We start from the raw sequence: 115343 nt of genomic DNA, 5'->3' as shown, positions 1-115343 counted from the left end.
TTTTGAATTTTGCCTGAATGATTTGAAAAGTTTGGACCTTCATCCGTCTGAAATCCCTTGGAATCAAATGAAACCCAAGCGAAAATGATCATCAAAAAAAGGAAGAATCGTCTAGTCATTTCAGCTAATGAGTTGATTTCCTTATTTAAGGTAATCAGATTCAACCCATCTAAAAAGCTATCTTTCAATTAATTGAGATACCGAAATGGAAGTCAGTCTCCCACAAAATTTTCCTATTCAGGAAAAATCAAGTTGCAAATGAGGGAATTGTGGCATTTCTTTTCACTGTAATTACCTATTTCCCAAACCAAAGCTCTGTATATGCATCTCTTTTTGCCCGCCCTTTTTATTCTTCTTTTTGGTTCAAAAATCAATGACCAAGAGGTCAAAGAGCCTCCTGTCCGAATAGAGATGACCACAAATTATGGGGTTTTGATTCTCAGGCTTTATGACGAAACTCCCCTTCATCGGGATAATTTCATCCAACTTGTGGAAAAAGGAACTTATGACAGTTTACTTTTCCATAGAATCATTGAAAACTTTATGGTTCAGGCTGGAGATGTCAATTCTAAATCTGCCACCCTTCTGGATACCTTAGGTGGTGGGGATTTGGGGTACCGTGTACCGGCGGAAATCCGATCTGAACTTTTTCATAAAAAAGGGGCAATCGGTGCTGCTCGAACCAACAATCCCGAAAGAGCTTCCAGCAGTACTCAGTTTTATTTGGTGCAGGGGAGAATTCAAAATGACAGCCTCTTGAACCATAACCAAAACCGGATCAATCAATTTCTAGCTACCCACTACGCACAAAATGATCCTGCAAACAAGCCTCTATTGGATTCATTAAGTCAGGCAAGAGAACTCAAGGACAGTGTTCTGATAAAATCCCTAAGTGAAAAATGGAGCCAAATCTCAAGGAATTACTCAAATTTTGATCGATATGAAATCCCTGAAAACCACAAGGCTGTGTATAAAGAAATTGGTGGCACACCGCATCTGGATATGAGCTATACGGTTTTTGGAGAAGTGGAGAAAGGACTGGAAGTAATTGATGCAATGGCTGCAGTAGAAACCAATTCAATGGATAGACCACTTACTGAAGTTAGAATTTTGAAAATGAGAATCTTGGAAAACTAAACCTCCTTGGTCTTCCACTTGCCTTTTCTGAAGAAATAAAGAGAAACGAGCGCATGAAAGGAATGGCAAAAAGCGATGGCTATGAATATCCCGACATATTTCATTTCCATCTCAAAAGCCAAGAAATAAGCCAAAGGAACCTCCATTCCCAATAATACGACCGTATTGATCCAAGCGGGAGTTTTGGTATCCCCTGCCCCATTAAAAGCCTGAGTTAAGACCATTCCCACCGCAAAAAACACGTAGCCCAAAGCAATCACCCAAAGCCCTTGGGCAGCAATGTCTCTTACTTCTGGAATGTCAGTAAACACTCCGGCTAATTGCTTACTAAAAAGCAAATAAATCCCGGTCACGGAGGCCATAAAAATGACATTGTATCGGGTTGTTAACCAAACAGCATGCTCTGCTCTTCTAACTTTTTTAGCACCCAAATTCTGACCCACCAAAGTGGCTGCAGCACCCGATAAGCCCCATGCAGGTAAAATGGTAAAAATTAATACCCTAAAAGCAATAGTATATCCCGCTAAAGCAGCAGAACCGAATTCCGCATTCATTCTGGTTAAAGCCACCCAAGAAACCGAATCGATCAAAAATTGCCCCATACCGCCAAGGGATAAATCGACAATCTTTTTAATGGTTTCCAAATTGATCTTAAGATTTTCCTTCAAAATCTTAAGTCTGTGCTTCCCATTAAACAAATGGTACAATTGGTAAACAACGCCTATGCTTCTACCCAAAGTCGTGGCAATAGCAGCACCGTCCAAGCCAAATCCTTCCCATTCTCCCAAACCGAAAATAAACAATGGGTCCAAGACGATATTCAAGCCATTTGCAATCCATAAAGACCGCATGGCGTGATGTGCCTGTCCTGCGCCACGAAAAGCACCATTCAGCAAGAAAAGTAACATGATTGCGGTATTCCCTGCAAAAACAATCCTCGCATAAGTCTTTCCTGAAGCAATCACCTGCTCCTCCGCTCCCATCACTCTCAGGAGGTCTTCGGCAAATACCCAACCTCCAACTCCAAGAAAAATTGAAATAATTCCACCAACCAGAAGCAACTGAAAGGTTGCAGATCCTGCCTCATGGTATTCTTTTTCCCCAAATCGTCTTGAAACCAAAGCTGTACCAGCCATACTAATTCCAAAGCCTATCGCATAAGTCAAGACGATAACGGACTCAGTTAATCCAACCGTGGCGATGGCATGCTCTCCCAATTTTGCAACGAAAAATATATCCACCACTGCAAAGGCAGACTCCATCATCATTTCCAGGATCATAGGAATGGCCAAAATAAAAATAGCAGTCTTGAGGGACAGACGCGTAAAGTCCTGCTCTTTTCCTAAAATCGCGTCTTTGATTAGCTGCCAGGTCATAGGGTGTTAAGTAAAAGTTGGTTTAGTATGATCATTCCCAAAAATTTAGATCAATAATTCTGAGAATAAATCAAGTTTGCAAAAAAAGAAAAAAACCGCCGTTTGGCGGTTTTTGAACTCATTTATTTCTAAGGAATTAAGCTCCCACTGTTTCAATGTGCTTCTCCTTGATCTTTCTTCTAAGAATTTTACCCACATTGGATTTGGGTAATTCATCTGTGAAATAAACCTCTTTTGGAACCTTATAATTCGTCAGGGATTCTTTGCAATGCTTGATGATCCTTTCCTCGTTTAATCCCGGATCTTTTTTGACTACATAGGCTACCACCTTTTCGGTTGACTTTGGATCAGGCATACCAATTACTCCCACTTCCAAAACTCCAGGACATGAAGCGATTACATCTTCAACTTCATTTGGATAAACATTAAATCCGGAAACAAGAATCATCTCCTTCTTTCTGTCTACGATTTTAAAGAAGCCATCTTCATCCATAATCCCGATATCACCGGATTTGAACCAATCACCATGCATGACATTGGCGGTTTCTTCAGGTCTATTCCAATAGCCTTTCATGACCTGAGGACCTTTGATTAAGATTTCCCCTCTTTCTCCCATTGGAAGTGGATTTCCGGCATCATCTGCAATCATCACTTCAGTATTGGGCAAAGGAACTCCGATGGTACCGATTCGTTCAGTTCCGTCTATTGGATTACAAGTGGCTACAGGGGAAGTTTCAGTAAGTCCATATCCTTCTGCCAAAGGTACTCCTGTGACTTTTTTCCATTTTTCGGCGGTGGCTTTCTGAACTGCCATTCCACCACCTACGGCGATTTTCAATCCTGAAAAATCCAAGGAAAGAAACGCCTCCTGATTAAGTAGTCCATTGAATAAAGTGTTTACACCAGTGAAGACAGTAAAGCGTTTTTTTGCTAAATCGCCGATAAAGGCCTTCATATCTCTTGGATTGGTAATCAATACATTATGCGCACCAATTTTGAGCATCGCAAGACAGTTAACTGTCAATGCAAAAATGTGATAAAGCGGTAAAGCAGTAATTACGATCTCCTCACGCTCTCTCAATTTTGGCTTCATCCAAGCCGAAATCTGCTGCATATTCGCCACGATATTTCCATGGGTCAATTCTGCTCCTTTGGAGACTCCGGTAGTTCCTCCTGTATATTGAAGAAAAGCTGCATCCTCCAAAGAACACTTAGTAGGCTTGTAGCTTTGTGCAGCTCCCATGCTAAGCGCTTTTTTCAAGGAAATGGACCCTGGCAAAGAAAACGCAGGAACCATTTTCTTCACATGCTTCACCACCATATTGACTATAGTTCCTTTCAATCCTCCAAGTAAGTCTCCCAGCTCAGTGGTAATGATTTTTTTCGCTGAAATCTCATTCCTGATTTTCTCCAGATTATTAGCGAAGTTTTCAACGATCACAATAACATCAGCCCCTGAATCATTGAATTGATGCTTCATTTCCGCAGGAGTATATAAAGGATTGGTATTTACGACCACCATTCCAGCACGAAGAGCACCAAACATAACCACAGGATATTGCAGAATATTAGGCATTTGGATAGCCACTCGGGAGCCTTTTTCCAGCTTTAGAACCTGGGTCAGGTAATTTGCAAAATTTGCACTCAATTTATCCAGTTCATTGAAAGTCATGGTTTTTCCCATGCACTCATAGGCTACTGATGAGCTGTATTTTTTGACACTTTCTTCAAAAAGATCAGAAACACTTGAATAAGCTTTAGTGTCAACCTCTTTATCTACCGAGGCAGGGTAATTTTTAAACCAAGGAAAATCGTTCATATCAGGTTAATTTCAGGGTTTATGCGAGGTTCCAATTACTTAAAATTCCTTTGTAACAGCAAGAAATTCGGGATTACTTCAAAATTTTTCTTGCGATCAACTCTTTCATGATTTCATTCGTCCCCGCATAGATTCTCTGAACTCGAGCATCTGCCCATCCTCTTGCGACTGGATATTCCCACATGTACCCATATCCTCCATGAAGCTGAACGCATTCGTCGGCAACTTTACACTGCAGTTCGGTCATATTGTATTTCGCCGCAGAAGCCATTGCAGAATCCAATTTTCCCTCATTATGCAATTGAACCAAATAATCACAGTAGATTCTTCCCTGCTCAAGGGCGGCAGTCATTTCCGCCAATTTGAAACGAGTATTTTGAAATTCTGAAATCGCTTTTCCAAAGGCCTTTCTTTGCTTCACATAGTCTATGGTAGCTTTCAGCATGAATTCGCTAAGAGCAACTGCCGCCAAAGCTACTACCAAGCGTTCCTGTGCTAGTTCAGTCATCAGGTATTTAAATCCATCTCCCTCTTTTCCCAAAAGATTTTCTGCAGGAATTTCTACGTCCTCAAAAAACAGTTCACAAGTATCCTGAGCGTGTAGTCCGACTTTTTCAAATGGAACTCCTTTGGTAAAGCCCTTCATTTCTCGGTCTATCAAAAACAAACTGATTCCTTTAGCTCCTTTGCTGGGATCAGTTTTGGCAGCAACAACGACCACATCAGCAAGAAAACCATTGGTGATAAAGGTTTTTGATCCATTCAGAACATAGTATCCATCTTTCTTTTCGGCAGTACTTCTCATCCCTTGGAGATCAGATCCAGCTCCTGGTTCGGTCATAGCAACCGCTCCAATATATTCACCTGTGATCATTTTAGGGACATACTTTTTCAGAGCCTCTTCCTTTCCATAATGGAGGATATATGGCATCACAATATCGCTGTGCAAAGGATATCCGATTGCAGGCCCTGAGCATCCGCTTAAACCTAATTCTTCAATTAAAATGGCGTTGTATCGAAAGTCGCGAATATTCAGTCCTCCCAATTCCTCCGGTGCTTGGATTCCTAAAAACCCATTTTCTCCTAATTTCAGCCAGGAATCCCTGCTGACCATTTTATCTTTTTCCCACTGTGCATTGTGTGGGGTAATTTCACGGGCAATAAAATCTCTAACACTTTGTCTGAAGAGTTCATGCTCCTCAGTAAAAATCGATCGATATAGTCCGAACATATTTGGGTTTAGTTTTTTTAGTAACCAAAAATAAGGGTTTAATGGTTTTTGATTTTTGCCGTTCCTCAGACTTTTCCGCTTTATTTCATTTTAAATTCAAAAATGACAGGTTCCAGCATCTATTTTAGCACTCCAATTGAAAAACCATGGTTGACCTGAGTGAAAATACTCCTATCCAAGAAATCAAAAAATTATCTTTTTGGGAAACTGGTGAGGAAATTCTAAAAATTGAATCCGCTGGACCAAGTAATATGAATCTTGTGTTGCGGATTCAAACTGATCTAAGAAGTGTAATTCTAAAGCAGTCGAAGAACTTCGTCCGGAAGTTTCCTCAAATTCCTGCTCCGATTGAAAGGATCAATGTAGAATTTGAATTTTTAAGCCTTTTGGGAAAAGAACCGAAAATGGAATCTTTTATTCCCGAAATCATTCATTTCGATCCAGAAAACCACCTTTTGGTGACCGAAGACTTGGGATTGGGGATAGATTTCTCTTGGATTTATACAGGAGAAAAGTCTCTGAAAATCGAGGAAATTGACCAGTTAACAGAATTTCTGAATATTCTTCACGGGCTAAACCCGAAAAGTTTTCCCTTGAATAAAGAAATGCGCAAACTTAACCATGAGCATATATTCAATTTCCCTTTTTTGGAAGAAAATGGCTTTGACTTAGATACCATTCAGGAAGGACTGCAAGAGATCAGCTTAACTTTCAAAAAAGATAAAAAGCTCAAAGAGGAAGTAAGTAAACTGGGAGAGGATTACATGGGTTCGGGAGACACTTTACTTCATGGAGATTTTTATCCCGGAAGTTGGTTGCAAGTTTCCTCAGGCATCAAAATCATCGATCCGGAATTTGGGTTTATGGGAAATAAAGAATTTGATCTTGGGGTCTTTTTAGCCCATTTGGATTTGGGACAACAACCTGAATCGATCAAAGACCAAGTACTTAAAACCTATTCCAGTCCTCTTAATTCTAAGCTTCTGAACCAATACCGAGGGGTAGAAATACTTCGAAGATTGATCGGAATTGCACAACTTCCTGTAAAAATGACCTTAGGTCAAAAGTCCGCACTGATGAACTTTGCCAAAGAACTGATTCTGTCCTAAAATGAAAAAATATATCCCAGTAATCCTCTTTTTAGGACTTTTTGCTTGTAATCAGTCTTCAGTTGAGAGAGAAGAACACATTGATAAACTCCAGCAATCAGGGCTATCTGAGGAGGAACTTTACGATAAGGTCTTGGGAATGCTCGTCGGTTCTGCGATTGGAGATGCCATGGGTGCTCCAACAGAAATGTGGAGCAGAGAAAACATAGCCCTGGAGTATGGGTATGTCACAGATTTAGATTCCATGATTAGGGAGGTTTCTCCAGAAGGCATTTGGATTGCCAATCTTCCAGCAGGAGGCACTACTGATGATACCCGTTGGAAAGTCTTAGCAACGGATTATTTATTAACTCAATCTGGAAATCGGCTTAATTCAAAAGACTTTGCTTCTCAAATTCTCAAAACATATGAGAAGAGTTTGGAAAAATTGAAGGCTATTGATTCCAATAATCCTCAACCTTATGAATCTGCATTATTGGAAGTGAATTGGCTTTCTGAATGGGCCAAAGTGAGCCAGCCTTTTTTAGACGATAATCTTCCGGCTTTTGCAGATTCCCTTTCCAAGTTTTATGGAGGAGAAATGGTCTGTGCAGGATTGCTTTATGCGCCAGCTATTGGGATGTATTTTCCCGGAAATCCGGAGAAAGCCTATTCGGAAGGCTATAAATTGACCCTTTATGACTTAGGATACGCACGGGACATCAGTTCTCTGGCTATGGCCATGACTGCCGCCGGAATGAAAAAAGACGCGAAAAAAGAAGATTTACTGGCAGCTTTACGACTTGATCCGGAAAAGTATTTTGAAAGCAGACTTGTAGGCCGAACTTCTCATAAAATCCTCAAAGATGCCCTTTGGATCAATGAGGAATCCAAAAAACTAGATTCATTGGAGTCAATGACCTCCAATAGTCCTGCGCTATTGCATGCATTCCAGCTACTTGACCAAAAACAGCAAGACATGCCTTTTCATGCGGGTGAGATTTATCTGCAGTCGTTAACGGCTATGGTTTATGCAGATTTTGATTTCAAAAATTCATTAATCTTTCTGGTAAACTATGGTAGAGACAATGATACTACGGCTGCCCTTGTCGGTGGAATTTTAGGTTCTTGGTATGGCTTTGAGCAACTTCCAGAAAAGGAAAAATGGCAAGTCCTAAAGGTTAATAAGGAAATACTTGGAATTGATTTGGAAGAAAAAGCCAAGCTACTGACAGCTCACATGATCAAAAAATAAAAAACCCGAGATAATTCCCGGGTTTTTAAATTGGTATTTTGCCTATTACTTTTTCGCAGTGGTATCTGCAGCTGCAGGCGCAGCAGGAGTAGTAGTTGAATTGAATTTCTTATTTAGGCCTTCGATTACTGAAGCAGTAACATCAATTGCATCAGTAGCATACCAAAGGGCTCCTCCTCTTGTATAACTCAAAATCAGGTGAAGGTCATTTTCTTTAGCATAATCCTTAAGATACGCTTGAACTTGCTCATAAACCTCACTGTACAAAGCTGATTCGTCAGTTGACAATTCCTGCATCAGGTTATTTCTGTAGGTCATCAGGTTTTGCTCCTTTTGCATCAATTCTTCTTGCTTTGCTCTTTGCTGATTAGGAGTCAAACTTCCACCAGTCTGCTGGAAAGTAGCAACTTCCTGCTCAAAACCTCTCGCTCTTGACTGAAGATCGCCTTCAAATTTTCTGCCTTTTTCAGTGATCTCTTCAGATCTCTTCTTGAAGAAATCATACTTATTGATAACTGAGTCAGTATAAACAAAAGCAACTTTCATGTCTCCAGCAGCAATTCCTTGCCCTGCCTCAGCAGTTGAAGCACTTTCAGAAGTAGTATTTTTGTCACAAGAATAGAATACAGTGGCTAAGCCAAGTAGTCCAACGATGAGTAATCCTTTTTTCACTTTAGTATTTTAATGGTTGACAGGGCGCAAATATAGAGAAAGAAATGATTTTGCAAGGGCAGCAGAGATAGCTTCTGGTTAATTTAGGTTAAGGCCTAGAAATACAATTCTTGAGCCACACGATATAATTGTGCATGCGCATCAATTACATCCCTGATTCTAGTGGAATAGCCACCTCCCATACAACACATGACTGGAATATCACCTTGCTTTGAGTAGGTCAAGACCATTTTATCCCGTTGCTGAATGCCTGAAATGGACATTCCTAATCTGCCCAGTTTGTCAGTTTTTAATGCGTCTACTCCAGACTGATAAAGAATAAAATCAGGTTGAAATTGAATTAGAACTTCTTCTAAACTCTTTTCCAAAAGACTTAAAAAAAGCTCATCTCCTGCTCCATCAGGTAAAGCAATATCCAAATCAGAAACTTCTTTTCGATGGGGGTAATTCTTCTCTCCATGCATGCTGAATGTAAAAACAGCTGGGTTTTCTCTAAATAATTCTGCTGTTCCATTGCCCTGATGCACGTCCAAATCAACGATCAATACCCGCTTGGCCAGTTTATTTTCCAAGAGATAATTTGCTGTGATCCCTAGATCATTCAGCAAACAAAAACCTTCTCCTCGATCTGAAAATGCATGATGGGTGCCACCGGCTATGTTTATTCCGACACCAAAGTCTTTGGCAAATAAAGCCGCCTGCACAGATCCTCCCATGATCAGAATTTCTCTCTGGATTAATTCACTGCTTAATGGAAATCCTGTCGCACGGATTTCCGACTTTGATAAATTTAAATCAATGAGCTTCTGGTAATAAGATTCCTGGTGGGTATTGGTAATCCATTTTTTCTCAAGAGGTATGGGTTCAAAAAAGTTTTCTTGAGTTACCGTTCCTTCATATATCAATTGCTCAGGCAGGAGGTTGTATTTCTCCATTGGAAACCGATGACCTTCAGGAAGAGGATGACAATACAGGGGTGACCAAGAAATTTTAAGCATAAAAAAAGCGCTAATCAATTAACTAGCGCAACAAAGGTATGTTTTGAGAATAGGGATCAAAACTTAAATCTCATCTTCCTCAGTCTGGAAAGAATAAAGAGTTTCATCCAAAACCAAGGTATCATCATTGAATTCTTTGATGAATTTCCGAATGACTTTATCGTTGATTTCGTCAACATTAAGTGCTGCATCAAGACCAACGCCATAATCATGGTTGGTATCGATATCTAGGAATTCCTGAACCTTTACGGCTTCTTCCTCCTCCAATTCCATGATAATCTCAGTAATAAACCAGCCTATTTCTTCCTCCTCACTGGATAAAGGCTTCAAGTTTCCCTCCTCATCTTCTTCGTAGTTAATCCCTTTGAAATTCGGGAATTTTTTAGCGGCTTCATGTTCGGCCAATTCATATACTTCACTTGAGTGATGAAGTCTTAAGGTATATAATGCAGCATCATAGATTACTTGCTTTCCTTCAAAAATGCCTAGAAAAAGGAAGTTTATAAACTCTTCAGAATTACCTGGATCTGGGACAACCTTGTAAGGTTTACCAGATTTTGCCAGTTCGGCACTTAATTGTTCAATATTTTTGGGATCAAACCCGGGATTCGCAAACTGCATAAAACAAAAATTATAGTTTTTTTGGGTTGGAAAGTCTTCGATTTATTGACCATTCTCTTCCCACGAAAGAAAATAAACGAATAAAATGAATTCAACAAAATTTAATCAAGAATTTATCAAAAATTTAATTCGACAAAAGGAAGGTAAGCTGCTGGATTTCAAGCTGAAAATTACTTCAAGAGAAAAAATTGCTAAAACTATTTCTGCCTTTGCCAATTCTGAGGGAGGAATGCTCCTAATCGGAGTCTCTGATAAAAAGGAGGTAATTGGGATTGACCCCTACGAAGAACAATACATGATAGAATCCGCGAATGAGATGATTTGTGAACCTCATGCATCAGTTTCTTATTACCCAATCAAATGGACTAAGGAAAACCCTACAGATTTTGAAGATGAAGAACTAATCGTCCTATTGGTTAAAATCTCTCCTCAAAAAGATGGTTTGGTTTATTGTAAAAGTGGTTCAGGAGAACGAAAAGCATACAAAAGATCCGGAGACAAGACTTTGCTTATTTCGGATTCAGATTGATACCGAATACTCCATTGACAATACTGACTAGCAAAGCAAATCCCAAAGCCCACCAAAAACCATCCACGGTAAATCCAGGAATAAAATATGCGGCTATCAAAACAACCAGGGCATTGATGACTAACAAAAACAATCCAAATGTGATCAAGGTTAAAGGAAGAGTCAAAATAATCAGAATTGGCTTGATTGTGAAATTGATGAGAATTATTGCGCCTGCCAGAATCAGACCTGTAATCCAAGTATCTACCTGAACTCCACTTAATAATAAATCCGCAATCAAAATTGAGATTCCACCCACAATGATTTTGGTCAAAATTGATCCTGTATTTAGCGAGCTTTCCATGATTTTTAATTTTAAATAAAATCTCCACTAATAAAACCTGAGATAAATCAGATTTTAAATTGGGCTTTTGAAAACCCGAATGGAACATTAATTTACCTAAGAAACTTATATTTGCACATTAATCTTAACAATCTACCGAGTGATTATCATTATTTTCTTTCTCCTGCACTGGTATTTCTCCCTGTTTTGCCAGAGTTTCTTCCTACACCGTTATGCTGCCCATCAGATGTTTGTAATGAACAAGTATTGGGAAAAATTCTTCTACATTTTTACCTGGATTTGGCAAGGTAGCTCTTACTTATCTCCAAGAGCTTATGCCATTCTTCATAGAATGCACCACGCTTATTCCGACACTCCAAAAGATCCTCATAGCCCTCATCACACAGAGAATCTTTTTACGATGATGTGGAAAACAAAAAATATTTACAACGATTACTTCAGCTTCAAATTGAAGCCTGAAGAACGATTTTCTAAGGATATTCCAGATTGGAATTCGTTTGACAAATTCGCAGATACTATGGGGGTCCGAGTAGCTTGGGGACTATTCTACGTATTAGTCTACGTTCTTTGTATTTCTGTTTTTGATCTTCCCGGAACTCATTGGTGGATGTATTTCCTTCTTCCTATCCATTTTCTAATGGGGCCAGTTCATGGCGCAATTGTCAACTGGAGTGGTCATAAATATGGATATGCCAACTTCGACAATAACGATAAGTCTAAAAACAGCTTGCTACTTGATGTGTTGATGTTGGGTGAGTTATTTCAAAACAACCATCACAAACTTCCGAACAGACCAAATTTTGCGGTTAAGTGGTATGAGTTTGATCCTACTTACCCAATAGTCAAGCTCTTACATGCAACAAAGATTATAAAACTTAGAGCTGCGTAAAATTTAAGCCTTCCAAAACGGAAGGCTTTTTTATTGGTAGGTTTTTTAATTCAACTAAAACATAAAAAAATTGTAAAAATTCTTTGGAATTAAAAACTAAGTGAATAATTTTCTAGCACATTTAAACTTAACACCTTATGAAACCATTAACCAGAGCAGAAGAGGAGATTATGCAAATCCTCTGGGATATTGAGCGAGGCTTCGTGAAAGATATCCTGGTTCCTATGACCGAACCAAAACCGGCATACAATACCGTATCAACAATTGTTAGAATTTTGGAAAGAAAAGGATTTGTAAGCCATAAGTCCTATGGAAAGAGCCATGAATACTTTCCTATCGTTTCCAAAGATGAGTACAGAACTTTTATCATCAGGAAAATGCTAGAGGGCTATTTCGATAGTTCTTTTGCAAAAATGACTCAATTCTTCAAGAATGATGAATCATTGAACACTAAACAATATCAGTAAGAATATTTGTGGATAAGCATTAAATAATAAAGCCCCGGTCAAGTTGACCGGGGCTTTGTTTTATTTAACGTCCTTCAACAGTTCTTCCACCGCCTTTTCTAATTGCTGATCAATTCCTTGATCAATCTTTCCAGGCATATTTTTCACTTCAAACTGAGGTCGAGTTTCATTATTTTCTAACCACTCCCCTGCTTTATTTTTTGCAGAAATCGGAACCGCTCCCCATCTGACTCCATTCGGCAATCCTTCCCAACCTGCAAACGAACAAGTTCCTGGAGTTGGCATTCCGACTGTTTTACCAATTTTCAAATCCGTATAGCCACAAGCAAAGCAATGCCCATCTGAATAATTAGCCTCATTGAACATCGCCAAGGTAGGTTTAGTCCATCTGGCTGTCGGTTCTCCTCCTACGACTTTATCTTCAGTAGCATAAGTCAAAAATTTATCTCCCGTAAAGAACATAGCCAAATCAGCAACTAAATCACCGCCTCCATTGAAACGAGTATCGACGATTACCCCATCTTTCTCGTAATATTTTCCGAGCATATCTTCAACAACATTACGATACGGACCATCACTCATTCCCGGGATATGCACGTACCCTAATTTTCCACCACTCAATTTTTCCACTTCAGCTTGGTTCTTCTTGACCCATCGCTTATAAAGCAATTGATTTTCTTCTCCCAATGAAATTGGTTTAACCGTGTATTGATTTCGGCTATTTGATCCTGGATCAAAAACCTCAACCAAGGTAAACTTATCAGCCTTTCTGTTTAGAAGTTTCGCAAAATCCAAGTCAGGTGAAATCATTTCCCCATCAATTCGCTCAATGATCATCCCGGGCTTGATCTCCATTCCAGCTTTATCCAAAGGACCTCCTTCGATCACTTCAGTTATTTTCAGGCCATTGCCAGCATGTTTGTAATCAAAGAAAACTCCCAAAGCTCCCGTAGCATCTGCTAAAGGAATAGATCGGGAATATCTGGCTCCTGCGTGGGACACATTAAGTTCTCCAATCATTTCAGAGATCATCTCAGCAAACTCATAATTGTTACCGATATGGGGCAGATATTTTTGGTAATCAGGTCTGATCCCCTCCCAATCAACCCCGTGCATGGTCGGAGTATAAAAAATCCCCTTTGTGCGAAGCCAAATGTGATCAAACGAGTGTGCCAATTCTGCGGATTGATCATAGGTCATTTCTCCAGCAATCTTTATGGTCTCACGCTTCATTCCTTCTGGATTTATTTTGGAAATGGATCCATCGGAAAGCAAGTACAAGTTCTTTTGATCTTTGTCCCAAACAAGTCTTCCGGAATTTGCATTAAGGCTGATTTCCTGCTTGGTATCCTTGGTTCTCAAATCAGTAGACCAGAGGTTCATACCCTTTTCAAATCTAGCTAGGTAATACAATTTTTCACCATCCTTCGAAAGTAGCGCATCTCCCATAATGGAAGAATGGATCGTGAGTCTCGCCTTTCTTTCTTCAATTCCATCAAAGTCAAAAACAATGTCCTCAACCTTTTTCTCCTCTGCTTTCTCAGTCTTAGACTTATCATCCCCATTTTGAGGCTTTTTGGCTTTTTCAATCTCTTTCAAAAGATCAAACTCCTCCTTGCTCAGCCTAAACTTATCCCAAGCAGCTTGGTCGAAAAATAAGGTATACACATCCTCTTCCATTCGACCGCTGGTGGCATAGCTTCTCAATCCGTCCCGATTGGAGAACCAGATAATTTGCTTTCCACCATTCACCCATTTTGCATTATCATCAGAATAGCCGCTTTGGGTCAATTTTCTCATTTTTTCTTTTCCAGTGGCATCCAAAAGGACCACCTCTGAGTTGGTCATTGTAGGTCTATAGCTAGCCAAAAGCCATTTGCTATCAGGACTCCAAGTGAAATATTGATCTCCGTCGCTCATATGGAACAAAAGATCAGGGCCCATCAAGGTCACTTTTGATTTACTAGCCAAATCCAAAATCTTCAGACTTCTTCTTCCTTCGATGTAGGCCAACTTTTTTCCATCAGGAGAAAATTTCGGCAGATAGGCATCGGTTTCCACTGAAACTAGTGGTTCTTCTTTCAATAAAGTGGAAGCAAAAAAGAAAGGCTCCTCTGCTCTTACTTTGGTAGCTTGGAAAATCTGCCATTTGCTATTTCGCTCAGAAGCATAAACCAGAGATTTTCCATCAGGAGCAAACTCAACAAATCTTTCCTGCTCTGGAGTATTGGTGATTCTTTTAGTCAAAGAACCATCTACCGAAGTCACAAAAACTTCGCCTCTCGCAATAAATGCAATCTCTTTTCCATCTGGAGAAATAGACATTTCACGAACTCCTCCATTGATGGTTATGTAGCTATCAGGATTGGAAATGGATTGGGTAGCAATAGAAACCTGCACTTTTTGAGGCTGCTGTCCTTTTTTCATAGTATACAATTCCCCATCGTAGCTGAAGCAAAGATTTCCATCTGAAGCAATGGTCAAAAATCTTACAGGGAATTTGGTGAAATTGGTCAAAGCCTTTGCCTGAGCCGGGTCAGAGACAGGCATGCTGAACAAATTGAAATTTCCATTTCCTTCACTTAGGTAAAAAATCTCTGATTCATCCGGGGAAAAAACCGGATTTCTATCCTCTCCATAAAACTTGGTAAGCATAGTATGCGAGTTGGATTTCGCATCATACATCCAGATGTCACGTGCGATCCCCGACTGGTGGTGCTTTCTCCATTCGTTTTCTCCTCCTTTTTTATCGTGATAGATCATCTTGGATCCATCTTTACTGGTCTGAACATACTCAGCAGGAATAGTCCAAATCTGATCTACCCTTCCCCCATTTTTAGTCACTTGATAAAGCTCAGGCTGGGAACCAGTTGGATATTGTCTATGCTCTGCGATATCCATTCTGGCTGCGCCAAAAATCACCTTTTGCCCATCAGCCGTGAAATCATAGGGCATTTCATCAGTAGAATGATAAGTAAGTCGAATCGCATCACCTCCATCGGCATTCATGATGAATACATCAAAATTTCCATACCGATCCGAAGCGAAGGCAATTTGCTTCCCATCTTTTGACCAAACAGGCTTGAAGTCATGAGCCTCGTGGAAAGTCAATTGAGTTGCCTTTCCTCCTGAAGTAGGTACCAAATAAAGGTCACCTTTGTAAGTGAAGACGATTCTAGATCCATCCGGAGAAATTGCAGGATAGCGAAGCCAATTTGGTGCAGTCTGCCCAAAGGCAAGTCCAGTAATTAAAAAACCAAGACTTAGGGTCAAGGCTTTAAAGAAGATTTTCATAGGGTAATTATTGATTTGACTCAAAGTAAATAAAAAATTCTGCCATAGAAGATTTTGTTTTGATGAATGAAACCGAGTGATGGTTCATTTGTAAGAATTGGGGATGAATCTGAAATTGATTTTCCTACTGAATGGGATAAGCCTATATTTGCGACCGAATAAAACGACCCTTTTTCAATGAATTCATTTATAGAAGAACTGAGATGGAGAGGAATGCTCCAGGATATGACCCCCGAGATCGAAGAGCATTTGAGCAAAGGAATGGCTTCAGCTTACCTGGGATTTGATCCAACTGCAGATTCCCTTCATATCGGTCACCTGGTTGGTGTGATGACACTTCTTCATTTCCAGAGAGCAGGTCACAAGCCATTTGCTTTAGTTGGAGGCGCCACAGGGATGATTGGAGACCCTTCTTTCAAATCCGCTGAAAGGAACCTTTTGGATAAAGCTACTTTGGATCACAACGTGGATTGTCTGAAAAATCAGCTTTCTAAATTTTTGGATTTTTCGGGTTCCAAATCCAATAAGGCCGAACTGGTCAACAATTACGACTGGATGTCCCAATTCTCTTTTCTTGAGTTTATCAGAGATGTGGGAAAGCACATCACGGTAAACTACATGATGTCTAAGGACAGCGTAAAGCGAAGGTTGGAAGATGGAAATGGGCTTTCATTCACTGAATTCAGCTATCAATTGATCCAGGGATATGATTTTTACCACCTTTGGAAAAACAATAACTGTTCGGTTCAATTGGGGGGATCAGATCAATGGGGAAATATCGTCACTGGAACAGAATTGATCCGAAGAATGGGCGGAGGAAGTGCCTATGCGCTGACTGTTCCTTTGATCACCAAGGCCGACGGAACCAAATTTGGAAAGACAGAAAGTGGGTCGGTATGGTTGGATCCAGAAAAGACTTCTCCATACGCTTTCTATCAGTTTTGGCTCAATGTATCTGATGAAGATGCTTCCAAATACATTAGGATTTTCACGGTTTTGGATCAAAAAACCATTGAAACCCTTGAAAGCGAGCATGCACAGGCACCTCATTTAAGATTGCTTCAAAAGGAAATCGCAAAGCAAGTGACTATCATGGTTCATAGCCAGGAAGATTATGAAATGGCGGTAAAAGCCTCCGAAATTCTTTTTGGCAAATCGTCCACTGAGGACTTGGCTTCTTTGGATGAAAGAACTTTTCTTGCGGTTTTTGAAGGAGTACCTCAGGTACAACTTAGCAAAGAAGAATTTGCGGGAATTGAAAACGTCTTGGATCTTTTTGGAGAAAAAACCAATGCCCAAATTTTCCCTTCCAAAGGTGAAGCAAGGAAAATGATTCAAGGTGGAGGAGTCAGTATCAATAAGGAAAAATTAACTGACCCAAATGCAGCTTTGAACTTCAACCTTCTTCAAAACAAATATTTACTGATTCAGAAAGGGAAGAAAAACTACTACATTTTAGAAGTAAAATAATCTCTTGATCTACAGCAAAAAAGGCCTCAAAATTAAAAATTGAGGCCTTTTTTAGTTTTTATAATTTCCAAAAGGAAACAAAAATTGACCTTGATTTAATATCTTTGTTCCTCACTTTTCAATAAAGTTTTAGAACTCATGGCAGGAGAAAAAAATAAAGAAAGGCTAATCTTGGATGCAGCAGTTTCACTTTTTACCACCAAAGGCTATACCGCTACCCGGATGGAGGATGTGGCCAAGAAAGCAGGAATCAGCAAAGGCCTAACTTACTTCTATTATAAAAATAAAGAGGACCTTTTCATGGCCTTAACCAAAAAGGCTTTTGATCAATTCAAGGAGGAATTTCGAGAATCCTTTCGCTCAAAAGGAAAGACCGGTTTGGAGATGATCACAGACTTGGTTCAGCGGATCTGGACTTTTGCCAAAGAACAGCCTGTGTATTATCAAGCCATTCTCCATTTTTTGGACTTGATGAAAAAATACACCAATTCAAAACTACGCAATGAAATTGATCCTCAGATTTTGGATTCGATTCATTTTCATAAGCTTTTGGAATTGCATCACGAACCAGCCAGGATCGGGATTCAAATGGTTTCTCAGGGGATTAAGGACGGAAGTATCAGACCAGAACTTCAACCAGAGATTACCTTCTTTACCATTTGGAGTATGATAATCGGATTTGAAAAAATGAGTGGCCCGGTGGAATATGAAAACAAAGAAATCAAGATCAATCCTGAAGCTTGGCAACTCGGATTTATCAAATTGATGCAGGATATGCTGAAAGGAACCGTACAGGCAAGTAAGCCTCAAATAGTTCAGGCAAGTCTGTTCTAACCAAACCAAAAAGGCTACTCGATCGAGTAGCCTTTCTTTTTTCATTCATTCTTTTTTAAAGTTTTGGAGCTTTTCTGTGTTTTGTTCCTAGCTCGTAGCTATAGGTCAATTTGATCAGGGTAGGTTCAGCGTACATTCTACCCAAGAACTGCAGGCCTGCAGGAAGATTCCCCTCAGTAAATCCCATCGGAACGGTAAAAGCTGGTTGGCCCGAGTGGGGAGAAATAATCTGGGAATTATCCCCCTTGTATTCTTCTTCGAATCGGTCAATTCTTGCCGGACGATTATTCCAAGATGGATAGATCAAAGCATCCAACTGAAGCGAGTCCATTGTTCTTTCGATAGCTTCTCTAAGGGCTATTCTTCGAACATCTTCGTATGCATTTCCGCAAGGAATTTCAGGGTTGCCTCTCCTCAAAGTGTTTTTACCTAAAGTCTCAAGTCGTGTCCGAGTATATTCTGACTTAGAACCAATTCTAAGCATATCCTCATAAGTCTTCATTGTATCTCGCTTCACGTAAGTTTGGAGAAAATCTTCCAAATCAGTTTTAAAAGTTGGGCACCACTGGTCTTTCGCTAATTCCTCAAAATTCGGAACAGCTACAGAATCTATGACCACCGCTCCCAAGCCTTCTAGATCTTTTAAAGCTTGATTAAAAAGTACGCTTATCCCGGAGTCAGGATCTCTTTCACTTAAAGTTCTAAACACCCCGATTCTAGCTCCTTTCAAGCCGTTTTTATCCAAATACTGGAGATAATCAGTTTCTGTTTTTCCTTCCGAATAGGAAGTCAAAGGATCATTTGGATCAATTCCCACCATGACTTGAAGGACCCGAGTGGCATCTTCCACGGTTTTACACATGGGTCCGACTACGTCGTTTCTAAGGTATAGAGGAACAATTCCTTCTCTACTGATTAATCCTAAAGTACTTCTAAAACCTACCAAGGCATTGTGGGAAGAAGGTCCTCTGATTGAATTTCCGGTGTCTGTTCCCAATCCTATCGTCCCTAAATTTGCTGCAACTCCTGCACCTGTTCCACCACTCGAACCTGCAGGGACAAAATCCAGATTATATGGATTTCTTGTAATTCCTGCAGTGGAGCTTTCCGAATGCATGGGAGAAAAGGCCCATTCCGCCATATTCGATTTGGCAAGGACTATAGCTCCTGCTTCTTCCAGTTTTTTGATTACAAAAGCATCTTCCTCAGGGTAAAAATCTGTAAGTGCCAAAGAGCCCGCTGTAGTAGGTAATCCAAGAGTATTGATATTATCCTTCACAATCATAGGAATCCCGTGAAGCGGCCTAAATTTTCCGGTTGATTTGAATTCCTCATCCAGAGCTTTGGCAATTTCCAAAGCCTTGGGATTAATCACCGTTAAGGCATTGATTTGAGGATTTACCGAATCTATCCGAGCCAAGTAGGCTTCTACTAATTCAACTGCGGTCAGGTCTCCAGAAGAATATTTAGCATGGATCTCGGCAATGGATAAACTTTCTAAATCCAAAACATCTTTAACCTTCTCCTTTTGGCAAGCCGAAAATAGAAGCAAAAAGAGCAGAGAAATTAAACCAAAATGGCTGCCGAAATCAGAGGATTTATAGTTCATATATATTCGATTTTGATTCACAGAATTTGAAAATAAAAAAGGCTACCCGAATCGGGCAGCCTGAATTTATCTGCTTTTCCAAAGCTCCTTGAGCTGTTTTCCATTGATTAATAAAACAAACCGTGCAGGATTAGGAACTAGGACAATTCTCATGTCCACTTTACCCAATTCATCTGATTCTATAGGTACTCCTTCATTTCCCTCTACCTCATAAGTCACAATCCCTTTTGCATCTGGGAGCATTTCCTTGTACTTATTTGCCAAATAGGCAGTTGGAAGTAAAATATCCGTATCCGATTTGAGCTTAGAATAAATCTTCTCTAACTGTGGCTCGAAAACCTCCTCATACTCCTCATTGAAATCATCTTCCAAATCATGAAGTTCTTCTTCCAGATCATCATAGCTTTCGTCGCTATAATCCATCTGGCTTAATAGATTTCTTTTTTTGACAATTTCTGTAAGTTGCTCGTCCAGCTTTTCCCAGTTCATGAAATAATAATTGGATTGTTGAAAGTGCAAAGATGGGCAATCCTCCTTTTTTACCCGAACAAATCAGAGATTATTCACTGACGAAAAGGATTTTTCCATTTCTGCCAGGAGTCTCGTAGGTGTCCAAGGCTTTTTTGAAGTCATCCAAAGTGAATTTCCCGGCTATGTCAATTTTGGATTGTTCCTTCATTAGAAATCCAAAAACTGTCTGGAATGCTGATTTTCTTTTCTCAGTAGCTAGTTCCTCAATCCAAGTGGAAAGCCAAAACCCTTCAATTTTAAGGTTTCTAAAAATCAACAAACCACTATTTACCGGCATATTTTCCAGGGCCAAAGCCCCAAAGGAAAGTAATTTACCTTTTGGCCTGAGGCTAGCTAATGCCTTTGCACCAAGAATTCCTCCTACAGCATCAAAAACCACATGAATTCCTCCATCTGTATTTTCCTGAATTACTTTGGATAGCTTTTCCTTTTCAGTATTGATCACCAAATCAGCTCCTAAATCTGCAAGCATTTGCTTTTGTGCATCATGACGGACAGTCGCGGCTACTTTAATCCCTTTGGCCTTGGCCATTTGAATAGCAAATTTCCCGAAAGCTGAAGCGCCAGCTGTAATCAAAAGCCACTCATTTTCTTTCAATCCTGACTCCTCAATCATTCCATAAGCCGTCATAGGATTGACGAAAGCTTGGCATGCAACTTCATCAGGCATTCCTGAAGGAACCGGAATGACCATTGCAGCAGGTACACAAATGTATTCTCTCCAAGTTCCGATGGCCGTAAACATCACACGAGTCCCTTCTTTGACAGAAGATGCTTGGTCTGATTTCTCCACTACCCCACATGCTTCAAATCCCGCGCTGCTAGGCAATTTTGGAGTGATCCCGTACATGCCTTTAATAAACATGATATCGGATGGGTTGATATTTCTAGCGGTCACCCGAATCAAAACCTCATGTGGTCTTGGAGTGGGCATGGGACTTTCTTTTACTTGAAGTACTTCTTGGGGAGTCCCCGTTTGTTCAAAAATCAATTCTTTCATTTCTCTAAAATTCAATTATTTGGCTTTTGTGGGTATAAGTAAGGGCTAGTTTTCCCTTAAACTCGTCTTAATTTTTTTAACTTAAGGCATCAATATAAACCAAAACTCATGGATTTATCTTCTGTTTTTTCTTTGGATGGAAAAGTTGCCCTGATCACCGGAGCAAGTAAAGGTATAGGATTTAGTATCGCTGAAATATTTGCGGCTGCCGGAGCTAAAGTAGTGCTATGCAGTCGAAAACAGGATGCTCTGGACGAGATGGCAGACCAACTTAAGGCAAAAGGCTATGAGGCAACAGGAATTGCCTGCAATGTTGGAAAAATAGAAGAGCTCCCTGCCTTGGTTGAAAAAACCGTGGCCATTTATGGAACAATAGATATTTTGGTAAATAACGCCGCAGCAAATCCTGTCTTTGGACCTGTGCATGAAACCAGTCTGGAAGCATTCGATAAAATCATGGATGTCAATGTGAAAGCCCCATTTGAGCTTTGCAGATTGTGTTTCCCTTATTTAAGAAAATCATCAAACGCTTCCGTCATTAACATATCCTCGATTGGAGGAATATCTCCTGAACAAGGCCTTGGGATTTATTCTGTTTCAAAAGCCGCTTTGATTTCCCTGACTAAGGTATTTGCCAAGGAATGGGGGGATGCGAAAATCAGGGTAAATGCCATTTGCCCAGGATTGATTCAGACTAAGTTTTCAGAAGCACTATGGTCAAATGATAAAATCATGGGTATGCTTATGAACCACCTTGCTATCAAAAGAGCCGGCACTTCTGAAGAAATTGGTTTTATGGCTTTGTTTTTAGCTTCAGCAGCTTCTTCCTACACGACTGGAGCCGTTTTGACAGCAGACGGAGGATTTACTATTTAATATTGATTTATGGCTTCTATCGCTAGTTTTCCTCAGGAAAACCTCCAAGACTTATTATTGAAATACAGAACTTTTGTAGAAGAAGAGCTTTTCCCAATCGATCTTAAAATAGTTTCCGGTCCTTTCAAAAAACACCTTCCTGATCTTCAGGCTTTGCGGGAAAAAGCAAAGAAAGAAGGATTATTTGCTCCGCATCTTAGTATTGAGGAAGATGGACTGGGATTGGACTTGGTACAATTTGCCCAAGTTTCCGAAATACTCGGGCAAAGCCCAATGGGACATTACGTATTCAATTGTAATGCCCCTGACATAGGAAACATGGAATTACTCCATCTTTTTGGCTCGGATGACCAAAAAGAAAAATGGCTTAAACCGCTCCAAAAAGGTGAAATCAGAAGCTGCTTTGCAATGACAGAACCCGAGTTTGCCGGAAGTAATCCTGTAAACATGGGAACCACTGCAGTAAAGAATGGGGAGAATTATGTGATCAATGGGCATAAATGGTTTACCACCGCAGCAGATGGTGCGGCTTTTACCATCGTTATGGCTGTAACAAATCCCGAGGCAGAATCGCCCTACCAAAAAGCCAGTATGCTGATTGTTCCTTTGGACAATCCTGGATTTAAACTTATCAGAAACATTCCTATCATGGGTGAAGCGGGGGAAGATTACCTCTCTCATGCAGAGGTGAAATTCGAAAACTGCATAGTTCCAGCAACCAACCTGATTGGACAAGAAGGCCAAGGATTTGCTTTGGCTCAAGAAAGATTAGGACCTGGCAGAATTCATCATTGCATGCGATGGATAGGGATTTGCGAGCGGGTTTTTGACATGATGTGCAAAAGAGCCCTAAGAAGAGAACTCGATTTCGGAAAACCTTTGGCAGAGAAGCAAACCATTCAAAACTGGATCGCAGAAAGCCGTGCGGAAATCAAAGCCAGTCGCTTGATGGTCATGGATACCGCTCAAAAAATGCAGGAATTCGGGGCTAAGGCCGTTCGGGAAGATATTTCTACCATCAAATTTTTCGTGGCTGATGTATTAATGAAAGTGATCGACCGGGCAATCCAAGTCCATGGTGCTTTGGGAATTACGGATGACACTTTGCTTTCCTTTTGGTACAGACATGAACGAGGGGCCAGAATCTACGACGGGCCTGATGAGGTCCACAAATCGGCATTGGCCAGAAGTATTTTAAAGGCTTACCAGAAAAAATAAACATGGAGTTCGGAACATTAAAGGAATATTTAGCTCAAAAACTTTCCTGCAAGCCTGAGGAAATTGAAATAAATCAAATTTCAGGAGGCTTTTCTAACCTGACTTTTTCAGTACTTACGCCAAATGGGAAATTCGCACTCAGACGCCCGCCATTTGGAGATAAGATTGCAAAAGCTCACGATATGAATCGGGAGTTTAAAGTCTTGGAAAGTCTGAATAAAGCTGGCTACTCCAAAAGTCCAAAGCCAATTTTTTGCTGCGAAGATGAGGAAGTATTTGGTGCTCCTTTTTTCTTGATGGATTTTGTAGAGGGATTAATAGTCCGAAATAAGATACCCTCTAATATCAATTTCGAACCAAAGCATTTCAACAGACTTTCTCAAAATGCTCTTGATTGCTTAATTGAACTCCATAAGCTGGACCTGGAAGATTCAGGTTTAATTCAACTTGGAAAACCCGAAGGATACGTTGAAAGACAAGTATTTGGATGGTCGGATCGGTATTTGAAAGCTAAAACAAATGAACTTCCTGAAATGGAAGAGAGTGCTAATTGGCTAAAATCAAATCTGCCCACCTCTCAAAGGGTAAGTTTTATTCACAACGATTTCAAATACGATAACCTGATTTTGGATCCCAACACCTTGACAGATATCAAAGCTGTCTTGGATTGGGAAATGGCTACAGTTGGGGATCCTTTGATGGACTTGGGAACTAGTTTAGCTTACTGGGCCCAAGATGATGATCCTCAAATTCTAAAAATGTTCAACTTAAGCCACTTACCGGGAAATTTCACCCGAAAAGAAGTTGTGGACTATTACCAAAAACAAAGCGGCTTGGATCTGAGCAACATGAATTTCTATTATGCTTTTGGTCTTTTCAAAGTAGGTGTCATTGCCCAGCAGATATATAAAAGATTTGTTCAAGGTTATGCGAAAGATCCTCGTTTTGAAGCCTTAATTCATGTCGTGGAAGCTGCCGGAAAAAAGGCTTTAAAAACTGTTCAAACCCAAAAAATCTGATTTTATGGAAATCAAAAAAATATGCATTCTAGGTGCAGGAACCCTTGGTTCAAGAGTTGCTTTACAAGCTGCTATCTCTGGGTTTGAAGTGAAGGTTTATGATATAACTCAAAAAGCCTTGGATTTTTCTTTAAACACCATGCAGAAAATCCTTCATCTTTTAGTCAAATCCGGGCAACTGAATAAAGAAGATCTAGCCTCTATCTTGGCAAGAATCGAATTTACTTTAGATCCTAAGGTGGCGGTGGCAGATGCGGATTTTATCAATGAAAGCGTGACAGAGGAACCCGAAATCAAGAAAAAAGTCTGGAAACAATTTGGTGAACTGGCTCCTGAAAAAACTTGGTTTACCACCAATACTTCCTATTTGCTTCCTTCCATGTTTGCTGAAGAGAGTGGAAGACCAGCAAAATTTTGCGCTTTCCACTTTCATGATGTTTTTTATTCCCGTGTGGTTGATATTATGCCGCATCCCGGAACAGATCCTAGTATGATTCCAATGCTTGAAGATTTAGGAAGAAAACTCAATCAAGTTCCTGTCCTTGTCAAAAAAGAAAATCCCGGCTACATCTTCAATACCATGCTGATGGCTTTGATAGGAGCTGCAGGAAAACTTCTGACAAAGGAAGTGGGCTCTATCGAGGATATTGATAGATCTTGGATGGTCAACTTCCATATGCCCATGGGGCCATTTGGGATTTTGGACTCCATAGGTTTAGATACTGCCTGGCATGTGACTCACAATTTGCCAGATGCAGCTTCCAAAGCATTTGCGGCCCATCTCAAAACCTATTTGGATCAGGGAAAACTTGGAGAGAAAACTGGGGAAGGCTTCTACTCCTACCCTAACCCAGCCTATAAAAACCCGGATTTTATCAAATAAACCTGAATTTCAAATATTTGATTTTCTCCCCTTTATCAGAAAACATCTTCTCGTAGTGGGTTTTTATCCCGTGATGATCGTCTCGCATTTCGCTTTGGTAAAAGTCATGGGTAAAAGCGATGACCTCAATGTCTTCTCTGGATTTGACTAGCTCTAAAGTGTACTCAAACAAGCCTGTATTATCTGTCTTGAAATGGACGATTCCATCCTTCTTGATCAGCGGCTTATACATTTCCAAAAACTTGGGCGAAGTCAACCTTCGCTTTTCATCTCCATCTCTTGGAAAAGGATCTGGAAAAGTAATCCAAAGCTCTGAAATCTCACCCTCTGCAAAAAAGTCATTCAGGTTTTGAATTTGAGTTCTTAGAAAAGCCACATTCGTAATTCCCTCGGCAGTAGCGGTGGAGCTTCCTTTCCAAATTCGACTTCCTTTGATATCTACACCGATAAAATTCTGATTGGGATATTCTCTTCCAAGACCCACGGTAAACTCTCCTCTGCCACAGGCCAATTCTACGACAATACGATTTGGATTTTGAAATTGCTTTTCGTTCCAGTTGCCTTTGATGGTTTCAAAAATTGGCTTTCCGGCCTGGACTACATTGGGGTTTAATTCGTTTTGGGAAAAGCGAACCAGCTTTTTTCTGCTCATTTAAAGATCGTCGATTTCTGCGACCACAAAAGTACTGCCTCCGATAAATATCAAGTCATTCGAACTCGCATTTTTTCTGGCAAAGTTTAAAGCATCATTGACATTGGGGATAATAAATCCCTTTAAATCAAATTGAGAAGCTTTTTCAGCCAATTGAGATGCCGGTAAAGCCCGAGGTAAATCCGCATTGCAAAAAACATAAGTGGCATCTTTAGGAAGAAGAGCAAGGATTTTAGAAATATCCTTATCCTGAACCATCCCCAAAACCATCCAAAGCTTGGAAAAAGAATAGGTTTTCAGCTGATCCAAAATCTCCCTGATTCCGGGTTCATTATGCCCCGTATCCGCAATCACTAAAGGATTTTCACCAAGTATCTGCCATCTGCCTTTCAATCCTGTCAATTGTGTGACATTTTCCAGGCCCTCTGCCAAAGCTTGCTCAGAAATCTCCCAACCTTTCTTTCGCAATTGAACCACTGCTTCTAAAATTCCGGGAAGGTTAAATCGCTGATAATTCCCGAGTAAACCCAAAGTGATCTTAAAGGATTTTTCATGGCATTCAACAGAGTATCCTGCCTTGCCGCTTTGTTCAGATTTCTTTGTAACCCGAAAATGCTGATCAGCAAAAATGATCGGCGCATGTAAAGAATTGGCTATTTCGTGAAAAACGGGAGTGGTTTCTTCCTGAGTTTGGCTGATGATTACCGGGGTATTGGGCTTGATAATACCAGCCTTTTCAGAGGCGATCTTAGGCAAAGTATCTCCCAGAAACTGCATGTGATCCCATCCAATATTAGTAATTATGGATATTTCCGGAAGGATCACATTAGTACTATCCAGTCTGCCTCCCATGCCAACTTCTATGACAGCTATATCCACTTGCTTTTCCGCGAAATACCAAAAAGCCATACCTACGGTCATTTCAAAGAAACTAGGCTTTAGCTCCTCCAAAAAGGATTTATTCTCTTCTACAAAACGGATTACTGCTTCCTCCTCCATTTCGACCCCGTTAATTCGGGTTCTTTCTCCAAAGGATTTTAAATGAGGGGAAGTATATAAACCAGTTTTGTATCCAGCAGATTGGAGAATTGCAGCCAAGGAATGAGAAGTACTCCCCTTTCCATTGGTACCGGCCACGTGAATGGTTTTAAATTTTCTTTCCGGGTTACCTAAATGCGCACAAAGCGCAAGTGTATTACTCAAGTCTTTTTTAAATGCTGCAGCGCCGATGCGCTGAAACATAGGAAGGGAATTATAAAGGTAATCCAGCGTTTCCTGGTAATTCATACTTAATCAACCTGAATCAAAAAGGTGATTTTACCGCTGGAAAAATCAGCAGCCGTCCCACCTGATTTCTTAAAAGTAATTTGATTAACCACCTGACGGTAATAGGCTAAGACATCATTTGAAACATTGTACTCCAAAGGAACTGCCTGAACTACCCTGCCTGAATCATCAACAGTAATTTTGAAAACAATCCTACCGTTTCTGGTAGAAACTCGGTCATTGATATTAGGTCTGGAAGCAAAGTCCCAACCAGCAAGGTCCAAACTATAACCCGAGCCAGAATTGGTTCCTTTTCCGCTTCCCTCACCCATAATTGCTCTACCATCCACTGTCCCTGTTGGTTTACCTTCATCTCCTTTAGCATTTGATGATCCTTGGGCTCCTCCAGACGCTGGAGTGGAACTTTTACCTGAAGTACCTCCTGCTCCAAAAATGGCTCTTTGGTCAATTTTTGGTTGCTCCGGTGCTTTTTGAGTAGTGGTCTCTGCTTCTGATTTCGCAGGGGTAGTTACTGTCTTGGTAGGTTCAGTCTTGGTAGGTTGAGGCTTTTTGGTCTCAACAGCGGCTTTCTCTTCCCCTTTGATTGGGGATGGCTTCGTAGTTACCGCTTGATTGGCAGCAGGTTTCGAAGAAGCTTTAGGCTTTGCTGTTTCAGTTTTTGGGCTTGGAGCAGGAGTAGCGGGTTGAGTAACTACTGGAGCTACTTCTCCCGGAGCTGCCTGTTCTACGCTTTGGGAAGGAGTTTCAGAAGGTGCATTTGGGCTATTCCTATTTCCTGAACCCGTATCTGTAAAACCAAGATTCAATTCCAAACCATAGGTCGGTAAAGGAGGAATGGGTTGCTTCCAAACCACGATGAAATAAAAGGCAAGCAAAAGCAACACATTGAGCACAATCGTCACAATGGCGGATTTTCGCTTACTGTCTTTTTCTATCTGATCAGAATCCCAAGCTTGCATGATTAGTAAGGTTGCGTGGCGATTGAAACATTGGCCTCTAGGCCTGCTGCAATTCCACCAATTTCCACTAAATATTCAACAGGTACTTCTTTGTCAATATGGAGGACTACTTGTCCCTTTTTCCCTTCCAGTAAAGTCGTCAATTCAGCCTTGATTTGATCTCTGCTTACAATTTTATCATTGACCGAATAGCGAAGGTCTTTGGTCACGGATACCGTCACTTCCTGCATCACGATGTCGGAGGTCTCGCTGGAAGGTAAATTTACCGGCAAACCAGACGGTGTGATAAATGAGGAAGTCAACATGAAGAAAATCAACAACAGGAAAATAATATCCGTCATTGAAGACATGCTAAATGCTGCATCAACCTTATTTTTTTGTTGGAATCCCATGATTACTTATCCTGAAGAAGATCAATAAACTCAATGGAAGTGTATTCCATGTTGTGCACCAGTTTAGAAACCTGGGTTACCAGGTAATTGTATCCCAAATAGGCTACAATGCCGACCACAAGACCAGTTGCCGTGGTAATCATGGCTTCATAAATACCCATGGAAAGGAGTTTTGGAGAAACCATACCTTCTTCCTGAGCGATGGAAATAAATGCCTGGATCATCCCGGTCACAGTTCCCAAGAAACCGATCATCGGAGCCGCTCCTGCTACAGTAGCAAGTAGACCGAGATTCTTTTCCAGTTTGTAAATTTCAATTTTACCTACGTTCTCGATAGAGACTTCGATATTCTTCAAAGGTGAACCTATTCGTTCAATGCCTTTCGAAATCATATTGGCTACAGGAGTATTTTCTCCCATACATAAAGCCTTCGCTTTTTCTATTTGACCGCTTTGTACCAAAACTTTCACCTGATCCAGCAAATGGGAAGGGGTTTTGGAGGCTTTTTTCAGGGTAAGCAATTTCTGAACAAAAATGAAAATCGCCAGAATAAAGAGCAAATACAAAGGAATCATCATATACCCTCCTTTGATCAGAAGGTCTAATAATCCGATGTTTTCTTTGGTAGCTTCTGCAGCTAAAGTGTCGGCCGTAGCCAGTGAGTCAACTGATAGGGTTTGGAGAAGGATCATATTAATATTTCAAAATCCACAATTCTTCGGTGTATTGGGATTTGATCTTCTCGAGTTCTTCAGCGGCTACTCTAAAACTTCTGTATTTGCCAATTGCCAATCTGAAATTGGAGCTTTCAGCATAAGGAAGAATTAGATAGACCTCAGCAGATTTGGCTTGATAATTAGGAGCTAGCTTCAAAGCATCTGCTTCATTTGGCAAACTTCCTACTACAATAAAATACTGTGGTCTTTCCTCTTGAGCCTCGATTCGGATCAATTTTCCAGATACATTATTGGCAATTGTTGTACCAGAATCGGTGGGTTTAGAAATATTAGGATTTTCTACGGGGATATTTTCTTTTGCTTCTTGGGTTTCAGAAGCTTGAGTTTCTTCAGCAGAAGCAATTTCTGTGTTGGATTGCTCTGGTGCGGTAGTAATTACAGGTTCATTAGCTGCTGGAACAGATTTTTCTTGTACTGGCAATTCACTTTGATTGCCAGTTTGCAATTGCCAAATGATGGCGGAAACTAATAGCAAAGCAAAAACAACAACTATCCAAACCCATGAACCACTGGATTTGGCTTCTTTTTTTGGAGTAGCTTTTGCGGGTTTTTCTGAGGTAGTTTTCTTTTCCTGAGCAGGCTTTTTCTCTTCTTTAGCAATGACTTTTGGAGTCTCAATTACAGGTTCAGGGGCCGAAACAGGCTTTTCTACCTCAGTCTGAATCTTTTCTACAGGTTCAACTTTAGGAGCAACAACCTCTGATTTTGGTTTCAAAGGTTTGATTTCTACCCAAGGAAGCCCATAATCTTTAGGGTCAGACCAAACTTGTTTACCTGAATCTTTTACTGCCATAGCTAAAAAGGAAAGCTACGAAACTAATCCAAATCGGTGGAAAGCCCAACCTTTTCGTTGCAGTTTATCAGAATTTGAAGCTTGCCCCTCCTATCAACTGCACTCCACGAACCGGATAGTTTAGCCAGCGCATGTTTTGACCATTGGTGAGATTATTTCCCTCTGCAAAAACAGATATCCTATCCGTGATTTTAAAATCAGCTTTTAGCTGGATATCAGCTATGGTTTTCAAATTTACAACCTCCTGCACTGGGGGATTTATTTCAACAGTATTTATACCTCTTGCTTTCAGCCCTCCCATAAAATTCAAATTGGCCTGAATCAGTAATTTTTCAAAAGGCTTGATTTGGTTGTTGACTCTAAATTCCCAAACCGGGCGATGCCAAGCTTCCGCTTCTGTAGAAAGGCTGTATTGAAACAAATCCAATCTAGAACCTAAGGAATAGGTTTCGCTGAATTTAAATCCAAGTTCTGCATTGACATTCACCACAGTGGTTTTCTCATCATAAACGATATCAAACCTTGCAGAATCTGCCATGCTGTTTACAAAGAAATGAAGGTTATTATATCGACTCAGGTCTATTCCAGCTCGGTAATGGAAGGTTTCCTGAAATTGTCCCTCTATCCCACCATCTACTTTGTAATTGTTTACTGTATTTAATAATCTGGTGTCAGGACCCAAAAAGGGGTTTTCCTGAACAAAGCCGAAATAGGTATTTAGATTTACATCACCGGAAAACTCAGCGAAGAAGCCAAATTCTTCTGCAAACTGATAACTGGCTTTTAACACTGGAAAGATCCTAAAATCACTTTCTTTTCCTGGGATAGAATCATCTTCGGAAACTACATTGATCCCTGCAGTAAATCGGAATGCCTCATAATCGTAAGAAATCCTCGGTCTAATCCCGAAATAACTTCTGGTAATCTCATAGGACTCATTACTAGGGCTGGTGGAAAAATACTCTACTCCCACTTTTCCTGACCAATCAGAATCAGTTCTGAACTTTCCTTCTCCACGAACTCCAAATTCATTTTCCTTGGCTAGGTAGCTGTCTTTGAAAGTTCTAAATCTCAACTGCGCATCGTAAGAAAATGGGCCTACTTTTTCTATATCCCGAATTCCTCCAAAGATTTGAAAATTGTTGAGGATATTACTCTGCACGATCGGATCATTCCAATCTGCCTCATTTGGAATCTGGAAGTTTGGATCTTCCCCATAAAAGGAATACTTGTCCTGAGCCCAATTCAGGCCTCCATAAATTTCTGCAGCACTCAGAAAATAGCCTAAATCACCAGAAAATAAGGTATGGCTCTCGGGACTTATATCCTGATAGGTTCCAGCAGGGCCTTTTCTGAATCCCTGATGCTTAAAATTCACTGAATAACTCACCGGATCAGGACTGATGGACATAAATCTGGCCTCCAATAAGGGGGAATCAAAATTCCCATAACCTGCCCTCACATATCCCGAATACAGATCCAATTTAGGTTGTCTGTAGTCTTTTTGAACTGCCGTTGGCTGAAGAGTCAAAGCTGGAATTTTTAGGAAATAAGGCGTGACCGAGTAGCGGAAATCCTGAATTCCGGAAGGCTGTGGAAGTACCGGCAATCGCTCAAATACGCGGGGCTGCGCAGGAACAGTCAAAACCCGGTCCTTTCTGATAACAAATTCCTGATCCTGAACTTCGCCTCTTTTTTCGGTTTGAGCCATCAGATCGGTTTTGCTAAGCAATCCAACTCCGATAAAAATCAATGGAAGAAATAGTCTTTTCATGGTTTAGTTCAGGGTTTTGAGTTTAGCAGCTGCTTCGGCTTTAATTTCTGCATTGGTGGATCTCTCCACAATGGATTCCAGAGTAGCCTTAGCCTGGAAATTTTCTCCGGTTTTCAGGAAATTATCAGCTAAAAGCAAGAACATTTTTCCATACCAAAAATCGAAATCAGAGAATGGCCCGGAAGAATCAAAAATCACATCATTGGACTGAGGAATGTCTCCTCTTTCCTGAAGAGAAAATGCCAAAAGGTAAAGCCCTTCTGCACCTTGGATGGTTTTGTAATCATTTACCAAAGCCTTCAAAGTAGACTCAGCCTGTGGAATTTGCTTCAATTCTTTTTGAGCTTTGGCCTTGGTCAATAAGGCTGTTGGGGTAGTTTCTGGCAAAATACCATCCAAGATCACCAAGCGATCAGCATAGGTGATGGATTGGGCAAATTTCTTTGTCGCAAAATTCGCAATCATCAAACCCTGAATAGCCTCAGCTTCCTCGACTTTGTTTCTGGCATTTTGGGAAGCAGTTTCCAAATACGGAATGGCAGCAGCATAATTACCCCGGTCCAATTCAATGGTCCCAAGTTTTTGAATAGCCCGAATTCGCTGAGGAGAAGCAGGCTCTTTTTCAAGTTGTTTGAAATATCCTACAGCCCTTTCGGTATCTCCTGCCTGCAAGAAAGCATCCCCTGCGAAATAAAGCGCCTCAGTTTTTTGAGCCGACTGAGGATAGCTTCTAAGGTAACTTTCGAAAGCTCTTGCTGCCTGCGCAAAATTCTTATCTAGGTAAAGGCTTTTTGCAGCCTCAAATTCCAGAGATTGAACGTTTCCAGCTCCAGGGTTTGAACTTTTATACTTAGCCAAATAATCGCTGAACTCTGCTGATCTGCCTTGCAAAGCCAAGGTTTCCTGAAGGCCTTTGAGTGCAGTTTCAGCATTTTCCGAATTAGGATATTGGTCGAGAATCTTCTTATAATCCGAAATCGTCTGGTCATAATTTCTCAGTGAAAAGTTCGCGACTGCTCTACCTTCCAAAGCAAAAGGAACAAAAGGGGAACTTTGTCTGGTAGAAATCAAATCCGAAAAGGCATTGGAGGCTTCGTTGTAGCGAATTTCCTCAAGATTGATCTGACCCTTTTGGAACATAGCATCTTCTCGATGCAAGCTGGAAGGAAACCCAGAAATCAATCTGTCTAGGTTGGATAAGGCTTCATTGTTTTTATTCTGGAAATTCTGGACTACTGCCAAACGGAAATACGCATAATCAATGCCTGAATTCTGCTCATTGATGGCCCGTTGGAAAGTGGCTTCCGATTCCTTGAAACGCTTTTGTACATATTGACAGTCGCCTAGTCTTAGCAAGGCATCGTCATAATTTTGTTTTTCAGATTGACCTCTGAGTTTCTCTGTATACAAACGGAATTGCTCCTCGGCCTTGGTGTATTGCTGGGAATTGAAATAAGCATAACCCAATCCATAATGGGTTTTGATCAAAAAGGGATGAGAAGTTGCCGGGTTCATGGCACGGACGGCTTCATAAGCTCGGATAGCCTGAGGAAGATTTCCGTCAGCTGCCAAGATTTCTCCTTTCCAAAAATGAGTTTCTAACAACAGGTCCCGATCTGAAGGAAAAGCTTGAGATTTATCCAAATAGGCAAGAGCTGGCTTATACTTTTGATCTCGGTAATACACCATTGCCTGATAGTAAGCCACCTTCTGGTAGGCAGCCTGAATTCTAGGAGATTTGGTTTTAATTTTATCCATCTGATCAATTGCCCTGAGGTAATCATTGGTATTGATCAAAGCTTCAGAAAGCAGATTTTCCGCATCGGTTTTAAATTTCCCTGAAGGATAAGTATCCAAATACTCATCTAAAACTGAAATCCCGATCTGGAAACTTCCTTTCTGAAGATTTGCTTTCGCATAGTTGAAAAGAGATTCTTCTTGAATCGACTTATTGAATGAGGTTTTTGAAGCTGCCTGAAAACTACTGGATGCAAACTGGAAATTCTCCAATTTCAAATAGGCATGCCCCAAGTAATAGCTCGAAGCCTGACCGATTTCGTCGGTAGCAGATGCAGATACTTTGAGATAATCTGTAGCGCGTTGGAAGTTTCCGATTTCAAAGAAAGAAATCCCTGCTTTATACACTTCCTCACGGGATAGCTCCCCTTTTCTGGCATTTATAAAAGCATCGTAGTTTTTGGATGCATTGGCAAAATCCTTCTTCGCGTAATACGTCTCCGCCAGATACAAATGAATGGTTTCTTTTCTATCCAGATTTTGCCCGGATGCTAAAAGAGGTTCGGCATAACTTATCGCCTGATCATATTGACCTTGCTGGTAATATAAGGCAGTCAGCAGATAAGGGACTTTTGTAGCATACTGGGCAGATTTTGAAGCGGCCTGAAGATCAGTGATTGCCTTTTGAAAATTTCCTTGCTCCATGGCAATAAAACCGCTGTAATAATAGGCATCGAAGCTAATCGGCTGACCCAAGGTTTTTGCCTGATCGAAAAAAGGTGCGGCTTGATTGTAATTCTTCAATTGGAAATTTGAATAGCCTTGCTTGAAAAGGACATCAGCTCTATTCTCGACTCCCAGCCCATCTGCTTTCACCAAAGCAAAAGCTTCCAAAGCTTCTTTGTAATTTCTTTTGTAGAAAAAATGATCTCCCAGGTATAGTCCTGCGGTGGTTACGCTAGGATGATTTCCGTGATCAAAAATATAAGACTTCATCAAGCCCGGTCCATCAGGACTTTCCAACTGCAAAGCAGCCATGGCCCGATGAAGTTCGGCTGATTTTTGTTGTTCTCCGGTAAGTGTGTGATTGATTAATCTGGAATTATCAAAGGCAGAAGCAGCAAAGAGTTGCTTATCAAAAAGCTCCAGATTGTAGTCCAAAATTTGTTGAGGGCTAGTCTGGTATAGCGTGGATTGAGCAAAAGCTTCCACGCAGATACCTAAACCTGCCAGCAATGCCAGGTAGTATTTCATAGATGGTTTATTGGGTAATCAGAGTAAAATCTTATACACCAGCTCGCGGAGGATTTCACCTTCTTCCATGCTTCCGGAGTCCACTCCTTTGAATCGAAGGTCTGCCTCTCTGATGTACCCAAATACATCAATTATCTTGCCCAAATTGTAGTTCTTGGATGCTACGATATATTCTTTCGCAGCAAAAGGATGCACTCCTATTGTGGATGCAACCTGATTTTCTGATGCGCCACCAAGTTTATGGATCAATGCTACTTTGGTGAAGTAGTTGTACATCAATGAAAAAATAGGAATAACCGGATGGGATTTTGGATTTTGAATAAAGTAATGAACGATCTGATTTGCCTTTGTAGAATCCTTAAATCCAATCGCTTTCGTCAATTCAAAATTATTGTAGTCTTTATTGATTCCGATGTACTTGGAAATGTGGTCTGCCGTAAACTTGGTCGGTTCGGGAAAATTGATCAGCATCTTTCCTACCTCATTGGCCATGACCTCCAGATTGTTACCGATGGAATCCGACAATAGCAATGCAGCTTTAGGCTCAATCTGATGACCTAAACCTGAAAAGTATCCTTCGACCCATTCCGTAAGCTTCCAGTCTTTTACTTTTTCAGATTCTACGAAAACCGCTTTTTTATCAAGCTCTTTTTTCAGCGCACTTCTTCCATCCAGTTTTTTGTGCTTATGGGCAAAGACCAAAATCGTACTGGGAAGTGGATTGGCTAGATAGCTTAAAAGTAATTTTTGAGCATCCTCTTTTCCTAAATCAGGAATACTCTGGGCCTCTTTCACCAAAACCAATTGGCGCTCGGCCATCATTGGGAATTTCCGGGCATTTCCAAGAATCACATTCATGGGAGAATCTTTCCCATACATCACCAATTGATTGAATCCACGCTCAAATTCAGGAATCGCATTCTTTTCGATGTAGTCTGTAATCAGATCAATGAAATACGGTTCTTCCCCCTGCAAAAAGTAAATGGGGGCAAACTTATTTGCTTTCAGATCTTTAAGAACAGCTTCAGGTGAATGGGCCATAATTGGAAAAACTCGAGGACTTAAAGATAACAGCCGAGTTGATTTTGGAGCAAAAAGGAAGAAAATAAACTTTGCTTTCCTTATCTCGGTTTACTTTTGTGAGCAAATAAGTTTATGATGAGTTTCGAAAAAGGTATTGCGTTTTATAAGGAAGGAAAATTCGAGGAGGCTTTAATTTCATTCAACGAGTTGATTGAGGCCTATCCTGGTAAATCAGAGCTCCACTTGTACAGAGGAAGAATTTTGACCCGATTGGGGAAAGGAGAACAGGCGTTGGAGGATTTTGACCTTTTGGTTTCTTTTGAACCTTATAATACCGACTTCATAAGCGACCGAGGAGTGGTTTTGCATTTACTTGGTAGAAATGAGGAAGCCCTCGCTGAGTTGGATCGTGCAGCCAATCTTGACCCTAAAAACCCTTACCGTTATAGTAGTCGAGCTTTTTTAAAAGATCGAATTGGTGATTTGATGGGAGCTATTGAAGATTATGAAAAAGCAATAGAACTTGATCCTGAGGATGCTGTTTCTCATAACAATAAAGGACTCGTAGAGGAAAAACTTGGGTATAAAGAAAGATCCAAGGAAAGCTTCAAAAAAGCAGATGATTTGGTGGGCTACAAACCCAATTCAAATCCCAATGATCTCCCTCCAATTGGAGAAAAAAAATCTCAGGAAATTCCAAAGCCAATCACTCCACAACGTGAAGAAAGTCCAAAAATGAATCTGGACTACTTTTTCTCAACTCTGAAATCTATTGTGGGAGACCAAAAAAGCCGAAAGGAATTCCTCGATTTTGTAAAGGGGATTTTTTCCGGAAAAAAGTCTAAAACTCCTTGATCACCCAAAGGGGTTTGCTGAGGAAATAGGACATTTTCTTGGAAATATTCTTGGAGAAAATTTGATCAAAAAAGGATTTCTTTTTACTCAAAGTAACCAATATATCACCTTTGGCCACCTGAAGGTAATTTTCTAAACCCAAAGCCAAATCATCTCTAAAGGCCTTGAGCACATAATTGGTTTTCTCATGCTTGACAAAAGGCTTGATTTCTTCAACCATAGTCAGATGGAGAACTTTGTCAATGGACTTTTGGGAATTAGAAATATGAACTACGTCGATCTCAGAATCGAAAAAGCCAGCCCATTCCCCTACTTTTTGAATAGCCAATTTATCCTCTTCAAGATAATCTGTCGCATAAACCAATTTTCGGGGAGGTTTGAAAAATACTTTCCTTGGCACCACTAGGATGTCAATTTCTGATTGCTCTACCAGCCTACTGGCCCGGCTTCCAATTATATTTTCCCGCAACTCATTTACCCCTTCCGTCCCAACGACAATTAAATCTGCCTTTATGGACTTGGCAAAATCCAAGGTCCCCTGAACTATCTTACCTTCCTGTGTTGCAATTTCACAGGCATTTAGTCCTCTGGGAATACTTTCGGCTATGACAGCTTTTTGAAGATTGCCTAATTTTTCTCTAACGAAATCAAGCTGGTATTTTCCCTCTTCATCCAAAGGAGAAAGTTTGAGGTAATCTTCTCGATTGAGGACATGAAATAAGATCAGCTTCGCTTTATACTTTTCCCCAATTCTTGAGGCATACTCGATTGCATTCAAAGAACACTCTGAAAAATCAATCGGGCAAAGAATAACAAAACCGTTTTTCATAGAAAAAGTCAATAACCTCTCTCTCGGTTTACGAGATTGACCAAAGGCTGGTTGGATTTAAGTCTTCTGAAGTTCTCAATGATCTGGGGAGCAGCGGCCTGAGGATTGGTCACACTGGCTATATGCGGAGTCAATTGGATTCTGCTTTCCTCCCAAAAAGGATGCTCTGTCGGCAAAGGCTCTTTTCGATAAACATCCAACAAGGCTCCCGATAAATAGCCTTTTTCCAAAGCAGGAATCAAATCCTCTTCCACCAAATGCTTACCCCTCGCTACATTAATTAGGAAAGTTCCAGGCTGGCAATTTTTGAACAATTCAAGGCTTAAAATCCCTTCTGTTTCAGGAGTCAACGGAAGCAGACAAACCAAAACATTGATTTCAGAGAGAAATTCTTTCAACTGGTTTTTTGAAAAATAGGGATAAGGAAAATCAGATTTTTCCGAAAACCCAAATCCTGCCACAGAAAATCCCATGTAGTTCAACTTATCCAAAACGTCTCCCCCTAAGGCTCCAACTCCCATTACGCCTACTTTCACAGGAATTTCCGGATTGGACATATCCCAGACCTTCCTTTTCTGATCTGCCTGATATCGCGTTAGCTGGCGATGAAAATTCAAAACACCCATGATCACATAATTGGTCATGGACCATGTGAGCTTTTCGTCCACTATCCGAACTATGGGCATTTGTTCAGGAACTGCCGGATCACTCAGAATATGATCCACACCGGCACCCAAAGAACTGATGAGTTTTAAATTGGGAAAATTCTTAAGATATCCTGGAGGATGCTGCCAAAGCAAGGCCATTTCGACATTCTCTGGCCGGTCAATGTCTGGATAAACCTGAATATCAATATCCGGCTTGGAATACTTTAAAGCATCAATCCAAATTTGAGGGTTTCTTCCAGGGCTGATAATGGCAAGACTCATCGGTAGAATTATGGTTTCAATGTAAAAATAAGCCAATCCAAAGCCCCAAAAAATCCATTGATCAAATTTGCCGAAGGTTTTTTAAATGACATTTAAATGACAGAAATTGCCCCATGAAAAGAACTTTCCACAGATATTTTACATTTCAACTTTGACTTAAGAAATAAAAACCATGCTTAACAAATTTAAAATCGCTTTTCTGATCCTGTTTTTGTCGGGATCTGCTGTGTTTGCTCAGCAAATACAAATGCCTCAAGCTTCACCTTCAGCGAAAATTTCCCAACGCGTTGGTCTTACTGACGTAACCGTCGACTACAGCCGTCCAAGTGCTAAGGGTAGAAAAATCTTCGGAGAGTTGGTTCCTTATGGACAGGTTTGGAGAACAGGTGCTAATTCAGCGACTACACTTTCTTTTTCTACAGATGTTACAATTGGTGGAAAACTTGTACCAGCAGGATCTTATGCACTTTACACTATTCCTGGAAAATCCGATTGGACCATTGTTTTGAGCAAAAACACCCAACTATGGGGCGCTATTGGATATAACGACAAGGATGATTTTCACCGATTCACAGTATCTTCTGGAAAAGCCAGCAAGAAATTCGAAACATTTGAAATCTCCTTCAACAATATTACAGACAACAGCTCAGACCTTTCCTTAAGTTGGGAAAATACCCGGGTTGAATTCACTATCTCCAGCGAAGTTGATCCAATTGTAATGGCAGATATCAAAAAATTGGTCATAGATGCACAAACCACTGATCCAGGTTTATTGTACCAGGCTGCCAATTACTATTACACCAATAGAAAGGACATGAATCAGGCCTATACTTGGATCAAGGAATCAACAGATAAGGATCCAAAATATTGGACTGTACACTTAAGAGCTAAAGTTGAATTGGCTTTGGGAATGAAAACAGAAGCTTATAATTCTGCAATGAAGTCAAAAGATTTGGCTAAGGAAGCCAATAACCCGGATTATGTAGCCTTGAATGAGCGTTTGATCAAGACCTTGAAATAAGAAAAGTGAAGAATCAAAAAAGCCTTCGGAATCTGAATTCCGAAGGCTTTTTCTTTTTAATCTCTTTTAAATAGTTGGATTATGGATGCAAAAAGCATGACTGCGAGACATCCTATGGCATTGTACCACAAAAATCCGATGTCCCAATGAAAGCCAAATAAACCTTCTCCATTTCTAAAATGAATGACAAGGATAAGCGCCTGAGAGAAAAGAGCAGCAATAAACACAGCTCGACCTTTGACCCACTTCATGAAAAATCCAACGATAAAAATCCCTAGAATCGTCCCATAAAACAATGATCCCAGCAGGTTCACAGCCTGAATTAAGTTTTCGAATAGGGAGGCATAGGTGGCGAAGATAATCGCTCCAATTCCCCAAAATGCTGTAAAAGCCTTGGATGACTTTAAGTAATGGGTATCGCTTGCTTCCTTATTGATAGACCTTTTGTACAAATCAATGGTGGTCGTTGACCCCAAGGCATTTAATTCAGAAGAGGAGGATGACATCGCGGCTGAAAAGATCACGGCAAAAAGCAAGCCCACGATTCCCGGAGGAAGGTAATCCATCACAAATCGCATGAATACATAATCTGTATCTCGGGTTTCGGCATTGGGATCATTTTTCAAAATCAGAGATTTAACCTCTTCGCGGATTTCAGTTTGCTCAGATTTAATGCTTTCTATTTTCCCTTTGATCTGATCTGCTTTTTCGTCTTCATTTTGATCAATGGCTGCCAGCATTTCTTGATAGGCAGCCCGACCAGATTGGAAGCTTTCCTCGTATTGTTTTTCCAAAGCCTCAAATTCCGGAGCAAGCTCACTTTCTCTTAATTTCTCGGTCTGGACTTTATTGAAAAATACAGGAGGCTGGATGTATTGGTAAAAAACAAAAACCATCACCCCGATGAAAAGAATAATAAACTGCATGGGGATTTTCAGAAAACCATTCATGATCAAACCCATTCTGCTTTGGGTTAGGGTTTGTCCAGACAAGTAACGTTGAACCTGACTTTGATCAGTTCCAAAATAACTTAGAAAAAGAAATACAGCCGCAGTCATACCTGACCAGACATTATACCGATCTGCAAGGTCAAACTCAAAACTTACCACGTTTAGTTTATCCATTTTTCCGGCCACATGCATCGCCTCACCGAATGAAATCGGGAGAAGTTGAATCACGATAATTCCGGCTAGAATCATCCCGCCCATCATTACTGCCATTTGCTGCTTTTGGGTAATAGAAACAGCTTCAGTTCCTCCAGAAACGGTGTACAAAATCACCAAAACCCCGATAAAAATATTAGTCAAAGTAAGATTCCAGCCCAAGAGTGTAGAAAGAATAATAGCCGGAGCATAAATGGTAATTCCTGCTCCAAGTCCTCTCTGAACGATAAATAATAAGGAAGTTAGCGTTCTGGTTTTGAGATCAAATCTATTTTCCAGATACTCATAAGCCGTGTAGACCTTTAGCTTGTAATAAATTGGAATAAAGCTAACAGAGATGATAATCATAGCCAGCGGAAGCCCAAAATAGAATTGAATGAACCTCATCCCGTCTTCATAGGCTTGCCCTGGGGTGCTCAAAAAAGTAATCGCAGAAGCCTGAGTCGCCATGATTGATAGACCGATAGTCCACCAATTCATGGAGTCCTTATTCCCCCTTAAATACGAATCTAAGTTTTTCTTCCCACGGGTCTTATAAATCCCAAAGGCAGCAATGGAAACCAAAGTCCAGAATAAAACTATCCAATCGAGAGTCCTCATGAAAATGCGACTGTTAACCAATAAAACAAGGCAATCATGATAACCAGACTAGCCATCAGACCAAGATAGATTTTATTCCAATTGGTGTTTTCTTCCACGTTATTGCTCGATCAGGTTAATGAATAACTTAATTGCTCCCGGAACTCCAGCAGGAAGCTGCCTGAAGAATGAAATTCCTGTATAGACAAAATGACCATTTCCATAATCAGCAACAATCAATGAACCATTGCTTGCATCCTCTCCTGGATCTTGCATGCTCAAAGGCGTTTTGTATTGCCCATCAATTTGGGTTGCAAAATACAACCCTCTTTCCTGCACCCAATCTTTGAAGTCTTCCTCATTCATTTGATTTGGACCTGCCAAAATAGAGCTAGCCCAATCAGCTTTGACCGGAGATTCCTGAACAGTCACTCGATCCCTTCCAATGGTAAAAGGATAAGGTCCGATTTGATTGGTCAGCAAAGGGGAACTGGTATTGTATTGAACAATCAGGTTTCCGCCTGATCGAACATAACCCATTAAAACCTGCTGGTTTGCAGCTAGAACTTCATTCGTATTGTAAGCTCTGATACCGACAATTATTGATTTGAATTGGCTGAGATAATCCACAGTATAATCGCCTTCACCAATAAAAGTAACTGGATAACCCAAAGCCGAAATCAAACCCGGAACATCGTCTCCTGCACCAGGAATGTAACCAATTTTATCACCCGAAATTTTCCAATCTGCCTGAATCAAATTGATCGAGGCAGGTCTGAAGTAGGTAAGATTTGGAATATGCCGATAAGAAATCGTCTTGGATATCTGATCAAAAGATTTCCCTGATGGAGTTTTAAATCTTGCCGTGATCACTTTTTTACCTGGACCATTGGGCAGGAAGGCAACCTTATAATTTCTCTTTTTCTGAAAAGGAACATCTTCCACGCTCAAAATCCGGAATTTGGAGGCATCCAAGCCTTCAAAGTCCAATTCCCCTTCCAAGAATTGATCTCTGAAATTCACAGAAATCATCACTGTAGGATCAGCTCCTGAAATCAAAAACACATTGTCTTTGGAAAGCGTAAGGTCAACTTCTGGTACAATGGTAAAAGGTTGTTTTACTTCTCCTTCGACCTGATCGTTGTATTTATAAACTTGCTGAAGAGGAAGCTTAAATTCCTGACCTTCAATCAGAAGGTTAAGCTGACCAGAAACAAAATAGGAATTGAAAGGCAAACCGATCAATCTCTGATCATTTACACCGAAAAGTGAACCATCTAATGCGTTCTCTAACCAATACGGCTGAGAAAATTCCTGGTCTTCTGGAATAGTATATTCTACAGGAAGGTTAAGTACTTGGTTGTTTTTGAGATTAAGTTTACCCTCTTTTTTGCCTAGGAAATAAGAATTCCTCACCATAAGAGTCGCCTCTTCAATCACCACTTGAGAAGGATTTGTAAGCACTAATTCTGCTTTTATAGTTTCTCCTGGATAGCCGAATTCCTTTCTGGAAATCAACTCCGCTTCCATTCCCATGGAGGAAAAAATCAACTGATCCAACTTGGAGATTTTTTCAGTGATCCAGGTTTCAGAGGAATTCAACCCAATTAAATTTTTCCGAAGAGCAAGTAAAGCAGGAACATTTTTTTCAGGTTCTATGAAATTGAATTCATTCAAAACCTTCTCAATCTGCTTTTCAACTTCCAAACCTCCAGGGATCAATTCCCATCTATTTTTCACCCCATCAAAAGGAGTCATTTCATAAGCTTCTCCATCTACTTGCTCAATGTAATCCTTAGCATCTCCGGTCCCGGCGGTAGATCCAAATCCTTGAGATTTATGCATAGTACGACTATCAGCAGCGATTTGATGATAGGTCTTACCCAACAGCGGATCAAAACCTCCAACTTCGAAAGGATAATATTTTTTGCCTTCTTCTGGCTGAAAATCTCCTCTAAAATTATAGGCATTGAAGAAAATCCGCTTTGGTGACCAAGGAGACACAAATTTTAATTGCTCTGGATAGGCGTTAGGATCTCCTGAGATCTTAAATGCCTCGCCAGCCAAAATCGCCGAAGTGGTATGGTGCCCATGAGTCACTCCTGGAATAGTATTGAATCGGGTGATGATAATGTCAGGCTGAAATTTTCTAATCGCCCAAACCACATCCCCAAGAAGTTTTTCTTTATCCCAGTTCTGCAAGGTCTCAGTCGGATCCTTACTGTAGCCAAAATCCAATGCTCTGGTAAAGTATTGTCTACCACCGTCCGTCTGTCTTGCTTTCAGCAGTTCTTGAGTTCGGATTTGTCCCAACTCAATTCCCAATTCTTTACCGATAAGGTTCTGACCTCCATCTCCCCGAGTCAAACTCAGATAAGCTACCTCCATATGCTCTCCATTCGCCAAATAAGCGATAAGACGAGTGTTCTCATCATCTGGGTGGGCAGCCACATAAAGGACTCTTCGAGTCTCTTTCAGCTTTTTTAAATCATGGAAAATCTGGGAAGAAGGGATGGATTGCGCAAAAGCGGTAATTCCAAAAAAGGCAAAAACAACCAGAAATAAACTCAGACTTCTTTTGGTTAAGTTCATAGGGGTAATAAATTGACCCACTAAGCTATAGGTATGGCTAAGGAAAAAAAACTTTTTTTTACCATCGGACGAGATACTGTCCGAACCAATCACTTTTCTCCAGATTGGATCGTGTACCCCACTGTAAATTCAAAAAAGTCAGCTTTTGCTTTATGGGCTTTAATCTGAAGCCCCGCGAACATATTATTGTCAAATCGATACCTTGCCCCTATCCGCTCATAATATCCCGTAAACTCCTGGTTTAGCTCGTTTCTATACAGGTAAACTCCAAGTCCTATTGGTACATAGAGTTTTTCTGTGAGTTGCCATTCCCAAGAACCGACGACAGCCAATGATGTTTGGTCTTTAAAACCGTATTCATTTCCAGGGATTCTTTGATCCATCCCTTGGGCCCAAAAAAAGTCAAGACCTAATCCAAGTCTATACTTATACGCAGGCTCAAACAAGTAATTAACTCCTACTCCTCCCCTAAAATAGCTTGGATCATTGATCTCATAACTTTTCATTCCTGTATAAAGAGAAAAATTCCAATACTTTTTTAACTCTTTGGAAGGAATTTCAAACCTGTCGTAGGGAATGGGCTTTATTTCTCCCAATTTGATAGAAACTCCCACCTTGAGAGGAAAGAGATTAATCCCTGAGTTTGGTTTTTTTATTGAACCATTGGAAAAGTGCTTTAACCCAAAGCTTGCGCGAATATCTACCCGTTCATGGATGGCATATTTGGCATATCCACCTAGATAGGCGTAACAGTTCAAATAGGAACCGATATATAAGTTGTTGGGATTTAAATCGGGATCAAAAGGCTTAAGATTAAACCCTAATCCCATCTGGCTGAAATAGCCAAAATTCAATTTGTTTTGGTTCGGACGAGAGAAAGGAATTTCAAAAAATCCATAAATAGCCATTGGCCTTCCGATTTCTTTCTCATAAAGAATGGATGAGTTATATCCTATTCCAAATGTTGGATAACGATATAAGGAATTATAGATCGTTTTGGTGTTTTTTCTCCAGGCTAGTTGAAAATCAACTGCCCGATACTTTACTAGGTCTTTTATTTCATTTCCCCAATCTGTCCCATTACTTAGCAAAGGGCCTGATTCTAGTGAGAAATTAAAGGATTTTTGAAATTCAGACTGAGCAAAGGAGGAAAAGGAAAAAATGAAAGCTAAACCCATGAGCAAGGGGTATACTTTAAAACCAAATCTTTTAGAAGTAAAAGTAGAAAGGGTCATTAACCTGCTCATTTGCCAAAACCTCTTAATCAAAATTTAAAAATCATTTTTAATCTAGATAAGGAATTGAATACCACTTCTATATTAAAAAAATAGACCGGAATAAATCCGGTCTATTTAATCTTTTTGAAGGGTAATTATTAATTATCCATCCAATTTGGTCCTAAAAGCTGGATTAGCTTTTGGTTATATTTTTCTGCTTCAGCAGTATTTTTCAATCTTGTATGAACCTGGAAAAGAATGATCATCACATCGGTATTTTCAGGCTGAAGCTCAGAAGCTTTAGTGAAATATTTTGCAGCTTCTCTGTAGTTTTCATCAGCTTTTGCACCTACAATTGGAGACTGCTTTTCCCACTCAGCATCAGATAGATCGTTAAGTGAATTTAACATTTTAGTAGACATTTCCAAAAGCAAAGCTCCTGTGTAATAATTACCTTGATAGAACTCAGGATCAATTTCAACTGACTTTTTGTAATCAGCCAAACCACCATCTACGTCTCCTGATTGCTCTTTCAAGTATCCAGATCTCAACCACAAACCTGGGTTGTTTGGATCATTTGCCAAAGCTTCTTTGATTTGAGCCATAGCCTGATCCATTCTGTTTAACTGAAGCAACAACTGGATTTCATACTCGGCCAAAACTTTATCCTCTGGATATTCTAATCTAGCCTTAGTTACCATGTCATAAGCACCTTCTGGATTTTGCTCCTCAGTACTTAGAATTTGAACCATGAAATAGTAAGCATTCAATTTGTTGTAGTCAGGCAATGCAAATAGATAATTGAAATGCTTCTTAGCATCTTCAAATCTACCTAAGTCATTGGCAAGGAAACCTGCATTGTAATGAATAGTAGAGTCAGTCTTATCGATTTCTCCGGCAAGGTTGAAGAATTCATAAGCCATCTCTAGATCCTCTTCATTGTATCTCTCAATTGCTTTGTCGAAAGAAAGATTCTTCAAAGAATTGATAGAATAAGGACGAAGATTTTCAGGAATACCTGGCAATTCCTCTGCATATACGCCTTTTCCAGCAGCAGAAGCTTTGTCGCCACCTGCCATTTCCATGGTTTTCTCAAATGTAGCGTAGGCAGCATTTCCTATCTCAAGGGTTTCCATCGTGTTAGTGGAATCAGCGCCAAACATTTTGGTTTGGATCTGAGCCTTAAGAAGAAATGTTGTTGGATCGCCACTAGTTTCAGGGTTAGTTGTAGCAGCGTCAATTGCTGTAAGTGCAGCAGCCAAGTCACCAGATTTAAATCCTTTTTCGGCTTCTCGCACCACCTTTTTTTGTCCAAAAGCAAAAGTGGCAGCACCCACTAGAGCTATTGAGAGAATCAGCTTTTTCATTAGCGTTTGTTCTTATTTGTTTGGTTATTCAGTTACTTCTTCGGTAGATTCAGTGGAATCGGTCGCAAGATCGGAAGAATCTTCATTTTCGTCTTCTTCTCTTGAAATTTTTTCGACAGAAGAAATCTCATCTCCTTCTCCCACTCGAATCAATCTTACCCCCTGAGTGGCTCTACCCATTACTCTCAATTGATCCATTGAAATCCTGATTATGATTCCGGACTTATTGATAATCATTAGGTCATCGGTGTCAACTACTTCTTTTATAGCGACTAATGCTCCTGTTTTATCGGTAACATTCATTGCTTTGACACCTTTTCCACCTCTATTGGTGATTCGATATTCATCAAGGAGGGATCTTTTTCCGTATCCTTTTTCTGACACTACCAGCAGAGTTGCATTTTCCTCCGAGGCACAAACCATGCCAATGACAAAATCATTATCATCATTTAACGTGATGGCTTTTACACCGGTAGCTGTTCTTCCCATTGGTCTTACCGCTGATTCAGGGAAGTGAATTGCTCTACCAGATTTTGCGGCAATCACAATATGCTGAGCTCCATTGGTCATGTTTACATTGACCAACTGATCGTCCTCTCTGATATTCAAGGCAATAATTCCGTTTGATCGAGGTCTGGAATATTGCTCTAAGGTAGTTTTCTTGATAATCCCCTTCTTGGTAATCATCACCAAGAAATGATTGTTGATATAATCCTGATCGTTCAAGTCATCCACCTGAATAATTGATCTGATTTTATCATCAGATTCAATATTGATCAAGTTTTGGATTGGACGGCCTTTTGAAGTTTTGGAGCCTTCAGGAATAGCATAAGTCTTAAGCCAGAACAGCTTGCCCTTATCTGTGAAGATCAGAAGGTAATTATGCGTAGAAGCAGTAAATAGATATTCTGTCCAGTCGTCATCCTTGGTAGACACCCCTCTTGAACCAACCCCTCCTCTACCTTGGGTACGATATTCTGTCAAAACGGTACGCTTCACATATCCTTGATGAGAAACAGTGATCACTACTTCCTCATTTGGAATCATGTCTTCATAGCTGAAGTCTTCCGCGTTGTGCTCGATTTCTGTGCGTCTGTCATCAGCATAACGGTCCTTCATTTCTTTAAGCTCCGTCTTGATGATCTCCATTCGCTTATCTTCATTGGCGAGGATTTCTTTTAATTCCTCGATCAATGCCATGATTTCCTTGTATTCCTGAATGATTTTGTCGCGCTCCATTCCGGTAAGACGTTGAAGTCTCATATCCAAAATGGCTCTGGCCTGAATCTCACTTAGAGAAAACTTCTCCATCAATCCATTTCTTGCTGTTTCAGGATCTGCAGAATTTCTGATCAAAGCAATAACCTCGTCCAAATGATCTAGTGCGATCAAATAGCCTTCGAGGATATGCGCTCTTTTCTCAGCTTCTCTTAATTCATACTCAGTTCTTCTTACAACGACCTCATGTCTATGGCTTACATAGTGAACAATGAGGTCTTTCAAATTCAGCGTTAACGGTCTACCTTTTACAAGAGCAACGTTGTTTACTGAGAATGAAGTCTGAAGACCAGTTTGCTTGTAAAGATTATTTAGAACCACACTGGCAACTGCATCTCGCTTCAATTCATAAACGATACGCATACCAGATCGGTCAGATTCGTCTCGAATAGCTGATATCCCGTCAATCTTTTTCTCATTGATCAATTGGGCGGTCTTTTCAACCATGTTGGCTTTATTGACCATGTATGGAATCTCGGTAATGACAATCATTTCCTTATTTCCACCATCCTTGATTTCAACATTCGCCTTACCCCGAATTACAATTCGGCCACGACCAGTTTCAAAAGCAGCTTTAACTCCATTGTATCCATAGATAATACCTCCAGTAGGGAAATCTGGAGCGGTGATGTACTGCATCAACTCAGAAACTGTAATATCACGGTTATCTATATAGGCAATAGTGCCATCGATAATCTCACCTAGGTTGTGAGGGGCCATATTGGTAGCCATACCTACCGCAATACCAGAGGCTCCATTCAATAAAAGTGCAGGTACTTTTGCAGGAAGAACGGTTGGTTCTTTTAGAGAGTCATCAAAGTTGAATTGGAAATCAACGGTTTCTTTATTGATGTCAACCAACATTTCCTCAGCAATCCTTCTCAGTCTTGCCTCGGTATATCGCATCGCTGCTGGATTATCCCCATCGATAGAACCAAAGTTACCTTGACCATCTACCATAGGATAGCGTAGTGACCATTCTTGGGCCATACGAACCATGGTATCATAAACTGCTGAGTCTCCATGTGGGTGATACTTACCCAATACTTCCCCAACAATTCTGGCAGATTTTTTATAAGGCTTGTTGTGTAAAACTCCCAGTTCCTGCATTCCATAAAGGATTCTTCGGTGAACTGGCTTTAATCCGTCTCGTACATCTGGAAGTGCTCTTGAAACAATAACCGACATCGAATAATCGATGTAGGCTCCCCGCATTTCCTCCTCAATGTTAATAGGTATAATGTGCTCGTTTTCTCCTTGGGCCATATAGTGCTTTTTCGCGCGTCAAATAAGGCTGCAAGATAGTAAAAAGACCAAGGTAATAAAACCCTGGTCCGAAAGTAAAACTAGCTATTTTGGCATCAATACCATTGTCCGATTTTTCGATTTTGCAATTGGAATATACCGCTACCCCGATATTCTATTCCATCGTGCAGGTGTTTCATCACTACTCCGCAGCCTTGAATTTTGCAACGTTTTGTACCTGGGATTTTGATGGCTACACCTACTTGCAGTCCATAAAGGTTTTGAGTAAGTGATTGGATTTCAGAAAAATCATTGGATGAATACGTAAACTTCCTAAAGTCTGCACCACCCTTTATAAACATTTTAGTGTATTCAGAAAAGTCCCTTTCTATCCTTAAACCCATTCCAAAATAAGGGTCTGGAGAGACTGCTAATCTAGGTTCATACAGATTGTTTGGTTGATCTAGAGCAGGGTCGTAGGCATCCTTCAATTTCAAATTTCCGATTTCTCCTTCCAAAATAAATCGCCAAGGGTAGATCTGTCTTGCTCTTTGTCTTAGCTCCGATTGCATGTAGAGGTTATTGGAGCTGTACCGTCTATACTTCCACTTTAAAAAACTCTGTCTTCTTTTTGCGTCATACAATACCAAACCTACTGTGCCATAGGTTTTGCTCATTTTATAGGTAGGGCCTTCCATGGGAAACCGAAAATCTCCACCTTCCAAAGTTGGAAGCTTACCCCACTCCATACCATATCCCCCGCCTATGGTAAGAATATTAAATAGATTGACCCTTACACCTCCGTTAAACAAAGGCAAAACCCAATCCCCTCCGGTCATTCTCAAGGGATTTTCAGGAGTGATATCCAAGGGATTCTCAAAATTCTGGAATTGAGTTAAAGGATATAATCCTGGATTTTCAGAAAAAAAATTCATTCCCATTTGATGGTAGGCAGCCCCAGTTGAAATTTCAAGAGAAAAAAGCTCCAAGATATTTCGGGTCACATTGCCTACACCAGATTCACTTTTGGGGTTTTTCGCTTTTTCACTTATTCCAAAAATATCCTCATTCTGAGCAAATGATTTTTGCGAAAAGGTAACAAGCAAAAGAATGGCAGGGAGTATATACTTTTTAAACATATCTGTATAACGATTCCAACTTTAGAATGGTGTAAAATAAAAAAGAAGTCTCTTTTTGGGAGACTTCTTCAAATCCTTTGCCAAGAAGAATTATTTACCTACTCCTTCAGTAGAATCTCCCTTGGTTTTTAATTCAGCAATCTTCTGATCCAGCTTTTCCTTCATGGTAGGATCTTCTTTGATAGCTCCATTTACTTTGTTATAAATAGAGACACCAAGGATCTCATCGTTCTTAATCAATTCAGTTTTGTAATCCACTACTGATTGCTGAAGAGAGTCCTGAAAATCTTTAATTGCCTTATAAGCAGCTCTTTCTTCGTCTGTCAATTTGATTTCGGCCTCTTTTGCCTCATCTCCCCAAGCAGCTTTAATTTCATTATATCTTGCCCCACCATCGATCACTTCGTTGTTGATAATCATATTTTTTAGCTCCTCTGTTTTCGCTTCAACAAATTGAGAAGTCATGACCTCAACTTTAGCGAATTTCTCCAAATCCTCCTCAGAAATAACATCCTCAGAAGCCGCTTCCTGTGCAAAAGACACTACACTCATACCTCCAAATAGAACCAAAAACATCCAAATTTTTCTCATAGTTAGCTTAATTTAAGTTGATACAACTTTCAATAAAACCTTTGAGGCTTGGAAATCCAAGGTAAGATTTGACCTTTTAAGGAATTTTATGATGAGCGGTAGACGGAATTTACTTCCTCAATTTTTTCATTTGGGAAATAACTGCCTCAGGATCAGTAGAATTAAAAACAAAACTTCCTGCAACCAAAACATCAGCACCTACTTCCAATAAAAATGGTGCATTCTGAAGATTTACTCCTCCATCGATCTCAATTAAGGCCTTGGAGTTTTTTGCCAAAATCAAATCTTTGATTCTGGAAATTTTGGAATAGGTGTTTTCTATAAATTTCTGCCCACCAAATCCGGGGTTTACAGACATTACACAAACCAAATCTATATCCTCAATGATTTCCGACAGCAATTCAGCTGGTGTGTGGGGATTAATTGCAACTCCCGCTTTAGCTCCAAGGCTTTTGATTTCCTGAATTGTTCTATGGAGATGCGGGCAGGCTTCATAATGAACAGAGATCGTTTCTGCACCTGCTTTCCTGAAGGCTTCTAGGTATTTTTCAGGCTGTGTAATCATCAAATGCACATCCAATGGCTTTTTTGCATGGCGATGGATAGCCTCGGTGACAGGAATCCCAAAAGAAATATTGGGCACAAATACTCCATCCATAATATCCACATGGATATAATCAGCATCTGAGGCATTAAGCATTTCTACTTCCTTTTGAAGATTGGCAAAATCAGCAGCTAAAATGGATGGGGCAATTAGTGGAAACATTAGTCTTAAGTTCTTGGCAAATCAGCTCTTCAATGCTTATCGCCGGATTAATTTGGTTTGAATGGTATTTATTCCTTGTCTAAATCTAACCAGATAAAGTCCAGGTTTTATACTTTCTAGAGAAATTAGGAATGGTGATCGGGAATCATTTCTGGTCAAATCGGCTTCAATAAGCACTTTACCATTCAAATCTATAAGTTCAAAATTACCTTCAAGTCCTGAACCGAACTGGATCTTCAACTCATTTTCAACCAGTGGATTAGGGTAAATTTTCCATGCGGAATCTTCTTCAGGGGCAGAAAGAATTTCTCCATAATACGCTTTAAAAAAGTCAGGAATACCATACCCCAATAAATTGTCAGGGGAATTGTATTGGCTGGCACTTCGTAAAAGAGCATCTATCAATTGTGCTCTTTTCCATTCAGGTTTCGCCTCCCAAAGTCCAGCTGCCAAGGCCGCTACCTGAGGAGCAGAAAATGAAGTCCCACTGGATACCGCTGTTGTACCATTGGCTCTGATAAGAACCGGACTATCTCCAAATGCTGCCAAATCTGGCTTTAACCTTCCGTCCCCTGTTGGTCCTCTGGAACTAAACCCCGATACAGTGGAAGTTTTGGTAACCGATCCGATTGCTAATACTTCTTTCGAATCAGCTGGAGCGACTAAAGTTGAGGCACCCCCAGCACCGTAATTTCCTACACTATTGATAACCAAGATTCCTTTTTGAGAAGCAATATTGGCTCCTTTGGTAATAGTAGCCGTTTTTCCATCAAGATTAGCAAGCGTATAGTTCATTTTCGGATCATCAAAATCCCAGTAGCCAACAGAGCTACTGATAATATCTACACCCAAACTATCCGCAAACTCAGCACCCCTAATCCAGTTTATTTCTTCAATTCTATACTCAGTGGCTACATCTTCTGTGATTACCAAAATAAAATCTGATCCATGAGCCCCTGAAACCAACTTGGTTTCGTCTTTAGCACCAATGAGGGATAATACATTTGTTCCGTGAGGATGATCTGTAAAAACCTGAGGATTCCAAGGCTTGACTACATCCTTTTGACCAACAATTTGCTTATTAGTAAACAAATGGGTAAAAGCGCTAGCCGTATTTACTCCAGGAAATCCTGCATCAAAAACGGCAATGGTCACACCTTTGCCAGTAAATCCCTCTTTATGCATCTTATCAATCCCTATTAGCTGATTCTGAAAATCATAGGAATTTTCATTTACCTCCTCCATTCTAGCGTTCAGCTTTGTATCACAATTTACTGTGGTGGTCGCCGAAGCTCTGATTAGGTTTTTTAATCTTGCCGAAGGAGGCGGGGTAAATCCAATCGCAACTAATTCTGTTCTTTCAACAAATGGGAGTTTTTGAATTTCCTTTAATTGGTTTTGATCAGCGATTACCACTGAAGCATTCAACCATTTGCTGTGATAAAGAATGTACTTCGAATTTTTCCCAATGAGATCAGTGTATTTTTTGGAAACAGGCAAATCCAAACTATCCAGTTGAAGCCCTTCCCTTTGCCGTCTTTGGATTGCCTTTGAAGTCAGAAAAGCCTGAGGCTGCTGAAGAGAAAATTCACTCTGAGGTTTGAATTTATAATAGACAGTATAGCGATCCTGAGAAAAGGCAGAAATCCCTATCCCTGTAAAAAATAGAAAGGTCAGTATTGATTTAATTTTTTCCATTATCCACCAACTTCATAGATATTTTCTTTCCACCGTCAATTAATTGATTTCCCAAACAATCATTTCTCGAACAATAGGTAATTACATCATAAAACGCTTCCGTCAAACCAATGTTTTTTTGAAAAATCTCAAAACGGACATCCCTTTTGGTCACTTTATCATCGAATTCCTCTTGATTCACACGGAGAATATCCCCCTCAACCAAATCAATTTCAAATTCATCATCCCCTTCAGCCTGATAGATTTTCCCGTTCCAGTTAGTCCCTAATCTAGGAGGAAATACTAGGTTTACGACCGACTGATTATTTAGATTTTTGATCAAGGAATTATTTCTTAGCAAAAGGGTGTATTCAATTATCTTATTCCAATTGCTTTGGTTATTGGATTGGCTTCTTTCCACAATAAAAACCAATTCTTTCGCTTCATTGACATAGGAACTTCTTATTCTATCTCTCAAAAAATAATTTCTGTTCTCAAAATCATTCTCTCCAAAATACTCCGTTTCCTCCACTTGATACGTCCAAAAAAGGCCTATTGACAAGGGCTGAAACTCTTTCCCTTCTTCAAACAATGGTTCCTCTTTTTCCTCCACACAGCTGAAAAAGCCAAAGATTGCTGCAAACACCAACAAAACTAAGCCTCTATTCATTTTTTGAATTTTAGATAAAAATAAAGGTAATAATGCGAATTTCATTTGATTCCAGTCGTTTCCTTCTCCATTTCCTTTTCTCCCAAAAAATCCATACTTACTTTGCAGCACAATTTAATTCACCATGGCCCTTCGAACTTTTGTAAAAATCAATCATGTCACCAATTTGACTGACGCAAGATATTGCTCAGGCATGATGGTAAATTTATTGGGATTTTCTTTACACCCTACTGATCCTAATTACCTCCATCCGGATAGATTTAAGGAGATTACCGGTTGGGTTTCAGGAGTGGATTTTGTTGGAGAATTTACCGGTACCTTGGATATGGAAATTCTTGATGTACTCAAGGATTATCCTGAAATCAACTGGGTAGAACATGATCGATTTGAAGATATTGAGAAACTGATTGACAAGGGTTTGTCTTTAATTTATAGAGGAAATCTTCCCGAATTAATTCACCTTGAGCCGGAGGTTTCAGATTTGATTTCAAAACTTGGAATCATTCTTCATGTAATTCCTGAATCCGATGAATTGTCTGAATCTGAAAAAGAGTCCATTTCTACTTTAAGTTCTAAATGCAAAGTGATTCTAGGAGGAGGCATCAACTCTGAAAATGTTTTGGAGCTAATTCAGGACTTAAATCTTTATGGCGTTTCCTTAAATGGAGAAAATGAAATAAAAACAGGGCTCAGGGACTTTGATCAGATGGCTGAAGTACTTGAAAAACTCGAAATTGAGGATTAATCAAAAAGCCTGACCAAATGGTCAGGCTTTTTAGCTTTCACTGAAATAGATCCGATATTTTGTACGGACTCTGAGGCCCGGTGAAAAAACTGCCATCGATAAACCGATGAGAAACACCGATTTCCCTAAGCTGCTTTATATCCTGAGAATCCAATGGCAAGTCAGCGGCTTTGAAATTAGAAATGATTCTTTCTTTATTGATTGATTTAGGAATAACGGCTATATCACGTGCCACTGAGTAAGCGATCAACACCTCTCCTGCTCCGACTCCATGTTTTTTAGCAATTTCGATCACCACTGGATTTTCCAATAATCGAGGGTCATTGTTATGTCTTTCTGCTCTGGAATCAGGAGAACCCAATGGGGAATAGGCTGTCAATAGAATTCCATTTTCAGCGCAGAAATTCACCAGCTTTTCCTGTGGTAAAAATGGATGGAGTTCGATTTGATTCATTTCAGGTTTATCCCCATCCATGGCTAAAATCAACTTTAACTTATCTTCATTAAAATTGGAAACCCCAATATGATGAGCCAAGCCGGATTCTTTTTGCTCCTGCATCGCTTCCCAAGTCTGGGTAAGCGGAACATCCTGATAGGTAAAATAATCTTCCCGATTTTTGGCAAAACCAACCCCAGGCTTGAACGCGATCGGCCAGTGAATCAGGTATAAATCCAAATAATCAAGTCTTAACTTGTTTAAAGAAGTTTCCAAAGCAGGACGAACATCCTCATGTCGATGAGAATCATTCCACAACTTAGAAGTGATAAACAGGTCCTTTCTTTTCACCAATCCATCAGCCAAGGCATCGGTAATTCCCTGACCTACCTCATTTTCATTCTGGTAAATGGCAGCACAATCCAAATGACGATATCCAGCTTCTATAGCCCAATAAACTGCTTGACGGACCTCTCCCGGCTTACTTTTCCAGGTTCCAAGGCCTACTATAGGTAATTGATCTCCGTTTTTGAAGAGTAAATTTTTCATTTTGTTGGTTGAGTTTGATAGCTTAAGCTACGAGTTAAATGAGAAGAAAGCTTAATCTCTGGGTTAATTTTCGGACTTTTTTTCTAAATACTTTCTAAAACTATTCATGACCCAAAGATGCATTCTTGCTTGGGTATTGATATAAATAATCCACGGAAGCCGGGGAACAAATTCATGAATGGCGGTAAGAATATATCGACTGTCTAGGACTTCCCTGAACTCCAACCATCCATAATCAAAACGCTTGACCAGCCAGCCTCCTGTAATGTAAAACAACTGTCTTTGATGATCGCTTCTATCTGGAATAAGAGTCAATTGAAGCATGGGCTTTTTGAACCAAAGCAGATAAAATCCAATATCCCCGGTGCTGGAAGAAATCCCCCGAATAAGAAATCGGAAATAGCTTGGAAGCCAGATTTTATACCTTTTCGCTACCCAAAGGGCTGAATTTTGGTTGAAATTGGGAATTCTCTGAATGGATCTAACCGTGTTTTTTACCCCTTTCTTCTTATAAAAAGTCGGGAGTTTAGGCCGTTGATTTGAGGATAAAGCAATTTTCACAGATTCTTCATAATCCAGAAAATCAATTTCCTTCTCCTTAAATGCGTACTTCTGATTTACTGTTAGCTGATGTCTTAAGCTTTCTACCAAAGGAGAAACCAACTGAGGAGGACTATCCCCAAAAAGCCCTACCCAAAATTTGCTTAGACCCAAGGAAAACACAGGTACCGAGAAAACCAACCTCTTTTTCCCCATTACCTCAGCCGTTCGCTTCAGCATCTCTTTATAGGACATTACTTCAGGACTTCCTATTTCAATGATTTTATTGAATAGGTTAGGATTTCCAATGCTGGTATCCAAAATATCCAAAGTGTCCCTCAAAGAAATGGGTTGGGTCAAGGATTCTGTCCACTTGGGACACATCAGTACAGGAAGTCTATTGATCAGATTTCGAATCATGTCAAAGCTAGACCCTCCGGGTCCAACAATGATCGAAGCTCGCAGTGCAGTGAATTTTGCCTTTCTAGAACCAAGAGTCTTCTCTACTTCCAATCGGCTTTTGAGGTGTCGGGAAAGCTCCTCCTCAGGTTCATCAGGAATCAATCCACCCAAGTAAATGATTTGCTTGACATCCGTAAGCTCAGCTGCCCGACTGAAATTATCGGCTAATAGCAAGTCTGTATCCTCAAAACTCCCCTGATTCAATCTCGTAGAGGCATTCATAGAGTGCACCAAATAAATGGCCACATCCACACCTTTGAGCGCCTCAACTGTGGAAGTAATGGAATACAATTCTACCTGCCTCCATTCTACTTCAGGATAGGGATTTGATTTTACTTTTTTCCGGCTTAAACCTATTAGGTGGTATTTATCCTTGAACTGCTCAATGAACCAGCTCCCTATATATCCTCCTGCACCTGCTATGGCGACTTTGAGTTTAGGTTTGTTCTCAGCTGGAGAAAAGGGCATAGGAGGATTATTTTAGATACAACCTCCTATGCCCGATACTGTTTTACTTTAAGGCTTTAAAGCAAATTCCCTTGCCAAGGTGGTGGTGTAATATTTGGTAATCATGTTCGGAACTTCCCAAGAAGGCATATTTCCATTTTTCAGATACTCGAGAAACTTCTCTGTCACTTGGGCAAAATGCGCTTCGTGTCCATTGTGATAAGAATCAGGAATCATAACCTGATATTCTCCATTGGCCATTTTTTGAAGAGTTAATCCAGTATACTTACTCTGTAAGGTTTCCTGAATAGCTTTTTCAAGAGCCCCATCATTTTTGTCAAGTAATTTCACATATAAAGCAGGTCTGTAATTTTCAGCCTCTCCTTGACGAATAATAAGATTTGCCTTAGTTCCCCTCATCATGCTGTAATGTGTATCACCGGCACCTTCTGGCGCTTGAAAATTCCAAATCACACTGACTTTCGCATGTTTTCCTTTTAGAGTATAATTCATTTCTCCATTCGAGAAAACTTCCAATTTCCCATCCTTGACACTTTTTCCGAGAAAATCAGAATACTCATTTTTCCCAGTTACTTTTTGATATTCTTCCAAAGAAAGGACCGTAGGCCATCTCTTTGCTGACAGCATTTCTACGTCTGAGGAGTCTAAAGTAACCTCCGGAAAGGCTTCCCATTGCACTAAATCAACCAAATGGGTGGTTACATCTACAATTCCGTCTCCTTCTTTTTCCACATCAAAAAACCAATCAGGTCGGATTAAGGGTGCTCCAGAAACATATTTGAAGAAATGATGAACCGATTCCTTGGAAATTGCTGGATTTTCTGGGGTGCCTGTTTCAAGCTCACCAAATACTTCAGGAATTCTGGAAAGTTCACGCTGAAGCAAAGTGGTGATCTCAAATCGCTCTGTCATGATATCGTAGAGCAATAAGTTCTTTTCTCCCGCTACCTCAAAGGCCTTTTTCAACTTTTGAAAACCTTCCTTATTGATCACCAGTGGTTTGTCGGCATAGACATGTATACCATTTTGTACAGCAGCCAGGATGTAATCAATTTTCAGATCGTTTTTTCCAGCCACCATCATCACATTCCCTGGCTTTTGATCAATCATCTTTTTCAAATAGTCAGGACCTGTGTAAACCTCCAGATTCCAAGCTGTGGGATTTTCAGGACGATTATTGTAGGATGCCAAGCGATTGAGATGATCCTTTAGCTCTGGACCTTCGGGGGCAAATATGTAAACCGTAGAGTCTACATCGGGATACATGGATTTATGAATCAACCCAGCATGAAAGTGCCCAGGATCCAAAGTCATAATCCTGACTTTTGAATTATCTGCTTGGTTTTCAGTATTCATTTCTTTTGGACTACAGGAAAATATCAACCACCCACAAAAAGCAGCTAGAATTAGCTTATTCAGCATAATCAGTTAGATTTTTAAGAATATTGATTTTGTCTGCAAATTATACTTTCACATAATCAGTTCCCCAAGGTCTTCTTTGAGGTCTACTTAGGTGGGAATTTGCTTCTGGATCATTGATAAATTCTTCCTTCACCGGATCCCAAGCCAGTTTTCTTCCCATTTTCATAGCAATGTGACTGATCAGACAAACTGAACATGCTCTATGCCCAATTTCAACAGGAGAAAGCAATTCAGCATTACCTTGAATAGCTTCCAGCCAATTGCCATGATGCTCATCACTACGGGTCAAATGGATTTCATTTTCTCCCAATTGAGAAGTTAGAATTTTTGGATCTGAAGCGTCCAAAGCCTTGGCATTATTTCCCTGAGCAACAGGATCGGAAGAAGACGCCACATAATTTCCCCTTGAAACCCAAATCCAACCTTCAGTTCCTTCATAGCGAATCCCGTTTGGATATCCTCCGGAAGTAAGCATCATAACCCCATTGTCATATTCTGCTTTGACCATGAAGTCTCCATGCACATTCCAAAAACCAGAACGAGGAAATTCAGCCACTGCCTCAATATATCTTGGCCCGGTCAATTCGGTATCCATTCCCCAAGCTGCAGAATCAAAGTGATGTTGGCCCCAACCAGTTATCATTCCAGCACCATAATTCTCATGTCTCAGCCAACCCGGGCGACTGTAGTCGTTTTGGGGATGGACTCCTATTTCAGAATAAGGAATCTCAGGAGTTGATCCAAGCCACATTTCATAATTGAGACTGGAAGGAATAGGCATTGGAGGTGCATCAGGACCAGAAGGATCTCCAGGAAGCCCGATTCTTACGGTATGAAGTTTTCCAATCCTTCCGTTTCGAACTAATTCTGCTGCGATTCGAAATTGCTCACTCGAACGCTGCTGAGTTCCGAGTTGCAAAACCACTCCAGTTTTATTGACTACCTCCACCAATTGCCTGCCTTCCTTTATTGTCAAAGAGGTAGGTTTCTGTACATAAATATGCTTTCCAGCCAAGGCAGCTTCCATGGCAGGTTGAGAATGCCAATGATCCGGAGTAGAAATAATCACCGCATCGATGTCTTTATTCAAAAGCATTTCACGATAGTCCCCGTATTGTTTCACATCCAAATAAGGACTTCCCATTTTCTTGGTGTAGTACTCTTCGATATACTTTTTACCATCGGCCATTCTTTTGCTATCCACATCCGATACAGCTACAATTCTAGCCACATCATGTCTCCATGTGCCGGGAAGATCATGGTCTCGGGCAATTCGACCACAACCTATCTGCCCTATATTTATTTTATTGCTTGGTGCGTTTTTCCCAAAAACAGAGGCTGGGACAATAGTAGGAAAACCAAAGGCAGCGGCAGCTACAGCTGATTTTTTCATAAAATCTCTTCTTTCCATAAGTCAATCAGGTTTATTGAAGTGGTTATTTCACAAAAGCTCTCCAATAAGATTCTGCCTCCTCGGCGGTCAAATCTCCATCGAAGACGATGATTCTGTATTTTAAAGTGTATCGGTTATTCGGTTGAAGTTCCCATGATTCATTTCGGATAGGACAAAACTCAATGAAGACATTTCCTTCACCGTTGTATTGTCCTACTGGCCAAACTCTAAGCGGCTCCGGATGTGATTTATTGGTGTTGTGGCTGAGGAAAAGAATTCCACTTTGACCTTGAGGTGCCGATGTTTTGCCTTTTACCATCACCCACTTCGCTTCAGTACCATCAGCATTCTTTCGATCTTTACCTTCAGAAGTCAAAATCTGGCTATTGGCATCTCCCCAAACTTCAGTTGCTCTAAAGCCAATTCCACCCCCATATCGATAATCATCCAATAATATTCCTCCTGAGATTTTGGTGAAAATTGTGGTGGTGTAATCCACCATATATCTCCCTTTATCCGCTGGCTTCAGCTTGATTCTCAAATCCTCTTCTATTGCCAATTTCTCAGATTCTGGAGCTTTGAGATCGATATGATTTTGTCGAACATTGAGTTCAGCTGCACCTCCGGCCATTTTTTTGGAAAGAATGTGGGAAAAATCCACTCTTCCTTTTTCATCACCCAAGTTCCAAAAATCCACTTCTCTCCCACTGATAGTGGCTCTGGTCCAAGGTCCCCAAATCCCATAATGGTGGTAATGATCCTTAGGTTGAATCCTGCTCAACACCTGACCACTCGGACTGGTAATGGGATGGATAAAGCCAGATTTGCTAAAGGCTTCCTTCACTCCTTCTGGCACCAGAACTTTGGCAGTCTGATAAGTAAGAACTTTTTGACTTCCCAAATAAAAATCCACTCCGGTAGCGGTCTCCTTTAAATCTACCTTTTGCGAAAACGATAGCGTAGAAAAAAGAAGGAAAACGGCTGCACTCAGTAAAATTCTTTTGAAACACATAGAAAATTAAGGTTATTGGGCTTGTAGTTTTGAAGTTATTAAAATCTTCAAGAAGGACTGAGCATTTCAACCCAATAACCCATGAACAGGAAGTTTTTCTACGGAATCGTTTTCTTTATTTCGATCCATTTCAGCTATGGCCAAGGCCTACAGGAAGTCACTTTAGATCAGGCTTGGAAAGATAAAATCCAATCTTTGGCTCCTTCAAAAACAGCTTTTCCATTCAACAAAAAGAAAAACGTGTTGGTGTTTTCCCTTCACACAGGATTCAAACATTGGGTCATCCCTCATACCGAAGAAATGGTAAAAATCGTCGGAGAAAAAAGTGGGGCTTTTACTGTCTCCGGGAGTAAAGACATCATGGAATTTGAAAAAAGCAATCTCAAAAAATATGATGTCATAGTTTTAAATAACACCTGTTCCAAACCAGATCATAGAAATCTATTTTGGGATAAGCTGAGAGAAGAATCCAAAGAGGACTCTGTGATATTGATGAAGAAAGCCAAAGAATTGGAAGCTAACCTTTTGGACTTTGTGAAAAACGGAGGAGGATTATTGGTCTTGCATGGAGGGAATACCACCTTCAATAATTCCTGGGATTTCAGCAGACTTTTGGGAGGAAGCTTTGATTACCATCCTGTTCAGCAGGCTTTCCAAGTGAGGTTAGAAGACCCTAAACATCCACTAGTCGCTCACTTCGCTCCTGAGGGTTTCAACCATACAGATGAGCCGTATTTTTATAAAAATGCCTATGCAGAGGGGGATTTCAGACCTTTGATGTATTTCAATAATGCAGAAATCAAGAGCCAAAGAAAGGGTCAAGAAAAAACTACTGGTAAAACCTACGTTTCCTGGATTCGCCCAGAAGGCAAAGGAAAAGTAATGTATGCTTCACCCTCTCACAATGCCCAAAGTTTCTACAATCCTCAACTGCTTCAATTCTATCTCAATGGATTACAATATGTGGCTGGAGATGTGAATTGCGATGAAACTCCAATTGGGAAATTGGATTAATGCGTTTGCATGAAGGAATGAATCACAGCCTCTGCGGCTATTCTTCCTGAAGTCATGGCGGCATTGATAGATCCATTGAGCAAATAATCCCCGGCCAAATATACCTTATCTGTGATTTTGGTTTCAGTAATCGGCACCTCGTACTTCATGTCGTCTACCTTTGGAAGGGCATAGGAAATGGTGTATGAGTGAACAAACTGGAAATATTCAGCATTAACTCCTGAAATTGATTGTAGCTCTTCTTTTACTTTTGGGATCAACTCTTCTGAGGAAAGTTCACTTTCCAAAACTGTAACTGAAAGGAGCGCTCTTCCATTTATTGAATAGGCAGAAGAGACATCGTTCATAAATACAATATTATTGACCAAACCTTCTCCGGTAACCAAGCCAATCATTGGTCGGGCAATAAATGATCTTTGCAAAGAAAAATAAAGATTGATCACGGAATGAGGTTTGCCAAATTGTCCTTGCAACTGCTTCATAATTCGATCAGGTTGCACAGCGACAATGATTCGATCGGCTTCTAGCTTTTCCCCATTTTCCAATTCAATCTCATTTCCAAAAATTTCCTTTACTGGAGAATCAAAGTAAATCTGGGTAGTACTCAACTGCTTTCTCAACATTTTGGGAATTTCTCCCATTCCTTTTTCTGGTACCGCGGCTTTTCCAAGGGCAAACATTTTGAAAACAAACTCAAACATTCTGGAAGAAGTATTCAAATGCTTTTCTAAGAAGATTCCTCTAAAGAATGGCTTGAAAAAATTGTGAATAATCTGTTTAGAAAATCCATAATCCTCTAAATACTGCAAAGTGGGAACTGAAGGAGAATTGAAAATATCCTGAAGTGACTTCTTTTTCAGCTCTTGGGTCAGGGAAAACATTTTGACCTTATCCAATAAAGTACCCACTTGAGAAAATGCCATGCCGACGATTTTCAAGGGATTCCGAATAGGATCAGAAATCATATAGGATTCTTTCCCATTAAAAATCACTGCTCCAGGATCAAAGGTTTTAAGGTGAAGAGCTTCGTAATCAAGATATTTTTTAGCTTCTGGATAGGCCGTATTTAAAACTTGAAAACCATGGTCTAGCAGGAAACCGTCTTTCTCATCAGTTTTCATTCTCCCACCGACAGTAGAATTGGATTCTAAGATGATCGGGGAATATCCCGCTTTTTCAAGTTCAAGAGCTGCAATCAATCCTGATATTCCCGCTCCAACGATGTAAATCCTTTCTTTCATAGCTAAAACCCCTACCCCTGTGGAGTAAGTTTGGAATGCAATATTTTCTGGGTGAAAGATAAACCAATCCTAGATTAAAGGGTTCGAATCCGAAGCCAGAAATTGAAAAGTTTTGATAAATGGTGGTCTTAAAAACCTCCTTCTTTGTAAAATCGCAACAAAATCTGTCCCAATGAAAAAAATTACTTCTCTACTGATAGGCTTATCCCTAGTTCATTTAGGATTTGCTCAGACCTATTTCCCAGAAAAAAATAATTGGCAAACCAAATCCCCAAACGAACTGGGATTGAATGAGGGAAAAATTAAAGAGGCAATTGATTTTGCAAAAGCCCATGAAAGTGATGCGAATCCCAATCTGAAGATCGCCCATTATGAAAGTGCGTTTGGAAGGGAACCTTTTGGATATCCTGTCGGTCCAATGGTTACCCGAGGACCTGCCACTGGATTAATTATTTACAAAGGATATGTGGTGGGTAAATGGGGTGAGCCTGAAAAAGTAGATTTGACTTTTAGTGTGGCGAAAAGTTTTCTTTCAACAACCGCAGGCCTGGCTGTAGCCGAAGGCTTGATAAAGGACGAAAAGGATCTGGTTTATCCGTATATGGCTCCCATATATCCCTATGACCCTATAAAATCTATGATGAACAAGGCGGATCATCTTTATGAGCAGGATGTTTTCGAGCTTTTTGGAACAGAACATAACAGAAAAATTCGCTGGGATGATTTGTTGAGACAAACTTCGGATTGGGAAGGAAGTCTTTGGGGGAAACCAGATTGGGCTGATCGACCTAGCGGAAGTGCTCAGGAATGGAGAACTCGTCCAAGAAATGAGCCTGGTTCTGTTTATGAATACAATGACACTAGAGTAAACGTGCTCGCTTTAGCCCTGATGAATATTTGGAGGAAGCCGCTCCCAGTGGTTTTGAAGGAGAAAATAATGGATCCCATAGGAGCAAGTGACACCTGGAGATGGACAGGATACGAAAATTCTTTTGTCATCATCGACGGGCAAATCTTGCAGTCTGTCAGCGGGGGCTCTCACTGGGGAGGAGGAATGATGCTTTCAGCTTGGGATCAGGCTAGATTTGGCTATTTGACACTAAGAAATGGGAATTGGAAAGGTAAACAATTGATTCCTACCAGCTGGATTGAAAAATCCAGAACCCCTACTCCAGCTCAAGCTGATTATGGTTTCATGAACTATTTCCTAAACTATGATCAAAAGGAAGTTCCAGGAGCGCCAAAAACTGCATTTTTGCACATAGGAGCTGGGTCAAATATCGTTTATGTGGATCAGGAAAATGATTTGGTTATCGTAGCCCGATGGATTCCAAACAATGACAAAGCAGAATTGATCCGCTTAGTTTTAGAAAGTCTTCCAAAATAATTTCTCTGAAAAACATGTATGAAGGGTTGATTTCAGGTTAGAAATCAACCCTTTTTTCATTCTTAAAACTTGAATTACTTGCCCCATTCAAAAAATTTTAAACCCGATATTTCTACGAATAATACCTCCAAACCAAATATTTTTCGCTGAAAAGCAATGAATTTTAAAGAATATTCTAAAAACTTTGGAAGCTAGCTTGGTTTCCGAAATTATTTACTCTACATTTGCATCGTCAAAATCGACATAGAATTTTTCGAGCCGTGAATCCTTACTGTCGCTTGTCTGGGATTTAGGAAACATGGCAAGAAAAGTAAGGACACATTCATGGAAAACACAATCAAATTCTCAGACCTGGGGATTTCAGCTGAAATCTTGCGGGCAGTGGAAGAAATGGGTTATACCCAACCTTCCCCAATTCAATCACAAGCTATTCCTTTCGTATTAGAAGGTCGTGACGTAATCGGTCAGGCTCAAACTGGTACTGGAAAGACTGCAGCATTCGCAATTCCGATCATCGATTTAGTTGATCCGGACTTTAACAGACCCCAAGCTATCATTCTTTGCCCTACTCGTGAACTTGCTGTTCAGGTAGAAGGAGAAATTCAAAAACTTGCCAAATACCACAAGAAAATTAGTTCTGTAGCAATCTACGGAGGTGAATCTATTGACAAGCAGATTCGCACCTTGAAAAAAGGCGTGCAAATCGTAGTAGGAACTCCAGGTCGTGTACAGGACCATATCAACCGTGGTACTTTGAAACTGGACAACTCTGGTATCATCGTTTTGGATGAAGCGGATGAAATGCTGGATATGGGCTTTAGAGATGATATCGAAGCGATTCTTCAGGAAATGCCAGAGGAAAGACAAACCGTATTTTTCTCAGCTACCATGGCCAAGCCAATCTTGGACTTGACCAGAAAATATCAAACCGATCCTGAAGTAATCAAAGTTGCTAAAAACGAACTTACTGTTTCCAAAATAGAGCAGGTTTACTACGAAGTTAAACCTTCCTTGAAAATGGAATTGATGGTTCGCTTGATGAACATCAATAACTACGCGCTAAGTGTGGTATTCTGTAATACCAAAAGAATGACTGACGAAGTCACTGAAGCTTTGGGAACCAGAGGTATCCTTGCAGAGGCGCTTCACGGTGACCTTTCTCAAGCTCAGCGTGACAAAGTAATGGGTAAATTCCGTAAAGGACTTTGTACTGTTTTGGTTGCAACAGACGTGGCAGCAAGAGGTATTGACGTAGACAACGTAGAAGCGGTATTCAACTTCGATATCCCATTGGACGAAGAATATTACGTTCACAGAATCGGAAGAACTGGTAGAGCCGGTAAGTCAGGAACTGCAATCACCTTTATCACTGGTAGAAGAGAGTTCATGAAACTTCGCGATTTGGAGCGCTATACCAAAGCGACTATCAATAAGATGACTCCTCCTTCTGTTTCAGAATTGGTTGAGTTGAAAAAAGCTCAATTGGTTAAGGACGTTTACAGAGTTCTTGGAAAAGAAGAAGACAATCAAATCTTCGAAGCTACCATTGGACAAATGCTTTCAGAAGGTCTTACTGCTGAGCAGATCGCTCTTGGCCTATTGAAAATGGTCATGGGAGATGCTGTGAAGGAATTGAAAGATCAGGATTTCGGAATCGAAACTTCTTACACTGACAGAAGACGAGATGATCGTAGAGATGGCGGAAGAGAAAGTAGATTCGGAAGAGGTGAAAGAGGATCTGACAGATTTGGCAGAGGTGAAAGAGGAGAAAGAGGCGACCGATTCGAAAGAGGTGGTAGAGGAGAAAGATCCGAAAGAGGAAGCAGATTTGGTGATAGAAAAGAAGGCGGAAGAGACTTTGCACCAAGAGGAGAAAGAACCCGTGATGCCAATATGGCTCGTCTATTCTTGAACCTAGGTAAAAAAGACAGAATCCGTCCAAACGATATTGTCGGTGCCATTGCAGGTGAAACCGGAGTTCCGGGAAAAAGCATCGGAGGCATCGATATTTTCGACAACTTCTCTTTTGTTGACGTCCCTCAGAAGGACGCAGATCACGTAATCAGAGTGATGAAAAACAACACGATCAAAGGGAAGACTGTAAACATGGAAATCTCAAAAGGTTAATTAGGTTATAGGTTAATTTGGTTTTAAAGCACATTTCTTCAAGGAATGTGCTTTTTTTGTGTTCATATACTTCTCATTCATGCAGCTATTTTTTCAAGAAAATATCACTGAACCTGTAACCCTTCTAAATGAAGAGGAATCCAAACACTTAATCAGGGTTTTGAGAAAAAAACAAGGGGATCAGATTCTTTTGACAGATGGGAAAGGAAAGCTGGCAGAAGCATTGGTCCTTGATGCCAATCCAAAAAAAGCAAGCTTAAAGATTCTATCAACCAAAGAAGCAGAACCCGATTCCTTCCATATCCACCTTGCCATCGCCCCAACCAAAAGTCCGGACCGGATGGAATGGATGGTGGAAAAAATCACTGAAATTGGATTTCATGAGTTGACGCTTTTGGAAACCATGAATTCGGAGAGAAGCTTTTTAAAGACTGATCGCTTGCATAAAAAAGTCATTTCAGCCTGTAAGCAAAGTCTCAAATTTCATACTCCGACAATTCATCCAACAGTCAGGCTTTCTCAAATCATCCATTCAAGGAATTTTGAAGGCTATCAAAAATTTATTGCCTACGTGGACGATAACCATCAAAATCATTTGCTTGATCTGGCAAAACCTGGAGGTAAGTACCTAATCTTGATAGGTCCAGAGGGGGATTTTGATCCAAATGAAATTGAGGAGGCTTTTTCTGCTGGCTTTTCTCCAGTATCTCTTGGTAAAAGTAGGTTAAGAACTGAAACGGCCGGTTTGGCAGCAGTTCAAATGCTTCAGGTACTAAATCGCTAAAAGTGATCGTTTTTTATAGCAATCCCTTGAAGTGAAACTTGAAGTCAAGGAGTAATTTCTTATTTTAGGGTTTTAGGAACTTTTCATAGTTCACAAGTTAAATTTTGACTGCCGTGCCGTACAAAGAGCGTGAAATCGAAAAAAAATATTACTCCATAGGAGAAGTGGCTGATATGTTTAAGGTTGCCCCTTCTTTGATCCGCTATTGGGAAGGAGAGTTTGATATCATTCGGCCAAAAAAAGACAAAAAGGGAAACAGACGCTTTACCAAAGACGACATCCAAAAAATCAAATATGTCTATCATCTGGTAAAAGAAAAGGGCTATACCCTTCAAGGTGCTCAGGAGGTAATCGCTTCAGGAAAACATCAAGGCTTTGATAAAGTAGCGGCTGTTCAAAAACTTCAGGAAATCAAGGACTTTTTAATCAATCTGAAGCATGAACTCCAATCCCGATCCAAATCATGAAAATTTAAGGTATCATTTGGCTTTGGCCTTGGCTCCAAAAATAGGTCCAAGTGTATTCAAAGCCATTTTAGCTTACAGTGGCTCCGCTAAAGATTTTTTCAGACTCACCAAAGGCAAAGCTTCAAAGATTCCAAGAGTTGGCGAGAAACTTCTTGAACTTCAAAAACAAGCTGATGCCTTACTTAGGAATGCGGATGAAGTAATTGCTCAATGTGAAAAGAAGGGTTTCCAGATTTTGGTTTCCTCCTCACCCAACTTTCCCAAACGGTTAAAACTGATTGAAGATGGTCCAATTGTGCTTTTCGTTCAGGGAAAAGGTGAATTGAATTTTGAGAGAAGTGTGGGAATCGTTGGAACTAGAAGTGCCACAACCTATGGGAAATCCATCACCCGTAAAATCGTTGAGGACCTCCTACCCTACCAACCTGTGATTATTTCTGGGCTAGCTTATGGCATAGACATAGAAGCTCATAGAGCTGCTCTCCAAGCTGGTTTGCCGACCATTGCAGTTATGGGTTCTCCTTTAAATCAAATCTATCCAGCCGCACACCAAAAAACTGCAGAGCAACTTCAGGAGACGGGCCTATTGATGTCCGAATATGCTCCCGGGAGTAAAATGATGCCGGGAAACTTTCCCGCGAGAAACCGGATTATTGCCGGTCTCTCCGATGCTCTGGTGGTAGTGGAAGCCGCTGAAAAAGGTGGGGCTCTAATTACTGCTGAGATAGCTTATAGTTATGATAAAGATGTTTTTGCCGTACCTGGAAATCTTCAATCCACTTTTTCAGAAGGCTGCAACCAGCTGATTAAAAAAATGAAGGCCTCCATTTACACCGGGCCAGGTGATATTGCAGATGCTCTTTTTTGGACGAGGCCCGGAGAAAAACTAATTCAAAAACCTAAGCTTGATTTGGAGGGCAGAGATGAAGAGGAAGTTTCAATACTCAAACTTTTACTAGAAAAAGGAGAATCGGAGATTGATTTAATTTCTTACAACACTGAAATTCCTTTAGGAATTTTGTCATCCAAGCTCTTGTCCTTGGAATTTGAAGGGATAATCAAGTCTCTTCCCGGTAAAAAATATAAGCTTTTACTATAGTTATACTCTTTTCCATCGGCGAATTAATTTGGGGTAGTACCAGAGATAAAAGCCACTAATTCCTAAAAAAATCAATCCTAAAGAAGTCAATGTTGAATAGGTAAGCTTCACCCCTTCACCCCCTTGGAAATAAAAGTCTACAATACTTCCGTCATGAACTTTTTCAATCCAATCTGAATGTCTTGTTTCAATGGAAAGAACTTCTCCCGTGAATCCATCGATCTGTACTTCTGTAAAATGGGTTTTGAAAGTTACTTTTCCTACTCCCTTATCCGGTCTGATGTCAATTCTATCCACCTCCGGGTCTTTACCAAGTTTTTTCATCTCCTGCTCTCCGATTCTGACCATTTCAGAAGGTAGGATCCAAATTCCATTTTCAGTTTGGCTTTTCTGGGTCACAGGAAGTAATTCAACTTTCTTTTTCCAAGCCAATAAAATGGAAGTTATTCCTATAATTAAAAAGAAAACTACAAGAGGAACTCCTATCCATTTGTGAATTACCCTAAGCCACCGAAGAGCTTTTACTTTGGTTGAAATTCTCGATTCTCCCATAACTTAAGAGTTGAAAACAAATCGAGCAAGCTTCAGGCTTTCAGCAAGTTCTGATTTACTTAAATTCAGCTCATGTCCTTGGCTTTCCAAGGTTTCAACAATAATCTCAGTAGCCATATTCCCAACCAATTCATCCTTCGCCATGGGACAACCTCCAAACCCCTTCAATGCCCCATCAAATCGGGTACACCCTCCTTTTAAGGCGGCGATTACTTTTTCCGAAATAGAATCTGGACGGCTATGGAGATGAGCTCCAAACTCAATAAAAGGAAATGCCTGGGTTTGAACTTCGAATAATTGGGTAATTAAATCAGGAGTGGCCACACCAATTGTATCGGAAAGAGAAACTGTCTCCACCTGGAGTTGAGCTAATTTCTCAACAAATTCTGCGATCAATTCAGGTGAATAGGGATCTCCATACGGGTTTCCAAACCCCATACTCAAATATACCACTTGCTTTTTTCCTTTTGCTACGCAAAGATTTTGGATAGCCTCAACTGTTTTTAAGGCTTCTGAAATACTTGCATTAGTATTCCGTTTTTGAAAGGTTTCTGAGACAGAAAGCGGGAATCCTAAGTAATCTATTTCAGGAAATTGCAAAGCGTCTTCTGCGCCCCTTGTATTTGCAACTATTGCTAAAAGTTTGGATTTAGCCTTATGCAAATCCAACATTTCCAAGACTTCTGCGGTATCACGCATTTGAGGAATTGCTTTTGGGCTCACAAAACTCCCAAAGTCTAGGGTATCAAACCCTACCTCCAACAATTGATTGATATAGGCTGCCTTGATCGCAGTATCAATAAAATCAGGAAGTCCCTGCATGGCATCCCTTGGGCATTCGATAAGCTTAATCATTCCCGAAGATAAAAAGGCAAATTCTCTTTCTAATGTTAAAAACAAAAAACCTGTCCAAATGAACAGGCTTTAACAATAGGTCTATAGGTTAATTTAGAATACTTCTTTGGCAATTTTATAGGTAGCGTCAGCCTTACTCATGGTATAAAAATGAAGGCTAGGAACATTGGCTGATACTAACTCTTTACACTGCTGAATAGCCCATTCAATCCCCACTTCTTTCACTTCCCCATTAGTTTTACACTTTTCAAGTTCATCTGTTAAAGCATCCGGAAGGTCCAAGAAAAAAGTTCTTGGGAGCATAGTGATTTGACCAATGGTCGTGATAGGCTTGATTCCAGGAATGATAGGAACTGTAATCCCCGCTTCCCTAACCTTATCCACAAACTCAAAATACTTTTGATTATCAAAAAACATCTGGGTCACGATGTATTCCGCCCCTTTATCTACTTTTTCCTTAAGATATTTTAAATCAAACTTCATGGAAGGAGCCTCAAAATGCTTTTCCGGATAGCCAGCAACCCCTACGCAAAAATCTGTGTGAAAGCTATTCTCAGTTTCCTCGTGCAAATAGCGTCCTTTATTCATTCTGACAATTTGCTCCACCAATTCACTTGCATAACTATGCCCTTCCGGTTCAGGAATAAATCTTCCTTCTGTCTTTGGAGCGTCCCCTCTTAATGCCAAAACATTATCCACCCCAATGAAATTGAGATCAATTAAGGCGTTCTCTGTTTCCTCCTTGGAAAAACCACCACAAAGCAAATGGGGTACAGCATCCACATGGTATCTATTCATGATTGCCGCACAAATACCAACTGTTCCAGGTCTCTTTTTGGTACTTACTTTTTCCAAAAGACCATTGGGATGCTTTTTGTAAATGAATTCCTCCCGATGATAAGTCACATCCACAAAGGGAGGATTGAATTCCATCAACGGTTCAATTCCCTCAAGAAGTTCTTTTAGGCTTTGTCCTTTAAGAGGTGGCAATATTTCAAAAGAAAAAAGAGTCGATTTAGCGTTCGCTAAGTGTTCGGTTATTTTCATGTGTTTACAATTTGCTTTTCAAAGGCCACAGGAAATCTTGGTTTGAGAATTGAAATTCCTTGTTTTATGCGATTGTCAAGCTGTATTTCATAAGGTTTGATTCACAAGCAGGTTTGATGGAGTATAGGCCAAATTCGGGGATAAAAGCCGCTCAGCATCCTGGATAGAAATCCCTTTTCTCATAGCATAGCTTGCGACCTGGTCCTGAGCGATTTTACCCAATCCAAAATATTTAGCATCGGGATGGGCAAAATAAAATCCGGAAACAGAACTGGTAGGATACATCGCATAGCTAGAGGTTAAAGAAATCCCCACACTATTTTCCAAATCCAAAAGTCGGGAAATTGTTTCCTTTTCAGAATGTTCTGGACAAGCTGGATATCCTGGTGCCGGACGAATTCCTTGATATTCTTCCCGGATCAAAGAATCATTTCCTAGGTTTTCTCCAACTGCATATCCCCAATAATTTTTACGGACCTGCTCGTGAAGATATTCTGCTGATGCCTCGGCCAATCTATCCGCCAAGGCTTTGAATAAAATATCATTGTAATCATCTCCATTTGCTTGAAACTCTGCCAATTTTGTTTCCATTCCCAAACCTGCAGTCACCGCAAAACAACCCAAGAAATCAGGCTTTTCAGGATGAAGGTAATCTACCAAAGAACGATTGGGAACACCTTTTCCTTTTTTTCCTTGCTGTCTCAGAAAATGAAATTGACCCACTTTCAAATTGGCGTCATTTGGTTCGAAAACGACGGCATCGTCTCCCTCCCGCTTTATCGGGTAAATCCCAAAAACTGCTTTCGCTTTCAACCACTTTTCAGAAATCAATCGATCCAACATGGATTGGGCATCAGCAAAAAGTTTTTTCGCCTCCTCACCAATAATTGGGTCCTCGAGAATCTTGGGATACCTCCCGCTTAACATCCATGTGCTAAAAAACGGAGTCCAATCGATGTATTTTCTAATTTCTTCAAGGTCTAAATCCAAAACCTGATTTCCTAAAACCTTTGGTTTAACAGGTTCAAAGGAAGTCCAATCAATCCCAACAGGATTGGATTTTGCTTCTTCATAGCTGACCAATTGTTTGATCGATTGCTTGGCTTCGTGCTCCTCGCGTAGTATCCTGTAGTTTTCCTTGATTTCCTTGTGGTAAGAGTCTCTAGTTTCTTCAGAGATTGCCTCTCCCGCAATTGGAACGGACTTACTCGCATCCGTCACATGGACAACTGTTCCTGAATAAACAGGATCGATTTTAACCGCGGTATGGATTCTCGAGGTAGTGGCTCCACCGATCAGCAAAGGAATTTTCAGCCCTTGTCTTTCCATTTCAGAAGCTACATTGACCATTTCATCAAGAGATGGGGTGATCAATCCACTTAAACCAATGATATCAACCTTATTTTTCACGGCTTCATCAATGATCTTTTGGGCATCTACCATGACGCCTAAATCGATAATTTGGTAGCTATTACAAGCCAAAACAACCCCTACGATGTTTTTACCAATATCATGAACATCACCCTTAACCGTAGCTAACAGGATTTTTTTCAAAGAACTGGCTTCTTGTCCTTCTTCTGGCAAAGGCATAAATGGCTCCAAATAGGCCACCGCTTTTTTCATTACTCGGGCGGATTTCACCACTTGAGGCAGAAACATTTTTCCTTCTCCAAACAGGTCTCCAACCACATTCATCCCATCCATCAATGGGCCTTCAATGACCTTCAGCGGGTTTTTAAGTTCAAGCCTTGCCGCTTCAGTATCCTCAATAATGTAATCCAAAATCCCTTTGACCAAAGCATGCTCAATACGTTTGCCTACGGGATCTGATCTCCATAATTCGTTTGCAACTTCTTTCTTACCAGAAGATTTTACGGTTTCAGCAAATTCAAGAAGTCGCTCTGTGGCATCTTCTCGCTTATCAAAAAACACATCTTCCACCTTTTCCAAAAGGTCTTTTGGAATATCATCATAGACCTCCAGCATGGAAGGATTTACAATCCCCATGTCCATTCCATGATGGATAGCATGGTACAAGAAGGCCGAATGCATGGCTTCACGGACGCGATCATTTCCTCTAAAAGAGAAAGAAACATTGCTCACCCCCCCACTTACTTTAGCCCCTGGAAGGTTTTCTTTTATCCATTTGGTGGCGAGGAAAAAATCTAGGGCATTTTTTCTATGCTCCTCCATACCCGTAGCAACCGGGAAAATATTCGGGTCAAATATGATGTCTTGCGGATTGAATTTCACTCGATCCACCAAGATTCTATAGCTCCGCTCGCAAATTTCAAGTCTCCTCTCGTAAGTGTCAGCTTGACCTTTTTCATCAAAGGCCATTACTACTACAGCCGCACCAAACTTCTTGACAGTTTTGGCCTGATGAATAAACTCTTCTTCTCCATTTTTAAGGGAGATGGAGTTCACGATTCCTTTTCCCTGAACACATTTTAAACCAGCCAAAATGATGCTCCATTTGGAGCTGTCAATCATGATAGGAATCCTACTGATTTCAGGTTCGGAGGCGATAAGATTCAAAAAGCGAACCATGGCCGCTTCACCGTCCAGCATCCCCTCGTCCATACACACATCCAAAACCTGAGCTCCACCACGGACCTGATCCAAAGCCACTTCTAAGGCTTCATCGTAATTCCCGTTAAGAATCAAGCGGGCAAACTTTTTGGAACCAGTCACATTGGTTCGTTCACCGATATTGACAAAATTGATAGTTGGGGTGAAAACCAAAGGTTCCAAACCCGACAATTTCAAATAATCCTGCTTAGGCATTGCTTCCCTCCTCTTCTACAAAATCCTCAATTTTCCTTGGCTGAAATTCAGCAGCCATTTTTGCTAATGCTCGAATATGGTCTGGGGTTGTTCCGCAACATCCTCCGAGAATGTTAAGCATCCCTTCCTTTAGAAAGTCTCTTACTTGGTCGGCCATTTCATTAGCCCCTTGATCATAAGCTCCAAACTCGTTAGGAAGTCCAGCATTTGGATAGGCCGATACGTAGAATGGTGCTTTTTGAGCCAAAACTTTCAAATACGGTCTTAGCTCTTTTGCCCCCAAAGCGCAATTCAAACCAACAGACAACAAAGGGACATGCGATACAGAAATCAAAAATGCCTCGGTAGTTTGACCTGAAAGGGTTCTCCCAGAAGCATCGGTGATAGTCCCAGAAATCATAATCGGAATTCCTCCTTCCCTTGGATCCAAAGGAATATTTCTTTCTTCGAAAACCTCCTGAATCGCAAACAAGGCTGCTTTCGCATTTAAAGTATCAAAGATTGTCTCCACCAAAAGGACATCCGAACCTCCATCCAAAAGTCCTCTTACCTGCTCTTCGTAGGCTTCTGCTAATTGATCAAAAGTAATCGCTCTATACCCAGGATCATTTACATCAGGAGAAATGGAGGCAGTCCTATTGGTTGGCCCCATAGCCCCAGCCACAAATCTGGGCTTGGACGGATCTTTCGCCGTGAATTCATCAGCTATTTCTCGGGCTATTTTTGCAGATTCAAAATTGATGGCATAAGCAAAATGAGACAATCCATAATCTTCCTGAGCTATTGTGGTGCCTGAAAAAGTATTGGTCTCAATAAGATCAGCTCCAGCCTCTAGGTATTCTTTATGAATAGCCTTAATAATGTCAGGCCTGCTCAAGGAGAGCAAATCATTGTTTCCTTTTAGGGATTTGGGATGATTTTCTAGCTCAGGTGTCCTAAAGTCCTCTTCGGTTAATTTATACCGTTGGATCATGGTACCCATCGCTCCGTCAAGAATCAAAATTCTATTCTCAATAGCTTTTAATAGGGTGTTTGTTCTGTTTTGCATCTTCATCAATTCAATTCAAAAAACTTATCGAGCAAAACGAAGGAAAAGTAAAAAGAACTTTTCCGCTCATCTTCTTCCGTCATTTCGGAATGGGAGTTAGCACCTTGGCTTCAGGTTGCTAAGACGTCATAGGGCCCTTCCCTCAGTCTTTCTCGATAAGCTTTGTCAAAAGTAACAGCAAAATTTCGATTTTACGTTCAATTGGATCCTTAATCAAAAAATCTTTTGCGGAATTTTCAACAAAACTAGACTTTTCCAAAAATGGATTAGGGTCTTAAGCCCACACCAAAAGTCAAAAATCCACCATTCATATAGCTAGTCATGCCAATTTCCCCCAGCCTATAATCCGGAAATCCCAATTCATAACCTGCACTTGCGGTAAACACCAAATCAAAAAGCTTTCTTTTAGTCATTGGAAGACCATACTCAAATAAAACTTCAGGCTTAAGCATCAGAGCTGAACTTTTTAAGTACCCATCAAAATAGCGTTGCTCGAATAGCTCGGGGAAATTTGGTTTGGAATTTTGGGAAAGGGTATACCTCAAATTCCCGTAACCTAGCCCCCCAATAGCTCCAATTGCAAAGTTTTTGTACTGCAAAAATTTCAAGCCTCCATTAGCATAGACGCGCAGGCTATTCAAAGTATGGTTTTGAAAATTATTGGCTTGGCCTTTCATCGCCAAATTAAACACGTCAACTCCATACAAAAGCCCTTCTGTATCACCAAGAATCCTTAATCCCCAATTGGATGGAGTTCCTTCTAAAGGCTGATATCCATAGTTTTCTAAGATTTCATTGAGCTTATTTGGCTCGGTGAAGTGAATTCCACGAATAAAATTGATAGAAATAGAAGCATCCTTATAAAAAAAGTTCTTTTCAGGTAGAGAGATTCCAGCGCCTAGTCTTATAAACGCTCCTGATTGAGCATTGTCAAAAGCCAATCCATTCATTTCCCAACTTCCTTCAAATGGACTAAACGAATAGCCTCCTTTCGCCAAAACTTGAATCGCTTCCTTTCTTCCTGGCAAGTCAAAATCGTAGCTTAATTGAAATCCAATCTCTGTTAAAAAATCTCCAAAACGTTGGGTACCCATTTGAATATCGTTTTTCCTTAAAATAAAGCCCTCTTTGGGATTCAATAAGAAAAGCTCCAGGTTTCTTGACTGATCCATTGGCAACATCTGGAAGTTCATGTAGCCAAAACCCAGTGCCATGTAATGGATTAGCTGAAATCTCCCCTCCTCGGTCATGGAATAGCCCACATTAAACATGGCCCTGGAGGTTCGGTATTTGATCTCCATTTCATCCATTTTATTGGCTTTGCTTTGATGCTGAGTCAATTCAAACCCAAGAATAAAGTCATTGATTCTTGTTTGATAGCCAAGCCCGTAGGTTCTATACCGATTTTGCAATCTAGAAAGACCCCGATCATCCAACAATTGATTGAATTGGGTCAAATTGGCCCCGGAAATCCCGGTAATTACATAAAAAGTAGGACGCTTATTTACTAAGCCTTGACCAAAGGAAATTGTTGCTGCAAGAAAAAAGCATAAACCCAGAAGGAATCTTGAAAAGAAAGTCATTAGCTAATTCAAAGAGAAATCTTAACAGCACAATCCAAAGACAAAATTAATGCTAAGCTCTCTCAGCACTCGGTATTTCCTCAGAGATACTTGATAATTTTCTCATAAAGACCTTCCGGAGTAAAGGGCTTTGGAATAAAATCATTTATCCCTGTCCTAATCATTTCATCCTTTACTTCATTAAAAGAAGCGGCGGTCAATGCTAGAATTGGCATATTTCTTTTCTTGGGATCTGGGTTCTGGCGAATATTAAATGCCACCTCAAATCCATCAATATCAGGCATTTGCAAATCCAGCAAAACCAAATCAAAGTCCCCTTTAGAAAAAGCATCCAATGCTTCTCTTCCATCCGAAGCCATTACTAAATTCCCAATATTCCATTTGGTTAAGAACTTTTTAATCAAAATCTGATTCACTGAATTATCCTCCGCCACAAGAATTGAAGCATTTTCGAGGGATCTTTTATTCAGTTCTTGAAACTTATCCTCTTTTGCTTTTTCTTCGGTGACAAATTCAAAAAGGAGTGAAAACTCAAAAATACTTCCTCCGCCGATTCTGGGTTTAACAATGATTTCTCCTCCAAAAAGCTCTACAAGACGTTTTACAATAGCTAATCCCAAACCCGTTCCTCCATACTTTCTACTTGTAGACGAAGAAGCTTGGGTAAATGCCTCAAAAATGGTTTTTCGCTTTGCTTCTGGAATTCCAATGCCTGTGTCTTCAAATTCAAATTTGATCTCAGTCTCCCCTCTCAAAGTAAATTCCCTGGAAAGACTAATCCTTACATGACCTTTTTCAGTGAACTTAATCGCATTGGATACCAGATTATTTAATACTTGGCCTAATCTCAAGGAGTCTCCAATAAGTAGCTCAGGAATTGCCTCATCCACTAGGCAACTTATTTTCAAGCCTTTTTCATTAGCCAAAAAGCTATGCGAATGAATAATTCTGTGAACCAAGTTCCTTATATCAAATGGAACTTTTTCCAGCTCCACTTTACCTGAATCAATCTTGTTGTAATCCAATATATCATTGATCAAGGCCATTAAGTTTTCAGCCGAAAACTGCAGAGTTTTCAGGTTTTCCAATTGATCTGGCCTTGGATTTTCTTCCATTAAGAAATGAGCAAGCCCAATGACCGCATTCATCGGAGTACGAATTTCGTGGCTCATCACAGAAAGGAATTGGGACTTGATCAAGGAAGCTTGCTCCGCTTTTTCTTTGGCAATCAATAATTCATTTTGCGCCTCCTTCAACTTGGAAATATCACGAGCTACTCCGGTATAGTATCGATGGATTCCATCCTTGTCTTCAATCATTTTCCCATTGGAATTGAAAACCCGGTATTCACCATTCTTATGTCTGAGACGGAATTCCAAATATTGCTTGGTCGCCAAAAGATTTTCTGTCTCGGAAAGCATGATTTGGAATATTCCCAAATCATCTAAATGAATAAAATCAAAAATACTTTTCCCGATTACCTCTGCGGAATCATATCCTAAAAACTGTTTCACATTCGGGGAAACATAGTGAAGCATATAGGTCTCAGTCAAAGAAAAAATAATTTCGGTAGACTCCTCTACTAGCCTTCTGTACTTTTCCTCAGATTGCTTCAAGTCAAGTTTTGCCTGAAACTCCTCATGAATATCACTAACTATACTTAGGGCAAAAACTACTTTATCATTTTCCACAATGGGACGAATAATTCGCTTGTAATTCCTGTTTTTGAAGAAAAACTCAGATTCGACTATTTCCCTATTTTGAAACACCCGGTCTAATATTTCACTGAGTTCTTTATAGTGAGTTAATTGTAATTCTTCAATAAGCTTACCTTCGAAATCCTCTCTTTTTAGTCCCCATTTCTCAAAATTGGTTCCTTCTGCAAGTGCATACCTACGATCAGAGTCTACTAGAAAAATATTCGTATCAGGAATATTGGAAGCCAAAATGCGATATTGACGATCCTTAACCGATTGTATTTCCTCCAGGTTTTTTCGGTCAGATATATCCTGAAATAATCCTTCATGAAGGAAAGTTTCAGTTTCCTCATTGAATACAACCTTGGTTTTATCTTCCACCCAAATAAGGCTTCCATCAGCTTTTATTATCCTATATTCCCCAGAAAATGCCAAAGTGGGGTTTGTAGCTTTCTGGCTTTCAATTTCCTTAAGAATTTTATCTATATCCTCTTGAAAAACTAAATCCAGAAACGAGGTTCTTTTCTCGATTAGTTCTTCTGCAGAATAGCCAAATTGACTGATGTTTTGAGAGATATAGTTTATCTCATAATTCCTTTCAGGATCCACCCTAAACAGCACCGCAGGGCTATTTTCCACAATATGTCGGGCACGCTGGGCTAACACCTCAGTTTTATATTTTTCAGTAAGACCTCTTAAAATAAGGGAGTAGCCTGCCTTATCTGTGCCTTCGGCATGAATTGCTTGGACAGAAATTTCATAAGGTGAAAACTTTGTATGCGCTGTTTCAATGAATTTCTCTTTTTTCCAAACCTCTCCAACTTTTAAGTCCTGGATGTAAGAAGTTAAATCTTCTCCCTTCTCCCAATTAAAATTGATAAGTTCTTCTATATTCCCGTCAAAGTCTCTTGCTGTTTCAGGACAACAAAGCTGAACTGCAGCCTCATTCAAGTAAATTATCTCTAAAGAATTATTGGTAACTAAAATGGGATCTACAACCTGAGCCAAAATCTGGGATTGTAATTTCAGGTAATTGTCAGCTTTCCTCTTTTCCGATATATCTGTGCAAAACCCGAAAACCTCAACTCCTTTGGAATAGGGCTCTTTATTACCCTGGATTTCATAGCTTAAAAATCTAGTCTCAGCTGATTCATCCGTAATGCTAATTTCTCCCTTCGTCCTGCATTGCTCTTCAGAAGCCCTTTTAAGATTGGAAATAAATTCTTGTCGGAATTCTTTATCGATTTTAAAAATAAGAGAAGTGAAATCCATGCATGTAACCTCCTTCCCAAGGCCTAATAACTTCGAAAACCCTTCGGAGAAATAAAAGATATTTTTGGCTTCACTATATCTCCAAGAACCTGATTTGGATAAATTTTCAGTGCTGACAAGAAGATTTTCATTCCTTTCCAGCTTCCGAGTCATTAAGCTCGCCAAATAAGCCCCAATGAAAATATCTCCAAGTTGTCGGAGAATTTGTAATTCTTTCTCAACCAAGGAAAAACTTTGCTTTCCCAAATCAAATTGAACAATTCCTGCCAGTTCCCCATCGGAAACCATAGGGATGAAAATGTACTCTAATGGTTTAAGTTCTGAATTTGTCTTTAAATCTGGATTTCTGACTAGTTTGACTTTTGATTTTTCAAAATCTTTCTTGAGAGAATTGAGTAAAGAAAAATATTTAGGACCAAAAGAAGGGGAAATACTTTCTTTCCCTTCGGATGTCCATGAACTTAATACTTCCAAATCCTTGGATTCCTTGTTTATGATGGAGATAGAGGCTGAGCTGGCCCCAAAATAATCCCCAACTCTAGTCAAGGCTTCCTCAAACTGCTCCTCCAAATCCAAAAAATTACTATTGATCAATTGGGTGGAAATCAGAGTGATTAGGTTTTCTAGTTCAAATCTCCTTTTAAGAGAGTTCTGAGTTTCAATAAATGTTGTAATATCTCTTGAACTAAAAATCACCCCTTGAATGACCGGGTGACTTAAAAGATTTTTGGCAAAACTTTCCAAATAAATCCTTTTCCCGGTGGGCAAATTCACCCAAAAATCAATGGGAACCTCCTTAGTTGATGCTAAGACATCTTTAAAATTTCCTTTAACCAATTCTAAGACACCCTTTTGAATTAATTCTTGGTAATTCCTACCCAAAACTTGCTCTGGGTAAAACCCAAGCTTTTCGGATACCGAATCACTGATGAATTTATATTGACCTTTTGAGTCCAGGATAGCAATCAAGTCATGGCCATTATTTAAAATACTTTCAAAAAAAGCCAGTTTATCTTGCTCTAAGGGATAGGACTTAGTTTCAAAATTTGAATTCTCTCTTTCCACTAAAACACCCTTGGCAACCAAAAATCTTGAAGAATAACTGGAATGAAGGGGAGTAAAACTCCATTGAAATTCCTTGATTTGATTTTCTGAGTTTTTAAGTCCAATAATTGGTTTTGAACTTGGGATTTTTCCGGATTCAAAAAAAACAGCTAGATCCTCCTGTAAAAATTTGCCCTCAAAAAACTGTTTCCAATCATCATTAGGCACTTGGAAATTACTTTTCCAAAAATCATTTAAATAAAGAATCTCCGAACCATCCATCATTAGGAGTGGCTCTTGCAATTCATTTAGAAAATCGGAAATATCAAATTGAAGAAATTGACTCATAACCTACTTTTACCCAAAAAGACATTAGGTCATTTTAGATTCAGACTACTATTGTAAAAAGAAAAATGCGAAGGCAAACCTAAATCTTTGAGAATTTTTCAGATTTTTTCAGCCTTACAGAAAATTTAAAATTTTAGCCATATTTAAACCCAAGGGCTGTTTCTTCCGTGTTTAAAAACCAATTGCAACTATTTACTAACAAACACCAATTCTATGCTTATTACCACCACTAACAACCTTGAAGGGTACCATATCGACGAATACTTAGGTATTGTTTCCGGAGAGACCATCATTGGAGCTAATGTCTTCAAAGATTTTTTTGCAAGTATTACGGACATTGTCGGCGGAAGGTCTTCGGCCTACGAGCAGGTCTTAAGAGAAGCAAAATCTACCGCCATGTCTGAAATGGAAATGCAAGCCAGAGCATTTGGCGCTAATGCAGTCATCGGAATAGATTTAGACTATGAAACAATCCGGGACGGAATGCTGATGGTGACCACCAGCGGAACAGCGGTAAAAGTTTCCAAACTATAAACAAAAAGTCCTGAAATTTCAGGACTTTTTTAGTTGTTGAAGGACCTTGGAGAAGTTGGTTTTCTTTAAAAAATGATCTTCAACGATGACCACTGGAGCGGATTTGCACATATCCATGCACTTGGTAGAAATAAGTTTACAATTTCCCTTCAGTTGTCCTTCTTTCAATTCAGCCTTCAATTGTTTTTTCAGAGCCTTCCCTCCTGATTTTTTGCAATCAGATCCCGTACATACAAATATCAATTTCCTAGGATGGCGCATCACATTCCATAAATCCACTGCATCATCAATCCACTTAAATAAGCCCCATAAGTACCTAAAGCATAACCTAAGACTGCCAATAGAACTCCAACTGGAGCTAAAGAAGCGTCAAAAGCCGAAGCTACAATAGGAGCAGAAGCAGCTCCGCCCACATTAGCCTGAGATCCCACAGCGACATAGAAGAACGGGGCTTTTATAAACCAAGCCACCAATGACATGATCAAAACATGGAAAATCATCCAAAAGATCCCAATTAAGAAGAAGACTGGGTTATCCAAGATAGCCCCTAAGTCCATTTGCATTCCAATTGTTGCCACTAAAACATACAGCAAAACGGACCCCATTCTTGAAGCACCTGCACCTTCCAATTCTCTAGCCTTGGTAAATGAAAGCAATAAACCCAAGGTGGTAGCAATAACCACAATCCAGAAAAAGGCTGAATTCAATGAATACTGATTAAGCTCAGGGAAATTTTCTCCAAACCAGGGAGCTAAAAAATCTGCAGCTAAATGAGAAATCCCAGTGATTCCGAATCCAATTCCTAATATTACCATGGTGTCACCCAAACTTGGAATCCGCATAATCCCTTCGCGGAATTTGGTAATCTTATCCCTCAATTCAAGGATTGCAGAAGTATCTGACTTCAGTAATTTGTCCAACTTTTCAGGTTTTGCTGCCCAATAAAGGAGAAATGCCATCCATAGATTCGCTACCAAAACATCCACTGCGATCATTTGTCCAAAAAGGGTTGGACTGGCCCCAAACACTTCCAGCATGGCAGTTTGATTAGCCCCTCCTCCTATCCAACTTCCCGCAATCGTAGAGAGCCCTCTCCATAGTTCATCTGGTCCAGACCCTGAATAAATATCAGGAAACATCAATCCGACAGTCAACATTGCCAAAGGTCCTCCGATAATAATTCCAAAAGAACCTGCTAAAAACATGGTTAAGGCTTTAGGTCCAAGTTTTAAAATGCCTTTTAAGTCAATACTAATCGTAAAAAGAACTAATGAAGCTGGAAGTAGATAGCGAGAGGCTACAAAATAAAGACTTGAAGATTCACCTGAGATTAATCCCAAAGAATTGAATACAGCGGGGATAAAGTAGCATAGCAAAACGGTAGGAACGTAGGTGTAGAACTTTACCCAGAACTTACTTTTACTTGCTGAAGTCGCAAAAACAAAAGCCAAAATGACTGCCAGCAAGCCGAAAACTACTGCATCATTGGTTAGTAAGGGTGTATTTTCTTCCATATTAATTCTCTTGAACTCTACAACAATACCAAGAAAAGCCTAAAATCACCAAACCCAGCCTATTCTTCGGCAAGAAGATGGATCAGTTCACTAAGAATCATTGCAGTTGCCCCCCACACCATTTCACCATCTATTTCGAAATAGGGCGTATCCAATTTAATCCCAGAACCTAATTCCAAAATTTTTCTTCTTCTAAACTCAGATGCAAAAATCCTGCTCACAGGCGTTTCAATAATTCTTTGCACCTCTTTTTCTTCGGGTTTCATTTGTGGTTTTTCTAGCACAAAGCCCACGACGGGATTTACCAAAAAATTACTGGTAGGTATAAATAAAGGACTCATTTGACCTATGACCCGAACTTGAGACCTTGAAACTCCAATCTCTTCCTCTGCTTCTCTTAAAGCTGTTTGGATTAAATCTTCGTCAAGTTCTTCCATTTTTCCTCCAGGCAAAGCAATTTGTCCTCCATGTACCCCGGGATAATCAGGTCTTTTAATCAAAGGAAAATAAGCCTTTCCCTCCTCAGGGTAGAATAGAATCAATACGCCACTTTTTCTGTGATTTTCGGGCAATTTTGGATCAAATCTTCTCATATCCACCGGCGTTGGTGCCATCTGAAAATGGGCTTCCTTTCCTGGAAGGGGATTTTTAAGCCTTTTCTCTAGGATAGAAATAAGGTATTCAATTTCCATTTGGGGAAAGATTCACAGACTTTAATTTTTGATCCAAATAAGATTGGGGAAGATAGCTTTCAGAAAATTTATCCATTCTGAATTGCCGAAAAACGTGATTATCAACGTCAATGATCCAAATCATTGGATGAAAACCCTCCTCTTCTTGGAAATACCCCAAGACCAAAAATTCCTGGGCATTAAGCCAACCGCCTTCTTCAAACATTCCGGATGGACCCATAAAAAGCAATCTTTCCTTCATTCCATCTTCTCGAAACCAAATTACTTCTGAATCAGGGTTTAAGAAGGGTTTGTCCAAAGTTTCCTGAGCTTCCACCTTGTAGAGGTAAATGTCCATTGTCCCTTTTCCCTCAGGGTGAGGAAATTGATAAGGAGAAAGAGGATCTCCCGAACCTATGGGATTTACCTCAGGCATTTCCATAGGATCGATTGAATCCGTAAAGGTCAAGTGAAAATCTCCTGCCTCAAAAGGTCCAATAATAGTTCCCCAATGTTTGGACCAGTTGGGATTTTTGCTCAATCCTATACCTATAAGATTTTGGTAATAGGCTTCATCATGTAATTCTCCCTGATTAATATCGTTTGAAGATTCATCATTCGAGTCCGAACTAGAACATGACCAAATACTTATGGAGAGGATTAAAAACAAATAAAATCTAATTCGGGCCTTCATAGTGAAAAGATGAGGTGTTAAACTAAATTAAGCTGGTGAAAATTCAAACGACCTTTCAAAAAAGCTTGAAATTTAAAAAACAAAAAAGGTCGGAATATGACTCCGACCTTTTCCTGCTCTCAAACCTATTAAACCTATTGTAGATATTCAATTCATGAATACTTTCGAAAAGTAGAAAATGTTTTCATTCTGTCCAAACAATCGATTGCGAAAAATTTTCAAAATTTTATTCGGTGGTTAAAAAATCATTCTAAATGGCAGAAAATCAAGGAATTTTCTTCAAAAAAAATTTTCTAAGCCCCCCAAAATGATGAATTTCCCACCACCTCACCAAATTTCCTATGCCAAAAAGAGCACTTCCTCTAGCAATTAAGATTTTCGAAGGATTTAATACCTATATCGAGACTTTTAAAACCTATACCCGACTCGCTCCACTTTATTTTGCCCAAAGGAATTGGCCTGCAATGCAGCTGAATCATAGGCAGCGATTGAGGCTTTACAAAGATTTACTTTTTGGTTTGACAAAGGTTTTTCAGGAAATGTTGGGTGAGGACAGTAATAACCGGGAAATATGGAAACTCATCCGAACTGAATATCAAAAAATGATTGCTGATCGTCCTGATGTGGAATTGGCTGAGACTTTTTTCAATTCAGTCTTTAGAAAAACCTTCCCAAATAACCCCTTGGATGAAGAACTCATGTACGTGAGTGAGGGATATAATTCTTTTGAAATCCGAGAAAATTCAGACCTTTTAATTACCTATCCTGCATCCATGGGTTTGGAACAAATCATCCGTCAGATTTTAGATGATTTTGATTTTGGTGCTGAATTCATGGATAAAGAGCGGGATGTCCAATTCTTAATTGAGGGAGTCAAGGAGGTTATTTTAAGTCGATACGATGTGGAAGTGGGTACGAAAACCCAGATTCTGAAACCGGTTTTTTACAGAAATAAAGCAGCCTATCTCATTGGACGAACTTATGTGGGTAGAAAATGGATGCCTTTTATTATCCCTATTCTTCATGGACCAAAAGGCGTTTTTGTGGACACCTTGATTTTTGATCCGCATTTGATGAGTCATCTATTCAGTTTTACTAGATCCTATTTTATGGTGGAAGCTGAAGTCCCTTCTCAAGTCATTGGTTTTCTCCTTTCTGTCATTCCGCATAAAAAAATCCATGAATTGTATAATGCCATTGGATTCAACAAACATGGAAAAACTCTTTTTTACCGGGATTTTCTCCATCATTTAGAGCATAGCAAAGATGAATTTGTCGTTGCTCCAGGGATCAAAGGGATGGTGATGACGGTTTTCACTCTTCCCTCCTTGAACATAGTATTCAAGTTAATCAAGGATCATTTTGAGCCTCCAAAAAATATGACCCGACAGGAGGTAAGAGAAAAGTACAAACTGGTCTCTCTACACGACCGAGTCGGAAGAATGGCTGATACGCATGAGTTTGAGTTTTTCAAAATCCCTTTGGATCGGATCAGTCAGAGCTTGATGAATGAATTGAGAAACACCACAAATTCACTTTTACAAATCAAGAATAACTACCTGATCATCAAACATCTTTATACTGAAAGAAAAATGATCCCTTTGAATATCTATTTAGAATCTTGCTCTACTGCAGAAGGAAAAAAAGTGGTTGAAGACTATGGTCGGGCTATTCTCCAATTGGCACAGGCGGACATATTTCCCGGAGATATGATGACCAAAAACTTTGGTCTTACCCGACAAAAGCGGGTGATCTTTTACGACTATGACGAAATTGAATTTCTAGGAGAAATGAATTTTAGGGAAAAGCCTAAACCTCAAACCTACGAGCAGATCTATGCACCAGAACCTTGGTATGAGATCAAAAAACACGATGTTTTCCCAGAAGACTTCAAGAGATGGATGATCGGAAGATCTGACCTGAAAGCTCATTTTTTGGAATACCATAAAGACCTTTTTGACCCCGCTTATTGGAGATCTATTCAAGACAGAATCGAGCAAGGTGAACTGATCCACGCGTTTCCATATCCTGAAGAAATCAGGTTTAGGCCAGGTGAATCGAACTAGAGGATTGGAACTTTATTTCTTTCTTAGCCAGACAAAACTTATTTTTGGACTTGCGGGTTTTTCTATTCCTTGCCCACACCCATGATTTCAGAAGCCAGCTCTCCCCTAGTTATCGACACCAAAGCCAAAAAAATCATCCTGTTAACTCCTACAGATGATGATCGACCAGTCTATATCTCTGGGAATTTCAACAACTGGGCAACTCAGGACTTTCGGTTTCGAATGAAAAAAATCGAAGACGGGAAATATGAATTTACTTTTCCAGAGGAGGAAAAATTCCAAAAAGAACTGATTTACAAATTCACCAAAGGAGATTGGTCAGAGGTAGAAATAGATCGGTATGGAAACCGAACTCCGAACCGTCATTGGAACGATGACAATGAGGTGAAAACTGAGAAGGTTTGGAAGTGGAGAAAAAACTGGCTCCCCTATCGTCCTTCCCAGCTTCCTAAAATCCATTTGATTTCTGAGGAATTTGAAATCCCACAATTGAATAAAAAAAGAAAAATCTGGGCTCTTTTACCTCATGATTACGAGACAAGCACTGAGCATTACCCGGTTTTATACCTTCAGGACGCCCAGAATTTATTCAATGAAAATGCGGAATTCGGCAATTGGCAGATTGACAAAAAGCTGGCAGTGATGTCGGATTATGGCATTGGAAAAATCATCATCATTGCCGTAGAGCACGCAGAGTCCGAAAGATTGCAGGAATACAACGTCGGTAAGACCCTCTTAGGTCAAGGCCATGGCAAGCAATACATCCGTTTCGTCGTGGATACACTAAAACCATTCGTAGACAAAACTTTCCGAACCAAGTCTGATCGTGACTTCACCGGCATCGGAGGAAGTTCCATGGGAGGATTGGTAAGTATTTTCTCAGGGCTGATGTATCCTGAGGTTTTTGGAAAATTGATGATCTTCTCTCCTTCCCTCTGGGTGATTCCCAAAATCAAACTTGGGTTTTTAGACTTCTTTGAGCCTCAGGAAACACGGATTTACCTCTATGCAGGTGGAGACGAAAGTGAAACTATGGTCGACCATGTCAAAAAATTCCGAAAGAGACTTCTGAAGAGAGAAAGTCTGGAAGGAAAAATGAAGGTTCGACTTTCTATAAATGAACTCGGAAAGCACAATGAGTCCTATTGGAGCGACGAGTTCCCTAAAGCCATAGAATGGCTGTTTTTCAGTGATAAACCGGAGTAACCCTCCTAAAAATCAGCATATGCAATTTAAAATCAATCCTAAGGCTATTAGCGAATCAGGCCTTTTGGTCATTCCTGTTTTGGAAAATCAAAAAGATCAGGAACTGCCTGAAGTTCTTAAAAACCAGGAAATCCCAAGTCCTATTTTCTCAGGAAAAAAAGATAGCTCCTACTCTTTTCGATCAGGAAAGCAACTGGTTCTTGTATTGGGTTTAGGAGAAAATCCCAGCTATAAGGATATAGAAAACTCCTTTCGAAGAATTCTTTCCAAGCATTCAGCCTTAGTCGAAAAAGAAATCTCGATCGAGTTTCCTGAACACTTTTTAGCAGCACAAATTGAAGCTGCTTTGGTTGGTTTTCAATTAGGAGCCTATTCTATAGGATTTTATAAAAAAGAAGCCCCTAAGGATTTCAGCAAAATCAAAGTTCAAGTCCTCACCTCCTTGCCTAAACCAAAGCAATTGGTCGAAAGAGCTGAAAAAATTGCTTCAGCAAAGATTGAAGCTTTCAAATTGGTAGACCTTCCTCCCAATAAAATAACCCCTCAGAGTTTGGCTGATTGGGCGAAGAATTTGGGTAAAAAGTCGAAACTGAGTGTAAAGGTTTTTGATGCAAAAAAGGCCAAATCAGAGGGTCTGGAAGCTTTTTTAGCTGTTGGAAGAGGATCTGCAAAAGAACCAAGATTCATCATAATTGAATACCGACATTCCAACCCAAAGCTACACCTAGGCTTGGTGGGAAAAGGGGTCACTTTCGATACCGGAGGACTCAATGTCAAAACGCAGGGAATGCATCACATGAAATCTGACATGGGAGGTGCCGCAGCAGTTTTAGCGGTAACCCAGTTGATTTCAGATTTGGAACTTCCGATCCACTTGACCACCATTGTTCCAGCGGTTGAAAATGCAATCGACAAGGATGCATACTTGCCTTCAGAGGTAATTGGAAGCCATGCTGGCTTGAGTATTGAAGTGATCGATACAGATGCCGAAGGAAGGCTGATCCTTGCGGATGGACTTTCTTATTTGGTCAAAAACTACAAAACAGATCAAATCATAGATTTGGCGACTTTGACAGGAAGTAGCATTGGTACTTTCGGCTATGAATGCGCTGCTTTGTTCGCCAATGACGGGGCCGTTTCTCACGGATTGCAAGAGGCAGGAGAAGAAATTGGAGAAAAATCATGGCCATTACCGCTTTGGGATTCTTATGGAAAAGAGATGGATTCTGAAATCGCAGACATCAAAAACTACCATGGAAAGCCTTTTGCAGGTGCCATTACTGCGGCGAAATTTCTTCAGGCATTTACCCATGAACATCCAGCTTGGGCCCATTTGGACATCGCTGGGGTATCTTTTACAGATTCTGAATTTGCAAAAACCAAAACCGGAAGTGCTTTTGGTGTAAGTTTATTGCTTAAGTTTATTGAAAACCAACTTTAATAAAGATGGAAGCTTCCAAGACTTTTCTCTGCATCTCAAACTATTTTAAAGGCAATGCTTTTTTGACCGCTTTAAAAAAGCAAGGAAACCGGGTTTTCTTAGTTACCACCGAGCAACTCAAGGATAAGCCATGGGCCTATGAATACATCGACGAGGTTTTTTACATGCCTGGTCAGGATTTGGATTGGGACATGGATCTATTGCTGAAAGGTGTGGGAGGCTTGATGAAAGACCATAAAATCGAAGCCATAATTGCTTTGGATGATTATGATGTGGAAAAAGCCGCCTTTTTAAGAGAAAATTTGAGAATCCCAGGAATGGGACAAAGCACCGGAAGGTATTTCAGAGATAAACTTGCGATGCGTATGCGCGCTAAGGACGCCGGAATCAAAGTTCCTGCTTTTTCTTCTCTGTTCAACAATGATGACATTAACCATTTTGCAGATACTGTTGCTCCGCCATGGGTTTTAAAACCTAGGTCAGAAGCCTCTGCACATGGGATTATTAAGGTTCATGACAAAGACACGCTCTGGCAAAAAATAGATGAATTGGGTGAAAACCGGATTTATTACTTGGTTGAGCAATTTAAACCTGGAGATGTTTACCATGCTGACGGATTGCAACTTGAAGGAAAAAACCTCTTTTTGACGGTTTCTCGATATTTGGCAACTCCCATGGAAATATCACAAGGGGGTGGAATTTTCAGATCTGCCAATGTGAAATATGGATCCCATGATGACAAAGCCATCAAAAAGGTAAACGAGCAGATCATGAAGGCCTTTGGCCTGAAAAATGGAGCCTCTCATACAGAATTCATCAAAGGAAAGGACGATGGAGAAATCTATTTCCTTGAAACCGCGTCCAGAGTTGGTGGGGCTCACTTGGCAGAAATGGTTGAAGCAGCAACTGACATCAACCTGTGGTCGGAATGGGCCAAAATTGAAGATGCAGTGGCTAAGGGAAATAAATACGAACTCCCGAAAGTCGCCAAGAATTACGCAGGGATAGTCTTGACACTATCCAAATATGAGCATCCTGATTTAAGCAGCTTTGATGATTCTGAGGTTTGCTTTAGAGTGCCCATGAATTACCACGCCGGACTTATAGTCAAATCGCCCAAGCAAGAACGAGTGCTAGAACTTTTGGATGATTATGCAACACGTTTCGCCAACGAACTTTCCACCAGCGCAGAAGCGCCGGAAGTCAAAAAATTCCATTAAAAAAAAGGATGAAGTCAGAGGGCTTGATCCTTTCTTCTTAGATGATTCCTTTTTCAGGATGCTTTCCTGTGACGGTTCTTCCGAAAGCCTTCATTTCTTCAATTTGGGCGTCCATTTCCCCATTAGGATAAATTACAGGTCCAATTCCAGCTTCCTTTTTCTTATAATCCAAATAACCAACAACAACCGGTACATTAGCTCCTAAGGCGGTGTGGTAAAACCCTGTTTTCCATTTCTTGACTGCACTTCTTGTTCCTTCAGGTGTTACCATAACTACCAACTCGGGAGTATCGATCAGCATTTGGGTCATAGCCTCGGTATAGGTTTGCTTTCTTCCACCAGGAATTCTTTTTCTGTCAATAGGTATAGCTCCCAAGCCGGAAAGAAGCCAACCTAAAGGGCCTACCATCACTTCTTTTTTGATGGTAAATCTTACTGGAATATCCATTAGGTAAAATGCAGCACGCGCATAAAGAATATCCCAATTGGAAGTATGGGGAATCGCGATTAAAACGGCTTTTTTCACCCCTTTTGGCCAATTCGCATTAAGAGACCAACCTGAGATCCAAAAAATAAATTTGGACAACAACTTCATCATAGTTTTTCGGTTTGGGTTTGGGTTGGTTTTTTGGCAAGTTCTAAAATTGAAGGATTTTCTTCGATAACCTTACAAGCTTCATCATAACCAGCTTGGAATAAATCTGAGGCTTTTTTAATATCAAAAACACCGTATTTCCCTAATCCTGGAGCTTCGATAAAATAATCGCACTTCGCTTTTCTGCTGTAAACATTAAAATTCATGGTCATGATCACTGATCTTTCGATCAGACTTTTCATGTTTTTGATATTACTCTCTTCGGGAAGATGATTGCAATTCACACCGATTACGAAATCACACATTCCTTCCAAAGGTTCCACTGGTAAATTGTTCAAGACTCCCCCATCAACCAGGTATTTCTTATCAAAATGAATCGGCTCAAACATCCCTGGAATACAGGAAGATGCCAAAATGGGTTTGATCAATTCTCCTTCATCAAAATAAACGACCTTTCCTTTTCGGATATCGGTAGCCGCCACGGTTAATGGTGTTTTTAACTGGCTAAAGTCGTTATGAGGAAGATAAATTTTAAACAATTCTCCCACTGATTCCATCTTCAAAATCCCCTTCCAAGAAATGGCAGGCCGCATGAATTTGAAGTAATTGGTTTCGATGATGATTTTCAAAACCTCTTCCGGGGAATACCCATTGCAATACATTGCTCCGGCAATCGCACCTGCTGAACTTCCAGTGACTTTCGTAGGATAAATCCCCGCCTCATTCAAGGCTTTAAGGACGCCCAAATGCGAGATCCCTCGGATTCCTCCTCCGGAAAGTGCTATTCCAATTTTAAGTTTAGAGTTCATCTAATCGGAAAGTTTGGTCTAATCGAACACCCTTTTCAGTCATTTTTACGGTACAGCATTCATTAACTGGATCGTGTTCAAGAAAAAGCACATATTTCTCTCGTGCTGCTTCTTCCAGAAAAGCCTGTTTTTCGCTCAAAGTAAGTAAAGGGCGAGTGTCATATCCCATGACATATGGCAAAGGAATATGACCTACTGAAGGAAGCAAATCCGCCATAAAAACGACGGTGTGCCCTTTATAGGATAATTTGGGGAGCATCTGCTTATCAGTATGCCCATCCGCTGTGATGAAATCAAAGCCCTCAAAAATGGAATGCGATTCCAAGTCAGCAAACTTTACCACTCCATGATCTTGCATAGGAATGATATTCTCCTCCAAAAAAGATGCTTTTTCCCTTGGATTAGGTTTTGTTGCCCAATTCCAGTGATCTGAATTTGACCAATAGGTAGCCCGAGGAAAAGTGAGCTCATATTGTCCATGAGATCCATAGCGAATTCCTCCCCCACAATGATCAAAATGAAGATGGGTCAAGAACATGTCGGTGATATCTGTAAAATGCACACCCAGATTGTTGAGGCTCTTTTGCAGTGAATCCTCCCCATGGAGATAGTAATGGGAGAAAAATTTTGCGTCTTGCTTATCCCCAATTCCATTATCAATCAAAACCACCCGATTTCCATCTACTGCCAACATGCAACGCATGGCCCAGGTACAGAGGTTATTTTCATCAGAAGGATTTGTTCTTGACCAAAGGGTCTTGGGTACGACCCCAAACATAGCCCCTCCATCCAACTTAAAAAATCCGGTATTGACTGTGTATAATTCCATTTTGGGTTTTTATTCTTTTGGGTTAAAAAACCAAAGCAACCCCATGAGAGATTGCTTCGGATTAATTATTGAAAACGGGGCGTCTACTCAACAAACACGCCCATGGAGCAGAATTTATCAATTCTTTGCTCAATTCTTTTTTCAGGCTTAAGCTTGTCCAATTCCTTCAAGGATTGAATAATTGCCTCCTTGATAGTTTTAGACATCCATTTCAAATCTTTATGGGCTCCCCCTAATGGCTCAGGAATGATTTCATCAATCAATCCATTTTGCTTCATATCTTTTGCAGTAAGCTTCAAAGCTTCTGCCGCTTGTTCTTTGTAGTCCCAAGATCTCCACAAGATGGAAGAACATGATTCAGGAGAAATCACGGAATACCAGGTGTTTTCAAGCATGAAAACTCGATCACCGATTGCAATTCCTAAAGCTCCACCTGAAGCACCCTCTCCGATGATAATACAGATCACAGGTACTTTCAGCATGAACATTTCCTTGAGGTTTCTGGCAATTGCCTCACCCTGACCTCTTTCTTCAGCTTCCAAACCTGGAAATGCACCCGGGGTATCAATTAGAGTTACGATAGGCTTTCCAAACTTCTCGGCCATTTTCATCAAGCGTAGTGCCTTTCTATATCCTTCAGGGTTGGCCATTCCGAAATTTCTTTCTTGACGCTGTTTGGTGTTTCGGCCTTTTTGCTGACCGATAAACATCACAGTACGCCCGTCGATGTCTCCTAGTCCTCCAACCATTGCTTTATCATCTTTCACAGTTCGGTCCCCATGCAATTCGATGAAATCATTGGTGATTTCATAAATGTAATCCAATGCATACGGACGGTCTGCATGTCTGGAAAGCTGCACTCGCTGCCAGCGGGTGAGGTTTTCAAAAGTCTCTTTTTTCAAGGCGAGGATTTTTTCTTCTAAAGACTCAATATCACTGCTCAGATCAATGTTTCGGCCTTTGGCCAAGTCTTTCATCTCTTGAAGTTTTTGCTCTAAATCAGCAATGGGTTTTTCGAATTCTAATACCATTTTCGTGGTTTTTGAGAGAAGCAAAGATAAGGATTATCGCTTTGCCACAAACCCCTTTTATCAGATCAAATCACCTTGATCTTATCTAAATTTATTCAGCTGATAAAGAATCAGATAGAAGGCAAAGTAAAAAATGTACTCGGTTGGTATTGCGAAAAAAGATCAATTTCCTACCTTTGCACCACTTCAAACGAGAAGTAACACGGAGTGGTAGTTCAGCTGGTTAGAATGCCTGCCTGTCACGCAGGAGGTCGCGGGTTCGAGTCCCGTCCATTCCGCAACAAGATTAAAGAAAAGCTAAACCATTAGGAGTGGTAGTTCAGCTGGTTAGAATGCCTGCCTGTCACGCAGGAGGTCGCGGGTTCGAGTCCCGTCCATTCCGCTTAAAGCCTTGATTTTTCAAGGCTTTTTTGTTTTTAAGCTATTGCAGTTTGATCGACCAAAACCTCCACATTCGGATGTAACCAAAGAAAAGAGGCAGGAAACCAGGTGCTTATTTCAGGGCTGAGCAATTTTTCAAATGCTTGTTTTTTGCCCGAACCAGCTATGAACAAAAGGATTCTTTTGGATTGCAGAATATTTCTCATCCCCATGGTCATTCCAAAAGAAGGTGGATTTCCGGAACCTTTAAGCATTCCATGGCTAAGAGAAGTTTGGGCCAATTCGTTGATATGAAAATCCGGCGCAAGTTTATCCGCAGGTTCATTTAAGGCGATATGCCCATTCACTCCTATTCCCAAAATACAGATATCAATGGGTCCTTCTTTTTGAATTTGGGCTTCCATTTTTTCACAATCCTTTTCAGGATTTTGGGTAAAAGGATCAATTGTCCAATACCGATCTGAAGAAATCCCGAGCGGCTGAATGAATTTATTTTGCACATCCTCTTCAGAAGTAAATGGAGATCCTCTATCCAACCCTCCCCATTCATCCAATTTGATCACCCGCAAATGGCTGCAAAAGTCCGGTTGCTTATTTTTCTCTTGAGCCATCAGCTTATACAAACCAGAAGGGGAACCTCCACTAGCCACACAAAAAAGTAAGTCTGGTTTTTTGCTCAGGTCATGCTTAACAAACTCAAAACCCTTGAGGCTCATTTCCTCAAAATTGGACAAATAATGAAAATTCATGCAGTTTAATTTTCCGATTAAATAAGTCCAATTATTTCAAAAATCCTCTTTTTGATCCAATGAAACTGAAAGAGACCTGCAAAATCCATCAAACTTTCCAATTCCAAATCCCACAATCCCAAATCAATTCTTAACTTATTCCCAAGTAAACCAAACAATCCACCAACTCATTTACTCATGAATAAATTTTCGATTTTACTTGGGGGAGCATTGCTGCTAAGCTCTAGTACCGTATTTGCCCAGAAAAAAGCTCCAAAACCCGACCCACTCAAGGCAACTGTTCAGCAGACTATTGATTCCCGATTTGCTGAAATGAGCAACCTGAGTGATCAAATTTGGGCTTTTGAAGAAATCGCATTCCAAGAAACTCAATCTTCCGCAGCTCTTTCTGCCTATGCAGAAAAGATGGGCTTCAAAGTCACCCGTGGAGTTGGAGAAATCCCGACCGCCTTTGTTGCGGAATACGGATCTGGTTCTCCTATCATTGGAATAATGGGTGAATTTGATGGTTTGCCTGGCCTTTCCCAAAACAAAGTCCCTTTCAAAAGCCCTCTCCACGAAGGAGCTCCTGGGCATGGTTGCGGGCATAACTTATTCGGAGTAGCTTCTTTGAGTGCTGCCGCTGCGATCAAAGACCTTATTGCAGAAGGAAAACTTCAAGGAACGGTAAGATTTTATGGCACACCTGCAGAGGAAAAATTCTTTGGAAAACTCTGGATGATACGAGCCGGATTGATGGACGATGTAGATATCATGATGGATTGGCACCCTGAAGACGTCACCAAAACCGATGTACAGAAAGGTTTGGCTTTAGTGGATTTCATCGTGGAATTTAAAGGACAGGCCGCACATGCTTCTGCTGATCCTTGGAACGGAAGATCTGCTTCAGATGCCTTAGAGCTTTATACAACGGGAATTAACTACTACCGAGAACACATCAAACCTACAGTGAGGATCCATTACCATATTCAAGATGGAGGCCAAGTAGTAAACGTAGTACCTGACTACAGCAGACTTTGGGTGAGAGTTCGGGATACAAGCAGAGAAGGGTTAATGCCTGTTTGGAAGCAAGTGGAAAAGATGGCTGAAGGTGCAGCAATCATGGCCAATGTCAGTCATGAAGTAAAATTGGTTTCAGGTGTGCATGAGATTTTAGTCAATCGAACAGGATCTGCTGCTATGCAAAAAAACTTGGAAACCCTAGGTCCGATTACTTATACTCAGGAGGAGCAGGATTTCGCCAAAAAAATCCAAGAAGCAACAGGTAAGCCTCAGATCGGATTAGTTTCAGAAATCAAACCCATGGAAGAAACTCTGGAACACAGCATGGGGGGAAGCACAGACGTAGGTGATGTGAGTTGGGTGGTGCCCACAATCAGAATGACGGCAACCACAGCTCCTAACGGAACTCCTTGGCATTCTTGGGCCGTGGTAGCTTGTGGAGGGATGTCAATTGGACATAAGGGAATGGGTTATGCTGCAAAAGCATTAGCCATGACTATGGTGGATTTGTACCAAAGCGAAACTTTAAGAAATGAAGTCAAAGCCGAGTTTAAAACCAAAAAAGGGGATTATGTTTATAAAGGAATAATTCCTGATGGACCCCCACCTTTGAATGCCGGATATTAAGCTTCTTTAAAATACCATGACAAGAATTCACAAAATAGTAATAGCTACATTCTTTATTATTTCTTTTTCACTTAATGCACAAGGCCAAAGCAAATCGGATGAAAAACAGGTTCATCAATTGATTCAAAACATGTTTGATGGGCTTTTTTCAGGTTTTGAATCTGCTAAAATCCCAGAATTCATGACAGAGGATTTTATTTTGTTGGAAGATGGAATGATCTGGGATAACCAAATCATCAAAAACTATTTGGACAGTCAAAAAGCAAAACCTAACATCCCAACACGAGTCAATCGATTCGAATTTATCCAAACCAAAATATCCGGAGACAGAGCTTGGGTTGCTTATAAAAACTGGGCCACAGTTACTTCCAATGGGCAGGTAATTCGGGAAGCTCATTGGTTGGAAAGTGGCACAGCAATTAAAACTGCCGATGGCTGGAAATTAGAAATGTTGCATTCAACTCCTGTAGAGATTGAAAAATTATAAGATTAAAAGATTAGAATATTATAAAAATGGAGAATATGACAATGAGCAATGACAATTGATCATTGCTCATTGTTTATTGCTCATTTAAACAGTTTCTCCAAAATCTTGTAGGTGATCAGATAAGTTGGCTTGACCCCATCCATCCCCAAGGCGCCGGAAGCAAGTGTACTTCCTGTTTCCAACGGGTTGTCCGAAGCATAATAGGCGTAAAGAACTTTTACATTGGAGCGGATATTTCCTCTAATTTTTGAAGCCGACTGAATTGCTTTTTGGTAATGGGCACCTTCCATTTCCAGACCTACAGCCTTCCAGGATGATTCCATAAAGTAGGTAAGGATATCTCTGTTCTGAAGGGAAGTTCCCAAAACGGTGATCATAGAACCCTGATAAACTCCAAGACCATAGCCTTCCAAATCAGCCTTCTTCAATTCATTTCTGAAAGGATAATTATCTGCTGTCCCTTCAAAAACATGAGAATCAGGAACCATCAAATCTCCCTTACCTCCATGAAGTATTCCGGCCTTTCCCATGATTGAGGTAGAAATTACATTCAAGGGATATTTCCTTCCATCCTTGGAATAGGGCTTCAGCAATTCATCAAAGCATTCGTAGGCTTGCTCTCCAAAGGCATAATCCATCACTACAAAAACAGGACGCTTTTCTGGGTCTTTCGGCAATTCCACTCCTGGAATCAGTGTATTTTTCTCCAGATGGGCAGTATCAAAAATCTGTACACCAATATTTGTCCCTGACTCATCAGGCAAGTCTATAAAGCCATGCTTCTCCGCATAGTCTTGGATTTTCTTTCCGTGGTTGTTTTTAGCTTTTAAGGAGATGTCAGTAGCAATTGCCTCAACTTCTTCAAAACTTTTAGCGCCAAGTGCCTGGTGTGCATAAATGGTATTTAAGACACTGTGCAGATTGGCGGAAATGATGTGAAGAGGACGAGAAATCAAGCCATTTTCCAGCAAGGTCTCTTTGATTCTTTCTGCCCAAAGTTCCCCATACACGTGATGTCCAATGCGTTCTCTCAAGGTGGCAGAGAAGCTTATTTCCCTATCCAAACCCATAGAAGCTTCTTCTATTGCCAGTTTTCCTAGGTTGTAAACGATAGAAAAAAGGCTGTTGGAATTGGAGCTTTTTGAAAATCTCTTGGTCGCTGCTATGGTCTCTTCAAATGTTCGCCCAATGATATGACTGAGGTAGGCAGAGGCACATTCAATGTCAAACTCCTCCCCTTCTTTTTCTTTTCTGACAAAATTTTCAAGCATAGTCCAGTTGGAAGTAATCTTCCCCTTTGGATCGGTGCTGTTTCTATGGATTTTCCTAGACTCTATGTACAAAAAGGTCAGGTGAGTCAGGATATCATAAATGTCAGATCTACCCCGAGTCATTTCCACATACATGATCTGGTCATCCAACCGGTAGCAATTGCGCTTTCTTTTGGGCGGTACCAAAGGGGTCAAGTGAGAAGTCTCATATCCTTCTCTACTGATCAAGCGCACATATCTGCATTCCTCGATCCCTTTTGGAAGTCGCTCCATTACATATAGAAGCCCATCCAATTCCAGCTTTTCCGGATCGGTTACTGATCCATAAATTTCAGGACTTAGGGTCATCAGAGCACTGATCAATCCTTCACCTGAAACGCCCATGGGTTTGTAACTTCCCCTGTTAAAAAGATGGCGCATGGTAATATACAATCTCTCGATAGCGGCTCTTGACTCTTGTGCTCTGGTTCGTTTCATGAATTTCGAAAAGGTTAAATTCAGCAAATATAGGCTTATTCGGCCAAAAATTAGAGATTTCGCGCAATCAAAAATTTGTAAAGCTTATGTTAAGAAAAGAAAGAATTTGAATTTCAGCGCTAAATCTCTTAGTTGGTCTTCAATCTTTCGGCAAAATATTTTTTCAGCTTTTCTACTTTTGGACGGATTACAAACTGGCAATAGGGCTGCATTCCATTCAAGTTAAAATACTCTTGATGATAGTCTTCAGCAGGATAAAAATTGGTAAAGGCCGTAATCTCTGTGACTATTGGAGAATCAAAAACCCCTGATTCATTCATCTCACTTTTCAGCTTTTGAGCAGTCTCTTTTTGAGATTCTTTATTGTAAAAAATTGCCGACCGGTATTGAGGTCCCACATCTCCTCCCTGTCTGTTTAAAGTAGTCGGATCATGGGTGGCCCAGAAAACCTCCAAAATACTTTCCAAAGAAATCTTTTTCGGATCAAAAAAGACATTGATCACTTCTGCATGACCTGTGGTGCCTGTACAAATCTGTCTATAGGTTGGATGCTTAATTATTCCTCCAGCATATCCTGAAACCACTTTCTCCACTCCATCCAATCGCTGAAAAACAGCTTCGGTACACCAAAAACATCCTCCACCTAAAGTGATCAATTCTAATCCAGCAGGAATTTCTACTAAGGTTTTTGGCAGCTCAACAGATTCGCTCATTGCTCTTTTTTCTTATAAAACAGGAAAAGACTAGATAGGTTTCTTTACTCCCAAAATCATTTCATTGCCAGTTGGTTTTTCTTCACAATTCCAGTTTTTGGATTCCAATTGAACTTCAATCAGTCCTTCTTGGCACATGGTTTTCATTTCTTCCAAAATTTCCGGTAAGAATAACTCCCAATCTTGGGGGAAAATCAATTGAATGACTTCTTTAGGCGAAAAGGGCTTTCTTTTCTTTCTTCTACAAAAATCCAGGATACCTGTTCTTAAGACATTCATTTTAGAGATTACCTACAAACCATCACAAAGGCTGGAGGGAAATTTTTCAAGGTAAAATTGGCTTCTACTGAATCAAAATATTTTTTAAATAAATTCTTTAACAGATAAGAATAGCAGATCTGGATAAACTTCCCTTCTGGAGTCAAAGCATTTTTTGACTTGATTAAAATCTGATCGGTCGCTTCCTTAGGAATCAAGGTAAATGGCAGAGATGAAAGCACATAATCAGCAGATCTGCCCTTCAAATAGAGGTCAATATTCTCGGCAGAATCGTTGATGACTCGAACATTTTCTTGAGGGAATTGTGCTTCCATAGCCTTACAAAAGGATGGATTGATTTCAAAAACCAAAAGCTCAGACTCTTCACCCATACGGTCGATTATTCCTTGGGTGATGCTTCCGTCTCCCCCTCCCAACTCAACTATAAGTTTTGCTTTAGAAAGCTCGGAATAGGAGAGCATTTTCTTCACCAATGATTTGGAGCTAAAAGTAAGTGCTCCGGTAGTTCCTATATTGGAATAAAGCTCCTTCAATAAATTTGATTTACTCATAATCCTATCTTGAGGCTTGAAGATACCTGATTTTGATTTATATTTTCAGTCTCATCCTACTACCCTTACCTTAAAATATGGCCCAAAAGGCTGAAATCCGATCCACTTTTACCGATAGGGTAAAAAACATCTTTGCTGATTTTTGGGGTATGTCCCTGATTTTCGTTTTGCTGATGCTCATCCTTCGGGCCGTGGAAATAGTCATGGTTTTTCAAAATCATATTTTGACTATTTCTCCAAATGAAATCATCCCAGCGAGTTATTATCAGGATTTAGGCTGGACCCTTTATTTCCTTGGGCTTCTTTTCATAATCCACCTTTTCCTGAGCTTTATTTCTCCAAAGTTTTCGAGAATTCTAATGCAGGTGATTTTGACATTGGCATTGGTTATCCAAATGGCCTTGATTTTTTATTTTGTCAAAACACTTTTACCATTAGGTAAAGATCTTTTCGCCTACAATTTCAATGATCTCTACCTCACTGTAAGTGCTTCAGGTCAGCTCAATATGTTGAATGTTATTCTCGGAATTTTAGCTATTATCCTTTTGGGAGGGCTTCTTTATCTGGGAATCAAGATTTTCAAATTTGGACTAAAAACTTACCTCACCTTCACTGGGGTATTTTTAATTCTTTTGCTTAGCATCTCTATTTTCCCAAGTCCACTTCCTGAAGGTGCCAATGAAACCAAAAGGAATCTTGAACTTAATAAGTCTCGATTTCTTGCTGAGCAAACTTTCGATTACCTGGTATATGGTGGGGAATACTATTTTGATTTTTATCTCAGAAGTAATGACCTGAACTTCTTTGTGAAAAAAGAATACACGAATTCTGAGTACCCATTCATGCATAAGGCTGACTATCCAGACGTTTTAGGCCCCTTCTTTGACAGCTTGGACCAGGCTCCTGACATTGTTTTTATTTTGGCAGAAAGCTTTGGAAAGGCCTATTCTGGGACTGGTTCTTATTTGGGAAGCTTTACTCCATTCTTGGATTCCTTGGAGCAACATAGTTTGGTTTGGACGCATGCTATTTCTTCAACAGGTAGAACTTTTGGCATTTTACCGGGTATAATGGCGGGCCTTCCTTATGGAGAAAAGGGCTTTTTGGAGCTTTATGATGAATACCCTTACCATAATTCCTTTTTGAGTATTCTAAAAAATAATGGGTATCAAACCAGGTTTTTTATCGGCTCTGACCGAAAGTTTGATCATGAAGGAGACTTTTTGGAATACCAAGGAATAGACCAATTGGAAGATGAATCCACTTTCCTTCCTCAGTTTAGCCGAACACCTTCGCGAAACGGCTTTTCTTGGGGGTATGCAGATAAAGAACTTTTCCAAAATGGACTGCTCAAATTGCCCAAAGAAAAACAAGGTCCTGAAGTAAGAATTTTCCAAACCCAGACCTCTCATGACCCTTACATTGTACCGGAAAGAGAGAAATATCTGGTCAAATTCAATGATCATCTGAGAAATTATCTCAACCTAAGTTCTTCCCAAATACAGGAGTATAGTGCCTATCAGGAGATCTACATGACCATTCTGTATGCCGATGATGCAATCAAGATGTTTTTTGAGGAATACAGCAAAAGACCTGAGTTTGAAAACACCATTTTCATCATTACCGGTGATCATAGGTTACCAGAAATACCGATGGCCTCTAGATTGGACAGGTTTCATGTGCCATTGATCATCTACTCGCCCAAACTCAAGGAAGGCAAAATCTTCAAAGGCATGAGCAGTCACTTTGAAGTCACCCCAACGCTACTAGCCTTTCTGGAAAAAAATGCAGGAATTCAGGTTCCAGAAGAAGTAATTTGGCAGGGACAGGTATTGGATACTGCGAGTAATTTTCAGGCGAAAATTGCCATGCCTCTCATGAGGAATAAAAACCAATTGTTGGATTATCTCAATGGAGAATTCTTTCTTTCAGACGGACAGCTATTCTTGATTACTGAAGGATTAAATATTGATCCTGTTCAGGATAATGATGTCACCACCCGTTTAATTGGTGAATTTGAAGAATTCAAAAACAAAAATTCTTACACAGTAGAAACCCGAAAACTACTTTCTCGCCCAACTAGTCAAAACTGATCAGTTTGATTTGGATTCATAAACCTTTTCAAAAACTTGGGTAATCAAAGGCAGATAATAATTCCAATAAAAACTTTGTCTGTTTCTGTGATCAGCCACCACATACAAGCCTCTCCAAAGTAGGGGTAATCCAGCAAAAGAGGGAGATCCTAACCTGTTTTCCATATCTGAAAAATCCCCAGCAAAATAATACTGCATACCTCCATTTATTTCTCTGAAGACTGCGGCGGGGAAAAATCTAGGCAGTCCCATACTTCGCAGGCGCTGAAGACCTTCATTGGTCGGATCGATATCATAATAAGAAATGACCTGATAATCTCTCTCGATCATAACCACATCAAACCAATCCGGATATGGAACTACTTGTGGCAATGAAAACCCATGCTTATTCACCTTTTGGGTTCTGATAAATGGCACCTGATTTTGGTAATCTTTTCCAAAAGAAAAAACTTCGATCTCTCCGGTATTTTTGACAAAAACCAGGCCTGCCCCTGAAAAGCTCCAAGCTCCCTTTTGATCTTTATATTGTTGGATTAGCCATCTGGGAATATCTTGGTCCACCAGGGTATCCATCTCATCGAAATACCTTCCAATCCAGCCAGTCCACTTAATTCCCATTAGATTTTCTAATTCTGATCGAATAGATTCAGAAGTCGGAGAAGCCATGGAATTGAATTCAGCAATCAAAGTTTTACCCTCTTGGCTGGCTTTTTTAGCCAAATCTATATCCCCCTGATCTAATCCACCATAAATTTTTTCTTCAGGTTTGAATTCTATTTTTTCTTCAAAATCACTTTTATAAACCCCGTAGGTATCGGCGAGAAAGACTACATCCGCTTTTTCAACCAAATCTTGAATTTCACCTTCAGACTTTTTTGATAAATCACTTACCGTCCCAAGATCTTGATCTCCAGAGGGGAAAAATCCAAAATAGTCAAGACTTTGATCATATTGATCCCCATCTGATTTAATAAACTTTTCATGATTAAGTGCCCAAAAAATTCCGGTATGTTCACGAAAATTGGTTTTGGGAACTGTTTTGTCGATGACTATTACTTCTAAACTTTTCTCCGGAAACAAAATCCAAATCCCATAGCTCAGTGCGGGCACACCGAAAATCAAAAAGAACAAAGGCCAGAATCGGAAAAGAACGAGTTTTAATTCTTCTTTCATTAGTAGAGGGATTTAAAACCTGTATTCCGTTCCTATGGAAAGGTTGAAGTTGTTTCTAAAATTATCAACACTTAGTTCATCCCGGCTGTATCCGGTGTAACCAAAGATCATAAAGCGTGGAGAAATCAACTGCTGGTACCCTACTCTCGCACGGTAGGAATTTAACAATTGACTTTGATCTCTTGTCTCCTCATCAGGAGAAACCCCTGTTCCTAACTGGATGCTGAAAAAGTCTTCCGCTGTTTTGAAGTAATATCTAGCCTGCAGCTGTCCTGAGGTACTTACCTGTCCATCAAATGGAATCACGTTGAGTCTGAAATTAAACCACCAATTCCCAACATATTTCCCCAAAGAACTGGTGATAATATGTGTAGCTTCGGTAAATCCTAGATATCTATATCCTCCTTCGATCTCCCAGGCTTTTGGAAGGTTATGGTAATAAGAAGCTCCAATCCTCAATTTCGGAAAGAAAGAAGCACCAGAACCTCCAAGGTTTAAATAAGCATAGCCATTTTTACCGATAGAAGGATAGGCGTCCAATTCAAATAAAGTCCCAAAACTGTCAAATCTGGAGGATTGAGTCACCCTAGCAATTAGGGAACCTGTTAAATTGGTCCTAGTTCTACCATAGAATGACCAGGTATTCCAAGGAGAAATATCCCCATAGAAAGTATCGTAATCGTAGGTGGCTCCGATAGCATTGGTCTTTCGAAGTCTCTGCAAATTTTGGATATAACCTAATATTCCCTCTTGTGAATATCCCTTGTCAAAAAGCGGTTCCACCAAATCAAAGGCCTGATCATATTCTTCACGGAAATATAAAATCCTGGATTCCCGATAAACCAATTCGTCAGGAAGTGTGGTAAAATTTGCCTTTGCCTTTGTAATTACTGCATCAGCATTGTCCAATTGATCAGCCCAAAGCAAATTATCCAAATAGGCCACATAGCCATCGGAATAAGTAGGCGATGCCACAATTGCTCGCTCAAGATAAATGCTTGCCGAATCGTTTTTTCCTTCCCAAGCATAACTTCTTCCTACCAAAATAAGAATGTCAGCATAGGTTGGATATTTATCCAAGGCTCGAAAAGCGATCTTTCTTCCTTCTGCATATTTTCCATCCAAAATCAATGCTCTGGCCTCCAAAAGCAATTCATCCGGATCAAATGAATCCTGAGCTTTCAATCCCAGAAAGCAAAACATCAAAAGAAGTGTTAGTAAAGTCTTTCTCATTAAGTATTTGATTGGGTGCTCAAATTCTTTTTGTCCTCGGCAGTTTTGAAACCCTTCCTAATCATAGATCCCCATCCACCTTTGCCTTTGATAAAGTCCCAATGACCTTTTAATCCCCACCAGACGACTTTGGGATGTACTACTAAAGGCTCTGTAATTATCATCCAAATCAGCCTCCTTAAGTCTTTTTTATCTTTATAATGATTAAAGGCGATTTGCTCATAGAGGACACTGAATGCTGAAACCAAAAGTGACAAAAGGTACATCATGACCAATAGAGCCATGAAATAAATTGCACTGAAATCCCCTATAAAAATCAAAACCAAGGTATAGATCAAACCTGTCACTTCTAATATGGGACCGTTCTTTTCAAACACATTCCAGAAAGGGTAGCTTAAAGTTCCTATCGTCCCATATTTTGGATTCAATTTTAAAGCTTTGTGGAGTTGAAGGGTTTCGATGGTTCCTCTCATCCATCGGTTTCTTTGCCTAGACAATACATCCTCGCTCTCAGGAACTTCTGTCCAGCATAAAAGGTCTGGCACAAATGCAACTTTGTAAGCGATTTTCTCCTCGTACATATACCTGCGCATCCGGACGATGAGCTCCATGTCCTCTCCCACTGTTTTGGGAAAATAGCCCCCTACTTTTCTGACAATATCGGTTCGGAAAAACCCAAAGGCACCAGAAATAAGCATCAGGCCATTAATTCTGGACCAGGCCATTCTACCCATCAAAAACGCACGGAAATATTCCACAACCTGGAATTTTCCTAAAACAGATTCTGGAACTCTGTAGGTAGTTACTGTTCCATCTTGTACGTCGCAATTATTGGCTATTCCGATCACCCCACCTACTGCGATTACTTTTCGGTTGGTTTCTTCCATAAAAGGACGAATCATCCTGGAAATAGAATCACTAGCCAAGATGCAATCCACGTCAATACAAGCCAGAATCTCCATATTGGCAATATTGATTCCAGTGTTCAGAGCATCTGCCTTACCTCCATTTTCCTTATCAATCACGATAAGTCGCCTAAAAGACATATTGCTGGATTTGTAGACTCCCCTGACTGGCTGGGTCTCAATTTCGGGGAAATAGGCAAAATCAGTTTTTACCAGTTCAAATGGCTCAATCAGCTTGGCTAGAGTATCATCTTTGGATCCATCATTGATGACAATTACTTCAAATCTTCCATAATGCAGGGAAAGCAAACTCTTGACATTCTGAACAATATTTTGGCCTTCATTGAATGCAGGGGCTAAAATTGAAACACCCGGTGCTATTGGAGAAGTGATGATGTCTCCATAATCTGCAAATTGATTTTTCCTCAGATAATCCCTCATTTCCAAGGAACTAAGTACCATCATGATCATATAAATCACGATCACCGAGAAGCTCAGGATCAAAAACATCCATCCCAAAACCTCCAAAATCAGATAGAACAAAAAGCTATACATGGCTCAACTTTGGGTCTAAAATGTGTTTTCGCATCTTGAAAAGTGAGGAATCAGTGTTTCTGATGGTTAATTCTTGGAACTTGTCATCATTCAGTTCATGAATACTTTTCAGAATCAACATCTTGATATGAAAATCATTTTCATTAAGAAGTAAACTTTCCAGAATTTCGACTGATTGCTCATTTCCTACAACTCTAGCGGCCTTAATTGCCTGAGTCATGAGTTCCTTATTGGAGGATCTTAAGCAGTCATTTACAAAATCTACCTCCATGTGAGCTCCAAATTCCCGATAAACTTTTAGCACCTCGACTTTCTCTTCATCTCCTAACTTGGGAGCGATCTGGGAGAGTTTTTCCAACAAATCCACCCTTCCCAACATCCGAACCAGTTTCAATCCAAAGGATCGAATACTAGGATTTTGAGATTCAAACAGCATCTCGATTTTCAATTCTTTTGACTGGGAAACAAACTTGATAATCCGGAGGTAATTCATCTGTTGCCAGTCTGAAAGCGGATAGGTTTGATCCCTAAGAAAAGAAAGATCTGATTTTTGAGAAAGATTGAGCATGGCGGCAACAGCCAGCGACCGAACATGAAAATTGGAGGAATTGGTAAGCTTTTTTACCTCAGGAACAAATTCGACCAAATCCATTTCATTGATTTCAACCAAACCATCAGCCACAATATGCCACTTGGATGAACTTCTTAATTTGATCTTATCTACTGAAACCTTTGCAAGGCCAAGCTTATGGTATAGGGTTTTTAATTTATCCTTAAAATCCCCCTTCATCTTTTTATTCAAACCGATGATCCGGTCTATCAATACTTCTCTATAGATAGGCTTGATGACCAATTCATTTGGAAAAAATGAATTCAATTCTTCCATTTTCATCTGCTTAATCTCTTCAAGGGATTTGTCAAAAAGTATGGAGGTCAAAGGATCAACTATCATTTGATCATACTCAGCTTCAAGCTCTTCTTTTCGGTTTTTCTTTGCCCTCAAAACAAGCATATAGACAAACATCCCGAACGCAAAAATGAAAAAGGTAAAAATCACTGAAGTGACAATAAAAAGCTTTATGTCAGCAGTGAAAGTGTATTTATTTCCAAAAACTGGGATATAAGGCGAATGAATAGCTAGGGCTACCAAATCATTTTGAGGCTTTTGGATTTCTGTTCTAGGAACAAAATCACCATTGCGCACCAAATTAGCCAAGTATTCCTGGGCTGCTGAATCCGCTGTAGCTTGCTCAAAAACGGTATAAATAACTTGGAAACCAAGACTATCATTAGGAAGCAAACCAAACAACTCAAAGTTTTCCTTAACCCCGCTAAGTTGACCTGAATCCGTTGGAATTATTTGAAGATCCAACTCAGCTAATAGAGTGGAATCGATTGAAGAATCTGGTATTAACAATCTGTATCCCAGACCGGGGACTTCCTTTTGAATTTGAAGAAACGTTCGGAAATCTTTAGGGTCTTTTGGAATGGATATCTCCTGAGCCAAAACTTTTGGCACAACCAAAAATATCCCCAAGAAATAGAAAAGGAGTAGTGTTTTCTTCATGCAGTATCAACTGAGAACCCTTTTGACTCGAATTGCCAATTCGTTGGGGTTAAATGGTTTGGGAACAAAATCAGAAACTCCCAAATTGAATGCTTCCAAAACCACTTCTTCTTCCTCTCCTAAGGAACTAAGCACAATAATCGGGGTGTCAGGTTTACTCTTTTTAGCATGATGAATGATTTCAATTCCGCTTCGAAAAGGCATCATGACATCGGTAATGATTAAATCAGGATTTAAATCTTCAATTGCCTTGATTCCTTCATTTCCATCCTTGACTAAATGGGTCTCATACCCATCCTTTTTTAGTCGAAATTGAACCAAGCTCGAAATCAATAAATCGTCTTCAATAATCAGAATTTTCTTCATACGGCGTGTAAAACTATCCGAAATATAACATCCTTCTGGTTTTAATACCTATACCAAAACCATTCAAATAAAGGCAGGTCAACCATTTTCTATAAAAATGTCATTAAACAGCATTTCAAAAAGTAAATACTGCCATTGATCAAAAAAAAAGTTTGATAAAAAAAATGTCTCTAGATAGTCAAATGGCTTTTATTAGCTTGCTGCTTGAAGAATAACCACCAATAGTATGAAAAAGAATTTCCTGAAAGCTGGATTTTTGGGATTGTTGGTGTCAGTCGTTTTTGCGCAATCCTCTTTGGCTCAAAGTGATCCAAGTGGAAAACGAAGAGTGACTGGTACGTATGCTATCACCAATGCCACTTTGTTTTCCTCACCGGGACAACAGGGCTCCAAGGGCACCATTTTAATCAAAGACGGAGTAATCTTAGGTGTCGGCTCCGGAGTCCAAATTCCAAAAGAGGCAAGAGTTATCGCTGGAGACTCTCTTTATGTTTACCCGGGTTTCATTGATGGAGCTGGAAACATGGGAGTTACGCGTCCTAAGGACCCAGAAAGGCCTAAAGACATGGTCTCCTCCAATCCACCTGATGAAATCGCAGGTATTACACCTTGGAGATCAGTGACTGATCAGTATTCAGCATCTGCCTCTATGGTAAATGATTGGAGAAAAGCAGGCTTCACCATCAGTCAGGTATTTCCTGAAGGAGGAATGATCCCTGGAAAAGGCGCAATCATGGTTCTTGGCGATGCAGATGGAAACAATCTCATCCAACTCAATTCGGCCTTGTCTGCAAACTTCAGAGGGTCCAGAGGAATGTATCCTGCTACTGCAGTCGGTGTAATGGCAAAATTCAGAGAGGTTTATCAAAACTCATCCTTGGCGCTGGAGCATGAAAAGCTTTTTGCTTCGACTTCAGGAGTTAAAAGACCACAAATCACGCCAACCCAATCAGGAATGGCTGCGGTCATCCAAAAGCAAATCCCTGTGATTTTCACCACTTCCAATGATTTGGAAGTAAGAAGAGCAATTTCTCTTCAAAAGGAATTGGGCTTTAAACTGGTTCTAACAGGACTAGAAAATTATGAGCCTGTGATCGATCTGATCAAGTCATCCAATACACCTGTTTTGATCAAACTTGAAATTCCGGATGATAAAGCAATCAAAGGTCAGAAAGAAGAAGGAGTTACTGAGGCTACCAAAGCGCAATATGCAAGAGTAAAGGAAGCCTATGACAAATCTCTGAAGCAAGCAAGTCTGTTGGAAAAAGCAGGAATTCCATTCGCCTTTACCACAGTAGATGCTAAGGCAGGTGATGCGCACAAGGCCTTAAAATCAATGATCGAAAATGGATTAAGTGAAAAAGCTGCACTGGCGGCCTTAACTACCAACGCTGCCTCAATTCTAGGAATCAGCAGAATGGCAGGAACCATTGAAAAAGGTAAAATGGCCAACTTCGTTTTGTTGACTGATACCCTGTTTACTGAGAATGCTCAAGTTAAACACGTCATTGCGGATGGCTATGTATTCGACTTTGAGGTTAAGAAGAAAGCAGCTACCAACGGAAAGACTGAAAATTCAGGAGCAATCAAGGTAGAGGGAGTATGGGAATACACTTCCGAAACTCCTGCCGGAGCTTCAGGTGGAGAATTGGTAATTAAAAAAGAAGGCACAGGATATTCAGGAACTATCACTTACGATGATCCTGCAGGAACAGGAAAAGCAAGTTCACCAATCAAAAATGTTACCCTCAGCGGATCCAATATGTCATTTGAATTTGATGTAAATGCCGGAGGAATGTCGCTGACAGTAACTGTAACAGGTGAAATCACAGGAAACACCATGGATGGAAGCATGTCAATTGCTCAATTTGGCTCCTTCCCTCTTTCTGCCAAACTAGCCTCACCAAGCCGAAACAATTAAAGAAATGAAAAAGCTAACTTATATACTTGCTGCTTTTTTGGGCTTAGGCATGAATATCACCTCAGCTCAGACTCCTAAAGGCAGTGTGCTGATCAAAAACGCAACTGTCCTCACAGTCACCAAAGGGTCTTATGAAAATACAGATGTCTTGGTTCAGGACGGAATCATCAAACAAGTAGGAAAAAATCTATCCGCTCCTTCAGGGGTGCAGACCATAGACGCTACCGGTAAATATGTAATGCCGGGAATTATCGATGCGCACTCCCATGTGGCCTTGGATGTGGTAAATGAGGGCTCTGCTCCTATCACCTCAGAAGTCCGAATGAAGGACATGGTTAATCCTTATGAGATTGGTATCTACCGAGCTTTGGCTGGTGGGGTAACAGTATCTCACGCAATGCACGGATCAGCCAACGTAATTGGAGGTCAAAATGCAACTCTGAAGCACAGATGGGGATCTACAGATCCTGCAGATATCATCATGCAGGACGCACCTCGTACCATTAAATTCGCTTTGGGCGAAAACCCAACCCGAGTTCATGGAAGAGGAAACGGAATCCAACCAAGAACCCGAATGGGTGTGGAAGCGGTAATCCGAAATGGATTCAATGAGGCTATCCAATACAAGAAAGCTTGGGAATCATATAATTCATCCAAGACTCAAAAAGGTAGCACTGCCACTCCTCCAGCTTACAGCGAAAGACTTCAGACCCTTGCTGATATTTTGGATGGTAAAATCATCATCCATTGTCACTCCTATAGAGCAGATGAAATCTACATGTTGATCAATGTGGCCAGGGATTTTGGAATCAAAAAGCTGGTTTTCCAACACACCAACGAAGGTTTCAAAGTAGCTCCAGAAATCGCTGAATACACCATGGGTGCATCTGTATTTGCAGACTGGTGGGCATACAAATTTGAGGTTTACTACTCAACTGCATTCAACGCTGCTATTCTTCAAAGAAATGGAGCTATCACCTCCATCAACTCTGACTCTGCGGAATTGATCCGTCACTTGTACCATGAAGCTGCCAAAACGCAGCGTTATGGTGGATTGACAGATGATGAGGCTTTAGCCATGATCACCATTAATCCTGCAAAGCAATTGGGAATCGATGATAAAGTAGGTTCTATTGAAGTTGGAAAGCAGGCTGACTTGGTGATTTTCGATCATCATCCACTTTCTGTATACACTGTTCCTCAAATGACTTTTGTGGATGGTGTGAAATACTTTGACATCAAGGAAGATCAAGACGACCAGCGCCAGTTTGTATCTGCTACCGAAATGGTAGAGCCAGTTTATCTTTTCTCTAAGGTAAATGAGCACAAATGCATGCAGGACATGGACTCTTTCTTTGAGGCCTTCGAAGGAGCATTTTTGGAGGAAAAACATTAATCACCCTGAATCTTGAGAAACATGAAAAGAATACTTAAAACCTTTTGCGTAGCGCTATTGGCAGCATTGCCATTGACTACCATGGCTCAAATTGACGGGGAATTTGTAAAGCCCCGATCTGGTAAGTTCTTATTGCAAAATGCAACTGTAGTTACCATCACCAAAGGAACATTGAACAACACTTCCGTTTTGGTAGAAAACGGAAAAATAGCCCAAGTCGGAACCAATATCTCTGCCGGAGATGCTGAGGTAATTGATTGTACCGGAATGTTCATCTATCCGGGCATGATTGACGGAGGAACACGCCTAGGTATGGTGGAAGTTAGCTCTGTAGCTGAAACCGTTGACTATGCTGAAATCGGAAATGTAACTCCAAACATGCAGGCATTGACTACTATCAATCCTAATTCAGAAGCAATCGGAGTTACCCGAGTTTCTGGAGTTACCACAGTTTTAGCTGTGCCAACCGGAGGTCTTTTCCCTGGCACAGCCGCTTTGATCAACTTGAATGGCTATACCCCAGATCAAATGTTTGGTGGATTCAAGGCGGTGGTGATGAATTTCCCTTCTTCCGGTAGAAGAGGAAGATTTGACAGAAGATCCGATGAGGATGTGAAAAAAGACGCTGAAAAAGCATTGAAAGATGCTAATGACATCTGGGACAATGCGAAAAGTTACTTGGACTTGAAAAACTCAGGAGCTGAACTTCAGTACTATCCTGAAATGGAAGCACTTTCTAAAGTTCATGCCAAGGAAATGCCTTTGTTGATTGAAGTGAATGCGGCTTCAGATATTCAAAACGCAATCAAGTGGGTAGAAGGAAAAGACATCAAAGTGATTTTCACCGGTGTTGCTGAAGGTTGGAGAGTAGCAGGTGAATTAGCAAAAGCTAAAATTCCTGTGATCACCGGACCAGTTCAGGAACTTCCTACCCGTCAGTCTGATCGTTACGACGCTCCTTATGCCAATGCCGGAAAAATGGCGAAGGCTGGTGTGAAAGTGGCTATCAAGACAGATGAAGAAGAAAACGTAAGAAACCTTCCTTTCCACGCAGCTTTTGCTGCAGCTTATGGCATGGGAAAAGAAGAAGCCTGGAAAGCAGTCACCATCAATCCTGCTGAAATCTTCGGAATTCAGGATCAGTACGGATCAGTGGAAGCCGGCAAGCGTGCTAATTTGATTGTCGCAACCGGAGATCCATTTGAAACCAGATCCCAAATCATGCATGTCTTTATTGACGGCTATAGAATCCCGCTTTCAAACAGACATATTCGCCTATATCAGGAATTCCTCGAGAGGTCTCCTGGATTAAAAGCAAATTAACTTCACCAAAAGCCATGGGAGTTTTTCTCATGGCTTTTTTTTATTTATTGAAAAATTGGAAAATTGAAAGATTAAGCCCTTGGAGGTTTAGTTTACGAAAAATTATTCTTGTTTATTGAATCTCTGACCAGTTAATCTTTCGAAAAAATCCAGCGAATAGTAATGCCAGATGCTGCACCCAATTTTCCAATATTCCAATCTTAAAATTTTCCAATCTATCCCCATGAAGAAAAAACTACTTTCCCTTTCCCTCCTATCATTATTTACTTTCTCTGCCTTTGCTCAGCAAGATGGCTTTTTACTTTCCCAGCTAAAGGAGGAAAAGACTTTTGAAACGAATTTTCTGAATTCAAATAAATTCTCCCGATTCAAAACCCACCTTCAGGAACTGACCAAAAACCCGCATATCGCAGGTACGCCTGAAAATGAATTGGTCAAAGACTACATGGTGAAAATCATGTCAGAGGCCGGAATGGAAGTCAAAGTTTGGCCATATGATGTGTATCTCCCTAATGACCCAGGCAAGTCCGAACTTCAAATCATCTCCCCTGTCCAAATGACTCTTTCCCAAAAAGAAGGAGAAATTGCCGAAGATCCTTTTTCCAAAGACCCAAGACTTCATCTGGGATTTAATGCCTTCTCTGGCAGCGGGGATGTGACCGCAGAAGTCGTATATGTAAACTACGGTACCCGGGAAGACTTCGAAAAACTCGCTGAAATGGGTGTGGAACTCAAAGGGAAAGTTGCCATTGCAAGATATGGAGGAAACTTCCGGGGCTACAAAGCCAAATATGCCGAGCAATATGGCATGGTGGGTTTGGTCGTATACACCGATCCAAAAGACTCTGGATTCACAAGAGGTGAGGTATATCCCAAAGGACCATTTTTCAATGAAACCACCATCCAGAGAGGCTCGATGCTTACACTGGATTTCACCGGAGATCCATTGACCCCAAACAGACCTGCACTTCCTTTGGATGGAAGTAAAAAGGTGAAAAGAGATGATCCGGCAGATGTGGATTTTCATACCATTCCAGTAACTCCTGTAGGCTATGGAGCTGCCAAAGAAATCCTCAGCCGAATGAAAGGATCCGATGTGCCTGAGACTTGGCAGGGAGGTTTTGATTTCAAATACAAACTCACCGGAGGGGAAGAATTGAAGGTTAGGGTCATGGTAGACCAAAAGCCAAAATTCATCCGGGCTAATAATGTGGTCGGCACGTTTGTGGGAAAAGACTTCCCGGACGAGTGGATCATTCTGGGTTCACACTACGATGCCTGGAGCTTTGGAGCCACCGATCCTAACTCAGGCACGGCCATGCTGCTCACTTTTGCAGAGGCTTTGGGTGATTTGTATAAAAATGGGCAAAAGCCTTCCCGATCTATTTTGATCGGACATTGGGATGCGGAAGAGCAAGGGGTGATCGGCTCTACTGAATGGGTGGAGCACCTGAAAAAGGAACTGGGAGCCAAAGCCATTTCCTATATGAATTTCGACGGAGGAGCATCTGGAAGAAACTTCGGGGCATCTGCGGCCCCTACCCTAAAGAAACTAATCATCGATGCCGCCAAGGAAGTGCAGTATCCTGATTCTGCCAAAACTGTATTCCAGGTTTGGGCGGGGAAAAATGAAGAACCAAGAATCGGCAATCTAGGTGGTGGTTCGGATCATATCGCCTTCTACATGCACGTGGGTGTACCTTCCCTCAGCGGAGGAACAGGAGGAAACACGGCCTACCATTCCAACTATGACAACTTCTACTACTACTCCAAATTTTCCGATCCCAGCTTTAAGATGGGAGGAGCAGTAGCTCAGGTATTCGGTTTAGTGGCCATCCGTCAGGCCAATGCCGCAGTCATCCCCTACGATGTGCCTCGCTATGCCAAAGACCTCAAAGGTCACTTCGAGCAGGCGGTAATAAATGTAAAAACGCTGGATCCCAATTTCACGGGATTTGATCAGGTGGAAGCTGCTTTGACCCAATTGGATTTAAGTTCGGATTTGTACCAAATCGCTTTAGATGAAGCTTTGGGAGAGGAAAGCCTTTCTGCCAAGGATTTGCAAAAAATAAATACCGGACTGATTGGACTGGAAAAAAGCTGGATCGATCCTAAAGGCATGTATTATGGAGAGTGGTACAAGTCTCTTTATGTCTGCAACGATCCCTTCTCAGGCTATGCTTCCTGGATTCTTCCGGGAATTCAATACGAAGTAGCTATCCGAAATACAGCCAGACTGGAAGAATGGGATACCCGCTATGCAAAAGCAATTCTGAATCTGACCAAAAAAATCGAGAAGCTGACCAATATCTTGAAAGGCTGATTCGCTGAAATAATCTTTATCCAGATAGCCCACGGTTGAAACCATGGGCTATTTTTTTCTAAAATTCAATCGGAATCACCTGATAAATAGCTTCCCCATCTTCGGTCGTGCCTTCCACTTTTAGATTCATTCCTCGACCCGTACCGGGTCAAGTCTATCATTTTGGTGCATCATTTCTACCCCGAAAGGGGTAAAACCTTTCAATAGCTCAAAAACCAAGAATCCTCTCCCAGACCCCGAAAGGGGTCTAACTCCTCAAATCAGGTTCAACCCCGAA

At 40.4% G+C, this 115343-nt stretch carries 97 protein-coding genes, 2 tRNA genes and 1 riboswitch (1 of these 100 cut by a window edge); of the genes, 35 read left to right on the top strand and 64 right to left on the bottom strand.

Annotated elements, in window-relative coordinates:
- Positions 1-119, bottom strand: partial view of a CotH kinase family protein gene (locus DFQ04_RS03115; RefSeq protein ID WP_133552585.1) — the start only. Its footprint begins 1084 nt before the window's first position; only the first 119 of its 1203 coding nucleotides appear in the window; its start codon is at positions 117-119; its stop codon lies off the left edge, out of view.
- A gap of 202 nt (positions 120-321) precedes the next feature.
- Between DFQ04_RS03115 and DFQ04_RS03110 the strand changes: the two genes are divergently transcribed.
- Positions 322-1137, top strand: a complete 816-nt coding sequence (locus DFQ04_RS03110; protein WP_133552583.1) for a peptidylprolyl isomerase — start codon at positions 322-324, stop codon at positions 1135-1137.
- On the opposite strand, the gene DFQ04_RS03105 is transcribed toward DFQ04_RS03110, so the two are convergent.
- The 3 genes from DFQ04_RS03105 to DFQ04_RS03095 all read right to left on the bottom strand — a co-directional run bounded on the left by DFQ04_RS03105 (position 1134) and on the right by DFQ04_RS03095 (position 5563).
- Complete coding sequence (locus DFQ04_RS03105; protein WP_133552581.1) at positions 1134-2513, bottom strand: MATE family efflux transporter; 1380 nt, start codon at positions 2511-2513, stop codon at positions 1134-1136. The two genes, DFQ04_RS03110 and DFQ04_RS03105, sit on opposite strands and share 4 nt — an antisense overlap.
- Before the next feature lie 136 nt (positions 2514-2649).
- Positions 2650-4332: an AMP-binding protein gene (locus DFQ04_RS03100; protein ID WP_133552579.1), complete on the bottom strand. Its 1683-nt coding sequence runs from the start codon at positions 4330-4332 to the stop codon at positions 2650-2652.
- Between the two features lie 73 nt (positions 4333-4405).
- Entirely contained in the window at positions 4406-5563 is a 1158-nt protein-coding gene (locus DFQ04_RS03095) for an acyl-CoA dehydrogenase family protein (protein WP_133552577.1), read from the bottom strand.
- A gap of 146 nt (positions 5564-5709) precedes the next feature.
- Between DFQ04_RS03095 and DFQ04_RS03090 the strand changes: the two genes are divergently transcribed.
- Both DFQ04_RS03090 and DFQ04_RS03085 read left to right on the top strand, forming a co-directional pair.
- On the top strand, positions 5710-6672 hold the full coding sequence (locus DFQ04_RS03090) for a phosphotransferase (protein ID WP_133552575.1): 963 nt from the start codon (positions 5710-5712) through the stop codon (positions 6670-6672).
- Position 6673: 1 nt separating this feature from the next.
- On the top strand, positions 6674-7906 hold the full coding sequence (locus DFQ04_RS03085; protein WP_133552573.1) for an ADP-ribosylglycohydrolase family protein: 1233 nt from the start codon (positions 6674-6676) through the stop codon (positions 7904-7906).
- A gap of 45 nt (positions 7907-7951) precedes the next feature.
- Here DFQ04_RS03085 and DFQ04_RS03080 read toward each other — a convergent pair whose 3' ends face one another.
- The 3 genes from DFQ04_RS03080 to DFQ04_RS03070 form a co-directional block, all read right to left on the bottom strand.
- Positions 7952-8578: an OmpH family outer membrane protein gene (locus DFQ04_RS03080; RefSeq protein ID WP_133552571.1), complete on the bottom strand. Its 627-nt coding sequence runs from the start codon at positions 8576-8578 to the stop codon at positions 7952-7954.
- 95 nt (positions 8579-8673) lie between these two features.
- Positions 8674-9576 (bottom strand): histone deacetylase family protein, encoded by a 903-nt coding sequence (locus DFQ04_RS03075; RefSeq protein WP_133552569.1) that lies wholly within the window; start codon positions 9574-9576, stop codon positions 8674-8676.
- Between the two features lie 63 nt (positions 9577-9639).
- On the bottom strand, positions 9640-10197 hold the full coding sequence (locus DFQ04_RS03070) for a hypothetical protein (RefSeq protein WP_133552567.1): 558 nt from the start codon (positions 10195-10197) through the stop codon (positions 9640-9642).
- Between the two features lie 85 nt (positions 10198-10282).
- Here DFQ04_RS03070 and DFQ04_RS03065 point away from each other — a divergent pair, with 85 nt between their 5' ends.
- The gene (locus tag DFQ04_RS03065; RefSeq protein ID WP_133552565.1) at positions 10283-10726 is read left to right on the top strand and encodes an AlbA family DNA-binding domain-containing protein; all 444 of its coding nucleotides are present in this window, start codon (positions 10283-10285) and stop codon (positions 10724-10726) included.
- On the opposite strand, the gene DFQ04_RS03060 is transcribed toward DFQ04_RS03065, so the two are convergent.
- The gene (locus DFQ04_RS03060; RefSeq protein ID WP_133552563.1) at positions 10707-11069 is read right to left on the bottom strand and encodes a phage holin family protein; all 363 of its coding nucleotides are present in this window, start codon (positions 11067-11069) and stop codon (positions 10707-10709) included. The two genes, DFQ04_RS03065 and DFQ04_RS03060, sit on opposite strands and share 20 nt — an antisense overlap.
- A 139-nt stretch (positions 11070-11208) precedes the next feature.
- On the opposite strand from DFQ04_RS03060, the gene DFQ04_RS03055 reads away from it, so the two are divergent.
- The gene (locus tag DFQ04_RS03055) at positions 11209-11958 is read left to right on the top strand and encodes an acyl-CoA desaturase (RefSeq protein WP_133552561.1); all 750 of its coding nucleotides are present in this window, start codon (positions 11209-11211) and stop codon (positions 11956-11958) included.
- Between the two features lie 137 nt (positions 11959-12095).
- Complete coding sequence (locus tag DFQ04_RS03050) at positions 12096-12425, top strand: BlaI/MecI/CopY family transcriptional regulator (protein WP_133552559.1); 330 nt, start codon at positions 12096-12098, stop codon at positions 12423-12425.
- Positions 12426-12485: 60 nt separating this feature from the next.
- On the opposite strand, the gene DFQ04_RS03045 is transcribed toward DFQ04_RS03050, so the two are convergent.
- Positions 12486-15719, bottom strand: a complete 3234-nt coding sequence (locus DFQ04_RS03045; RefSeq protein WP_133552557.1) for a S41 family peptidase — start codon at positions 15717-15719, stop codon at positions 12486-12488.
- A gap of 177 nt (positions 15720-15896) precedes the next feature.
- On the opposite strand from DFQ04_RS03045, the gene tyrS reads away from it, so the two are divergent.
- Together tyrS and DFQ04_RS03035 are read left to right on the top strand one after the other, a co-directional pair.
- Positions 15897-17189, top strand: coding sequence for a tyrosine--tRNA ligase (gene tyrS, locus DFQ04_RS03040; RefSeq protein WP_133552555.1), 1293 nt, complete (start codon positions 15897-15899; stop codon positions 17187-17189).
- 138 nt (positions 17190-17327) lie between these two features.
- Positions 17328-18023, top strand: a complete 696-nt coding sequence (locus DFQ04_RS03035) for a TetR/AcrR family transcriptional regulator (protein ID WP_133552553.1) — start codon at positions 17328-17330, stop codon at positions 18021-18023.
- A 55-nt stretch (positions 18024-18078) separates the two neighbouring features.
- Here DFQ04_RS03035 and DFQ04_RS03030 read toward each other — a convergent pair whose 3' ends face one another.
- The 3 genes from DFQ04_RS03030 to DFQ04_RS03020 all read right to left on the bottom strand — a co-directional run bounded on the left by DFQ04_RS03030 (position 18079) and on the right by DFQ04_RS03020 (position 21163).
- Complete coding sequence (locus DFQ04_RS03030; protein WP_133552551.1) at positions 18079-19632, bottom strand: amidase; 1554 nt, start codon at positions 19630-19632, stop codon at positions 18079-18081.
- Between the two features lie 66 nt (positions 19633-19698).
- A complete protein-coding gene (locus DFQ04_RS03025) occupies positions 19699-20121 on the bottom strand; it encodes a hypothetical protein (RefSeq protein ID WP_133552549.1) in 423 nt (140 codons plus the stop codon).
- 70 nt (positions 20122-20191) lie between these two features.
- Positions 20192-21163, bottom strand: a complete 972-nt coding sequence (locus DFQ04_RS03020) for a zinc-dependent alcohol dehydrogenase family protein (protein ID WP_133552547.1) — start codon at positions 21161-21163, stop codon at positions 20192-20194.
- A gap of 108 nt (positions 21164-21271) precedes the next feature.
- Here DFQ04_RS03020 and DFQ04_RS03015 point away from each other — a divergent pair, with 108 nt between their 5' ends.
- The 4 genes from DFQ04_RS03015 to DFQ04_RS03000 are packed head-to-tail and all read left to right on the top strand — an operon-like array spanning position 21272 to position 25159.
- The gene (locus DFQ04_RS03015) at positions 21272-22039 is read left to right on the top strand and encodes an SDR family NAD(P)-dependent oxidoreductase (protein ID WP_133552546.1); all 768 of its coding nucleotides are present in this window, start codon (positions 21272-21274) and stop codon (positions 22037-22039) included.
- A 9-nt stretch (positions 22040-22048) separates the two neighbouring features.
- On the top strand, positions 22049-23257 hold the full coding sequence (locus DFQ04_RS03010; protein WP_133552544.1) for an acyl-CoA dehydrogenase family protein: 1209 nt from the start codon (positions 22049-22051) through the stop codon (positions 23255-23257).
- 2 nt (positions 23258-23259) lie between these two features.
- Entirely contained in the window at positions 23260-24276 is a 1017-nt protein-coding gene (locus tag DFQ04_RS03005; RefSeq protein WP_133552542.1) for a phosphotransferase family protein, read from the top strand.
- Positions 24277-24280: 4 nt separating this feature from the next.
- Complete coding sequence (locus DFQ04_RS03000; protein WP_133552540.1) at positions 24281-25159, top strand: 3-hydroxyacyl-CoA dehydrogenase; 879 nt, start codon at positions 24281-24283, stop codon at positions 25157-25159.
- Here the strand turns inward: DFQ04_RS03000 and trmB are convergent.
- The 9 genes from trmB to holA all read right to left on the bottom strand — a co-directional run bounded on the left by trmB (position 25152) and on the right by holA (position 35785).
- Positions 25152-25811 (bottom strand): tRNA (guanosine(46)-N7)-methyltransferase TrmB, encoded by a 660-nt coding sequence (trmB, locus tag DFQ04_RS02995; protein WP_133552538.1) that lies wholly within the window; start codon positions 25809-25811, stop codon positions 25152-25154. The genes DFQ04_RS03000 and trmB overlap by 8 nt on opposite strands.
- Positions 25812-27098: a bifunctional folylpolyglutamate synthase/dihydrofolate synthase gene (locus DFQ04_RS02990; RefSeq protein WP_133552536.1), complete on the bottom strand. Its 1287-nt coding sequence runs from the start codon at positions 27096-27098 to the stop codon at positions 25812-25814. It lies immediately after the preceding gene.
- A gap of 2 nt (positions 27099-27100) precedes the next feature.
- Positions 27101-28057 carry an energy transducer TonB gene (locus DFQ04_RS02985; protein ID WP_133552534.1) on the bottom strand — a complete coding sequence of 319 codons (957 nt, stop codon included), beginning with the start codon at positions 28055-28057 and terminating at the stop codon, positions 27101-27103.
- A 2-nt stretch (positions 28058-28059) separates the two neighbouring features.
- Positions 28060-28449, bottom strand: a complete 390-nt coding sequence (locus DFQ04_RS02980; RefSeq protein WP_133552532.1) for an ExbD/TolR family protein — start codon at positions 28447-28449, stop codon at positions 28060-28062.
- Between the two features lie 2 nt (positions 28450-28451).
- The gene (locus DFQ04_RS02975; RefSeq protein WP_133552530.1) at positions 28452-29141 is read right to left on the bottom strand and encodes a MotA/TolQ/ExbB proton channel family protein; all 690 of its coding nucleotides are present in this window, start codon (positions 29139-29141) and stop codon (positions 28452-28454) included.
- A 1-nt stretch (position 29142) separates the two neighbouring features.
- Complete coding sequence (locus DFQ04_RS02970) at positions 29143-29979, bottom strand: hypothetical protein (protein WP_133552528.1); 837 nt, start codon at positions 29977-29979, stop codon at positions 29143-29145.
- Positions 29980-30046: 67 nt separating this feature from the next.
- Positions 30047-31753, bottom strand: coding sequence for a TonB-dependent receptor (locus DFQ04_RS02965; protein ID WP_133552526.1), 1707 nt, complete (start codon positions 31751-31753; stop codon positions 30047-30049).
- Between the two features lie 3 nt (positions 31754-31756).
- Positions 31757-34744 carry a tetratricopeptide repeat protein gene (locus DFQ04_RS02960; protein ID WP_133552524.1) on the bottom strand — a complete coding sequence of 996 codons (2988 nt, stop codon included), beginning with the start codon at positions 34742-34744 and terminating at the stop codon, positions 31757-31759.
- An 18-nt stretch (positions 34745-34762) separates the two neighbouring features.
- On the bottom strand, positions 34763-35785 hold the full coding sequence (gene holA / locus DFQ04_RS02955; protein WP_133552522.1) for a DNA polymerase III subunit delta: 1023 nt from the start codon (positions 35783-35785) through the stop codon (positions 34763-34765).
- A 117-nt stretch (positions 35786-35902) separates the two neighbouring features.
- Between holA and DFQ04_RS02950 the strand changes: the two genes are divergently transcribed.
- Entirely contained in the window at positions 35903-36622 is a 720-nt protein-coding gene (locus DFQ04_RS02950) for a tetratricopeptide repeat protein (protein WP_317129583.1), read from the top strand.
- On the opposite strand, the gene DFQ04_RS02945 is transcribed toward DFQ04_RS02950, so the two are convergent.
- A complete protein-coding gene (locus tag DFQ04_RS02945; RefSeq protein WP_133552519.1) occupies positions 36609-37451 on the bottom strand; it encodes a universal stress protein in 843 nt (280 codons plus the stop codon). The two genes, DFQ04_RS02950 and DFQ04_RS02945, sit on opposite strands and share 14 nt — an antisense overlap.
- An 8-nt stretch (positions 37452-37459) precedes the next feature.
- Complete coding sequence (locus tag DFQ04_RS02940) at positions 37460-38380, bottom strand: 2-hydroxyacid dehydrogenase (protein ID WP_133552517.1); 921 nt, start codon at positions 38378-38380, stop codon at positions 37460-37462.
- 172 nt (positions 38381-38552) lie between these two features.
- On the opposite strand from DFQ04_RS02940, the gene DFQ04_RS02935 reads away from it, so the two are divergent.
- Complete coding sequence (locus DFQ04_RS02935) at positions 38553-39401, top strand: DUF2911 domain-containing protein (protein ID WP_133552515.1); 849 nt, start codon at positions 38553-38555, stop codon at positions 39399-39401.
- A gap of 56 nt (positions 39402-39457) precedes the next feature.
- Here the strand turns inward: DFQ04_RS02935 and DFQ04_RS02930 are convergent, their stop codons facing one another.
- The 10 genes from DFQ04_RS02930 to DFQ04_RS02885 all read right to left on the bottom strand — a co-directional run bounded on the left by DFQ04_RS02930 (position 39458) and on the right by DFQ04_RS02885 (position 53685).
- Positions 39458-41164, bottom strand: coding sequence for a sodium:solute symporter (locus tag DFQ04_RS02930; protein WP_133552513.1), 1707 nt, complete (start codon positions 41162-41164; stop codon positions 39458-39460).
- Between the two features lie 99 nt (positions 41165-41263).
- Positions 41264-43735, bottom strand: coding sequence for a PIG-L family deacetylase (locus DFQ04_RS02925; RefSeq protein WP_133552511.1), 2472 nt, complete (start codon positions 43733-43735; stop codon positions 41264-41266).
- A gap of 89 nt (positions 43736-43824) precedes the next feature.
- The gene (locus DFQ04_RS02920; protein ID WP_166637238.1) at positions 43825-44913 is read right to left on the bottom strand and encodes an acyloxyacyl hydrolase; all 1089 of its coding nucleotides are present in this window, start codon (positions 44911-44913) and stop codon (positions 43825-43827) included.
- Positions 44914-45110: 197 nt separating this feature from the next.
- Positions 45111-46319 (bottom strand): tetratricopeptide repeat protein, encoded by a 1209-nt coding sequence (locus DFQ04_RS02915; RefSeq protein WP_133552507.1) that lies wholly within the window; start codon positions 46317-46319, stop codon positions 45111-45113.
- 24 nt (positions 46320-46343) lie between these two features.
- Positions 46344-48863, bottom strand: a complete 2520-nt coding sequence (gene gyrA, locus DFQ04_RS02910; protein ID WP_133552505.1) for a DNA gyrase subunit A — start codon at positions 48861-48863, stop codon at positions 46344-46346.
- Between the two features lie 95 nt (positions 48864-48958).
- Positions 48959-49981, bottom strand: a complete 1023-nt coding sequence (locus DFQ04_RS02905; protein ID WP_133552503.1) for a hypothetical protein — start codon at positions 49979-49981, stop codon at positions 48959-48961.
- A 90-nt stretch (positions 49982-50071) separates the two neighbouring features.
- Entirely contained in the window at positions 50072-50572 is a 501-nt protein-coding gene (locus tag DFQ04_RS02900) for a hypothetical protein (RefSeq protein ID WP_133552501.1), read from the bottom strand.
- 109 nt (positions 50573-50681) lie between these two features.
- Positions 50682-51338, bottom strand: coding sequence for a ribulose-phosphate 3-epimerase (gene rpe, locus DFQ04_RS02895; protein WP_133552499.1), 657 nt, complete (start codon positions 51336-51338; stop codon positions 50682-50684).
- A gap of 36 nt (positions 51339-51374) precedes the next feature.
- The gene (locus tag DFQ04_RS02890; RefSeq protein WP_133552497.1) at positions 51375-53036 is read right to left on the bottom strand and encodes a S8 family peptidase; all 1662 of its coding nucleotides are present in this window, start codon (positions 53034-53036) and stop codon (positions 51375-51377) included.
- A complete protein-coding gene (locus DFQ04_RS02885) occupies positions 53023-53685 on the bottom strand; it encodes a hypothetical protein (RefSeq protein ID WP_133552495.1) in 663 nt (220 codons plus the stop codon). The genes DFQ04_RS02890 and DFQ04_RS02885 overlap by 14 nt, the downstream gene beginning before the upstream one ends.
- A 124-nt stretch (positions 53686-53809) precedes the next feature.
- On the opposite strand from DFQ04_RS02885, the gene trpF reads away from it, so the two are divergent.
- Positions 53810-54430, top strand: coding sequence for a phosphoribosylanthranilate isomerase (gene trpF, locus DFQ04_RS02880; protein WP_133552493.1), 621 nt, complete (start codon positions 53810-53812; stop codon positions 54428-54430).
- A gap of 37 nt (positions 54431-54467) precedes the next feature.
- On the opposite strand, the gene DFQ04_RS02875 is transcribed toward trpF, so the two are convergent.
- The 5 genes from DFQ04_RS02875 to DFQ04_RS02855 form a co-directional block, all read right to left on the bottom strand.
- Positions 54468-55415 carry an aldo/keto reductase gene (locus DFQ04_RS02875; protein WP_133552491.1) on the bottom strand — a complete coding sequence of 316 codons (948 nt, stop codon included), beginning with the start codon at positions 55413-55415 and terminating at the stop codon, positions 54468-54470.
- A gap of 63 nt (positions 55416-55478) precedes the next feature.
- Positions 55479-56885, bottom strand: a complete 1407-nt coding sequence (locus DFQ04_RS02870) for an NAD-dependent epimerase/dehydratase family protein (protein WP_133552489.1) — start codon at positions 56883-56885, stop codon at positions 55479-55481.
- 48 nt (positions 56886-56933) lie between these two features.
- Entirely contained in the window at positions 56934-58307 is a 1374-nt protein-coding gene (locus tag DFQ04_RS02865; protein WP_133552487.1) for a putative oxidoreductase C-terminal domain-containing protein, read from the bottom strand.
- A 40-nt stretch (positions 58308-58347) separates the two neighbouring features.
- On the bottom strand, positions 58348-59718 hold the full coding sequence (locus DFQ04_RS02860) for a Gfo/Idh/MocA family oxidoreductase (RefSeq protein ID WP_133552485.1): 1371 nt from the start codon (positions 59716-59718) through the stop codon (positions 58348-58350).
- A 25-nt stretch (positions 59719-59743) separates the two neighbouring features.
- The gene (locus DFQ04_RS02855) at positions 59744-60712 is read right to left on the bottom strand and encodes a DUF6807 domain-containing protein (RefSeq protein ID WP_133552483.1); all 969 of its coding nucleotides are present in this window, start codon (positions 60710-60712) and stop codon (positions 59744-59746) included.
- 81 nt (positions 60713-60793) lie between these two features.
- Here DFQ04_RS02855 and DFQ04_RS02850 point away from each other — a divergent pair, with 81 nt between their 5' ends.
- Positions 60794-61726: a ThuA domain-containing protein gene (locus DFQ04_RS02850; RefSeq protein ID WP_133552482.1), complete on the top strand. Its 933-nt coding sequence runs from the start codon at positions 60794-60796 to the stop codon at positions 61724-61726.
- Here DFQ04_RS02850 and DFQ04_RS02845 read toward each other — a convergent pair.
- On the bottom strand, positions 61723-62967 hold the full coding sequence (locus DFQ04_RS02845; protein ID WP_133552479.1) for an NAD(P)/FAD-dependent oxidoreductase: 1245 nt from the start codon (positions 62965-62967) through the stop codon (positions 61723-61725). The genes DFQ04_RS02850 and DFQ04_RS02845 overlap by 4 nt on opposite strands.
- Before the next feature lie 172 nt (positions 62968-63139).
- Here DFQ04_RS02845 and DFQ04_RS02840 point away from each other — a divergent pair, with 172 nt between their 5' ends.
- The 5 genes from DFQ04_RS02840 to dprA all read left to right on the top strand — a co-directional run bounded on the left by DFQ04_RS02840 (position 63140) and on the right by dprA (position 68831).
- Positions 63140-64354, top strand: a complete 1215-nt coding sequence (locus DFQ04_RS02840) for a serine hydrolase domain-containing protein (RefSeq protein WP_133552477.1) — start codon at positions 63140-63142, stop codon at positions 64352-64354.
- Positions 64355-64678: 324 nt separating this feature from the next.
- Positions 64679-66481, top strand: a complete 1803-nt coding sequence (locus DFQ04_RS02835; RefSeq protein WP_133552475.1) for a DEAD/DEAH box helicase — start codon at positions 64679-64681, stop codon at positions 66479-66481.
- 79 nt (positions 66482-66560) lie between these two features.
- Complete coding sequence (locus DFQ04_RS02830) at positions 66561-67265, top strand: 16S rRNA (uracil(1498)-N(3))-methyltransferase (RefSeq protein WP_133552473.1); 705 nt, start codon at positions 66561-66563, stop codon at positions 67263-67265.
- Between the two features lie 113 nt (positions 67266-67378).
- Positions 67379-67732, top strand: coding sequence for a MerR family transcriptional regulator (locus tag DFQ04_RS02825; RefSeq protein ID WP_133552471.1), 354 nt, complete (start codon positions 67379-67381; stop codon positions 67730-67732).
- A complete protein-coding gene (dprA, locus tag DFQ04_RS02820) occupies positions 67704-68831 on the top strand; it encodes a DNA-processing protein DprA (protein WP_133552470.1) in 1128 nt (375 codons plus the stop codon). Before DFQ04_RS02825 ends, dprA begins: the two co-directional genes overlap by 29 nt.
- Here dprA and DFQ04_RS02815 read toward each other — a convergent pair whose 3' ends face one another.
- The 7 genes from DFQ04_RS02815 to DFQ04_RS02785 all read right to left on the bottom strand — a co-directional run bounded on the left by DFQ04_RS02815 (position 68832) and on the right by DFQ04_RS02785 (position 81064).
- Positions 68832-69383: a PepSY-associated TM helix domain-containing protein gene (locus tag DFQ04_RS02815; protein WP_133552468.1), complete on the bottom strand. Its 552-nt coding sequence runs from the start codon at positions 69381-69383 to the stop codon at positions 68832-68834.
- A 3-nt stretch (positions 69384-69386) separates the two neighbouring features.
- Positions 69387-70238 carry a hydroxymethylglutaryl-CoA lyase gene (locus DFQ04_RS02810; protein ID WP_133552466.1) on the bottom strand — a complete coding sequence of 284 codons (852 nt, stop codon included), beginning with the start codon at positions 70236-70238 and terminating at the stop codon, positions 69387-69389.
- 93 nt (positions 70239-70331) lie between these two features.
- Complete coding sequence (gene metF, locus DFQ04_RS02805) at positions 70332-71285, bottom strand: methylenetetrahydrofolate reductase [NAD(P)H] (protein ID WP_133552464.1); 954 nt, start codon at positions 71283-71285, stop codon at positions 70332-70334.
- Between the two features lie 87 nt (positions 71286-71372).
- Positions 71373-74072 carry a methionine synthase gene (gene metH, locus DFQ04_RS02800; protein ID WP_133552462.1) on the bottom strand — a complete coding sequence of 900 codons (2700 nt, stop codon included), beginning with the start codon at positions 74070-74072 and terminating at the stop codon, positions 71373-71375.
- Positions 74065-75120 carry a homocysteine S-methyltransferase family protein gene (locus DFQ04_RS02795; protein ID WP_133552460.1) on the bottom strand — a complete coding sequence of 352 codons (1056 nt, stop codon included), beginning with the start codon at positions 75118-75120 and terminating at the stop codon, positions 74065-74067. Before DFQ04_RS02795 ends, metH begins: the two co-directional genes overlap by 8 nt.
- Positions 75121-75183: 63 nt before the next feature.
- A riboswitch (SAM riboswitch) is annotated at positions 75184-75282 on the bottom strand.
- A 104-nt stretch (positions 75283-75386) separates the two neighbouring features.
- Positions 75387-76703: a hypothetical protein gene (locus DFQ04_RS02790; protein ID WP_243739622.1), complete on the bottom strand. Its 1317-nt coding sequence runs from the start codon at positions 76701-76703 to the stop codon at positions 75387-75389.
- An 80-nt stretch (positions 76704-76783) separates the two neighbouring features.
- Positions 76784-81064 carry a PAS domain S-box protein gene (locus DFQ04_RS02785; protein ID WP_133552458.1) on the bottom strand — a complete coding sequence of 1427 codons (4281 nt, stop codon included), beginning with the start codon at positions 81062-81064 and terminating at the stop codon, positions 76784-76786.
- 213 nt (positions 81065-81277) lie between these two features.
- Here DFQ04_RS02785 and DFQ04_RS02780 point away from each other — a divergent pair, with 213 nt between their 5' ends.
- Positions 81278-81598: a YbjQ family protein gene (locus tag DFQ04_RS02780; protein WP_133552456.1), complete on the top strand. Its 321-nt coding sequence runs from the start codon at positions 81278-81280 to the stop codon at positions 81596-81598.
- Positions 81599-81616: 18 nt separating this feature from the next.
- On the opposite strand, the gene DFQ04_RS02775 is transcribed toward DFQ04_RS02780, so the two are convergent.
- Genes DFQ04_RS02775 through DFQ04_RS02760 form a run of 4 tightly spaced genes read right to left on the bottom strand, consistent with a single transcriptional unit; the run spans position 81617 to position 84477 of the window.
- Positions 81617-81859 carry a (2Fe-2S) ferredoxin domain-containing protein gene (locus tag DFQ04_RS02775; protein WP_133552454.1) on the bottom strand — a complete coding sequence of 81 codons (243 nt, stop codon included), beginning with the start codon at positions 81857-81859 and terminating at the stop codon, positions 81617-81619.
- Positions 81859-83112, bottom strand: a complete 1254-nt coding sequence (locus DFQ04_RS02770) for a DUF819 family protein (protein WP_133552452.1) — start codon at positions 83110-83112, stop codon at positions 81859-81861. Before DFQ04_RS02770 ends, DFQ04_RS02775 begins: the two co-directional genes overlap by 1 nt.
- A 59-nt stretch (positions 83113-83171) precedes the next feature.
- Positions 83172-83804 (bottom strand): NUDIX hydrolase, encoded by a 633-nt coding sequence (locus tag DFQ04_RS02765; protein WP_133552450.1) that lies wholly within the window; start codon positions 83802-83804, stop codon positions 83172-83174.
- Positions 83794-84477 (bottom strand): hypothetical protein, encoded by a 684-nt coding sequence (locus DFQ04_RS02760; protein ID WP_133552448.1) that lies wholly within the window; start codon positions 84475-84477, stop codon positions 83794-83796. Before DFQ04_RS02760 ends, DFQ04_RS02765 begins: the two co-directional genes overlap by 11 nt.
- 341 nt (positions 84478-84818) lie before the next feature.
- On the opposite strand from DFQ04_RS02760, the gene aceK reads away from it, so the two are divergent.
- From aceK to DFQ04_RS02740, 4 genes are all read left to right on the top strand, one after another.
- Positions 84819-86543, top strand: a complete 1725-nt coding sequence (gene aceK, locus DFQ04_RS02755) for a bifunctional isocitrate dehydrogenase kinase/phosphatase (protein ID WP_133552446.1) — start codon at positions 84819-84821, stop codon at positions 86541-86543.
- 81 nt (positions 86544-86624) lie between these two features.
- Entirely contained in the window at positions 86625-87749 is a 1125-nt protein-coding gene (locus DFQ04_RS02750; RefSeq protein ID WP_133552444.1) for an alpha/beta hydrolase, read from the top strand.
- Between the two features lie 19 nt (positions 87750-87768).
- Entirely contained in the window at positions 87769-89190 is a 1422-nt protein-coding gene (locus tag DFQ04_RS02745) for a leucyl aminopeptidase family protein (RefSeq protein ID WP_133552442.1), read from the top strand.
- A 5-nt stretch (positions 89191-89195) separates the two neighbouring features.
- Complete coding sequence (locus DFQ04_RS02740) at positions 89196-90410, top strand: ATP-grasp domain-containing protein (RefSeq protein ID WP_133552440.1); 1215 nt, start codon at positions 89196-89198, stop codon at positions 90408-90410.
- Between the two features lie 37 nt (positions 90411-90447).
- On the opposite strand, the gene DFQ04_RS02735 is transcribed toward DFQ04_RS02740, so the two are convergent.
- The 4 genes from DFQ04_RS02735 to DFQ04_RS02720 all read right to left on the bottom strand — a co-directional run bounded on the left by DFQ04_RS02735 (position 90448) and on the right by DFQ04_RS02720 (position 93674).
- Positions 90448-91008 carry a 1-acyl-sn-glycerol-3-phosphate acyltransferase gene (locus DFQ04_RS02735; protein WP_133552438.1) on the bottom strand — a complete coding sequence of 187 codons (561 nt, stop codon included), beginning with the start codon at positions 91006-91008 and terminating at the stop codon, positions 90448-90450.
- The gene (locus DFQ04_RS02730; RefSeq protein ID WP_133552436.1) at positions 91005-91814 is read right to left on the bottom strand and encodes a patatin-like phospholipase family protein; all 810 of its coding nucleotides are present in this window, start codon (positions 91812-91814) and stop codon (positions 91005-91007) included. Before DFQ04_RS02730 ends, DFQ04_RS02735 begins: the two co-directional genes overlap by 4 nt.
- On the bottom strand, positions 91804-92643 hold the full coding sequence (locus tag DFQ04_RS02725) for an MBL fold metallo-hydrolase (RefSeq protein WP_133552434.1): 840 nt from the start codon (positions 92641-92643) through the stop codon (positions 91804-91806). Before DFQ04_RS02725 ends, DFQ04_RS02730 begins: the two co-directional genes overlap by 11 nt.
- Positions 92644-92726: 83 nt before the next feature.
- Positions 92727-93674 (bottom strand): acetyl-CoA carboxylase carboxyltransferase subunit alpha, encoded by a 948-nt coding sequence (locus DFQ04_RS02720; RefSeq protein WP_133552432.1) that lies wholly within the window; start codon positions 93672-93674, stop codon positions 92727-92729.
- A gap of 204 nt (positions 93675-93878) precedes the next feature.
- Between DFQ04_RS02720 and DFQ04_RS02715 the strand changes: the two genes are divergently transcribed.
- Together DFQ04_RS02715 and DFQ04_RS02710 are read left to right on the top strand one after the other, a co-directional pair.
- Positions 93879-93952 (top strand) — tRNA-Asp (locus DFQ04_RS02715).
- 30 nt (positions 93953-93982) lie between these two features.
- Positions 93983-94056 (top strand) — tRNA-Asp (locus DFQ04_RS02710).
- A 34-nt stretch (positions 94057-94090) separates the two neighbouring features.
- Here DFQ04_RS02710 and DFQ04_RS02705 read toward each other — a convergent pair.
- A complete protein-coding gene (locus DFQ04_RS02705; protein WP_133552430.1) occupies positions 94091-94804 on the bottom strand; it encodes a 6-phosphogluconolactonase in 714 nt (237 codons plus the stop codon).
- 177 nt (positions 94805-94981) lie between these two features.
- On the opposite strand from DFQ04_RS02705, the gene DFQ04_RS02700 reads away from it, so the two are divergent.
- Both DFQ04_RS02700 and DFQ04_RS02695 read left to right on the top strand, forming a co-directional pair.
- Positions 94982-96433, top strand: a complete 1452-nt coding sequence (locus DFQ04_RS02700) for an amidohydrolase (protein WP_133552428.1) — start codon at positions 94982-94984, stop codon at positions 96431-96433.
- A 16-nt stretch (positions 96434-96449) separates the two neighbouring features.
- Positions 96450-96920, top strand: a complete 471-nt coding sequence (locus DFQ04_RS02695; protein WP_133552426.1) for a nuclear transport factor 2 family protein — start codon at positions 96450-96452, stop codon at positions 96918-96920.
- A gap of 80 nt (positions 96921-97000) precedes the next feature.
- Here the strand turns inward: DFQ04_RS02695 and DFQ04_RS02690 are convergent, their stop codons facing one another.
- The 4 genes from DFQ04_RS02690 to DFQ04_RS02675 form a co-directional block, all read right to left on the bottom strand.
- Positions 97001-98668, bottom strand: a complete 1668-nt coding sequence (locus tag DFQ04_RS02690) for a DUF6909 family protein (protein WP_133552425.1) — start codon at positions 98666-98668, stop codon at positions 97001-97003.
- Positions 98669-98796: 128 nt separating this feature from the next.
- Positions 98797-99381, bottom strand: coding sequence for a peptide-methionine (S)-S-oxide reductase MsrA (gene msrA, locus DFQ04_RS02685; RefSeq protein WP_133552423.1), 585 nt, complete (start codon positions 99379-99381; stop codon positions 98797-98799).
- Between the two features lie 30 nt (positions 99382-99411).
- Positions 99412-99660 (bottom strand): hypothetical protein, encoded by a 249-nt coding sequence (locus DFQ04_RS02680; RefSeq protein WP_133552421.1) that lies wholly within the window; start codon positions 99658-99660, stop codon positions 99412-99414.
- A gap of 8 nt (positions 99661-99668) precedes the next feature.
- Positions 99669-100211, bottom strand: a complete 543-nt coding sequence (locus DFQ04_RS02675) for a class I SAM-dependent methyltransferase (protein ID WP_133552419.1) — start codon at positions 100209-100211, stop codon at positions 99669-99671.
- Positions 100212-100288: 77 nt separating this feature from the next.
- Between DFQ04_RS02675 and DFQ04_RS02670 the strand changes: the two genes are divergently transcribed.
- On the top strand, positions 100289-102304 hold the full coding sequence (locus DFQ04_RS02670; protein WP_133552417.1) for an LTA synthase family protein: 2016 nt from the start codon (positions 100289-100291) through the stop codon (positions 102302-102304).
- On the opposite strand, the gene DFQ04_RS02665 is transcribed toward DFQ04_RS02670, so the two are convergent.
- From DFQ04_RS02665 to DFQ04_RS02645, 5 genes are read right to left on the bottom strand one after another with little or no spacing between them, the layout of a single operon-like run.
- Complete coding sequence (locus DFQ04_RS02665) at positions 102305-103477, bottom strand: hypothetical protein (RefSeq protein WP_133552415.1); 1173 nt, start codon at positions 103475-103477, stop codon at positions 102305-102307.
- A gap of 12 nt (positions 103478-103489) precedes the next feature.
- Positions 103490-104710, bottom strand: a complete 1221-nt coding sequence (locus tag DFQ04_RS02660; RefSeq protein ID WP_133552413.1) for a YaiO family outer membrane beta-barrel protein — start codon at positions 104708-104710, stop codon at positions 103490-103492.
- Positions 104710-106170, bottom strand: a complete 1461-nt coding sequence (locus DFQ04_RS02655; RefSeq protein WP_133552411.1) for a glycosyltransferase family 2 protein — start codon at positions 106168-106170, stop codon at positions 104710-104712. Before DFQ04_RS02655 ends, DFQ04_RS02660 begins: the two co-directional genes overlap by 1 nt.
- Positions 106163-107737 carry a hypothetical protein gene (locus tag DFQ04_RS02650; protein WP_133552409.1) on the bottom strand — a complete coding sequence of 525 codons (1575 nt, stop codon included), beginning with the start codon at positions 107735-107737 and terminating at the stop codon, positions 106163-106165. Before DFQ04_RS02650 ends, DFQ04_RS02655 begins: the two co-directional genes overlap by 8 nt.
- A gap of 6 nt (positions 107738-107743) precedes the next feature.
- Positions 107744-108103 carry a response regulator transcription factor gene (locus DFQ04_RS02645; protein ID WP_133552407.1) on the bottom strand — a complete coding sequence of 120 codons (360 nt, stop codon included), beginning with the start codon at positions 108101-108103 and terminating at the stop codon, positions 107744-107746.
- 226 nt (positions 108104-108329) lie between these two features.
- Between DFQ04_RS02645 and DFQ04_RS02640 the strand changes: the two genes are divergently transcribed.
- The 4 genes from DFQ04_RS02640 to DFQ04_RS02625 all read left to right on the top strand — a co-directional run bounded on the left by DFQ04_RS02640 (position 108330) and on the right by DFQ04_RS02625 (position 115066).
- Positions 108330-110024, top strand: a complete 1695-nt coding sequence (locus DFQ04_RS02640) for an amidohydrolase family protein (protein WP_133552405.1) — start codon at positions 108330-108332, stop codon at positions 110022-110024.
- A gap of 4 nt (positions 110025-110028) precedes the next feature.
- Complete coding sequence (locus DFQ04_RS02635; RefSeq protein ID WP_133552403.1) at positions 110029-111420, top strand: amidohydrolase; 1392 nt, start codon at positions 110029-110031, stop codon at positions 111418-111420.
- A 21-nt stretch (positions 111421-111441) separates the two neighbouring features.
- On the top strand, positions 111442-112743 hold the full coding sequence (locus DFQ04_RS02630) for an amidohydrolase family protein (protein ID WP_133552401.1): 1302 nt from the start codon (positions 111442-111444) through the stop codon (positions 112741-112743).
- A 223-nt stretch (positions 112744-112966) separates the two neighbouring features.
- Complete coding sequence (locus DFQ04_RS02625; protein ID WP_133552399.1) at positions 112967-115066, top strand: M28 family peptidase; 2100 nt, start codon at positions 112967-112969, stop codon at positions 115064-115066.
- Positions 115067-115343 lie beyond the last annotated feature (277 nt).

The organism is Algoriphagus boseongensis, assembly GCF_004362805.1.
Lineage (GTDB): Bacteria > Bacteroidota > Bacteroidia > Cytophagales > Cyclobacteriaceae > Algoriphagus > Algoriphagus boseongensis.
Note: the sequence above shows the minus strand (reverse complement) of the source record. Positions and strands in the feature narration are given on the sequence as shown.

Bases quoted from the DNA above. Each gene is read 5' to 3' on its own strand.
- DFQ04_RS02750 (WP_133552444.1), top strand. From the start codon at position 86,625: ATGATTTCAGAAGCCAGCTCTCCCCTAGTTATCGACACCAAAGCCAAA.
- DFQ04_RS02700 (WP_133552428.1), top strand. From the start codon at position 94,982: ATGAATAAATTTTCGATTTTACTTGGGGGAGCATTGCTGCTAAGCTCT.
- DFQ04_RS02740 (WP_133552440.1), top strand. From the start codon at position 89,196: ATGGAAGCTTCCAAGACTTTTCTCTGCATCTCAAACTATTTTAAAGGC.
- DFQ04_RS02920 (WP_166637238.1), bottom strand. From the start codon at position 44,913: ATGGGTTTAGCTTTCATTTTTTCCTTTTCCTCCTTTGCTCAGTCTGAA.
- DFQ04_RS02645 (WP_133552407.1), bottom strand. From the start codon at position 108,103: ATGAAGAAAATTCTGATTATTGAAGACGATTTATTGATTTCGAGCTTG.
- DFQ04_RS03105 (WP_133552581.1), bottom strand. From the start codon at position 2,513: ATGACCTGGCAGCTAATCAAAGACGCGATTTTAGGAAAAGAGCAGGAC.
- metH (WP_133552462.1), bottom strand. From the start codon at position 74,072: ATGCCTAAGCAGGATTATTTGAAATTGTCGGGTTTGGAACCTTTGGTT.
- DFQ04_RS02665 (WP_133552415.1), bottom strand. From the start codon at position 103,477: ATGAAAGAAGAATTAAAACTCGTTCTTTTCCGATTCTGGCCTTTGTTC.
- DFQ04_RS02775 (WP_133552454.1), bottom strand. From the start codon at position 81,859: ATGCGCCATCCTAGGAAATTGATATTTGTATGTACGGGATCTGATTGC.
- trpF (WP_133552493.1), top strand. From the start codon at position 53,810: ATGGCCCTTCGAACTTTTGTAAAAATCAATCATGTCACCAATTTGACT.
- DFQ04_RS02900 (WP_133552501.1), bottom strand. From the start codon at position 50,572: ATGAGAAAAATTTGGATGTTTTTGGTTCTATTTGGAGGTATGAGTGTA.
- trmB (WP_133552538.1), bottom strand. From the start codon at position 25,811: ATGAGCAGAAAAAAGCTGGTTCGCTTTTCCCAAAACGAATTAAACCCC.
- holA (WP_133552522.1), bottom strand. From the start codon at position 35,785: ATGGCCCATTCACCTGAAGCTGTTCTTAAAGATCTGAAAGCAAATAAG.
- DFQ04_RS03060 (WP_133552563.1), bottom strand. From the start codon at position 11,069: ATGGAAAGCTCGCTAAATACAGGATCAATTTTGACCAAAATCATTGTG.
- DFQ04_RS02660 (WP_133552413.1), bottom strand. From the start codon at position 104,710: ATGAGAAAGACTTTACTAACACTTCTTTTGATGTTTTGCTTTCTGGGA.
- DFQ04_RS02770 (WP_133552452.1), bottom strand. From the start codon at position 83,112: ATGGAAGAAAATACACCCTTACTAACCAATGATGCAGTAGTTTTCGGC.
- msrA (WP_133552423.1), bottom strand. From the start codon at position 99,381: ATGAGCGAATCTGTTGAGCTGCCAAAAACCTTAGTAGAAATTCCTGCT.
- DFQ04_RS02940 (WP_133552517.1), bottom strand. From the start codon at position 38,380: ATGAGTCTTGCCATTATCAGCCCTGGAAGAAACCCTCAAATTTGGATT.
- DFQ04_RS03010 (WP_133552544.1), top strand. From the start codon at position 22,049: ATGGCTTCTATCGCTAGTTTTCCTCAGGAAAACCTCCAAGACTTATTA.
- DFQ04_RS02655 (WP_133552411.1), bottom strand. From the start codon at position 106,170: ATGTATAGCTTTTTGTTCTATCTGATTTTGGAGGTTTTGGGATGGATG.
- DFQ04_RS03025 (WP_133552549.1), bottom strand. From the start codon at position 20,121: ATGAACTGGGAAAAGCTGGACGAGCAACTTACAGAAATTGTCAAAAAA.
- DFQ04_RS03075 (WP_133552569.1), bottom strand. From the start codon at position 9,576: ATGCTTAAAATTTCTTGGTCACCCCTGTATTGTCATCCTCTTCCTGAA.
- DFQ04_RS02855 (WP_133552483.1), bottom strand. From the start codon at position 60,712: ATGTGTTTCAAAAGAATTTTACTGAGTGCAGCCGTTTTCCTTCTTTTT.
- DFQ04_RS02670 (WP_133552417.1), top strand. From the start codon at position 100,289: ATGGCCCAAAAGGCTGAAATCCGATCCACTTTTACCGATAGGGTAAAA.
- DFQ04_RS02915 (WP_133552507.1), bottom strand. From the start codon at position 46,319: ATGAAAAAGCTGATTCTCTCAATAGCTCTAGTGGGTGCTGCCACTTTT.
- DFQ04_RS02730 (WP_133552436.1), bottom strand. From the start codon at position 91,814: ATGAACTCTAAACTTAAAATTGGAATAGCACTTTCCGGAGGAGGAATC.
- metF (WP_133552464.1), bottom strand. From the start codon at position 71,285: ATGAAAATAACCGAACACTTAGCGAACGCTAAATCGACTCTTTTTTCT.
- DFQ04_RS02635 (WP_133552403.1), top strand. From the start codon at position 110,029: ATGAAAAAGCTAACTTATATACTTGCTGCTTTTTTGGGCTTAGGCATG.
- DFQ04_RS02875 (WP_133552491.1), bottom strand. From the start codon at position 55,415: ATGAAAAATTTACTCTTCAAAAACGGAGATCAATTACCTATAGTAGGC.
- DFQ04_RS03035 (WP_133552553.1), top strand. From the start codon at position 17,328: ATGGCAGGAGAAAAAAATAAAGAAAGGCTAATCTTGGATGCAGCAGTT.
- DFQ04_RS02960 (WP_133552524.1), bottom strand. From the start codon at position 34,744: ATGAAATACTACCTGGCATTGCTGGCAGGTTTAGGTATCTGCGTGGAA.
- DFQ04_RS03000 (WP_133552540.1), top strand. From the start codon at position 24,281: ATGGAAATCAAAAAAATATGCATTCTAGGTGCAGGAACCCTTGGTTCA.
- DFQ04_RS02650 (WP_133552409.1), bottom strand. From the start codon at position 107,737: ATGAAGAAAACACTACTCCTTTTCTATTTCTTGGGGATATTTTTGGTT.
- DFQ04_RS02790 (WP_243739622.1), bottom strand. From the start codon at position 76,703: ATGACTTTCTTTTCAAGATTCCTTCTGGGTTTATGCTTTTTTCTTGCA.
- DFQ04_RS03085 (WP_133552573.1), top strand. From the start codon at position 6,674: ATGAAAAAATATATCCCAGTAATCCTCTTTTTAGGACTTTTTGCTTGT.
- DFQ04_RS02830 (WP_133552473.1), top strand. From the start codon at position 66,561: ATGCAGCTATTTTTTCAAGAAAATATCACTGAACCTGTAACCCTTCTA.
- DFQ04_RS02630 (WP_133552401.1), top strand. From the start codon at position 111,442: ATGAAAAGAATACTTAAAACCTTTTGCGTAGCGCTATTGGCAGCATTG.
- DFQ04_RS02930 (WP_133552513.1), bottom strand. From the start codon at position 41,164: ATGAGGACTCTCGATTGGATAGTTTTATTCTGGACTTTGGTTTCCATT.
- DFQ04_RS03095 (WP_133552577.1), bottom strand. From the start codon at position 5,563: ATGTTCGGACTATATCGATCGATTTTTACTGAGGAGCATGAACTCTTC.
- DFQ04_RS02850 (WP_133552482.1), top strand. From the start codon at position 60,794: ATGAACAGGAAGTTTTTCTACGGAATCGTTTTCTTTATTTCGATCCAT.
- DFQ04_RS02815 (WP_133552468.1), bottom strand. From the start codon at position 69,383: ATGGGAGAATCGAGAATTTCAACCAAAGTAAAAGCTCTTCGGTGGCTT.
- DFQ04_RS02680 (WP_133552421.1), bottom strand. From the start codon at position 99,660: ATGAATGTCTTAAGAACAGGTATCCTGGATTTTTGTAGAAGAAAGAAA.
- dprA (WP_133552470.1), top strand. From the start codon at position 67,704: ATGAACTCCAATCCCGATCCAAATCATGAAAATTTAAGGTATCATTTG.
- DFQ04_RS03090 (WP_133552575.1), top strand. From the start codon at position 5,710: ATGGTTGACCTGAGTGAAAATACTCCTATCCAAGAAATCAAAAAATTA.
- DFQ04_RS03005 (WP_133552542.1), top strand. From the start codon at position 23,260: ATGGAGTTCGGAACATTAAAGGAATATTTAGCTCAAAAACTTTCCTGC.
- DFQ04_RS02725 (WP_133552434.1), bottom strand. From the start codon at position 92,643: ATGGAATTATACACAGTCAATACCGGATTTTTTAAGTTGGATGGAGGG.
- DFQ04_RS02765 (WP_133552450.1), bottom strand. From the start codon at position 83,804: ATGGAAATTGAATACCTTATTTCTATCCTAGAGAAAAGGCTTAAAAAT.
- DFQ04_RS02970 (WP_133552528.1), bottom strand. From the start codon at position 29,979: ATGGCAGTAAAAGATTCAGGTAAACAAGTTTGGTCTGACCCTAAAGAT.
- DFQ04_RS02780 (WP_133552456.1), top strand. From the start codon at position 81,278: ATGCTTATTACCACCACTAACAACCTTGAAGGGTACCATATCGACGAA.
- DFQ04_RS02990 (WP_133552536.1), bottom strand. From the start codon at position 27,098: ATGAATTACCAGGAAACGCTGGATTACCTTTATAATTCCCTTCCTATG.
- DFQ04_RS02865 (WP_133552487.1), bottom strand. From the start codon at position 58,307: ATGCTGAATAAGCTAATTCTAGCTGCTTTTTGTGGGTGGTTGATATTT.
- DFQ04_RS02975 (WP_133552530.1), bottom strand. From the start codon at position 29,141: ATGATCCTTCTCCAAACCCTATCAGTTGACTCACTGGCTACGGCCGAC.
- DFQ04_RS02980 (WP_133552532.1), bottom strand. From the start codon at position 28,449: ATGGGATTCCAACAAAAAAATAAGGTTGATGCAGCATTTAGCATGTCT.
- DFQ04_RS02735 (WP_133552438.1), bottom strand. From the start codon at position 91,008: ATGATGAAGTTGTTGTCCAAATTTATTTTTTGGATCTCAGGTTGGTCT.
- DFQ04_RS02870 (WP_133552489.1), bottom strand. From the start codon at position 56,885: ATGCCCTTTTCTCCAGCTGAGAACAAACCTAAACTCAAAGTCGCCATA.
- DFQ04_RS02845 (WP_133552479.1), bottom strand. From the start codon at position 62,967: ATGAAAGAAAGGATTTACATCGTTGGAGCGGGAATATCAGGATTGATT.
- DFQ04_RS02905 (WP_133552503.1), bottom strand. From the start codon at position 49,981: ATGTTTAAAAAGTATATACTCCCTGCCATTCTTTTGCTTGTTACCTTT.
- DFQ04_RS02810 (WP_133552466.1), bottom strand. From the start codon at position 70,238: ATGATTAAGCTTATCGAATGCCCAAGGGATGCCATGCAGGGACTTCCT.
- DFQ04_RS03045 (WP_133552557.1), bottom strand. From the start codon at position 15,719: ATGAAAATCTTCTTTAAAGCCTTGACCCTAAGTCTTGGTTTTTTAATT.
- DFQ04_RS02625 (WP_133552399.1), top strand. From the start codon at position 112,967: ATGAAGAAAAAACTACTTTCCCTTTCCCTCCTATCATTATTTACTTTC.
- DFQ04_RS02835 (WP_133552475.1), top strand. From the start codon at position 64,679: ATGGAAAACACAATCAAATTCTCAGACCTGGGGATTTCAGCTGAAATC.
- aceK (WP_133552446.1), top strand. From the start codon at position 84,819: ATGCCAAAAAGAGCACTTCCTCTAGCAATTAAGATTTTCGAAGGATTT.
- DFQ04_RS02695 (WP_133552426.1), top strand. From the start codon at position 96,450: ATGACAAGAATTCACAAAATAGTAATAGCTACATTCTTTATTATTTCT.
- DFQ04_RS03100 (WP_133552579.1), bottom strand. From the start codon at position 4,332: ATGAACGATTTTCCTTGGTTTAAAAATTACCCTGCCTCGGTAGATAAA.
- rpe (WP_133552499.1), bottom strand. From the start codon at position 51,338: ATGTTTCCACTAATTGCCCCATCCATTTTAGCTGCTGATTTTGCCAAT.
- gyrA (WP_133552505.1), bottom strand. From the start codon at position 48,863: ATGGCCCAAGGAGAAAACGAGCACATTATACCTATTAACATTGAGGAG.
- DFQ04_RS02745 (WP_133552442.1), top strand. From the start codon at position 87,769: ATGCAATTTAAAATCAATCCTAAGGCTATTAGCGAATCAGGCCTTTTG.
- DFQ04_RS03020 (WP_133552547.1), bottom strand. From the start codon at position 21,163: ATGAAAGAATTGATTTTTGAACAAACGGGGACTCCCCAAGAAGTACTT.
- DFQ04_RS02935 (WP_133552515.1), top strand. From the start codon at position 38,553: ATGCTTAACAAATTTAAAATCGCTTTTCTGATCCTGTTTTTGTCGGGA.
- DFQ04_RS02925 (WP_133552511.1), bottom strand. From the start codon at position 43,735: ATGAACTTAACCAAAAGAAGTCTGAGTTTATTTCTGGTTGTTTTTGCC.
- DFQ04_RS02950 (WP_317129583.1), top strand. From the start codon at position 35,903: ATGAGTTTCGAAAAAGGTATTGCGTTTTATAAGGAAGGAAAATTCGAG.
- DFQ04_RS02640 (WP_133552405.1), top strand. From the start codon at position 108,330: ATGAAAAAGAATTTCCTGAAAGCTGGATTTTTGGGATTGTTGGTGTCA.
- DFQ04_RS03110 (WP_133552583.1), top strand. From the start codon at position 322: ATGCATCTCTTTTTGCCCGCCCTTTTTATTCTTCTTTTTGGTTCAAAA.
- DFQ04_RS03050 (WP_133552559.1), top strand. From the start codon at position 12,096: ATGAAACCATTAACCAGAGCAGAAGAGGAGATTATGCAAATCCTCTGG.
- DFQ04_RS02885 (WP_133552495.1), bottom strand. From the start codon at position 53,685: ATGAATAGAGGCTTAGTTTTGTTGGTGTTTGCAGCAATCTTTGGCTTT.
- DFQ04_RS02945 (WP_133552519.1), bottom strand. From the start codon at position 37,451: ATGAAAAACGGTTTTGTTATTCTTTGCCCGATTGATTTTTCAGAGTGT.
- DFQ04_RS03070 (WP_133552567.1), bottom strand. From the start codon at position 10,197: ATGCAGTTTGCGAATCCCGGGTTTGATCCCAAAAATATTGAACAATTA.
- DFQ04_RS02690 (WP_133552425.1), bottom strand. From the start codon at position 98,668: ATGAAACGAACCAGAGCACAAGAGTCAAGAGCCGCTATCGAGAGATTG.
- DFQ04_RS02840 (WP_133552477.1), top strand. From the start codon at position 63,140: ATGAAAAAAATTACTTCTCTACTGATAGGCTTATCCCTAGTTCATTTA.
- DFQ04_RS02675 (WP_133552419.1), bottom strand. From the start codon at position 100,211: ATGAGTAAATCAAATTTATTGAAGGAGCTTTATTCCAATATAGGAACT.
- DFQ04_RS02795 (WP_133552460.1), bottom strand. From the start codon at position 75,120: ATGCAAAACAGAACAAACACCCTATTAAAAGCTATTGAGAATAGAATT.
- DFQ04_RS02760 (WP_133552448.1), bottom strand. From the start codon at position 84,477: ATGAAGGCCCGAATTAGATTTTATTTGTTTTTAATCCTCTCCATAAGT.
- tyrS (WP_133552555.1), top strand. From the start codon at position 15,897: ATGAATTCATTTATAGAAGAACTGAGATGGAGAGGAATGCTCCAGGAT.
- DFQ04_RS02965 (WP_133552526.1), bottom strand. From the start codon at position 31,753: ATGAAAAGACTATTTCTTCCATTGATTTTTATCGGAGTTGGATTGCTT.
- DFQ04_RS02785 (WP_133552458.1), bottom strand. From the start codon at position 81,064: ATGAGTCAATTTCTTCAATTTGATATTTCCGATTTTCTAAATGAATTG.
- DFQ04_RS03030 (WP_133552551.1), bottom strand. From the start codon at position 19,632: ATGAACTATAAATCCTCTGATTTCGGCAGCCATTTTGGTTTAATTTCT.
- DFQ04_RS02985 (WP_133552534.1), bottom strand. From the start codon at position 28,057: ATGCAAGCTTGGGATTCTGATCAGATAGAAAAAGACAGTAAGCGAAAA.
- DFQ04_RS02890 (WP_133552497.1), bottom strand. From the start codon at position 53,036: ATGGAAAAAATTAAATCAATACTGACCTTTCTATTTTTTACAGGGATA.
- DFQ04_RS03015 (WP_133552546.1), top strand. From the start codon at position 21,272: ATGGATTTATCTTCTGTTTTTTCTTTGGATGGAAAAGTTGCCCTGATC.
- DFQ04_RS02860 (WP_133552485.1), bottom strand. From the start codon at position 59,718: ATGGAAAGAAGAGATTTTATGAAAAAATCAGCTGTAGCTGCCGCTGCC.
- DFQ04_RS03065 (WP_133552565.1), top strand. From the start codon at position 10,283: ATGAATTCAACAAAATTTAATCAAGAATTTATCAAAAATTTAATTCGA.
- DFQ04_RS02720 (WP_133552432.1), bottom strand. From the start codon at position 93,674: ATGGTATTAGAATTCGAAAAACCCATTGCTGATTTAGAGCAAAAACTT.
- DFQ04_RS02705 (WP_133552430.1), bottom strand. From the start codon at position 94,804: ATGAATTTTCATTATTTGTCCAATTTTGAGGAAATGAGCCTCAAGGGT.